Source organism: Inquilinus ginsengisoli (genome assembly GCF_031453975.1).
Lineage (GTDB): Bacteria > Pseudomonadota > Alphaproteobacteria > DSM-16000 > Inquilinaceae > Inquilinus > Inquilinus ginsengisoli_A.
The window spans coordinates 1-113726 of the sequence record NZ_JAVDPW010000006.1; the positions used below are offsets into that span (position 1 = coordinate 1).

The 113726-nt window shown below is 69.1% G+C and carries 107 protein-coding genes and 1 tRNA gene (1 of these 108 running past the window's edge); 51 read left to right on the top strand and 57 right to left on the bottom strand.

What is annotated here, in order from left to right; all coding sequences use genetic code 11:
• The first annotated feature begins 198 nt into the window (after positions 1–198).
• Both E9232_RS17080 and E9232_RS17085 read left to right on the top strand, forming a co-directional pair.
• On the top strand, positions 199–798 hold the full coding sequence (locus E9232_RS17080) for a peroxidase-related enzyme (protein ID WP_309795735.1): 600 nt from the start codon (positions 199–201) through the stop codon (positions 796–798).
• A 21-nt stretch (positions 799–819) separates the two neighbouring features.
• Positions 820–1923 carry an NAD(P)/FAD-dependent oxidoreductase gene (locus E9232_RS17085; protein WP_309795736.1) on the top strand — a complete coding sequence of 368 codons (1104 nt, stop codon included), beginning with the start codon at positions 820–822 and terminating at the stop codon, positions 1921–1923.
• Between the two features lie 7 nt (positions 1924–1930).
• On the opposite strand, the gene E9232_RS17090 is transcribed toward E9232_RS17085, so the two are convergent.
• Positions 1931–2326, bottom strand: a complete 396-nt coding sequence (locus E9232_RS17090; protein WP_309795738.1) for an SRPBCC family protein — start codon at positions 2324–2326, stop codon at positions 1931–1933.
• A 173-nt stretch (positions 2327–2499) separates the two neighbouring features.
• Here E9232_RS17090 and E9232_RS17095 point away from each other — a divergent pair, with 173 nt between their 5' ends.
• Entirely contained in the window at positions 2500–2838 is a 339-nt protein-coding gene (locus tag E9232_RS17095) for a hypothetical protein (RefSeq protein WP_309795740.1), read from the top strand.
• 6 nt (positions 2839–2844) lie between these two features.
• Here E9232_RS17095 and E9232_RS17100 read toward each other — a convergent pair whose 3' ends face one another.
• A complete protein-coding gene (locus E9232_RS17100; RefSeq protein ID WP_309795742.1) occupies positions 2845–3312 on the bottom strand; it encodes a GFA family protein in 468 nt (155 codons plus the stop codon).
• A 1397-nt stretch (positions 3313–4709) separates the two neighbouring features.
• A tRNA-Ser gene (locus E9232_RS17105) sits at positions 4710–4802 on the bottom strand.
• 146 nt (positions 4803–4948) lie between these two features.
• On the opposite strand from E9232_RS17105, the gene E9232_RS17110 reads away from it, so the two are divergent.
• The 10 genes from E9232_RS17110 (at position 4949) to E9232_RS17155 (ending at position 15438) form a co-directional block, all read left to right on the top strand.
• The gene (locus tag E9232_RS17110; protein WP_309795744.1) at positions 4949–5731 is read left to right on the top strand and encodes an arginine deiminase family protein; all 783 of its coding nucleotides are present in this window, start codon (positions 4949–4951) and stop codon (positions 5729–5731) included.
• 107 nt (positions 5732–5838) lie between these two features.
• A complete protein-coding gene (locus E9232_RS17115; protein WP_309795745.1) occupies positions 5839–7050 on the top strand; it encodes a glycosyltransferase family 4 protein in 1212 nt (403 codons plus the stop codon).
• Between the two features lie 11 nt (positions 7051–7061).
• The gene (locus E9232_RS17120; RefSeq protein ID WP_309795747.1) at positions 7062–7805 is read left to right on the top strand and encodes a hypothetical protein; all 744 of its coding nucleotides are present in this window, start codon (positions 7062–7064) and stop codon (positions 7803–7805) included.
• A 259-nt stretch (positions 7806–8064) separates the two neighbouring features.
• Positions 8065–8979 (top strand): hypothetical protein, encoded by a 915-nt coding sequence (locus tag E9232_RS17125; RefSeq protein ID WP_309795749.1) that lies wholly within the window; start codon positions 8065–8067, stop codon positions 8977–8979.
• 194 nt (positions 8980–9173) lie between these two features.
• Positions 9174–10106, top strand: coding sequence for a hypothetical protein (locus E9232_RS17130; RefSeq protein ID WP_309795751.1), 933 nt, complete (start codon positions 9174–9176; stop codon positions 10104–10106).
• Entirely contained in the window at positions 10099–10992 is an 894-nt protein-coding gene (locus E9232_RS17135; RefSeq protein WP_309795752.1) for a hypothetical protein, read from the top strand. The genes E9232_RS17130 and E9232_RS17135 overlap by 8 nt, the downstream gene beginning before the upstream one ends.
• A gap of 65 nt (positions 10993–11057) precedes the next feature.
• The gene (locus E9232_RS17140; RefSeq protein ID WP_309795754.1) at positions 11058–12596 is read left to right on the top strand and encodes an MBOAT family O-acyltransferase; all 1539 of its coding nucleotides are present in this window, start codon (positions 11058–11060) and stop codon (positions 12594–12596) included.
• 49 nt (positions 12597–12645) lie between these two features.
• Entirely contained in the window at positions 12646–13536 is an 891-nt protein-coding gene (locus E9232_RS17145) for a hypothetical protein (RefSeq protein ID WP_309795756.1), read from the top strand.
• An 82-nt stretch (positions 13537–13618) separates the two neighbouring features.
• Complete coding sequence (locus E9232_RS17150) at positions 13619–14509, top strand: hypothetical protein (protein WP_309795758.1); 891 nt, start codon at positions 13619–13621, stop codon at positions 14507–14509.
• A 20-nt stretch (positions 14510–14529) separates the two neighbouring features.
• Positions 14530–15438: a hypothetical protein gene (locus E9232_RS17155; RefSeq protein WP_309795759.1), complete on the top strand. Its 909-nt coding sequence runs from the start codon at positions 14530–14532 to the stop codon at positions 15436–15438.
• A 3-nt stretch (positions 15439–15441) separates the two neighbouring features.
• On the opposite strand, the gene E9232_RS17160 is transcribed toward E9232_RS17155, so the two are convergent.
• Positions 15442–16452 carry a mitochondrial fission ELM1 family protein gene (locus E9232_RS17160; protein WP_309795760.1) on the bottom strand — a complete coding sequence of 337 codons (1011 nt, stop codon included), beginning with the start codon at positions 16450–16452 and terminating at the stop codon, positions 15442–15444.
• A gap of 16 nt (positions 16453–16468) precedes the next feature.
• Complete coding sequence (locus E9232_RS17165; protein ID WP_309795762.1) at positions 16469–17197, bottom strand: hypothetical protein; 729 nt, start codon at positions 17195–17197, stop codon at positions 16469–16471.
• A gap of 222 nt (positions 17198–17419) precedes the next feature.
• Here E9232_RS17165 and thrS point away from each other — a divergent pair, with 222 nt between their 5' ends.
• From thrS to mak, 3 genes are all read left to right on the top strand, one after another.
• Entirely contained in the window at positions 17420–19426 is a 2007-nt protein-coding gene (gene thrS / locus E9232_RS17170) for a threonine--tRNA ligase (protein ID WP_309795763.1), read from the top strand.
• A gap of 40 nt (positions 19427–19466) precedes the next feature.
• The gene (infC, locus tag E9232_RS17175) at positions 19467–19955 is read left to right on the top strand and encodes a translation initiation factor IF-3 (RefSeq protein ID WP_309795766.1); all 489 of its coding nucleotides are present in this window, start codon (positions 19467–19469) and stop codon (positions 19953–19955) included.
• 108 nt (positions 19956–20063) lie between these two features.
• Complete coding sequence (mak, locus tag E9232_RS17180) at positions 20064–20969, top strand: fructokinase (protein WP_309795768.1); 906 nt, start codon at positions 20064–20066, stop codon at positions 20967–20969.
• Positions 20970–20990: 21 nt separating this feature from the next.
• Here mak and E9232_RS17185 read toward each other — a convergent pair whose 3' ends face one another.
• Both E9232_RS17185 and E9232_RS17190 read right to left on the bottom strand, forming a co-directional pair.
• Complete coding sequence (locus E9232_RS17185) at positions 20991–21449, bottom strand: Rid family hydrolase (RefSeq protein ID WP_309795770.1); 459 nt, start codon at positions 21447–21449, stop codon at positions 20991–20993.
• Between the two features lie 111 nt (positions 21450–21560).
• Positions 21561–23156, bottom strand: a complete 1596-nt coding sequence (locus E9232_RS17190; RefSeq protein WP_309795772.1) for a GMC family oxidoreductase — start codon at positions 23154–23156, stop codon at positions 21561–21563.
• Between the two features lie 222 nt (positions 23157–23378).
• Between E9232_RS17190 and E9232_RS17195 the strand changes: the two genes are divergently transcribed.
• Positions 23379–24155, top strand: coding sequence for an adenylate/guanylate cyclase domain-containing protein (locus tag E9232_RS17195; protein WP_309795773.1), 777 nt, complete (start codon positions 23379–23381; stop codon positions 24153–24155).
• Positions 24156–24193: 38 nt separating this feature from the next.
• Here the strand turns inward: E9232_RS17195 and E9232_RS17200 are convergent, their stop codons facing one another.
• Positions 24194–24883: an RraA family protein gene (locus E9232_RS17200; RefSeq protein ID WP_309795775.1), complete on the bottom strand. Its 690-nt coding sequence runs from the start codon at positions 24881–24883 to the stop codon at positions 24194–24196.
• Between the two features lie 93 nt (positions 24884–24976).
• Between E9232_RS17200 and E9232_RS17205 the strand changes: the two genes are divergently transcribed.
• A complete protein-coding gene (locus E9232_RS17205) occupies positions 24977–26032 on the top strand; it encodes an Ldh family oxidoreductase (protein WP_309795777.1) in 1056 nt (351 codons plus the stop codon).
• A 3-nt stretch (positions 26033–26035) separates the two neighbouring features.
• Here E9232_RS17205 and E9232_RS17210 read toward each other — a convergent pair whose 3' ends face one another.
• The 3 genes from E9232_RS17210 to E9232_RS17220 form a co-directional block, all read right to left on the bottom strand.
• Positions 26036–26365, bottom strand: coding sequence for a hypothetical protein (locus E9232_RS17210; protein WP_309795779.1), 330 nt, complete (start codon positions 26363–26365; stop codon positions 26036–26038).
• Between the two features lie 158 nt (positions 26366–26523).
• Entirely contained in the window at positions 26524–26799 is a 276-nt protein-coding gene (locus E9232_RS17215; protein WP_309795780.1) for an HU family DNA-binding protein, read from the bottom strand.
• A gap of 151 nt (positions 26800–26950) precedes the next feature.
• A complete protein-coding gene (locus tag E9232_RS17220) occupies positions 26951–28150 on the bottom strand; it encodes a GSCFA domain-containing protein (protein ID WP_309795782.1) in 1200 nt (399 codons plus the stop codon).
• 236 nt (positions 28151–28386) lie between these two features.
• On the opposite strand from E9232_RS17220, the gene E9232_RS17225 reads away from it, so the two are divergent.
• Positions 28387–29208 (top strand): SDR family NAD(P)-dependent oxidoreductase, encoded by an 822-nt coding sequence (locus tag E9232_RS17225; protein ID WP_309795784.1) that lies wholly within the window; start codon positions 28387–28389, stop codon positions 29206–29208.
• A 64-nt stretch (positions 29209–29272) separates the two neighbouring features.
• On the opposite strand, the gene E9232_RS17230 is transcribed toward E9232_RS17225, so the two are convergent.
• The 4 genes from E9232_RS17230 to amaB form a co-directional block, all read right to left on the bottom strand.
• On the bottom strand, positions 29273–30067 hold the full coding sequence (locus E9232_RS17230) for an ABC transporter ATP-binding protein (RefSeq protein WP_309795787.1): 795 nt from the start codon (positions 30065–30067) through the stop codon (positions 29273–29275).
• A gap of 1 nt (position 30068) precedes the next feature.
• The gene (locus E9232_RS17235) at positions 30069–30989 is read right to left on the bottom strand and encodes an ABC transporter permease (RefSeq protein ID WP_309795789.1); all 921 of its coding nucleotides are present in this window, start codon (positions 30987–30989) and stop codon (positions 30069–30071) included.
• A 218-nt stretch (positions 30990–31207) separates the two neighbouring features.
• Entirely contained in the window at positions 31208–32089 is an 882-nt protein-coding gene (locus E9232_RS17240) for an ABC transporter substrate-binding protein (protein ID WP_309795791.1), read from the bottom strand.
• A gap of 199 nt (positions 32090–32288) precedes the next feature.
• Positions 32289–33791 carry an L-piperidine-6-carboxylate dehydrogenase gene (gene amaB / locus E9232_RS17245; RefSeq protein ID WP_309795793.1) on the bottom strand — a complete coding sequence of 501 codons (1503 nt, stop codon included), beginning with the start codon at positions 33789–33791 and terminating at the stop codon, positions 32289–32291.
• Positions 33792–34072: 281 nt separating this feature from the next.
• On the opposite strand from amaB, the gene E9232_RS17250 reads away from it, so the two are divergent.
• Complete coding sequence (locus E9232_RS17250; RefSeq protein WP_309795795.1) at positions 34073–34771, top strand: hypothetical protein; 699 nt, start codon at positions 34073–34075, stop codon at positions 34769–34771.
• Between the two features lie 83 nt (positions 34772–34854).
• A complete protein-coding gene (locus E9232_RS17255; RefSeq protein ID WP_309795797.1) occupies positions 34855–35664 on the top strand; it encodes a class I SAM-dependent methyltransferase in 810 nt (269 codons plus the stop codon).
• A gap of 109 nt (positions 35665–35773) precedes the next feature.
• Here the strand turns inward: E9232_RS17255 and minE are convergent, their stop codons facing one another.
• From minE to E9232_RS17285, 6 genes are all read right to left on the bottom strand, one after another.
• A complete protein-coding gene (gene minE, locus E9232_RS17260; RefSeq protein ID WP_309795798.1) occupies positions 35774–36052 on the bottom strand; it encodes a cell division topological specificity factor MinE in 279 nt (92 codons plus the stop codon).
• Positions 36049–36864 (bottom strand): septum site-determining protein MinD, encoded by an 816-nt coding sequence (gene minD, locus E9232_RS17265; protein ID WP_309795799.1) that lies wholly within the window; start codon positions 36862–36864, stop codon positions 36049–36051. Before minD ends, minE begins: the two co-directional genes overlap by 4 nt.
• 23 nt (positions 36865–36887) lie before the next feature.
• The gene (minC, locus tag E9232_RS17270) at positions 36888–37796 is read right to left on the bottom strand and encodes a septum site-determining protein MinC (RefSeq protein WP_445351988.1); all 909 of its coding nucleotides are present in this window, start codon (positions 37794–37796) and stop codon (positions 36888–36890) included.
• A gap of 120 nt (positions 37797–37916) precedes the next feature.
• The gene (locus E9232_RS17275) at positions 37917–38618 is read right to left on the bottom strand and encodes an RluA family pseudouridine synthase (RefSeq protein ID WP_309795801.1); all 702 of its coding nucleotides are present in this window, start codon (positions 38616–38618) and stop codon (positions 37917–37919) included.
• A 247-nt stretch (positions 38619–38865) separates the two neighbouring features.
• Positions 38866–39096 carry a hypothetical protein gene (locus E9232_RS17280; RefSeq protein WP_309795802.1) on the bottom strand — a complete coding sequence of 77 codons (231 nt, stop codon included), beginning with the start codon at positions 39094–39096 and terminating at the stop codon, positions 38866–38868.
• Between the two features lie 137 nt (positions 39097–39233).
• The gene (locus tag E9232_RS17285) at positions 39234–39818 is read right to left on the bottom strand and encodes a histidine phosphatase family protein (RefSeq protein WP_309795803.1); all 585 of its coding nucleotides are present in this window, start codon (positions 39816–39818) and stop codon (positions 39234–39236) included.
• 148 nt (positions 39819–39966) lie between these two features.
• Here E9232_RS17285 and E9232_RS17290 point away from each other — a divergent pair, with 148 nt between their 5' ends.
• From E9232_RS17290 to E9232_RS17300, 3 genes are all read left to right on the top strand, one after another.
• Positions 39967–40845 (top strand): polyphosphate kinase 2 family protein, encoded by an 879-nt coding sequence (locus tag E9232_RS17290; protein WP_309795804.1) that lies wholly within the window; start codon positions 39967–39969, stop codon positions 40843–40845.
• 77 nt (positions 40846–40922) lie between these two features.
• The gene (locus E9232_RS17295) at positions 40923–43241 is read left to right on the top strand and encodes a glycoside hydrolase (RefSeq protein WP_309795806.1); all 2319 of its coding nucleotides are present in this window, start codon (positions 40923–40925) and stop codon (positions 43239–43241) included.
• A 91-nt stretch (positions 43242–43332) separates the two neighbouring features.
• On the top strand, positions 43333–44925 hold the full coding sequence (locus E9232_RS17300; protein ID WP_309795807.1) for an ABC transporter substrate-binding protein: 1593 nt from the start codon (positions 43333–43335) through the stop codon (positions 44923–44925).
• A gap of 38 nt (positions 44926–44963) precedes the next feature.
• Here E9232_RS17300 and E9232_RS17305 read toward each other — a convergent pair whose 3' ends face one another.
• Together E9232_RS17305 and E9232_RS17310 are read right to left on the bottom strand one after the other, a co-directional pair.
• Positions 44964–45983, bottom strand: coding sequence for a GIY-YIG nuclease family protein (locus tag E9232_RS17305; protein ID WP_309795808.1), 1020 nt, complete (start codon positions 45981–45983; stop codon positions 44964–44966).
• Between the two features lie 287 nt (positions 45984–46270).
• Positions 46271–46564: a hypothetical protein gene (locus E9232_RS17310; RefSeq protein ID WP_309795810.1), complete on the bottom strand. Its 294-nt coding sequence runs from the start codon at positions 46562–46564 to the stop codon at positions 46271–46273.
• Between E9232_RS17310 and E9232_RS17315 the strand changes: the two genes are divergently transcribed.
• Complete coding sequence (locus E9232_RS17315; RefSeq protein WP_309795811.1) at positions 46559–47797, top strand: cytochrome P450; 1239 nt, start codon at positions 46559–46561, stop codon at positions 47795–47797. The genes E9232_RS17310 and E9232_RS17315 overlap by 6 nt on opposite strands.
• Before the next feature lie 9 nt (positions 47798–47806).
• Here E9232_RS17315 and E9232_RS17320 read toward each other — a convergent pair whose 3' ends face one another.
• The 7 genes from E9232_RS17320 to E9232_RS17350 form a co-directional block, all read right to left on the bottom strand.
• Positions 47807–49585: an ABC transporter ATP-binding protein gene (locus E9232_RS17320; RefSeq protein ID WP_309795812.1), complete on the bottom strand. Its 1779-nt coding sequence runs from the start codon at positions 49583–49585 to the stop codon at positions 47807–47809.
• An 85-nt stretch (positions 49586–49670) separates the two neighbouring features.
• Positions 49671–50621, bottom strand: a complete 951-nt coding sequence (locus E9232_RS17325) for an acetamidase/formamidase family protein (RefSeq protein WP_309795813.1) — start codon at positions 50619–50621, stop codon at positions 49671–49673.
• Entirely contained in the window at positions 50611–52233 is a 1623-nt protein-coding gene (locus E9232_RS17330) for an ABC transporter substrate-binding protein (protein WP_309795815.1), read from the bottom strand. Before E9232_RS17330 ends, E9232_RS17325 begins: the two co-directional genes overlap by 11 nt.
• Positions 52234–52267: 34 nt before the next feature.
• Complete coding sequence (locus E9232_RS17335) at positions 52268–53188, bottom strand: ABC transporter permease (protein ID WP_309795817.1); 921 nt, start codon at positions 53186–53188, stop codon at positions 52268–52270.
• Positions 53188–54036, bottom strand: coding sequence for an ABC transporter permease (locus E9232_RS17340; protein ID WP_309795819.1), 849 nt, complete (start codon positions 54034–54036; stop codon positions 53188–53190). Before E9232_RS17340 ends, E9232_RS17335 begins: the two co-directional genes overlap by 1 nt.
• Before the next feature lie 4 nt (positions 54037–54040).
• Positions 54041–54634, bottom strand: coding sequence for an ANTAR domain-containing response regulator (locus E9232_RS17345; RefSeq protein ID WP_309795820.1), 594 nt, complete (start codon positions 54632–54634; stop codon positions 54041–54043).
• Positions 54635–54636: 2 nt separating this feature from the next.
• On the bottom strand, positions 54637–55806 hold the full coding sequence (locus E9232_RS17350; protein WP_309795822.1) for a transporter substrate-binding domain-containing protein: 1170 nt from the start codon (positions 55804–55806) through the stop codon (positions 54637–54639).
• A gap of 264 nt (positions 55807–56070) precedes the next feature.
• On the opposite strand from E9232_RS17350, the gene E9232_RS17355 reads away from it, so the two are divergent.
• A complete protein-coding gene (locus E9232_RS17355) occupies positions 56071–56280 on the top strand; it encodes a hypothetical protein (RefSeq protein ID WP_309795823.1) in 210 nt (69 codons plus the stop codon).
• Positions 56281–56288: 8 nt separating this feature from the next.
• Here the strand turns inward: E9232_RS17355 and E9232_RS17360 are convergent, their stop codons facing one another.
• Positions 56289–56774 (bottom strand): Pycsar system effector family protein, encoded by a 486-nt coding sequence (locus E9232_RS17360; RefSeq protein ID WP_309795826.1) that lies wholly within the window; start codon positions 56772–56774, stop codon positions 56289–56291.
• A gap of 202 nt (positions 56775–56976) precedes the next feature.
• Between E9232_RS17360 and E9232_RS17365 the strand changes: the two genes are divergently transcribed.
• The gene (locus E9232_RS17365; RefSeq protein ID WP_309795828.1) at positions 56977–57816 is read left to right on the top strand and encodes a helix-turn-helix transcriptional regulator; all 840 of its coding nucleotides are present in this window, start codon (positions 56977–56979) and stop codon (positions 57814–57816) included.
• Between the two features lie 15 nt (positions 57817–57831).
• Here E9232_RS17365 and E9232_RS17370 read toward each other — a convergent pair whose 3' ends face one another.
• From E9232_RS17370 to E9232_RS17385, 4 genes are all read right to left on the bottom strand, one after another.
• Positions 57832–58521 (bottom strand): COG3904 family protein, encoded by a 690-nt coding sequence (locus E9232_RS17370; RefSeq protein ID WP_309795830.1) that lies wholly within the window; start codon positions 58519–58521, stop codon positions 57832–57834.
• 71 nt (positions 58522–58592) lie between these two features.
• Positions 58593–59219: a glutathione S-transferase family protein gene (locus E9232_RS17375; protein WP_309795832.1), complete on the bottom strand. Its 627-nt coding sequence runs from the start codon at positions 59217–59219 to the stop codon at positions 58593–58595.
• Between the two features lie 13 nt (positions 59220–59232).
• The gene (locus E9232_RS17380; RefSeq protein WP_309795834.1) at positions 59233–59877 is read right to left on the bottom strand and encodes a glutathione S-transferase family protein; all 645 of its coding nucleotides are present in this window, start codon (positions 59875–59877) and stop codon (positions 59233–59235) included.
• A gap of 83 nt (positions 59878–59960) precedes the next feature.
• Positions 59961–61259 (bottom strand): MFS transporter, encoded by a 1299-nt coding sequence (locus E9232_RS17385; protein ID WP_309795836.1) that lies wholly within the window; start codon positions 61257–61259, stop codon positions 59961–59963.
• Positions 61260–61442: 183 nt separating this feature from the next.
• On the opposite strand from E9232_RS17385, the gene E9232_RS17390 reads away from it, so the two are divergent.
• The 4 genes from E9232_RS17390 (at position 61443) to E9232_RS17405 (ending at position 66453) form a co-directional block, all read left to right on the top strand.
• Positions 61443–62957 carry a serine hydrolase domain-containing protein gene (locus E9232_RS17390; RefSeq protein ID WP_309795838.1) on the top strand — a complete coding sequence of 505 codons (1515 nt, stop codon included), beginning with the start codon at positions 61443–61445 and terminating at the stop codon, positions 62955–62957.
• 189 nt (positions 62958–63146) lie between these two features.
• Entirely contained in the window at positions 63147–64007 is an 861-nt protein-coding gene (locus E9232_RS17395) for a DUF1932 domain-containing protein (protein WP_309795840.1), read from the top strand.
• A gap of 138 nt (positions 64008–64145) precedes the next feature.
• The gene (locus tag E9232_RS17400; protein ID WP_309795841.1) at positions 64146–65834 is read left to right on the top strand and encodes an amidohydrolase; all 1689 of its coding nucleotides are present in this window, start codon (positions 64146–64148) and stop codon (positions 65832–65834) included.
• 145 nt (positions 65835–65979) lie between these two features.
• A complete protein-coding gene (locus E9232_RS17405) occupies positions 65980–66453 on the top strand; it encodes a hypothetical protein (RefSeq protein WP_309795843.1) in 474 nt (157 codons plus the stop codon).
• A 272-nt stretch (positions 66454–66725) separates the two neighbouring features.
• On the opposite strand, the gene E9232_RS17410 is transcribed toward E9232_RS17405, so the two are convergent.
• Entirely contained in the window at positions 66726–66959 is a 234-nt protein-coding gene (locus E9232_RS17410) for a hypothetical protein (protein WP_309795845.1), read from the bottom strand.
• A gap of 110 nt (positions 66960–67069) precedes the next feature.
• Positions 67070–69103 (bottom strand): FUSC family protein, encoded by a 2034-nt coding sequence (locus E9232_RS17415; RefSeq protein ID WP_309795847.1) that lies wholly within the window; start codon positions 69101–69103, stop codon positions 67070–67072.
• 313 nt (positions 69104–69416) lie between these two features.
• Here E9232_RS17415 and E9232_RS17420 point away from each other — a divergent pair, with 313 nt between their 5' ends.
• On the top strand, positions 69417–70427 hold the full coding sequence (locus E9232_RS17420; protein ID WP_309795849.1) for an aldo/keto reductase: 1011 nt from the start codon (positions 69417–69419) through the stop codon (positions 70425–70427).
• Positions 70428–70504: 77 nt separating this feature from the next.
• Here E9232_RS17420 and E9232_RS17425 read toward each other — a convergent pair whose 3' ends face one another.
• The 8 genes from E9232_RS17425 to E9232_RS17460 all read right to left on the bottom strand — a co-directional run bounded on the left by E9232_RS17425 (position 70505) and on the right by E9232_RS17460 (position 78420).
• The gene (locus E9232_RS17425; RefSeq protein WP_309795851.1) at positions 70505–72199 is read right to left on the bottom strand and encodes an AMP-binding protein; all 1695 of its coding nucleotides are present in this window, start codon (positions 72197–72199) and stop codon (positions 70505–70507) included.
• 91 nt (positions 72200–72290) lie between these two features.
• Complete coding sequence (locus tag E9232_RS17430) at positions 72291–72653, bottom strand: hypothetical protein (RefSeq protein ID WP_309795853.1); 363 nt, start codon at positions 72651–72653, stop codon at positions 72291–72293.
• A gap of 154 nt (positions 72654–72807) precedes the next feature.
• A complete protein-coding gene (locus E9232_RS17435; RefSeq protein WP_309795855.1) occupies positions 72808–73095 on the bottom strand; it encodes a hypothetical protein in 288 nt (95 codons plus the stop codon).
• Between the two features lie 184 nt (positions 73096–73279).
• On the bottom strand, positions 73280–73732 hold the full coding sequence (locus tag E9232_RS17440; RefSeq protein WP_309795856.1) for a VOC family protein: 453 nt from the start codon (positions 73730–73732) through the stop codon (positions 73280–73282).
• Between the two features lie 120 nt (positions 73733–73852).
• On the bottom strand, positions 73853–74197 hold the full coding sequence (locus E9232_RS17445; protein ID WP_309795857.1) for an ArsR/SmtB family transcription factor: 345 nt from the start codon (positions 74195–74197) through the stop codon (positions 73853–73855).
• Between the two features lie 82 nt (positions 74198–74279).
• Positions 74280–74765, bottom strand: a complete 486-nt coding sequence (locus E9232_RS17450; protein WP_309795858.1) for a MarR family winged helix-turn-helix transcriptional regulator — start codon at positions 74763–74765, stop codon at positions 74280–74282.
• A gap of 98 nt (positions 74766–74863) precedes the next feature.
• Positions 74864–76942: a 3-hydroxyacyl-CoA dehydrogenase NAD-binding domain-containing protein gene (locus E9232_RS17455; RefSeq protein WP_309795860.1), complete on the bottom strand. Its 2079-nt coding sequence runs from the start codon at positions 76940–76942 to the stop codon at positions 74864–74866.
• 158 nt (positions 76943–77100) lie between these two features.
• A complete protein-coding gene (locus E9232_RS17460; RefSeq protein WP_309795862.1) occupies positions 77101–78420 on the bottom strand; it encodes a mandelate racemase/muconate lactonizing enzyme family protein in 1320 nt (439 codons plus the stop codon).
• Between the two features lie 157 nt (positions 78421–78577).
• Here E9232_RS17460 and E9232_RS17465 point away from each other — a divergent pair, with 157 nt between their 5' ends.
• The 10 genes from E9232_RS17465 (at position 78578) to E9232_RS17510 (ending at position 91676) form a co-directional block, all read left to right on the top strand.
• Positions 78578–79618: a LacI family DNA-binding transcriptional regulator gene (locus tag E9232_RS17465; RefSeq protein WP_309795863.1), complete on the top strand. Its 1041-nt coding sequence runs from the start codon at positions 78578–78580 to the stop codon at positions 79616–79618.
• Positions 79619–79806: 188 nt separating this feature from the next.
• Positions 79807–81003, top strand: a complete 1197-nt coding sequence (locus E9232_RS17470) for a mandelate racemase/muconate lactonizing enzyme family protein (protein ID WP_309795865.1) — start codon at positions 79807–79809, stop codon at positions 81001–81003.
• A gap of 145 nt (positions 81004–81148) precedes the next feature.
• The gene (locus tag E9232_RS17475; RefSeq protein WP_309795866.1) at positions 81149–82657 is read left to right on the top strand and encodes an ABC transporter substrate-binding protein; all 1509 of its coding nucleotides are present in this window, start codon (positions 81149–81151) and stop codon (positions 82655–82657) included.
• Positions 82658–82733: 76 nt separating this feature from the next.
• Positions 82734–83696, top strand: a complete 963-nt coding sequence (locus E9232_RS17480; protein WP_309795868.1) for a carbohydrate ABC transporter permease — start codon at positions 82734–82736, stop codon at positions 83694–83696.
• Entirely contained in the window at positions 83693–84583 is an 891-nt protein-coding gene (locus E9232_RS17485) for a carbohydrate ABC transporter permease (RefSeq protein ID WP_309795870.1), read from the top strand. The genes E9232_RS17480 and E9232_RS17485 overlap by 4 nt, the downstream gene beginning before the upstream one ends.
• A gap of 15 nt (positions 84584–84598) precedes the next feature.
• The gene (locus E9232_RS17490; protein WP_309795872.1) at positions 84599–85696 is read left to right on the top strand and encodes an ABC transporter ATP-binding protein; all 1098 of its coding nucleotides are present in this window, start codon (positions 84599–84601) and stop codon (positions 85694–85696) included.
• A gap of 61 nt (positions 85697–85757) precedes the next feature.
• On the top strand, positions 85758–86930 hold the full coding sequence (locus E9232_RS17495; RefSeq protein ID WP_309795874.1) for a mandelate racemase/muconate lactonizing enzyme family protein: 1173 nt from the start codon (positions 85758–85760) through the stop codon (positions 86928–86930).
• A 161-nt stretch (positions 86931–87091) separates the two neighbouring features.
• On the top strand, positions 87092–87841 hold the full coding sequence (locus tag E9232_RS17500; protein WP_309795876.1) for a ribonuclease activity regulator RraA: 750 nt from the start codon (positions 87092–87094) through the stop codon (positions 87839–87841).
• Positions 87842–88034: 193 nt separating this feature from the next.
• The gene (locus E9232_RS17505; RefSeq protein WP_309795878.1) at positions 88035–89063 is read left to right on the top strand and encodes an amino acid ABC transporter substrate-binding protein; all 1029 of its coding nucleotides are present in this window, start codon (positions 88035–88037) and stop codon (positions 89061–89063) included.
• 291 nt (positions 89064–89354) lie between these two features.
• Positions 89355–91676, top strand: a complete 2322-nt coding sequence (locus tag E9232_RS17510) for a xanthine dehydrogenase family protein molybdopterin-binding subunit (RefSeq protein ID WP_309795880.1) — start codon at positions 89355–89357, stop codon at positions 91674–91676.
• Positions 91677–91721: 45 nt separating this feature from the next.
• Here the strand turns inward: E9232_RS17510 and E9232_RS17515 are convergent, their stop codons facing one another.
• Together E9232_RS17515 and E9232_RS17520 are read right to left on the bottom strand one after the other, a co-directional pair.
• Positions 91722–92984, bottom strand: coding sequence for an efflux RND transporter periplasmic adaptor subunit (locus tag E9232_RS17515; RefSeq protein WP_309795882.1), 1263 nt, complete (start codon positions 92982–92984; stop codon positions 91722–91724).
• 5 nt (positions 92985–92989) lie between these two features.
• A complete protein-coding gene (locus tag E9232_RS17520; RefSeq protein ID WP_309795884.1) occupies positions 92990–96166 on the bottom strand; it encodes an efflux RND transporter permease subunit in 3177 nt (1058 codons plus the stop codon).
• A 445-nt stretch (positions 96167–96611) separates the two neighbouring features.
• On the opposite strand from E9232_RS17520, the gene E9232_RS17525 reads away from it, so the two are divergent.
• The gene (locus E9232_RS17525; protein ID WP_309795886.1) at positions 96612–97025 is read left to right on the top strand and encodes a cupin domain-containing protein; all 414 of its coding nucleotides are present in this window, start codon (positions 96612–96614) and stop codon (positions 97023–97025) included.
• A gap of 6 nt (positions 97026–97031) precedes the next feature.
• Here the strand turns inward: E9232_RS17525 and E9232_RS17530 are convergent, their stop codons facing one another.
• Together E9232_RS17530 and E9232_RS17535 are read right to left on the bottom strand one after the other, a co-directional pair.
• Positions 97032–97796, bottom strand: coding sequence for a sugar phosphate isomerase/epimerase family protein (locus E9232_RS17530; RefSeq protein WP_309795887.1), 765 nt, complete (start codon positions 97794–97796; stop codon positions 97032–97034).
• A 27-nt stretch (positions 97797–97823) separates the two neighbouring features.
• Positions 97824–98996 (bottom strand): Gfo/Idh/MocA family protein, encoded by a 1173-nt coding sequence (locus E9232_RS17535; protein ID WP_309795889.1) that lies wholly within the window; start codon positions 98994–98996, stop codon positions 97824–97826.
• A gap of 228 nt (positions 98997–99224) precedes the next feature.
• Between E9232_RS17535 and E9232_RS17540 the strand changes: the two genes are divergently transcribed.
• From E9232_RS17540 to E9232_RS17550, 3 genes are read left to right on the top strand one after another with little or no spacing between them, the layout of a single operon-like run.
• Positions 99225–100562 (top strand): ABC transporter substrate-binding protein, encoded by a 1338-nt coding sequence (locus E9232_RS17540; protein WP_309795891.1) that lies wholly within the window; start codon positions 99225–99227, stop codon positions 100560–100562.
• 25 nt (positions 100563–100587) lie between these two features.
• Complete coding sequence (locus E9232_RS17545; RefSeq protein WP_309795893.1) at positions 100588–101547, top strand: carbohydrate ABC transporter permease; 960 nt, start codon at positions 100588–100590, stop codon at positions 101545–101547.
• Positions 101544–102425: a carbohydrate ABC transporter permease gene (locus tag E9232_RS17550; RefSeq protein ID WP_309795895.1), complete on the top strand. Its 882-nt coding sequence runs from the start codon at positions 101544–101546 to the stop codon at positions 102423–102425. Before E9232_RS17545 ends, E9232_RS17550 begins: the two co-directional genes overlap by 4 nt.
• Here the strand turns inward: E9232_RS17550 and E9232_RS17555 are convergent.
• From E9232_RS17555 to E9232_RS17570, 4 genes are all read right to left on the bottom strand, one after another.
• Positions 102383–103123 carry a DUF2161 domain-containing phosphodiesterase gene (locus E9232_RS17555; RefSeq protein WP_309795897.1) on the bottom strand — a complete coding sequence of 247 codons (741 nt, stop codon included), beginning with the start codon at positions 103121–103123 and terminating at the stop codon, positions 102383–102385. The two genes, E9232_RS17550 and E9232_RS17555, sit on opposite strands and share 43 nt — an antisense overlap.
• 86 nt (positions 103124–103209) lie before the next feature.
• Positions 103210–103485: an HU family DNA-binding protein gene (locus E9232_RS17560; RefSeq protein ID WP_309795899.1), complete on the bottom strand. Its 276-nt coding sequence runs from the start codon at positions 103483–103485 to the stop codon at positions 103210–103212.
• A gap of 133 nt (positions 103486–103618) precedes the next feature.
• On the bottom strand, positions 103619–107332 hold the full coding sequence (locus E9232_RS17565; RefSeq protein WP_309795900.1) for a vitamin B12-dependent ribonucleotide reductase: 3714 nt from the start codon (positions 107330–107332) through the stop codon (positions 103619–103621).
• 474 nt (positions 107333–107806) lie between these two features.
• On the bottom strand, positions 107807–108277 hold the full coding sequence (locus E9232_RS17570) for a GNAT family N-acetyltransferase (RefSeq protein WP_309795902.1): 471 nt from the start codon (positions 108275–108277) through the stop codon (positions 107807–107809).
• 140 nt (positions 108278–108417) lie between these two features.
• On the opposite strand from E9232_RS17570, the gene E9232_RS17575 reads away from it, so the two are divergent.
• The gene (locus E9232_RS17575; protein ID WP_309795903.1) at positions 108418–109002 is read left to right on the top strand and encodes a DJ-1/PfpI family protein; all 585 of its coding nucleotides are present in this window, start codon (positions 108418–108420) and stop codon (positions 109000–109002) included.
• Positions 109003–109017: 15 nt separating this feature from the next.
• Here E9232_RS17575 and E9232_RS17580 read toward each other — a convergent pair whose 3' ends face one another.
• From E9232_RS17580 to E9232_RS17590, 3 genes are read right to left on the bottom strand one after another with little or no spacing between them, the layout of a single operon-like run.
• Entirely contained in the window at positions 109018–109599 is a 582-nt protein-coding gene (locus E9232_RS17580; RefSeq protein WP_309795905.1) for an ASCH domain-containing protein, read from the bottom strand.
• On the bottom strand, positions 109599–110027 hold the full coding sequence (locus tag E9232_RS17585; RefSeq protein WP_309795907.1) for a bleomycin resistance protein: 429 nt from the start codon (positions 110025–110027) through the stop codon (positions 109599–109601). The genes E9232_RS17580 and E9232_RS17585 overlap by 1 nt, the downstream gene beginning before the upstream one ends.
• A gap of 34 nt (positions 110028–110061) precedes the next feature.
• Positions 110062–111003 carry a ribose-phosphate diphosphokinase gene (locus E9232_RS17590; RefSeq protein WP_309795908.1) on the bottom strand — a complete coding sequence of 314 codons (942 nt, stop codon included), beginning with the start codon at positions 111001–111003 and terminating at the stop codon, positions 110062–110064.
• Positions 111004–111234: 231 nt separating this feature from the next.
• Here E9232_RS17590 and E9232_RS17595 point away from each other — a divergent pair, with 231 nt between their 5' ends.
• The 3 genes from E9232_RS17595 to E9232_RS17605 all read left to right on the top strand — a co-directional run bounded on the left by E9232_RS17595 (position 111235) and on the right by E9232_RS17605 (position 112836).
• The gene (locus E9232_RS17595) at positions 111235–111384 is read left to right on the top strand and encodes a hypothetical protein (RefSeq protein ID WP_309795910.1); all 150 of its coding nucleotides are present in this window, start codon (positions 111235–111237) and stop codon (positions 111382–111384) included.
• Positions 111385–111514: 130 nt separating this feature from the next.
• Positions 111515–112069 carry a sigma-70 family RNA polymerase sigma factor gene (locus tag E9232_RS17600; protein ID WP_309795912.1) on the top strand — a complete coding sequence of 185 codons (555 nt, stop codon included), beginning with the start codon at positions 111515–111517 and terminating at the stop codon, positions 112067–112069.
• A complete protein-coding gene (locus E9232_RS17605) occupies positions 112069–112836 on the top strand; it encodes an anti-sigma factor family protein (RefSeq protein WP_309795914.1) in 768 nt (255 codons plus the stop codon). The genes E9232_RS17600 and E9232_RS17605 overlap by 1 nt, the downstream gene beginning before the upstream one ends.
• Positions 112837–112855: 19 nt before the next feature.
• Here E9232_RS17605 and E9232_RS17610 read toward each other — a convergent pair whose 3' ends face one another.
• Complete coding sequence (locus E9232_RS17610) at positions 112856–113305, bottom strand: GNAT family N-acetyltransferase (protein WP_309795916.1); 450 nt, start codon at positions 113303–113305, stop codon at positions 112856–112858.
• 105 nt (positions 113306–113410) lie between these two features.
• Between E9232_RS17610 and E9232_RS17615 the strand changes: the two genes are divergently transcribed.
• On the top strand, positions 113411–113726 hold the 5' end (the start) of the coding sequence (locus tag E9232_RS17615; RefSeq protein ID WP_309795919.1) for a bifunctional diguanylate cyclase/phosphodiesterase. The gene runs 2975 nt beyond the window's last position; the window shows 316 of its 3291 coding nt (coding positions 1–316); it begins with the start codon at positions 113411–113413; the stop codon falls past the right edge of the window.

Genomic DNA, 113726 nt, shown 5'->3' on the forward strand with positions numbered 1-113726 from the left:
CTCCCGGACGCGCTCACCAACTCCCTGGCCTGGGCCCCCCCCCCGGGGGCCGGTTAGCCCCGGTGGCCTTTAAACACCACGGGCGTGTGGGGGTTGGGTTCCCCCCCCCCCACCCCACCCCACGTCTGCTCATCCGGGCGGCGCCGCGACCACCGCCCGGATTCCCGCCGATAGCGGGTTCTGAACAGGGAGGATCGGATGGCGAAGGCGAAGAAGACCCCCGGCAAGGCAGCGGCCAAGGCCCTGTCCTGGCTGAAGCTCGGCGCGCTGCGCGCCGACGCGGCGGCCAAGGCGGTGTTCGCGCAGACCGAGGCGCGCATCGGCTATGTCAGGACCACCCAGCGGCTGCTGGCGCACAAGCCGGCGCTGCTCCTGGCGCAGGAGGGCCTGAGCCGCGCCGTGATGCGCGATCCCGACGGGACCTTGAGCGACCGCGAGCGCGAGCTGATCGCACTGGTGGTCAGCAGCGAGAACCGATGCCAGCCCTGCGTCTTCGGCCATGCCGCGGAGCTGCGCCGGATCACCGGCGATGCGCTGTGGGTCGGCAAGGTCGAGGTCAATCATCGCCATGCCGAGCTGGGCAAGCGCGAGCGGGCGATCGCCGACTATGTGCTGAAGATCACCCGGGCGCCGGGCGAGATCGAGGAGGCGGACCTCGCGCCGCTGCGCGCCGCCGGCCTGGCCGACACGGAAATCCTGGAGGCGGCCGCGGTCGCCGCCTATTTCAACTTCAGCAACCGCATCAACAACGCGCTCGGCATCGCGCCGAACCCGGAAGCCTATGCGGCGCGTCGCTGAGGCGGGGACGGAAGGACGACCATGGCAGCGGTGATCGTGATCGGCGCCGGCATCATCGGCGCCTCGGTGGCCTTCCGGCTGGCCCAGGCGGGCGCGTCGGTGACGGTGCTGGAGGCGACGCGGATCGGCGCCGGCACCTCCGGCACCAGCTTCTGCTGGACCAACGCGCACGACAAGGCGCCGCGGCCCTACCACGACCTCAACGTCGCCGGCATGAAGGCGCATCGGGCGCTGCGCGACGAGTTCGCGGCCACGCCCTGGCTGCATGAGAATGGCTGCCTGGAATGGGCAGACGAGGCCGGCCGGGAGAAGCAGCGCCAGCGGGTCGAACGGCTGCAGGGCTGGGGCTATGCCGCCGAATGGATCGGCGCCGCGGAACTGCGCGAGCTGGCGCCCGACGTCGACCCCGCCGCGGTCGGCGACGCGCCGGTGGCGTGGTTTCCGGAGGAGGGCTGGGTCGACCCGGTGGTCTACGCCCAGGCGATGCTGGCCGCGGCCGGACGACTCGGCGCCCGGGTGGTGATCGGCGCCCGGGTGGCGCGGCTGGATGTACGGGCCGGCAAGGCGACCGGCGTGACCACGGCCGACGGCACCGCCCATTTCGCCGACGCCGTGGTCAACTGCACCGGGCGCTGGGCCGACGATGCCGGCTTCGAGCCGGGCCTGCGCATCCCGCTGGCGCCGACCGCCGGCCTGCTGGTGTTCACGCCGCCGGTGGCGACCGGCCTCGACCGCGTGCTGCAGGCGCCGGACTGCCACATCCGGCCGGATGGGGCGGGGCGGCTGCTGGTGTGCCGCAACGACGCCGAATTCGACCCCGCCGCGGCGCCGCGGCCCAGTGTCGACCTGCCCGAGGTGCGTGACCTGCTCCGCCGCGCCCGCGTCATCCTGCCGGCGATCGGCCCGGTGGAGCCCGAGGCTGTGCGCCTGGGCATCCGCGCCATCCCGCGCGACGGCTATTCCGCCGTCGGGCCGCTGCCGCAGGTGCAGGGCTACTACGCCGCCGTGACCCACAGCGGCGTGACCCTTGCGGCCTTCCTCGGGATGGCGGTGGCCGACGAGGTCGCGCGCGGCATCACGCGGCCCGAGCTGGCGACCTTCCGCCCGGCCCGCTTCTTCGGCTGAGGCGGCCTCAAGACTCCAGCACGCGCTTCAGCGTCGCCAGGTCGCGCGCCACCCAATCGGCATCAGCGGCGAATCTGGCGTCGTCCATCTCCGGCTGGCGGAACAGGTGCAGCGTCACCTCGCTGCCGCCGTCATTGGCCAGCACCCGCATCGGGATGGCGATCTCGGCGCCCGCGGGCGGGATCACCCAATGGTCGGCGATGCGGAACGGGTTGGGCGGGGTGAAGCGCACCCGCATGGTCCCGTCCGGCGTCTCGGCGGCCCAGCCGTCGCCGTCGCGCCGCAGCGATCCGGCCAGGCCGCTGGCCCATTTCATGAAGTTTTCGGGGATGGCCAGGAAACCGTAGACGGCGTCGGGGTCGCGATCGATCCAGACGCTGAGGGTGCGGGAGGGCAGGGACATGGCGGGCCTCACTGTGATGTCGCCGGATTCTGCCCGATCCGCCGTCGCCCGGCTTGAACGAAACGGACGGTTCCTGAATTGTTCTTTTTTCTGGACTCCGACGCGTGTTCGCATTATGTTCCAATCTCGTCGGATCGGCGAGGGAGTCGCCGTCCGGTCACAGGAGATCGGGAATGGCGGTCACGCGCGAAGTCCGGGAACGGGATGGTCTGAAGCTCTACCGCAACACCCTGTCGCGGCGCCTGCTGGCGGCGGAGGGTACGGCGCGGATGCTGCAGGCGGCGCTGCGGGAGTTTCCCGATTTGCTCGGTTTCGACCAGTGGGCGCACCCCTCCGGCGCGCTGATGCTGTGCCGCACCGACAACCGCCCGACGGTGCTGGCCAAGGACAAGGCCTGGACGCCGGCGCGCGGTGACCTGGTCTTCGCCGCGGCGCGGACGGACAGCGAGATCCCGACGATGGCGCTGCCGCACGGGCAGCTCGGCGAGGGCGCCCAGCCGGCGTTCCTCTGAGAACGGTCAGCCCAGGATGGCGTGCCGGCGCTCCAGGCTCGGCTGCGGCCACAGCGTCCCGATGTCGTAGAAGATCTCGAAGGCGGGGGCGCCCTCGGGCAGCACGACCCAGGGCAGCTTCGACCGGGTGAAGATGTGGGCGTCCGGCGCCAGCGCCGTGGGATCGTCGAGCGTGCCGACGCGGACGAAGCGCAGCGCGGGGCGGCCGCCATAGTCGCTCCACAGCGCCGTGCGGCAGGCAGGGCAGCGGTGGATGTCGTGCGGCCGGCCGCTATCGGTGGGCATGGCGACCGGCTCCGGCCGGCCCGACAGCAGGGCGATCCGGTCGGTCTCGATCAGGGCGTTGACCACGAAGGCGCTGCCGGTCTGGCGCTGGCAGTCGCGGCAATGGCAGCAATTCACGAACATCGGCGCCGACAGCAGCCGGTACCGCACTGCCCCGCAGAAGCAGCCGCCCTCCATGGTGCTGGTCATCAGCCTTCTCCGACCACCCAGGGTCTCCGGCCACGATTTTACTCTCGGCGGGTGGGAATCGGCAATCGCTGGGCTCTCACGGAGGGGAAGGATCGGGCAGGTCGCCTTGCAAGTGACCCGCCCGAACCCCCGGACGGACCCGCTGCGGTTTGCCCGGAAGGGGGATCCAGAACACGCCGCAACGGACCCCTCCGAGAATAAACCATAGGTTGTACGGTGCATGTGGCAATACACCCTTTTGGGCGTGGTCCAAGCACCAATCTCGGCGGGCCGTGAACAATGGGTGTGAGGTCGGGCAAGCGCTGTTGCGGACGACGCCTGCCCGACCCCACCTGAGGGAAGCCACATGGCCAGCGTGAAGGGGGTTCTCTGGCAGGCCGCATGGAAACCCGAGGGAAAGCCTAGAGGGGTCGCCCCTCAACCGGAACCGCCACTTCCGGAGGTGGCCTGTGGTCCGCTTCAGCTTATTGGGGGATTTCTCGCACCAAAGGTCGCCGCAAACAACGTGAAGCGGACCCTTCGAGGAAGGTATCGTCGCCCCGGCGCACCCTTTGGCCAAACCGCGGTATGTCAAGATGCGATGGCGTTCGGGCGGCCCGGAGGCCAACGAACTTAGATGCCGGGCTGCCCGCTTCCTTTGACCGCATCAGACGCCGCCTCCTTCGCCGCACGCTCGATCGCCTGGTAATCCCTGCGCGGACCGTCAACCCACCGAAGTCTGACGAACCGGTTTCGGAACACGGTGAACCGACCGGCGTAACGTGCACATGAAACGGTGCCATTCTTGCCGTCCCACGTCACCGACCAATCAGATGGCGATAGGCCCTTTGCCACGTCACTCTCCGGGCTGGCGCGCATTTGGGAGCAATCCAAAGACCCGGTCTGCATGGGCTCCCCCGTACAGGCCGGGCCTCGGGCCGCGGGGCAGGCAGAGGACCTCCGCGGCCGGACGAACGTCACCATTGCCGGGCGAGAGCGTCTAGTCAGCCATTCGGCTCAGGAGGAAGCGTAAAAGGGCAGGGTGGGGCGTATGGGGTGGCTGGGCGAACTGCAAGGCGTTGCGCGCGAAGCGACGCGCAAGCGCAGAAGTGGCGTGCCGAACGAACGACGCTCGCTGCATCCAGTCGGGTAAGGGCGCCAGGCTGCGCGCCAGGGCGAGCCCGTTCGCGACAGAAGCAGGGTCCTCGGTCTCGAACGCAGGAGGGCGGCCCCGAACGATCGAGGCGGTGCGTGGTCGGAATGCCTTGTCACGACAAAATCCTTCCCTGAAATGCCTGATCGTCACCGAAAGGCCAGGGGAGTCGAGTCGGGGTCAGCTGGGTGGGTGCGCCGATGTTGTAGGCCGGTTTATCAGCCTTCAACATTTCCGGGCCAAATCAACAGCTTGTTGAAATCATTGGCGGAGGGAAAGGGATTCGAACCCTTGATACGGCTCAACACCGTATACCCGCTTTCCAGGCGAGCGCCTTCAACCACTCGGCCACCCCTCCGCTGGAGGCCGGACAATACTCACGAGGCCCTGCTTCGGCAAGCGGGCAAATGCGCGATTTTTCACGTCGCTTCCGGCGTGGCGACCGGCCGGGCGGCGCGATAGAGTCGGCGCCGCCAGAAGGGCAGGTAAGCAGGGAGAGTTGGCATGGCCGAAGTGTTCCGGTTCGATCGCGCCTTGGCGCGCCGGCCCGCCGATTCCGCCGTGGACGGGCTGCGCGCCGTCGACCGCGGCGCGCCGGACATGGTGCGGTTCCGGGCCGAGCATGCCGCCTATCTCGCGGCGCTGGAGGCTGCCGGCGTGGCGGTCGAGGTGCTGCCGCCGCTCGACGGCTTCCCGGATTCGGTGTTCATGGAAGACCCGGCCCTGACCTTCCCCGAAGGCGCCATCCTGCTGCGGCCGGGCGCGCCGTCGCGGCTGGGCGAGGCCGCCGAGGTCGCCGCCGAGCTGCGCGCCCGATTCGAGCGGGTGCTGGCGATGGAGGCCGGCTTCGCCGAGGGCGGCGACGTGCTGGTGACCCCGCGCGCGGTGATGATCGGCCTGTCCGCCCGCACCGATGCCCGCGGCGCCGGCGCCCTGGCCGCGCTGCTGGCCGAGCTCGGCCGCAAGGCGGAGATCGTGACGCCGCCGCCCGGCGTGCTGCACTTCAAGACCGCCTGCTCGCTGCTCGACTCCGAGACGGTGTTGGCGACCGGGCAGTTGGCCGGCTTCTTCCCCGGGCTGCGCGTGGTCCTGGTGCCGGAAGGCGAGGAGGCGGCCGCCAACGCCCTGCGGGTGAACGACGTCGTCATGGTGGGGGCGGCGTTTCCGCGCACCGCCGAGGCGCTGGACCGGCTCGGCTACCGCGTCGTGCCGCTTGATGTGGCGGAGACCGGCAAGCTCGATGCCGGCCTGTCCTGCATGTCGCTGCGCTGGGGCCTCGCCGGCTGACGGGTCGGGCCGGGGGCTGAGCCGCCCGCCCCGATGTCGCCGCATGGCACGCATCCCGGCGCTGATGGTGGGTGCGCACCCGGTCCGGTCCGGTTATATCGTATCCCGTGACTGTAAATCTCCTTCCCCAAGACGACGCCGCCGACCAGGGTTCCGAACCGGTCGACCTCCACGGGCGAACCATCCTGCAGGTGCTGCCGGCGCTCGGCACCGGCGGGGCCGAGCGCGGCTGCGTCGACGTCGCCGCGGCGATCGAGGCGGCGGGCGGGAAGGCCCTGGTCGCCTCGGCCGGCGGCGCCATGCTGCGCGACCTCGCCCGCACCGGGGCCGACCACATCACCCTGCCGCTCGGCGGCAAGAACCCGCTGACGATCTGGCGCAACATCCGCCGGCTGGAAGCCGTGATCCGCGAGCGCGGTGTCGACCTGGTGCATGCCCGCAGCCGGGCCCCGGCCTGGAGCGCGCAGGCCGCCTGCCGCCGGGCCGGCATCCCCTTCGTCACCACAGTGCACGCGCCCTACAACCAGCACAGCGCCGCCAAGCGGCTGTACAATTCGATCATGGTGCGCGGCGACCGGGTGATCGCCATCTCCGACTTCATCGCCCGCCACATCGTCGAGACCTATGGCGCCGACCCGGCACGGATCCGCACCATCCCGCGCGGCGTCGACCTCCGGCAATTCGCGATCGAGGCGGTCTCGGCCCAGCGCATCATCACCCTGGCCCGGGCCTGGCGCGCGCCGGACGACCGGCCGATCGTGCTGATGCCGGGGCGGCTGAGCCGGTGGAAGGGCCAGGCGGTGGTGATCGACGCGCTGGCACGGCTGGGCCGGCGCGACCTGCACTGCCTGATCGTCGGCAGCGACCAGGGCCGCACCGGCTACCGCAAGGAACTGATCGATCGGATCGCCGCCAAGGGCCTGAACGGCGTGGTCCAGCTGGTCGACCATTGCGACGACATGCCGGCCGCCTACATGCTGTCCGACGTCGTGGTGCACGCCTCGACCGACCCCGAGGGCTTCGGCCGGGTGGTGGTGGAGGCGATGGCGCTGGGCCGCCCGGTGATCGCCACCGACATCGGGGCGCCGCCGGAGCTTGTGGTCGAGGGCGAGACCGGCTGGCTGGTGCCGCCGGCCGATCCGGACGCGCTGGCGGCGGCGATCGACCAGGCCCTGTCGCTGACGCCCGAGGCGCGCAGCCGGATGGCGGAGCAGGCCATCGCCACGGTCGCGGGGCAGTACACCAAGGAAGCCATGACCGCGGCCACCCTGCGCGTCTACCAGGAGCTGCTGGGCGCGCCGGCCCCGTCGGGCGGCTAAGGGACGTCGCGATGCTGCCGCTGCTCGCCAAGACCTACGCCCTGGCCGGGGCCCTGGCCGCACCCGGCCGCACCCGTCGGATCATGCGGCTGAAGAACCGCCATGCCGGCGAGCGCTGCTTCCTGCTGGGCAATGCGCCGTCGCTGGTGCAGTTCGACCTGTCGAAGCTGGCCGGCGAGCAGTTCTTCGTGGTCAAGAAGGGCTACAAGGCGCTGGAGCACGGGCTGCCGTCGCCGATCCCGTACTATGTGCTCAGCGACCTGCGCGGCTGGGACCGGATCAAGGCCGATGTCTCGACCCTGCCGGTCGGAACCTATCTGGTGCGCGACACCATCGCCGCCCAGCCGGAGTTCCAGCCGCCCGCCGACCGGGTGGTGACCTTCCCCAGCTATCGCGGCGGCCTGCGCAAGCAGGGGTTCCGGCACCAGCCCTGGCACGGCCTGGGCAATGATTCGACCGTCATCCTGTTCGCCGCCCAGATCGCGCATTACCTCGGCTTCGCCGAGGTCTACATCCTCGGCGTCGATCTCGACTACTCCCAGGCCACGACCTATTTCTACGCCGTCGGGCAGAGCGAGACGAACCAGTACGCCCGGCCCGAGGACGAGATCTACGCGCGTGAGTTCGGCACGCTGCGCCAGGCCTTCGATGCCGATGGCCGGATCCTGCGCAATGTCGGCCGCGGCGGCGCGGTGATGGGGCTGGAGCGGGCGGATTACGACGCGGTGCTGGCACAGCCGAAGCCAGGACGCTGAATGCGCGGCGTGAGAAATTGTGAGCGACGCTAAAGACAACTTAACCCATCTGTGCCATGGATCGGGTGGGGGAGCGATGCCGGCGGCGCCGGCAGGCGGGCCGGTCGAACTCTGCGACGCGGTCCCGGCTGCCGACGAATAGCCGCCTGCCGCCGGAATCGGATGAGAGAGCGTAGGACGCTCGGGTGGTCGACATGTTTGGCAGATGGATCGGTGCCGCTTGGCCTGCCGGACGGCGTGGCATGAAAGGGCGCGCCGAATGAGGAAACGCCCGTCCCGCCTGCTGCGGGCGCGCATGGCTTTGGCCGTACTGCGTGAAAATCTTCGGAAGTCCGGCAATGCCCGCCGCCTGCAGGATCATCGCCGCCGCCTCCGGGGCGAACTGCCCGCGCCGGGTGGGCCGGGAGTGGTCTTTGCCGCCTGCGATGATGCCTATTACGCGCGTTTCGCGACCGACTTCTTGTTCTCAGCCGAAGACACAGGATATGCGCATCGCATCCACTTGCACCTGTATGATCCATCGGCGCGAACGTTGGCCCATATCGGCGCGCTGCGGCGGGGCTTGCGCCATACCCAACTGACTTACAGTTGGGAGGATAACCGCTATGAAAGATACGGGATCGACAACGTCATCTACTTCGCTGCCGCGCGATTCATCATGATCCATCACCTGCTGCAGGAATGCCGGTCTCCGATTCTCGGGGTCGACATCGACGGCTTCATTCACCGTCCGCTCGATGGCGCGTTCGACCTGATCGGGGAGGCCGACGTGACCTTCCATTTCCGATTCGGCGAGAGGCGGGTCTGGCGCCGGATCCTCGCCGCGGCGGTGGGCTTCAACCACACCCCGGAGGGGCTGCGGTTCTGCGAACGCGCGGCGCGGAGCATCTTGGCGAGCCTGCGTCTGCACCCCGATTTCCACACCGACCAGACCATTCTCTACCACGCCTACCGGTTCGCCCGGCGCTGGCTGCCGGCCATCCGCTGGCAGCATCTGCCGCTCAGCCTGGTCGACTACGATTTCCAGGACGACAGCTTCATCTGGACCGCCAAGGGGCCGCGGAAGGAGGATGCGTCGTTCATGCGGGTGATCGGCGAATTGCAGAGCAAGCACGCCCCGGAATACGGCGCCTTGCCGAGGCTGGGCCCGGCGGAATCCCAGGCCGCGCCGTGAGCGGATCCTGCTGTCCGGCTGTGGTGCAGGCAAGCCGGGCTGGGCGGGTTGGCCAGCCGCAAACATGATGTGATGCCCGCCACAGTATGGTATTTCTTTTTCCGCTAGCTCTCAGGTAAGCGGCCACTCGGCGGTGGGGGGCGACAGTCCATCGTCGCTTGGTGCAAGGAACTAAGGGTCTTGGACAAGACGTCATGAGCGGCGCTTCACTTAAAAGACTATCCCGGTTGTTTTTGAGGCGGTTGTCATATTCCATTCTTTTGGAGAACCTGATCGATACCCAGTCGAAGGGCGCGGTCAAGGACTACCGTCTTAGGATTCGAGGCAACACGCCGGATATGGGCGCGCCGGGAATCGTCTTCTGCGGTTGCGACGATGGGTACTACCGGAAATTCGCCCCCAGCTTTTTGCTCTCCGCAGAGAAGCTGGGCGAGCCTCTGCATATCCATGTCCACCTGTGTGGGCCGTCCCAGGAAACTCTCGACCATATCGACCGGATGCGGCGATCGCTGGCCCATGTAAGGCTGTCGTTCACCTGGGAAGACGATTCGTACCGGAAGCTTTCTCTTCCCAGGCCGATCTATTTCTCCGCGGCGCGGTTCCTGGTCCTGCATCATCTGTTGCTGGCGTGCCGCGCGCCGATCCTGTGCGTCGATATCGACGGCATCATCCATCGCCCGCTCGGCAACGTCTTCAAGATGATCGAGCGCGCCGATGTGACGCTGCACTTCCGCCTCGGCGAGCGGCGGGTCTGGCGGCGGGTGATGGCCGGCGCGGTCGGGGTCAGCCACACCAAGGAAGCCCTCGGCTTCTGCGAGAAGCTTGCGGCCGGCATCTGGAAGGCGCTGCACATGCGCCCCACCGACCACATCGACCAGCCGGTGATCTACTACCTCTACGCCATCCGCCGGCTGCTCAAGCCGCGGATCCGGTGGCAGCACATGCCGATCGATCTCGTCGATGTCGAATTCGGCGAGGACAGCGTCATCTGGTCGGCCAAGGGCGCCCGCAAGGAGGATGCCGTGTTCGCGCGCGCCGCCTCGGCGCTCGAGGCGCAGTACGCGCTGGATGTCGAGCAGCCGCACGCGATCTATGCCGAGGCCCGGGGCGACGGCACCCATGGGTAGGGTCTACGTGTTCTGGGGGGTGACGATCGGGAAGCCCGGCTCCGCGCTGGCCGAAGGGGCGTCCCGTCTCGGCATCGTCCATATGAGCACCCCGGCGCGGTTCGAGCCGGACGACGTCGCCATTCTCTGGGCGCCGTTCCGCGGCACCTTCCGCAGCGACGTCTATCGCCAGATCCGGGCCGCCGGCGGCCGCGCGATCATCGGCGAGAATGGCTGGCTGTCGCCGATCCAGGGGCAGAAATACTACCAGGTCGCGCTGCATGGCTGGAACGGCACCGGCGACTTCCCGGATGGCGGGCCTGGCCGATGGGACTCCTGGGGCGTGCCCCTGAGCGACTGGCGCCAGGATGGGGAAAATATCCTGGTCGTCGAACAGCGGCCGAAGGGCATCAACCTGGATCCCCGGGCGATGCCGCCGGGCTGGGCGCAGAGCGTCGCCCCGGTCACGCGCCGTCCCGTGGTGCGCCGGACGCGCTTCACCGAGGCGCCGCTGGAGCGGCAGCTGGACGAGGCCTTCGCCACCCTGACCTGGACCAGCACGGTCGCGATCAAATCCTTGATCCGCGGCGTGCCGGCCTTCTATTGCGGCCCGCATATCAACTGCGGCGAACTGATGCGGCGCGGGCTGGATGTCGACCACCCGATCTATCCGGATCGCGAATCGGTGTTCCGCCGCTACGCCTGGATGCAATGGACCGAGGCCGAGATCCGGTCCGGGGAGCCGTTCGCCCGCCTGCTGGCGCTGCCGCATGACGGCAAGCCGGCCGTCCTCCTGGATCCTGACGCCGTCCCGTCGGCCTGGACCCTGGCCGGACGGGTGCGCGCCCTTGCCGCGCAGCACGGACGCAATCCGCTGGCGAAACTGGCGCAGCGCGTGGTGGGCTAGAGGGGTTCCGCGGATCGCGCCGGCCCGGCGGGATCGACCATCCATCCTGAGAGCCGCCGGCCCGCATGCTGTTCAACTCCTACGCCTTCATCCTGCTCTTCCTGCCGCTCACCTACGCGCTGTGGACGGTGGCGCGCCGCTTTGCCGGCGTGTCCTGGGCCATCGGCGTGCTGCTGGCCGCGTCCCTGGTGTTCTACGGCGCCTCGACCCGGTTCGAGATCCTGCTGCTGCTGGCGGCGATCGTGCTCAACCATCGCCTCGGCCTGGTGATCTACCGGCATCGCGAGACGCCGCGGGGCCGCGCCTGGATGCGGCTTGCGGTCGCCGGCAACCTGCTGTTCCTGTTCGTCTTCAAATACACCAGCTTCACCTCGCAGTTGGCGGCCGAGGCGCTGGGCTGGCCGGGGCTGGCGGTGCACATCGCGTTGCCGGTCGGTATCTCGTTCTACACCTTCCAGCAGATCGCCTATCTCGTGGATGTCGCTCGCGGGCAGGGTGAGCCCTGGCCGCTGCCGCGCTATGCCCTGTTCGTCGTGTTCTTCCCGCATCTGATCGCCGGGCCGATCGTCCACCATCGCGAGCTCATCCCCCAATTCGCCAGCGGGGCGCGCATGGCACGGATCGGCGATGTCGTGATCGGCCTGTCGATCTTCACCATCGGCTTGGCGAAGAAAGTGCTGGTCGCCGACAGCTTCGCCTTGATCGCCTCGCCAGTGTTCAACGCGGTGGCGCAAGGAACCCAGCCCGGCCTGCTCGACGCCTGGGCGGCGGCGCTGGCCTATGCGCTGCAGATCTATTTCGACTTTTCGGCCTATTCCGATATGGCGATCGGCCTCGGCCGGATGTTCGGCATCCAGATGCCGATCAACTTCGCCTCGCCCTATCGCTCGGGCTCGATCGTGGAGTTCTGGCGGCGCTGGCACATCACCCTGTCGCGCTTCCTGCGCGACTACCTCTACATCCCGCTCGGTGGCAACCGCCATGGGCCGGGGCGGCGCTACCTCAACGTCTTCGTCACCATGCTGCTGGGCGGCATCTGGCACGGCGCCGGCTTCACCTTCGTGATCTGGGGGGCGATGCACGGGCTGCTGATCGTCGCCTGCCAGGCCTGGCGCAGCAGCCGGCACCACGTGCCGATGCCGGCCGCCCTCGGCTGGGTGCTGACCATGACGACGGTGGTCCTGGCCTGGGTGCCCTTCCGCGCCGCCGACTTCGCCACCGCGGGACGGATCTACGCGGCGATGTTCGGCATGACCGGCGAGCTGCACGTCGCCGCGCTCGACTACGCGCCGTCGGCGACCCTGGAGATCATCCTGACCGCGCTGCTCCCGGGCCAGGCCTGGAATGTGTGGCTGTCGCTCGGCGCCGGGCTGGCAGGCCTCCTGGCCTGCCTGTGCCTGCCCAATGTCCAGACGCTGTTCCGCCGTCATGGCGTCGGCCTGCCCACCCATGGCTATGCCGACGGCATCGAGCCTCCGGCGCTGGGCCGCCTGGGGCTGGCGTGGCGACCGAGCCCTGCGACCGCCGTCCTGGCCGGGATCCTCCTGGCTGCCTGCATCCTGAACCTGAACGATGTCTCCGAATTCATCTATTTCCGCTTCTGAGGCGCGACGCTATCTGCTGACGGCCGGGGCCGTCGCCGTGGCGATGGTCGTGGCAATCTGTATCGTCTCGCTGTGGGGCATGCGCAACGGCCTGTCGGAATGGCGGGAATCGGAGCTGCTGCGCTATCAGATCGAGAAGATCGATCGCAGCCCGCAAATCGACATCCTGCTGGTGGGCGACAGCTCGTTGGGCAACGGCATCGATGCGCGGGACTGGAGCCGGCGGCTTGGTCTTTCGGTGGTGTCGCTGCCGCTGGTCGGCACGTACGGTTTCGAAGGCACCCTGAACATGCTGCGCCGGACGTTGCGCCAGACCCGGCCGCGCGTCGTGGTGGTGATGCAGACGTTGGACATGATGCGCCGCCGGCCGTCCTGGCCGGGGGCGCTCTACACCGCCCAGACCCTGGGCGACCTGGCGGAGGTGCCGCCGGCGGTTATGCTGTCGTCGCTGGCCACCTGGGACATCACGGCCGGCATGCTGCAGGCAGCGGCCAAGGGCGAGAGCGTCGATCCCGCCATCGTCCAGCTCGACTACGTCCCCCAGGACCCGGCGCGGTTCGGCGGCCCGCTCTACCCCCGCACCTACGAGCCCGGGGCGGTGCGCAAGGACTCGGCGGCGTCGCTGCGCCGCATCGGCGATTTCTGCCGGGACCAGGGGCTGACCTGCCTCTATGCCAGCGGGCCCTATCTCAACCCGCAATGCGAGGCTTCCCGGGGCTACGCCCAGGCGATCGCCGATGCCGCACGCCAGGACGGGCTGATCCCGGTGGAGGGGACGCCGGTCTGCCTGCCGCGTGCCGATGTCGGCGATTCCGAGGACCACGTCATCCCGGCGCGCCGGCCGTACTACAGCGAGATCTATCGGGCGCTGATCCTGGCCGCGATCGAACGAACGAATGTCGGAATCCGGCGTCCCGTCGCCTCGGGCTCAGGGCTCTGACCATCGCCAGGCTTGCCGAAGGCCCGGACGGGCTGATACCGGGATCGTGGGCAGGATTTCTGCTTGAACTGCGGTGACCGGCGTGCCCTCTCGCTTCTTCGTCTATCTGCCGCAAGGCGACCGCAAGCCCTGGCGCGAATGCATCGCCGCCTGCGAGCGCCTGGGGCCGACCGCGACGGAGCTGCCGGAGCGGTTCGGGCCCGACGACGTGCTGCTGACCTGGTCGCCATTCCGCCTGTCGAAGCGCTGGGCCGCCCATCGCGACGTGCGGGCGGCGGGCGGGCGGGCGATCATCCTGGAGAATGGCTGGCTCTCGCCGCCCGGCCGTCCCCGCCACTTCCAGTTCGCGCTCGACGGCTGGAACGGCACCGGCCGCTTCCCCGATGGTGGGCCTGGCCGCTGGGCCGGCTGGGGCGTGGCGCTGCAGGATTGGCGGCGCGACGGCCGGCATGTGCTGGTGCTGGGCCAGAAGGCGCAATCGATCAGCGACCCCAGGCGCATGCCGGCCGGCTGGGCCCAGAGCCTGCGCCTCGACACCGCCCGGCCGGTGCTGCGCCGGATGCCGAGCGCGGCGCGCCCGCTCGCCGAGGATCTGCGTGGCGCCTGGTGCACCGTGACCTGGACCAGCACCGCCGCGATCCAGGGCCTGATCGCCGGGATCCCAGCCTTCCATTGCGGCCCGAACACGCTGGTCCCCGAACTGTCGAAGGCCGGTCTCGGCGTCGACGCACCGATCACCCCCGACCGCCTGCCGGTGTTCGAGCGTATCGCCTGGTGCCAGTGGAGCGCGGCCGAGATCGCGACTGGCGAGCCCTTGGCGCGGCTGCTGGACATGCCGCATGACGGCGCCCCGGTGCGGCTGGAGGCGCCGCCGGCCTCCCCCTCGCGCTACACCTTGCTCGGCCGGATGCGGGACCTGGCCTTGCGCCTGCCGGGCGACCATCCGGTCCGCCGCCGGCTGGGCATGTCATGACGGCGCGGGGGGAAAGCGCCATGCGCATCTTCATCGTGCTCGGCGATCCGCCGACGCCGGGCCAGAAGAACGTCAAGCCTTACGACGAGGTCGCGGCCGGGGCGCGCCGGCTCGGCCCGGTCACGATCGGCATGCCGGACGCCGATGCGGGGCCTGACGACGTGCTGGTCTGCTGGTCGCCCTTCCTGGGCACGGACCGGCTGGACGCGCTGCGCGCCATCAAGGCGGCCGGCGGCCGCGCCATCGTGATGGAGAATGGCTGGCTGTCGCCGATCGGCCCCCGCCGCTTCTTTCAGATCGCGCTCGACGGCTGGAACGGGGAGGGGCGGTACCCGCAAGGCGGGTCGGAACGCTGGCGTGGCTGGAACGTGCCGCTGCTGGACTGGAACCGGAACGGCCGCCATGTCCTGGTCATCGGCCAGAAGCTGAAGGGCGCGGACCAGGACGCACGGCGGATGCCGGAGGGCTGGGACCACAGCCTGACGCTGCCGACCCGGCGGCCGGTGGTCCGGCGCACGCGCAAGACCACGGCGCCGCTCGACGACCAGCTGCGCGACGCCTGGTGCACCGTGACCTGGAGCAGCACCGCGGCGGTCAAGGGGCTGATCGCCGGGGTGCCGGCCTTCTATTGCGGGCCGAGCCTGATCTGCCACGAGCTGTGCCGGCGCGGCACCGATGTCGACCACCCGGCCTATCCCGACCGCGAGCCGGTGTTCGAGCGCCTTGCCTGGTGCCAATGGACGCCGGAGGAGATCGCCACCGGTGAGCCCTTCGCCCGGCTGCTCGCCCTGCCGCACGACCGGGTGCCGCAGGCGATCGCCGAACCTTTCACGCTGCCTGCGGCGGTGACGCCCCGTGGCCGGCTGCGCGAGCGCCTGGATCGGATGCGCCAGCGCTGGCGCCGTCGCCTGGGCCGCTGGACCGGCTGAGCCTCAGCGCCGCAGCCGGGCGGCGAGCCGGTCGTGGATGATCCCGGCGATGCGGCCGGCCTCGTCCAGCGGCGTGTAGGCGTAGGGCTCGATGGTTCCGGTGAAGGGCTGGGTCAGTCCCAGCGTCCCCTGCATTTCGCGGTGGAAGCGGTGGAATTTCTCGAGATAGGTCCCGGGCTTCTCGTCGAGCGGGATCGAGTACACCGGCTTGCCGGTCGACGCCGCCTCGCAGGTCATGGTGATCGAATCCACCGTCACCAGCACCGCGTCGGCGATCGCCAGATACTGGAAGTATGGGTTCTCGCTCACCCGGTCCCAGACGAAGGCCGAGGCGGGGTCCAGCCGCTGCTGCAGCTTCGGCAGGACCGAGGGGTCGGAGCGGCGCGAGGTCGTGACCAGCAGGCTCCAGCCGGCCTCCTGCAGGGCCCGGAGCTGGCCGATGATGGTGTCGATGCGCGCCAGTGAAAAGGCGTAGCCGGGATTGGGGCCGCCGATGATCACCGCTGCCCGCCGCCCAGGCAGCGCGCCGAAGCGCTGCTCCGCCGCCGCGCGGTGGCTTGCCACCAGCGCCGCGTCGACCCGGTGTGGCGCCCCGACCATCGGCAGGATGTTGTCGCGGCCGTCGAATTCCGGCCGCCAGTCGTGCCGGCCGACGAAGCACAGGTCGAACCGGTCGAAGCCGGCGGTCGGGATCTGCAGATGCACCGTGAAGATGGTGCCGCCCGAGCGGCGCGACGCCGCCAGCACCGCCGGCTCGGCCTGCCGCCCGCAGGAGATCGCGAGGTCGGGCCAGGGCGGCCGGATGCGGTTGAGATGGACGTTGCGGATATGGGTCCAGCGCCGGTTCAGGCGGCGGGCCAGCCCGGTCTTCGCCGGGTCGGGACGATGGACCAGTCGGGTCTCGGCCGCGACGCCCAGCTTCTCGGCCACGCCGCGGCACTGGGCGATGGTGCCAGCCTTGCTCTCGCTGACGATCCAGCAGCGGATCGCGGGGTCGCCGGCCGTTCCGGTCATCGCTGTCGGGGCATGGTCAACCCCAGTGTTCGGCGATCCAGGGGGTGGGGCGGACATGCTTCGACCAGCGCCCCGGCCAATGGCCGCTGATCGCGTATTCCGGCTTGGGGTCGCCGTGGAACACCACGATGCGGGCACCTTCCGGGCAGCGCGGGGTCATGAACCAGTTGAACAGGCCCAGCGGTCCGCCGGGCATGCAGTGCTTCTTGAAGCTCTTGCACCAGTCGTCCGGCCACCAGGTCAGCTCGCCGATATGGTCCGAGACATAGGTCTGGGAGTTGTTGTAGCGAGCGAAGATCTGCCGGTGGTTGGCCAGGAGGTTGTCCAGCACGTCCTGGTGCGCGCCGATGTCGAAGCGGTAGACCGAGGTGTTGCCGACGCGGCGATGCGGATGGGTCCAGTTGTGGATCACGCAGAACCGGCCGGGATGGTCGAAGAACGGGTCCAGGCTGTCGACGATGACGATGTCGAGGTCGAGGAACAGGGTCGGGCCCTGGAGGTCGCCGAGCGGGCCGAACAGCGTGACCTTGCGCCACGGCAGGTTGCGGTGCGGCTCTGGCACCTGCAGCACCGGCATGGGCATGTGCTCGATCCCGGGCGCGAGGCCGGAGGGGTCGTCGGTGAGGCAGACGAAGCGGTGCGGCCGCGCCAGGTTCCGGCTGACCATGGCGTGCAGCCGGTTGACGTATTCCGGCCCGTACTTCGGACCCCACTTCGCGCAGATGACGTTGACCATCAGGAGCATTTTCCGTTCGCTTGCACGTCGGGTTAGCATGTTGGTCCCGGTCGGCTCAAGCGACGTGCCGCCGCGCCCGGCCGCCCAGCCTTCTCCGCATGGCTGGCGGCCCGTCTCCCGACCGGGCTATTCCATGCCTGCCGGGCCTGTCCGAGGCCGCGGCGGCTTGACAGGCCTGCCCTGCTCCTTACAGTGCCTCGCCCTCTCCAGATGCAAAACGTGGATAGACTCATGGCCGAGCCCGCCGGCATCGCCATCACACTGCCCGACGGTGCGGTTCGTCGCTTCGACCGCCCGGTCTCGGGCGCCGACATCGCCGCCGACATCTCCAAGAGCCTGGCCAAGGCCGCGCTCGCCATGACCGTCGACGGCAAGCTGTCGGACCTGGCCACCGTGCTGGACCGCGACGCCAAGGTCGGCATCGTCACCCGCAGCTCGCCCGAGGCGCTGGAGCTGATCCGCCACGACGCCGCGCATGTGATGGCCGAGGCGGTGCAGGAGCTGTATCCCGGCACCCAGGTCACCATCGGCCCGTCGATCGAGAACGGCTTCTACTACGACTTCGCCCGCGACGAGCCGTTCACGCCCGACGACCTGGTGAAGATCGAGGCCAAGATGCGCCAGATCATCGGCCGCAACGCCGCCTTCACCCGCGAGGTCTGGGACCGCACCGCGGCGATCGAGTTCTTCAAGGCCAAGGGCGAGAAGTACAAGGCCGAGATCATCGAGGACCTGCCGGAGAGCGAGCCGATCTCGGTCTACCGCCAGGGCGACTGGCTCGACCTCTGCCGCGGCCCGCACATGCCCACGACCGGTGGCGTCGGCCAGGGCTTCAAGTTGATGAAGGTGGCCGGCGCCTATTGGCGCGGCGACCACCGCAACGCCGTGCTGCAGCGGATCTACGGCACTGCCTGGCGCGACCAGAAGGAGCTCGACGCCCATCTCCACCAGCTGGAGGAGGCGGAGCGCCGCGACCACCGCAAGCTGGGCCGCGAGATGGACCTGTTCCATCTGCAGGAGGAGGCGGCCGGCAGCGTGTTCTGGCATCCGAAGGGCTGGACCCTGTACCGGACGCTGGAGAACTACATCCGGGAGAAGCTGGCCCGGGCCGACTATGTCGAGGTGAAGACGCCGCAGCTGGTCGATTCCAGCCTGTTCAAGGCGTCCGGCCATTGGGACATGTATGGCGACAACATGTTCAAGGTGGCGATCGGCCAGAAGGAAGACGGCTCTCCGGAGCGACTGGCCGGCATCAAGCCGATGAACTGCCCCTGCCATGTGCAGATCTTCAAGCAGGGCATCGTCAGCTACCGCGACCTGCCGATCCGGATGGCGGAGTTCGGCAGCTGCCACCGCAACGAGCCCTCGGGCGCGCTGCACGGGTTGATGCGGGTGCGGGCCTTCACCCAGGACGACGCCCACATCTTCTGCACCGAGGAGCAGTCGGTGTCGGAATCGGCGCGCTACATCGCCCTGCAGTACGAGGTCTATCGCGACCTCGGCTTCCCCGATGTGGCGGTGAAGCTGGCCCTGCGCCCCGATGTGCGGGCCGGGTCGGACCAGCAGTGGGACGTCGCCGAACAGGCGCTGCGCGACGCGCTGGTTTCGGCCGGGCTGGAATTCGACGAGCTGCCGGGCGAGGGCGCCTTCTACGGCCCGAAGATCGAGTTCCACCTGACCGACGCCATCGGCCGGACCTGGCAGTGCGGCACGCTGCAGTTCGATTCCGTGCTGCCGGAGCGGCTGGACGCCAACTATGTCGGCGAGGATGGGGCCAAGCACCGGCCGGTGATGCTGCACCGCGCTATCCTGGGGTCGCTGGAGCGCTTCATCGCCATCCTGATCGAGAACTACGCCGGCAAGCTGCCGCTGTGGCTGGCGCCGGTCCAGGCGGTGGTCACCACCATCACCAGCGAGGCCGATTCCTACGCCGCCGAAGTGCATGCCGCGCTGGCGGAGGCGGGGATCCGCGCGGAAATCGACCTGCGCAACGAGAAGATCAACTACAAGGTCCGCGAGCACAGCCTGAAGAAAGTGCCGCTGATGCTGGTGGTTGGCAAACGCGAGGCGGAAAACCGCAGCGTGGCGCTGCGTCGTCTGGGCGGGGACGCGCAGGAAGTCCTTGCCCTGGACGAAGCCGTTCGTAAACTTGTGGAAGAAGCGCGATCCCCGTTGACATCCGAAAGGGGGAGGGTGCAGACGAGGTCGCAGCAATTGACGGAGGCCATCCATAGCTAGACCACCACAGAATGCCCTGCCGACCCGCGACGGGCCCAGGGTGAACCGCGAGATCGATTCAGCACAAGTGCGGCTGGTCGGTGCGGAAGGCGAGATGATCGGTGTCGTGCCGCTGCGCGAAGCCCTTTGGGCTGCCGAGCAGGCAGGGCTCGATCTCGTCGAAATTTCGCCGAACGCCGAGCCGCCGGTCTGCAAGATTCTCGATTACGGCAAGTTCAAATTCGAAGCGCAGAAGAAGAAGAACGAAGCCCGGAAGCGGCAAAAGGTCATCGATGTCAAGGAGATCAAGCTCCGACCGAACATCGACGACAACGACTATGACGTGAAGATGCGCAGCGCGCGACGCTTCCTCGAGGAGGGCGACAAGGTCAAGGTGACCATGCGCTTCCGCGGGCGCGAGTTGGCGCACCAGGAGATCGGCATGAACGTGCTGGTCAAGGTGCGCGACGAGCTGCAGGAGCTTTCCAAGGTCGAGCAGATGCCGAAGATGGAAGGCCGTCAGATGATCATGGTGCTCGCGGCGAAATAGCCGCGGGCGCGCATGGTGCCAAAACGGCCCCGCAGGCGTCCCGAGAGGGAGCGGGGCCATTTTCGTGACTTGTCACGGTCGTGACGTGACGGATGGGCGGAGGCGAGGATGCGGATCGGCGTCGATCTCGGAGGCACGAAGATCGAGGCGATCGCCTTGGACGATGCCGGGGCGGAGCTGCACCGCCAGCGCATCCCGACGCCGCGCCACTATGACGGCACGGTCCAGGCGATCAAGCAACTGGTCGAGGGGGTCGAGGTCACCGTGGGCGAGCGCGGCACGGTCGGCGTCGGCATGCCCGGCGTGATGTCGCCGCAGACCGGCCTGGTCAAGAACGCCAATTCGACCTGGCTGATCGGCAAGCCCTTCGACAAGGACCTCACCGCCGCCCTCGGCCGCGAGGTGCGCTGCGAGAACGACGCCAACTGCCTGGCCGTGTCGGAGGCGACCGACGGCGCCGCGGCGGGGCAGGGGATGGTGTTCGCCGTGATCATCGGCACTGGCACCGGCGCCGGCATCGCGGTCGGCGGGCGCGCCCATCGCGGCGGCAACGGCCTGGGCGGCGAATGGGGCCACAACCAGCTGCCCTGGGCGACGCCCGAGGAGCTGCCGGGGCCGGATTGCTACTGCGGCAAGCAAGGCTGCCTGGAAACCTGGATCTCCGGCACCGGCTTCGGCAAGGATCACATCCGCGTCACCGGCCAGGAGATCTCGACCCATGAGGTGGTGTCGCGGGCCGAGGCCGGCGACCCCGCGGCCTCGGCCACGCTGGAGCGCTACATCAGCCGGCTGACCCGCGGCCTCGCCCATGTGGTCAACCTGCTCGACCCCGACGCCATCGTGCTCGGCGGCGGCATGTCGAACGTCATGCGGCTCTATGACGAGCTGCCGAAGCGCCTGCCGCCGATCGTGTTCGGCCGCGAATGCGCCACCCCGATCCTGCGCGCCAAGCACGGCGACAGCAGCGGCGTCCGCGGCGCCGCCTGGCTGTGGCGGCCCGGCGAAGCCGGCTGACCGTTACCGGCCGCCCAGCGGCTACAGCGGCGCGAAGGCTGTGGCCTTGATCTCGACCAGCCCGCCCTCGGGGTTCAGCTCGGCGACCGCCAGCTCCACGGCGGCCGGGTAGGGCGCGGCAAAGAACTCGTCCCGCACCGCCGCGATCGCCGCCAGCTGCCCGGCCTTGTCCAGCGCCAGCCGGTCGCTGCCGAAGACATGGAACATCTGCAGCTCGACCACATCCGCCAACGTGGCGTCACAGGCGGCCAGCAGGCGCTCGATCTGCCGGAACACCCGGCGCAGTTCCTCCTGGAACCCCGCCTTGTCCATCGGCTGCAACTGCGTGTTGCAGGCCACCACGCCCGATAGATGGACGGTGTCGCCCGCCCGGCGCGCCGGCGCGTAGTGGAACTGGTCAACATCCGCCTGCAGCTCGGCAGGGATCGCCACCATGCCGGTGCGCGTCGCGACGCTGCGGATCTCCGCCTCGATGTCCATCGTCCGTCCGTATTCTTTAATCTTCGATACAGAAATAACTGTCAGGTCTGGATCGGACCGTCAACGATTTCTGGAAAGAAGACTACAGAATGACGGAGATGGCTGCCCGGCTCACAGGCCGTGGTCGATCTTCAGCATCTCCGCGACGCGCTCGCCGATGACGACGCAGGGGGCCATGGTGTTGCCGGTGGTCACCCGCGGCAGGATCGACGCGTCGGCGATGCGCAGCCGGTCGATGCCGTAGACCCGGAGCCGGTGGTCCACCACCGACAGGGTGTCACGGCCCATCGCCGCCGTGCAGCTCTGGTGCGAGTGGCTGACCGTGGCGTTGCGCATGAATTGCTCGAGGCCGGCGCCATCGACCGGGCCCGTCAGCAGCTCGCGCTTGGCGAAGGGCCGCAGCGCCGCCGAATTGCCGATGTCCCGGCAGAACTCGACACAGGTCTTGAGCGTCCTGCGGTCGGCCGGATCGCCAAGGAAGTTCACGTCGATCTCGATCGGGTCGCGCGGATCGGCCCCGGTCAGCCGCAGCCGGCCACGGCTGGCGGGGCGCAGCACCGCCGTGGTCAGCGACCAGGCGTGCGGCGGCAGCCCGTCCGGCGCAACGTCTGGGCTGGCATAGGGTCGCTCGACCATGAAGGTCTGCAGGTCCGGCGTGTGGAGGGCCGCATCGCTCTTCCAGATCGCGGTGGCCTCGCCCAGGTTGTTGCGGCCTTCGACCGGCTCCCGCGCCTCCCAGACGCAGGGCGCCATGAAATGGTCCTGCAGGTTGCGGCCGACGCCGGGCAGGTGCTGGAGGACGGGAATGCCGAACCGTGCCAGCTCCGCCTCGTCGCCGATCCCCGACTGCATCAGCAGCTTCGGGGTGTGGATCGCGCCCAGCGACAGCACGACCTCGCGCGTGGCCTCGATGCGGTGCAGCCCGTCCTCGCGCAGCACCTCCACGCCGGTCACGGCGCGGCCGGCGAAGGTCAGGCGGGTGACCAGCGCGCCGGTCAGCACCGTCAGGTTGGGACGGTCCCGGTAAGGATGGACATAGGCCCGGTAGACCGATTGGCGTCGCCCGTCGCGGATGCAGACATTGCTGATGGCAGCGCCGCCATCCCCTTCCATCATCACGCCGTTCAGGTCGTCGAAGGTCGGCACGCCGGCCGCCGCGAAGGCCTCGAGCATGGCGCCGGCGAGCGGGTGGGGATCGGGCGCCGGCTGGACGAAGAGCGCGCCGCCGGTGCTGCGGCGGTCGGGGTCGGGCGCACCGTGCCAATCCTCGATGCGCCGGTAGATCTGGAGAACCGACTGGTAGCTCCAGCCGTCATCGCCGGCCTCGGCGGCGAAATGGTCCCAGTCGTGCCGGTGGCCGCGCGCCCAGGTCATGACATTGATGCTGGAGCCGCCGCCCAGGACCTTGCCCATGGCCATCGGGATCGATCGCCCGTTCAGCTGCGGGTTGGGCGTGGCCCGGAACAGCCAGTTCTGCTCGCTGTGGCGCAGCAGCGGCCAGGACCGGGCGTCCATGACGCTGGGCACGTCGTCGCTGCCGCCGGCCTCCAGCAGCAGGACGCTGGCTGCGGGATTCTCGGCCAGCCGGCGCGCCACCACCGATCCGGACGAGCCTGACCCGCAGACGATGAAGTCGTAGCGGGGCTTCGGCGAGGTGGTCGGCGCCGGTCGATCGGCAGGTGCGGGGGCGGCGAGGTCGTCGGACACGGCGCTTCCTTTCGCAGGGCGATATCGGTCGCCGTGACGTCGGCACGGCATCGACAGTCTCCCGAGCCGAGCCTACCGAAGCGTGTCCACGATTCCGAAAAGAGGTTACGGCCGTCACGCTGGCTGCGACATAGGACTGTGTTCACTGGATGTTCTGGCTGGGCTCGCGATCTCGGCGCCGCTGACGTATGATCCCGCCCTGGAATCGCTTCGAGGTCGACGATGCCCCCGCCGGAACGCCGCCTGACCGCCATTTTCTGTGCCGATGTGGTCGGCTATTCCCGACTGGTTGGGCAGGACGAAACCGGCACGCTGGCGCGGCTGGACCAGGCCCGCGCCATCCTGCAGACGGCAATCGCCGCGCAGGGCGGCCGCGTCTTCAACCTGGCGGGCGACGGCCTGCTGGCCGAATTCCCCAGCGCGCTGGGCGCGGTGCAGGCGGCGATCGCGGCGCAAGACAGCCTCGGCGTCTGGGCCGCGGACCAGCCCGAGGGCCAGCGGATGCGGCTGCGCATCGGCGTCAATCTCGGCGACGTCGTGGTCAGCGGCGCCGACCTGCTTGGCGACGGGGTCAATGTCGCGGCGCGGCTGCAGGAGGTGGCGCTGCCCGGCGGCATCTGTCTGTCCGGCGCGGTCCACGACCAGGTGCGCGGCCGGATCGAGACCGGGTTCGCCGACCTCGGCCCCCGGCCGATGAAGAACATCGCCGAGCCGGTGCGGGTCTACGCGCTGCGCATGGGGGCGGACGCGCACCGGGTGGAGTCGGTGACGCCGCAGGTCGCGCCGGTGGTGGCGGATGACGGATCGCTGTTCGGGCATTTCCGGCGCCGGCTGATCGGCGGCGTGATGCTGCTCGCGCTGCTGCTGGTCATCAACCTGATGACGGATCCGCGTGACCTCTGGGTGCGCTGGGTGGCGCTGGGGCTGGCCATCATGCTGGTCATGCCGATGGTGCGCCGCCTGCTCTCGGGCCGGCCGCTGGGCGCCCGCAGCAAGTAGCGGCTGCTGCCGGCGCCCGAACCGAGGTCCCGGCCAGCTCAGTCGACCGAGCGGACGCGGTCGGAGTCCAGGATGCGCCGGGCGAAATCCGACATGGTCAGGCCGCCGCGGACGGCGGCATCCAGCGCCGCTTCCTTCTCGCGGATCACGACCAGTCGCTCGACCACCGCGGCCAGGCGCTCGCGCGGGATCACCACCACCCCGTCGAGATCGCCGACCAGGACGTCGCCTGACGCGACCGACACGCCGCCGACCACGATCGGCAGCCCGGCCGCGCCCGGCCCTTGCCGCGCCGGCGAATTCGGGGTGACGCCGGCCGCGAACACCGGCAACCCGACCTGGCGCAGCCCGATCTGGTCCCGCACCAGCCCGTCGGTGACCAGCGCCACGACGCCTTTGTTGCGGGCCATGCCGGCCATCAGGTCGCCGACCACCGCGGTGCCTTCATAGGCGTTGGTGGCGCAGACCAGGACGTCGCCCGGCCCGGCGATGTCGAGCGCCGCGAACAGCGCGAGATTGTCGGCGGGGCCGCAATCGCAGGTCACCGCGACCCCGACGAACCCGGCCAGGGCAGGGTCGATCGGCTTGATCCGGTGATGCAGCGCGCCGGAGCCGTCCATGCCGTCGACGACGAAGCCGGTCTGGACGCCCCGCAGGGCATCGACCAGGGCCGGGTCCGGCCGGGCGAAGCGGCGCCGGATCGTCAGCAGCGGCGGATCGTCGATCATGGTGCGCGTCCTTCTTTCGGCGGCGGCGTCATCGTCCCGGCGAAACGCTATACTGCCGGCCAAAGACAGCGCAACAGCGAGGGGGAGGACGTCATGCGGCAGATCGGCGCCGGGGCTTTGACCGCCATCGTCGACCGGATCTTCGCGGCCGGGGGCTGCGCTGCCGACGAGGCCGGCCGCATCGCCCGCCACCTGGTCGACAGCAACCTATGCGGCCATGATTCCCATGGCGTGGTGCGCACCCGGCGCTACATCGACTTCCTGCGTGCCGGCAAGGTCCACCCCGGCCGCACCGCCGAGCTGGTGTTCGACGGCGGCAGCCTGCTGGTGATCGATGGGCAGTTCGGCTTCGGCCAGACCATCGGCGAACAGGCGATCGACCTGCTGGCCGAGCGTGCCAAGGCGCATGGCATCGCCCTGGCCACCATCCGCCGGTCCGGCCATCTCGGCCGGCTGGGGGAGTGGGCGGAGCGGCTGGCGGGCCACGGCCTGGTCTCGCTGCATTTCCTGAACACCACCGGCCTCGGGCTGATGGTGACGCCGTTCGGCGGCACCGACCGGCGACTGTCACCCAGCCCGATGGCGATCTGCGTGCCGGTGGAGGGCCGCGACCCGATCCTGCTCGACATCACCACCGCCATGACCGCCGAGGGCAAGCTGCTGGTGGCGAAGAACAAGGGCGAGGCGGTCGCGCCGGGCATCATCGTCGACAAGGCCGGGCAGCCGACCACCGATCCCGCCGATTTCTACGCCGGCGGCGCGATCCTGCCGTTCGGCGGGCATCGCGGCGCCGGCCTCAATATCCTCACCGACATCCTCTCCGGCGCGCTGTCGGGCGGCGGCTGCACCGCGCCCGGCGTCACGGTGCTGGAGAACACCATGACCAGCATCGCCATCGACGTGGCGCGGCTGCCCGACCGCGCGGCCTATACGGCGGAGATCCTGCGCTTCTGCGGCTGGGTGAAGGCATCGCCGCCGGCCGATCCAGCGGCGCCGGTGCTGCTGCCGGGGGAGGTCGAGGCCGCAACCCGTCGGCGCCGCCGGGCCGAGGGGATCCCGATCGACGACGCGACCTGGGGCGACATCCTCGCCGCCGCTGAAGCCGTCGGCCTGCCGGGCGCCGAAATCGAGGCCATGGTTTCGGTCTGAAGGCTAATCACACTGCATCAACTGGACGAGCGGTTCTCCGAACGGCGATTTCGATTGCTGGGCGAGATACGCGTAGCGTCCGGGCCACATATCGTTTGCGAACCCGCCGTCTTCCATCAGGCGTTGCTGGACCTCGGATTTCCAGAAGTGAAAGCACCGCCTGGGCGGGATGCGCTCGATGACCTCCTGGAAGACATTCGTGACCCAGAGATGCACGCCCTCCGGGTTGTCCCGGAGGAGCTGCTTCATCTGCTCCAAGGGCAGCATGTCACCGATCCGACCCGGTTGCGCGAGACCCAGTTCGCGGCACACCTCCTCGATCGTCTGGCGCATGGTCACCCCAGCTGTCGTCGTCCAGCTGCCGGCCGCGAACCTTGCTGAACAGCTTCAGGAGGTCGGGCACCTCCAGGCCGCGGCGCCGGTCGCCGGCAGGTAGCGCCCGGTGAACCGGCAGGCGGACGCAGCATGCCCGCCTGCCTGCCGGTCAGTCCTCAGCCGTTGAGCTTTTCACGAGCGGCCTTGGCCGGAACGAAGACGAGCTTCCGGGCCGTGGCGATCGTGATCGTCTCGCCGGTCGCCGGGTTGCGGCCTTCGCGTTCGGCGGTGTCCTTCACCTTGAACTTGCCGAAGCCGGAGACCGAAACCTCATCCCCCTTCGCCGCGGCGTCGAGGACGCCGCTGAAGACGCTCTCGACGATCCGCTTTGCCTGCACCCGCGACAGATCGTTGTCGGCCGCAATCCGGTCTACCAGGTTCGAGATGCTCATGAGATCCTCCGCCCAAATTGCCATCGGTTCGAGGCATCCTCCGTAGGGCGTCAGGCACCGCTTGGCAACCGGCCTTCGATCCGGCCGCCGCGGACACCGGGCCGGCCCAGCCCCCGTGGAGGAGGGAGCCCGGCCTCCGGGGCAGGTCCGATCAGGTCCGAAGTTCGCTGAACGACGCCGATGGTCGCGACGGTATCCGGTCCGCGGCACGGATTCTCGCCGTCTCCGCCATCCGGCGCGCCTCCCGCCGCTCCTGCCGCCGCGCCTCGCGGATCTGTTCGCGCTCCAGCTCCCGCCGGGCAAGCCGCGCCGCCTTGCGCTCCTCCGGCGTCTCGGCTGTCCGCACCACGACCGAATCATGCCCGAGCCGGCCGATCCGCTCGTCGAGGCGCCGGGCGGCGCGGAACGACTCCGCCAGCTCCTCGTCGCCCAGGGCGGTCTGGCAGTAATAGCGCTCGAACACCTTCATGTTGAAGTCCAGCACATGGCTGTAGACGTGCCGCCGGTCGTCCCGCCACTGGTGGTTGAAGCAGTGCATGACGATGTCGTAGCTGGGGAAGTAGAACAGCCTGTCGTCGCCGGGCGCGTTGCGGCGGTGGAACTCGTCGACCGCCGCCCGCAGGATCGCCTTGGACACGGCGTTGGCCGAGATGCAGCTATGGGGCCGGAACGTCGCGGTCAGCGGGATCGGCGAGACCGTGAACAGCACCGCCGCGTCCGGGCGGAAGCGCCGGATCAGGTCGTAGATCGCCTGCAGATTCGCGAGGTTCTCGGCATGGGTCGAGACCCGGAACCGGTGCCGCGCCGGATCGTACTTGTCCTTCGGCACCGCGCGCCAGAACACCTCGCCGGTCGGTTCGTCGTACCACACCTCGGACAGGCCGAGGGTGATGATGAACAGCTCCGCCGCATCGAACAGCGCCTTGGTCCGCAGCCGGACCGTCTCGTCATAGCCGAATTCCGCGGCGTCGTAGCCGTGCCACAGTTCGCCCTGCGGGGTCGCGCCGAGCCAGGCCCATTCGAACTGCTGGCGGATGGCGAAGGTGTTCACCATGCCGTCGCCCATCTTCGAGACATAGGCCACGTCGTCGCGCCGGGTCAGCACGTTGAAGCCGGCCTTGTCCAGGTACTTGCTGATGTTGTCGGCGAAGCACGACCCGAACGCCACGATCCGCGTGCCCTCGGTCACGAACCGCTCCTGCGGCATCCAGCCCTTGGCCAGGTATTCGGCAATGCTGGTGTTGCGTTTCAGCGACTTGTCGCTGGGATAGAAATTCGTCGTCTCGCCGCGAAAGAAGGTTGCACTGACTTTTCGCTTAATTCCGTCTTGTTCAACCGCGATGGATGTCATTCCGACAGTCCCCTTTCCTCGCTTCCGGATCTCACCTCAAGGGCAATTACTGCGGTTTCAGGGTAGCCTGCTGCGCTGCAGCATGGCCAGACATAAAATCCCATGATCTGCCGCTCCGCTTCACTTCACTTGGTTCGTTGGGATCATCGTCCGGTCGTGCGGTCGCAGGCGGGTTGACGGTCGCCGCGATCCGGGGTCGACTTGCGCGCATCACGGGCCGTTCTCGGGGAACGCAGATGAGCCTTCAGGATCAGGTCGCGGTGGTTACGGGAGCGGGACGGGGGATCGGGCGCGAGACGGCCCTCCACCTGGCCCGGGCCGGGGCGACGCTCGCCGTCCTCGCCCGCACGGAAGCGGAGATCGAGGAGACCGCTGGGCTGGTCGCGGGGGCGGGCGGCGTGGCCCGCGCCTACCCGGTCGATCTGGTCGACCTCGCCGCGGTCGAGACGGTGTTTTCGGCGATCGGGACCGACCTCGGCCCGGTCGACCTGCTGGTCAACAACCACGGCTCGTTCCGCGCCATCGGCCCGGTCTGGGAGGTGGATCCGGGCGAATGGTGGGGCGACGTCGAGACCAATCTTCGCGGCACCTTCCACACCGCCCGTGCCGTCGCGCCGGGCATGATCCGCCGCGGCCGGGGCCGGATCGTCAACCTGGTCGGCGGCGGCACCGGCGTGTCGTTCCCGAACGGCTCGGGCTACGCGTCGAGCAAGGCCGCGATCATGCGGTTCACGGAATGCCTGAACGACACGCTGAAGGCGGCCGGCCCGCTCGCCTTCGCCGTCGATCCCGGCCTCGTCCGCACCGCCATGACCGAATTCCAGCTCGAGAGTGCGAGCGGCAAGGCCCACCTGCCGAACATCGCGGACCTGTTCGACCGCGGCGTCGACATCCCGCCGACCCGCGCCGCGACGTTGATCACCGCGATCGCGGCCGGCCGCTTCGACCGGCTGGCGGGCCGGATGCTGCGCGGCGTGGAGGATCTGGACGAGCTGGAGCGGGCGATCCCCGCCATCGTCGAACACGATCTGCGCGCGCTTCGATTGACGGGGCTTTAGGGCGTCTTCCGAGCAGGTTGGGTTCGCCGGCGGCCGAACCCAACCTACGCACCGGCAGACCGTGTCACCCCAGCAGCAGGCTGTCGTCGTCCAGCTGCCCGCCACGGACCTTGCTGAACAGCTTCAGGAGGTCGGGCACCTCCAGGCCGCGGCGCTGGTCGCCGGCGACGTCGAACGCCACCTGGCCTTCATGCAGCATCACCGTGCGGGTGCCGTAGTCCAGCGCGTGGCGCATCGAATGGGTCACCATCAGCGCCGTCAGCTTCTGATCCTCGACGATCTTGCGGGTCAGCTGCAGCACGAAATCGGCGGTGCGTGGGTCCAGCGCCGCGGTGTGCTCATCCAGCAGCAGGATCTTCATGCCGGTTAGCGTTGCCATCAGCAGGCTGACCGCCTGGCGCTGGCCGCCGGACAAGAGGCCCATGGAATCGCCCAGCCGGTTCTCCAGCCCCAGGCCCAGCACCGCCAGCTTCTCGCGGAACACGCCGCGCCGCGGGCCGTCGATCGAGGGGGCGAGGCCGCGGGACCGGCCGCGGGCATAGGCCAGCGCCATGTTCTCCTCGATCGACAGCGCCTCACAGGTGCCGGCCATCGGGTCCTGGAACACTCGGGCGACCAGGCCGGCGCGCTTCGGGCACGGCCAGCGGGTGACGTCGATGCCGTCGATCTCGACCCGGCCGCGCTCGGGGCTGGCGTCGCCGCTCAGCACATTCAGCAGGGTCGACTTGCCGGCGCCGTTCGAGCCGATGACGGTGACAAACTCGCCGACCGGGATGGTCAAGTCGAGGCCGCGCAGGGCCCGGTTCTCCAGCGGCGTGCCCCGGCCGTAGGTGACGTGGACGTCCTGAACCGCGATCATCTCAGGCGCTCCGCCGGAACAGGGACTTCAACGGGTTGCGCATGCCGGGCAGCATCAGGGCGATGCCGACCAGCAGCGCCGTCACCAGGTTGAGGTCGGAGGATTGCAGCCCGAGCCAGCTGGTGTTCAACGCCAGGGCGATCACGATGCGGTAGATCACGGCGCCCAGCACACAGGCGGCCAGCATCACCACGATCCTGCGGGTGCGGATCATGGTCTCACCGAGGATCACGGCGGCCAGGCCGACCACGATGGTGCCGGTGCCGACGGTGACGTCGGCGAAGCCGGCGGTCTGGGCGAACAGGGCCCCGGCCAGGGCCACCAGCGCGTTCGACAGCGCCATGCCGACGTAGATGTGCAGCTTGGTCGAGATGCCCTGCGCCCGCGCCATCCGCGAATTGGCCCCGGTGGCCCGCATGGCCAGCCCGAACTCCGAGGTCAGGAAGCGGCCGAGGAGGAGGGTGACGATCAGCACGATGACGGCCAGCACCACCACCTTCAGCGACGCCCTGCCGGGCAGGCCGAGGCTTTCCAGGGTGGGCGTCAGCCAGCTGAACAGGTTGATCACCGTGTCCTGGTTGATCAGCGCCACGTTCGGCTTGCCCATGATCCGCAGGTTGATCGAGAACAGCGAGATCATCGTCAGGATGCTGGCGAGCAGGTGCAGAATGCCGAAGCGGACATTGAGCCAGGCGGTGACCAGCCCGGCCAGCGCGCCGGCGGCGACCCCGACCAGGGTGGCGAGCACCGGGTCGACCCCGGCGACGATCAGGGTGGCGGAGGTGGCGGCACCGAGCGGGAAGCTGCCGTCGACGGTGAGGTCGGGGAAGTTCAGGACCCGGAAGGACAGGAACACGCCGAGGGCGACGAGGGCATAGATCAGCCCGATCTCGATCGCGCCGAGGAAGGCGAACAGACTCATCAATACATCCTGCGGAACGGCCGGGCAGGGCCGCGGAAACGAAAGGGCCCCAATAGATATCCCTCTCCCGAAATGAGGGCTCTCCTCGTCATCCCCGCGAAAGCGGGGATCTTGTCACCGAACGATCGGCAAGAGATTCCCGCTTTCGCGGGAATGACAACCGAGGGCACGGAGAGGATCGCGAGAAGACCTCGCGGCGGGAGAGGGGCTCGGGACGCTTAGTTGATCACCTTCTTGGCGCGGCTCAGCACCGCCGCCGGAACCGTGACGCCCATCGCCGACGCCGACTTGGTGTTGACGAACAGGTCGGTGCCGGTGGCGTTCTTGACCGCGATGTCGCCCGGCTTCTCGCCCTTCAGCACCCGGACGATGACCGCGCCGGTCTGGCGGCCGATCTCGAAATAGTCGAAGCCGACCGAGGCGATGGCGCCGCGCACGACGCTGTCGGTGTCGCCGGAGAAGACCGGGATCTTGTTGTCGATGCCGACCTGGATCACCGCCTCGAGCGCCGAGACGATGGTGTTGTCGGTGGGCACGTAGATCACGTCGACCTTGCCGACCAGGCTCTGCGCCGCGGCCTGGACGTCGGCCGACTTCGAGGCCGGGGCCTCGACGATCTCGACCTTCCACTCCGGCGCCATTTCCTGCAGCGCCGCCAGCAGGGCCGCGCCGTTGGCCTCGCCCGGATTGAAGGGCACGCCGATCTTCTTGACGGTCGGCACGATCTCCTTGATCAGGTTCAGGTGATCGGCCAGCGGCGACAGGTCGGAGATACCGGTGACGTTGCCGCCGGGATGCTCGAGATTCTTGATCAGCTGGGCGCCCAGCGGGTCGGTCACGGCGGTGAACACCACCGGGATGTCCTGGGTCGCGGCGACCACGGCCTGGGCCGAGGGGGTGGCGATCGGCACGATCACGGTCGGGTTCTCACCGACGTATTTCTGGGCGATCTGGGCGGCGGTGGCCGGGTTGCCCTGGGCCGATTCGGACTGGAAGACGAGATTGTCGCCATCCTTGTAGCCGGCCTCCTCCAGCGCCTTCTTGATGCCGTCGCGGGCGGCATCCAGGGCCGGGTGCTCGACGATCTGGGTCACGGCCACGGTCACCTTGTCCGCAGCAAAGGTCACCGAGGACAGAAGCGTCAGCGCAACCCCCGCTGCGAGCGCAAAACGACTGATGTGCACGATGTAACCCCCCATATTTGTAGCCCCCAGCAGGTTCCGCCGGGCGTCTGGTCCCAATTAGCGCAGGCGGCCGGAGGCCCGTCAAGGAACCCGCCGGCCGCCTGCTTTTGTCCGATCAACCGAGGTCGAACACGATGCCCTGGGCCAGCGGCAGCTCGCGGCTGTAGTTCACCGTCGCGGTCTGCCGGCGCATATAGGCCTTCCAGGCGTCCGACCCGCTCTCGCGGCCGCCGCCGGTCTCCTTCTCGCCGCCGAAGGCGCCGCCGATCTCGGCGCCCGAGGTGCCGATGTTGACATTGGCGATGCCGCAATCGCTGCCCGCGGCCGACAGGAAGGTCTCGGCCTCGCGGATGTCGGTGGTGAAGATGCAGGAGGACAGACCCTGCGGCACCTCGTTGTGCAGCATCAGCGCCTGGCCGAAATCCCGGTACTTCAGGACGTAGAGGATGGGCGCGAAGGTCTCGTGCGCGACGATCTCGCTCTGCTTCGGCATCTCGGCGATCGCCGGGCGGACGTAGAAGCCGTTGGCCGGCACACCCGCCGTGACCTGCTCGCCGCCGGTGATGGTGCCGCCCTGGTCGCGCGCCGCGGCGAGGGCCTTCTGCATGCCGTCGAACGAGGCCTGATCGATCAGCGGCCCGACCAGCGTGCCGGTCTCCAGCGGGCTGCCAATGCGAACGGCGCCGTAGGCCTGCTTCAGCGCGGGCAGCAGCTTGTCGTAGACGCTGTCATGCACGAACAGGCGGCGCAGGCTGGTGCAGCGCTGGCCGGCGGTGCCGACGGCGCCGAACAGGATGGCGCGCACCGCCATGTCGAGATCGGCCGACGGGCAGACGATCATGGCGTTGTTGCCGCCCAGCTCGAGCAGCGACCGGCCCATGCGCTTGGCCACCCGCGGACCGACCTCGCGGCCCATCCGGGTCGACCCGGTGGCCGAGACCAGCGCCACCTTCGGGCTGTCGACCAGGGCCTCGCCGACCTCGCGGCCGCCGATCAGGATCTCGGCCAGGCCGTCCGGCACGCCGCCGAAGCGCTCGGCCGCCTTGCGGAAGATCGCCATGGTGGCCAGCGCCGTGACCGGGGTCTTCTCCGACGGCTTCCAGATCACCGGGTCGCCGCACACCAAGGCCAGTGCCGCGTTCCACGACCACACCGCGACCGGGAAGTTGAAGGCCGAGATCACGCCGACCGGGCCCAGCGGATGCCAGGTCTCGGCCATGCGGTGGCCGGGGCGCTCCGAGGCGATGGTCAGGCCGTACAACTGGCGCGACAGGCCGACCGCGAAGTCGCAGATGTCGATCATCTCCTGGACCTCGCCGAGGCCCTCCTGGAGGATCTTGCCGGCCTCGATCGAGACCAGCCGGCCCAGCTCGGCCTTGTGGGTGCGCAGCTCCTCGCCCAGCAGGCGGATCAGCTCGCCGCGGCGCGGCGCCGGCACGGTGCGCCAGTTGAGGAATGCGTTGGCCGACCGCTCGATCGCGGCTGCGACATCGGCGGCGCTGTGCTCGGGCAGGCGGGCGATCTCGGTGCCGTCGACCGGCGACCGGACCAGCAGGGTGCCGCCGGTCAGGGCGTCGGGATCGAGCCCAAGCCCGCGGTACAGATCGTGCAGCTCCATGGACGTGACTCCGGAAGATAGGTAAAGCGCAGGGCGCTGATGGGCGGCATTGGTATCGTCGCGGGGGCCCGGGGGCAAGCGCAGCGGCATCAGGGCGGCCGAGCGCGGGTTGCGGAGGACCGCATTCCGTGGTGGAGATCGGTTGCGGAGCGACGGAAGGTTGCACGCCGCCCGAGCAGGCCTCGGGTCGGCGGCAACCCACGCCTGTTCGAATCGCGATTGCCTTCTCTGAAAAATAGCATGTAAGATTTTCATATATACCGTAAATGGTGGAGACGCGAATGGGCGCGGCGTTTCTCGAGACTTTGCATGTCGAGGCCATGACCCTGGTCGCCGCGGTCCGGCGGACCCGCAGCGCGTCCAGCCTGATGGATGGTTCGGCCGGGATCGCGACTTATGCGAACTATCTGCGCGAGGCCTATCACTACCTGCACGCCACCCAGTCGACCCTGACGCTGGCGGCGGAGCGGATGCTGGAAATCGGCCGCCACCTGCCGCTCGCGCTGCTGCTGCAGGAAAAGGCGGGCGAGGTGACGGGGCTGGACTTCCTGGCGCTGGACGATCTCGAGGCGCTGGGCTTCAGCCGGGCGGATGTGATCACCTCGGTCCCGGCGCCGGCCACCCGGGCCTACATCGCCTGGATCAACTTCCTCGGCCATGGCGACCATCCGTCCGGCTATCTCGGCAACGCCTATGTGCTCGAATACCTCGCCTCGGTCTGCGCCGGCCCGGTGGCCGACGGGCTGGTCCGGTCGGCGCGGATTCCCGGCATCCGCAAGGCGGTGCGCCTGCTGCGCAACCGGGCCGACACCAAGGAAGGCTATGTCCGGACCCTGGCGAACGCCCTGCCGCCGCTGGACGACCCCGAGGAGATCGACGTGATCCTGACCTCCGCCCGGGTGGCGCGGCTGCTCTATGCCGGGATCCTGACGGCGATCGACGGCATGTCGGCGATGCCCGCCCGCCGCAGCCCGGCCTGAGATCCCGGTGCCGTCTGTATCTGCCGCCTGCACCATCTGGTAGAAAACGCCGCTCGAACAAGACGGCTGCGATGGGGGATGCGATGGAAGACGGCGTGGCGATCAACCGGGCGCATTGGGACGAGCGGGTGGCCGTCCATGTCCGCTCCGCCTTCTACAATGTCGACGGCTTCCGGCGCGGCGAGACCGACCTGACCCCGATCGAGGCGGCGGAGATCGGCGACATCGCCGGCCTCCGGGTGGCCCATCTGCAGTGCCATTTCGGCATGGACACGATGTACCTGGCCCGCCGTGGCGCTAGGGTCACCGGGCTCGACTTCTCGGCCAACGCCGTCGCTGCGGCGCGAACCCTGGCGGCCGAGACCGGCAGCAGCGCCGAGTTCGTCGAAGGCAACGTCACCGATGCGCCGCGGCTGCTGGGCGAGGGGCTGTACGACCTCGTCTTCACCAGCTGGGGCACCATCCTCTGGCTACCGGACATCGTCCGCTGGGCCGAGGTGGTGGCGGCGTTGCTGAAGCCGGGCGGGCGACTCTACTTCCTCGACGGGCACCCGGCGGCGCGGGCCCTGGACCAGGCGGGGCCTGAGGCCCCGATCTTGCCGACCTACGCCTACTTCCGCGACACGCCGCTGGTGTTCGAAGGCCAGGGCAGCTACGCCGACCGCGGTGCCGCCTTCACCCACACCCGCACGGTCGAATGGGACCATCCGCTCGGCGCCGTCATCGGCGCGTTGCTGGCGGCCGGGATGCGGCTGACGGCCTTGCGCGAGCATGATGCCGCCGCCTGGCAGATGTGGCCTTGCCTGGTGCAGGGGGCGGACGGGATGTGGCGGATGCCGGCGGACCGGCCGAACCTGCCGCTCAGCGTCACCATCGAGGCGGTGAAGGGCTGAGGATGGTCTAGGAGCGGGGTGCCGATTGCAACGGCTGTCCCCGGACCGCCGGACCGGTTCTCACGAGGGGCTTCCGCATCGCCCCTTCTGTGTGAGACCGGCCGGGCGTTCAGCCGCGCAGTGCGACCCGGGCCGGGCCGGCCGGGGTCGGGATCTCGATGTCGACCTCGAGGGTCGAGACCGAATTGCCGCGGTCGAGCTTGACCTGCACCTTCTCGCGGTCGATCGCGATGTGCTTGGCGATCACCGCCAGGATCTCCTCCTGCAGGATCGCCACCAGGTCGGACCGGCCGCCGATCGAGGACCGCTCATGCGCCAGCAGGATCTGCAGCCGCTCGCGAGCCACCGGGGCGGAACTGCGCTTGCTGAAGAAGCTGAACAGGCTCATGCCACCCTCCGACCGAACAGCTTGGCGAAGATGCCCTTCTTGTCGCTCGGGACGGTCATCTCCAGGGTCTCGCCGCGCAGGCGCTTGGCGGCGTCGAAATAGGCCCGGGCCGGGGCGCTCATCGGGGCGTTCAGCGTGACCGGCGCGCCCATGTTCGAGGCCCGCAGCACCTCCTCGCTCTCGGGGATGATGCCGAGCAGCGGGATCGACAGGATCTCGATGACGTCGTCGACCTTCAGCATCTCGCCGCGTTCGGCCCGGACCGGGTCGTAGCGGGTCAGCAGCAGGTGCTTCTCGACGCGCTCACCCTTCTCGGCGCGCTCGGTCTTCGAATCGAGCAGGCCGATGATGCGGTCGGAGTCGCGGACCGAGGAGACCTCCGGGTTGGTCACGACCACGGCAGTGTCGGCATGGCGCATCGCCAGGACCGCGCCCTTCTCGATGCCGGCCGGGCTGTCGCAGATCACCCAGTCGAACTTTTCCTTCAGTTCGTTGATGACGCGCGACACGCCTTCCATGGTCAGCGCGTCCTTGTCGCGGGTCTGCGACGCGGCCAGCAGCGACAGGGTGTCGATCCGCTTGTCGCGGATCAGCGCCTGCGCCAGCTTCGCGTCGCCCTGCACCACGTTGATCAGGTCGAACACCACCCGGCGCTCGGAGCCCATCACCAGGTCGAGGTTGCGCAATCCCACGTCGAAATCGACCACCACCACATTCTGCCCGCTCTGCGCCAATGCGGCGCCCAGCGCGGCGGTGGAGGTCGTCTTGCCGACGCCGCCCTTGCCGGATGTCACGACCAAGACTTTGGCCATATTCGCTGCTCTCCTCTAATGCCTCAGTCCAGGGCTGCCATGATCATCACATCGCCGTCGAGCCAGGCCTGCACGGTCTTGCCGCGCAGCTTCGGCTCCATGTCGTCGGCGGTCTTGTAGAGCCCGTCGATCGCCAGCAGTTCGGCCTCGAGCTTCCGGCAGAAGATCCGGGCCTGCCCGTTGCCGTTCGACCCCGCGATGGCCCGGCCGCGCAGCGTGCCGTAGATGTGGATCGACCCGCCGGCGATGATCTCCGCCCCCGATGCCACCGACCCGACCACGGTCACGTCGCCCTCCGGAAAGATCACCGACTGGCCGGATCGCACCGGCCGGTCGAGCAGCAGCGACGCCGCCGGCGGAGGTTCGGCGGGCGCCGCGGCAGCCGGCGCGCCGTCCGGAATTTCGATCAGCCCGGCCGGCCGGCTGCCGGTCATCATCGGCGGCAGGCCCCAGGCCTCGGAGCCGAGCCAGGCCGGGTCGGCGCCTTCGATCCCGATCAGCCGGATGTCGCGGCGCTGCAGGTCCTCGATCAACGCGGTGAGGTCCTGCTTGCGCATCGGCAGGGCCGACAGGTCGACCACCACGGGCCGGCCTTGGAAGAACGCAGGCGACCGCTGGATCTGCGTGTCGAGTTCGATGAGCCAGTCCGTGATCGGCGGCTCGGGCGCGAGCACGAGCGCCATGAAGGAGCGACCACGGAAACGGATGGCGGGGCGGGGGCGAGCTGCTGTTGTCACGGTCAGGGGCGTAGCCGGGCGCGATCCGGCCGTCAACACAGGGGTTTCATCACCATTGAACCCGGTTCGATCCGGATATGCAACAGGTTGTGGTTCCCATGGTGCCGAACCGCCATGTGTTGTGTGGGGGATCGTTCCGATCGCGGCCGAATTGCAAAGCTTTCGCCGGGTCTCCGGGCGCTGGGATCCCGGCATGGCCGCCAGGCCGCGCCCGACATCCGTCCCGATCGCGGCGGCAAGCGAGAGGCAGCGCAGGGCGACTCGGAATCGGGGGGCGGAGATGGCGGCCGCAACCGCAGCCGGATGGCTGGCGTGTCAGGCCGCGGTATCGGTGGCGAAGCGGCGCAGGGTGCCGGCCAGATGCGGCGGCGGCGGTGCCTCGGCGGCGACCGGCGGCTTCTTCGGGTACAGCGGCACCGACACGGCACGGGCGTGCAGGTGCAGCGGCGGCGCCTCCGGCCCGCGCCCGGCGGTGCCGTAGATCGCGTCGCCCAGGATCGGGAAGCCGGAGGCGGCGCAATGCAGCCGCAACTGGTGCGTGCGTCCGGTCAGGGGCCGCAGCTTCAGCCAGCTCAGGCCCTCGGCGCGGCCGAGCACGCGGAACTCGCTCTGTGCCGGCTGGCCTTGCGGATCGACCTTCATCCACCAACCGCGGTCTGGCGATTTGCGGGCCAGCGGCAGGTCGATGCGGCCCTCATCCTCGGCCGGACTGCCTTCGACCACGGCCCAGTAGGTCTTCACCACCTTGCCGGAAGCGAACAGGTCGCCCAGCTTTGCCGTGGCCTTGCGGTGGCGTCCGAGCACCAGGCAGCCGCTGGTGTCCTTGTCCAGGCGGTGGGCGAGGGCGGGCGGCTGCGGCAGGCCGAAGCGCAGGGCGTCGAGATGGTGGTCCAGCACCGGCCCACCCTTCGGCCCGGCATGCACGGGCAGCCCCGCCGGCTTGTCGATCACCAGCATCATCCCGTCGCGGTACAGCAGGCGGGCCAGGATCTCGGCATCGGTGGGGGCGGCGATCATGCCCGCGTCATCGCACCGGACGGGGGCGGGTTGCAATGGGAATGGGGGAGCAGACAGCCCTTCACCGTCATTGCGAGCCCCGAAGGGGCGCGACAATCCATGTCGCCGGGTAGAACGGCGGGATGGATTGCTTCGCTGCGCTCGCAATGACGGGAGGGTTCAAGGAATATCTAGGCAGCGTGAACTACATCGTATAACCGACAGATACAGAAAGATTATCCATTAGTTATCTTCACCCGGGCGACGCTCAGTGGTGCCGGTTGTGCTGCCACTCGCGTGACACGCGGGCTTCGCAGCTGTGGCGGGCATGGGAGGAATGGATATGGCCGCAGGAGGCCTGTTGCCGGTGGTGCAGCGACTCCGCGTGCCGGTGGTTGTCGTGGCGCTGCGGGGCGGCCTGGGCCGTGGCGAAGGTTGCCGGCACGGCCAGGATCAGAGCGGCCGCAAGCAGCAGAGGACGATGGGATTTGAGAAGCATCGGGAGCCCCTTGGTCTCCGGGAAGGAATGCCTGATTGGCACGCAGATTCCACGAAGCCCGGAAACGATTCCGTCGACGCCGGGAAGAAGATCGCGGAATACTTCTCAAGAACCGGTCGCAATGGGCTGTTTTGCCGTCATTGTGAATCGATGCTCCGCCAGCCGTGCAGCAGCCGGCGGCCGGTGATCTCGAAGGCGTAGCGGTTGCCGCCATTGCCCGGCGGCTGGTCGGCATCGCGGCCGATCGGCCGATCCAGGAGATGGCATAGATACAGGGCGCCGACGGCGCCATGCGAGACGATGGCGATGTCGCCTTCGGCCGGTGCCCGGCGCAGCACCTCATCGACCGCGGCGACGATGCGGGCCTGGGCGTCGACCGCCCGCTCCCAGCCGCGCACGCTCTCCTGCGGCCGGGCGAAGAAGGTATCGGCCATCGCTTCGAACTCGAGCTTCGGCAGATAACCGGTTGACGAACGGTCGTTTTCGCCCAGCTCTGCGATCTCAGTGACGGGCAGGCCCAGCGCGTCGGCCAGGATCGCCGCACCGTCGATCGCCTTGCGCTCGGTGCTGCAGAACACGGCGCGGAGATCGGCCACCCAGGGCTGTTGCAGCACCCCTCGCATCCGGGTCCGGCCGCGCTCCGACAGCGGCCAGTCCGGCACCGGCACCGCCGGGTCGATCGCCACATCGGGATGGGTGATGAAATGGACGGTCTGCGGCATCGGCTCCCTCGGATCTCGCGTGCGTCTTCCATGATCCCCGATCGCCGGTCAGCGCGCCATCGGGCGGCGAACAAACGCCGCCATCGATCGTTGTGGACCGCACGCGCCCGGATGCGACAGGCTGGGCGCAACGCAGCGGGAGGGGACGATGGTCAAGCTGGACAAGCTGGCGAAGCGCTACCGGATCGACGACGGTGACGGCTTCCGCCTCAAGGACTGGGATCCCGCCGACACCAACGGCCTGGACGACAAGGATGCGGCGCAGGAGGCGCTGGTCCAGAGCGTGGCCAAGCTGGCCGAGATGCAGGACATGCTCTACGCCCAGGACCACTGGTCGGTGCTGCTGATCTTCCAGGCGATGGACGCAGCCGGCAAGGACAGCACCATCAAGCATGTGATGTCCGGGGTGAACCCGCAGGGCTGCCAGGTCACCGCCTTCAAGCAGCCTTCGGCACAGGAGCTCGACCACGACTTCATGTGGCGCACCACCGCGAATCTGCCGGAGCGCGGGCGGATCGGCATCTTCAACCGGTCCTACTACGAGGAGGTGCTGGTGGTCCGGGTGCATCCGGAGATCCTGGCCAACCAGCGGCTGCCGCCCAAGCTGGTGACCAAGAAGATCTGGAAGGAGCGCTACGAGGACATCAACGCCTTCGAGCGCTACCTCGCCCGCAACGGCACCCTGGTGCTGAAGTTCTTCCTCAACGTATCGAAGGAAGAGCAGAAGAAGCGCTTCCTGGCCCGGCTCGACGAGCCGGAGAAGCACTGGAAGTTCCAGCCCAGCGATGTGGCCGAGCGCCAGCACTGGGACGCCTATATGAAGGCCTATGAGGAGATGATCCGGGCCACGGCGACGCCGCAAGGGCCCTGGCACGTCATCCCGGCCGACAGCAAATGGTTCACCCGGCTGGCGGTGGCCAGCGCCGTGGTCGAGGCCATGCAGGGGCTGGACCTGCACTACCCCAAGGTCGACCCGAAGCTCGGCGACAAGCTGAACGCGGCGCGGACGGCGCTGGAGAACGAATAGCCGCGACACAGGCGGCTTCCTGACAGCCATATAGCTATTTAATATGAAATTGTTATAGTCATTTTTTGAGAGATGAAATGAAGTTCCTGAAGCCGGTGGCGGTCGTGCTGGCGCTGCTCCCGCTATGCATCGCCGCGTCCACCAGCTTCGCCCGGGCCGCCGATGACGGCCCGGTCACGCTTGCGGTCCCGGCCGGCACCTTCGCGATCGACCCGGCGACCCTCGCGGTGTCGCTGCGCACCGCCGATGGCGCGGAGTTGACGCTGGCCGCACCGGCCTTCGCCCCGGCGCGGGTGACCGGCCGGACCGACCATGGCTGGCACCTGGTCGCCGGTGACGACGGCTTCGCTGTCGAGGCCGGGGTCGAAGGCGACGCGCTGCGCCTGTCGATCCGCTCCGACCGGCCGGCGACCCTGGCCTGGCCGCAAACTGCCGACCCCGCCGGCATCACCGCCTATGCCATGCCCTTCGGCGAAGGCAGCTACGTCCTGGCCGACGACCCGGCCTGGCTGGACTGGCTGGTGCGGCGCTACGAGCCCGGCAGCCTGGCCGAGGCGCTGTCGATGCCGGTCTGGACCGAGCTGCGCGGCGACCGCTCGATCAGCTGGATCGTCGAGACCCCGTTCAACACCGGCTTCGGCATCGTCGCGGCAGCGGGCCGGCCGCGGCCGCAACTGACCCACGACTTCACCCGGTTGGCGCCCGGCGCGCCCTATGTGGTGCGCATCGTGCCCGGCCCCGCCGACCCGCTGGCCGGCGCGCGGGCCTATCGCGCCTGGCTGCAGGCGACCGGCGCCTTCGTTCCGCTGGCCGACAAGATCGCGGCACTGCCGGACACCGCCAGGCTGGGCGGTGCGCCGCACATCTACCTCTGGGGCAAGGGGCCGCTGAAGCCGGAGGACGTGCTGCAATGGCGCGCCTTCATCCGGCTGTTCCAGCAGAAGAAGGCCGACCCCGCCCATCTCACCGGCCGGCTGTGGCAGGGCTTCGACGCCGACACCCGGGTCGAGTTCGAAGGCGCGTTCAGGGATGCCGCCGGCAGCGCCGGCTTCGTCGCGCCCTATCGGCGGGCGGCGCTGGTCCGGGCGGTGAATGACGGGCTGCGCCGGGCCGTGCCGATGGCGGCGGTCGATCCGTTGCCGGGCGGGCACGATCCGGCCGCGGAGGCGGCCTGGGCCGCCGGACCGATGCGCGCGGCCCTGGTCGACGCCTTCGGCCCGATGCTGGCGCCGCCGCAGCGCTGGGGCGGCGGGCTGTCGCTCGACACCGTCACGGCGCTGCAGAAGGCGGGGCTGACCCGGGCCTGGCTGGGCACCGAGGATTGGCGCGATGCGCTGTGGCACCCCGAGGCGGTCGCCGCCGCCAAGGCCGCGGGCTACCTGGTCGGGGCCTATGACAGCTATGGCAGCGCCCACCCACCGGATCTGGTCGAGACCTGGCCGACGGCACAGATGGGCGCCGACCTCGCCGCCGCCGGCTATCGCGGGCTCGACGGCAAACTGGCCACCGGCTTCGCTGGCCGCGGCGTCTATGTCAGCGCAACGGCGGCGGAGCCCTATGCCCGGCGGCGGATGGCGGCGGTGGCCAAGGCGGCCGGGCTGGACAGCCTGTTCCTCGACGTCGACGCCACCGGGTTGGCGTTCGACGACACCACGCCCGGCCGCGAGACCAGCGCGGCGCAGGATGCCGAGGTCCGCCGCCGGCGGCTGGCCACTGCCGCGTCGCTCGGCCTCGTGGTCGGCAGCGAGGGCGGGTCGTCGCTGTTCGCGGCGCAGATCGCCTTCGCCCATGGCATGACCACCGTGCCCTTCGCCTGGATGGACCCTGACATCAAGGACAAGCGGTCGCCCTTCTACCGCGGCAACTACTGGCCGCCCGAGACGCCGTCGCTGTACTTCACCCCGGTGCCGCTGAAGCCGGCGATCGCCCGCGTCGTCACCGATCCGCGCTTCCGCCTGCCGCTCTACGAGATCGCGCTGCACGACAGCGTGGTGACCACCCATCACTGGGAATACGGCTCGCTGAAGTTCTCGACCGAACGCGACGCCACGGCACTGCTGCAGCTGCTGTACGCGGTGCCGCCGCTGTACCACCTGAACGCCGCGGTGCTGGACCGCGACCTGCCCCTGATCGCCGCCTATGACCGGGTGTTCCGGCCGCTGCACCAGCGGCTGTTCACGCAAGCGATGACCGGTTTCGCGGTGCTGTCGCCCGACCGGCTGCTGCAGCGCTCGACCTTCGCCGACGGTACGGCGGTCACGGTCAATTTCGACGTCAAGGCGCGGCCCCTGCCGGATGGCGCCACGCTGCCGGGCCGCTCCGCGCGCATCGCGTTGCCGGACCAGCCGCCGCAGACGGTCGAGATCGGCGCGATCCTCAAGCCGCCGGCAAAATAGGCGCATCCGTCAAACTGTGAGCGAATCCGCCTAGTCGTCGTCGCGCCGCCGACCTACCATCGGACCGCCCGACAAACAGGGGGTGCACACAATGAAAACAACCATTCGCGGCCTGGTGGCCGCGATCGTGATCGGCTGTGCCGCGGCGCTGCCGGCGGTGGCCGAGACGCCCAAGGACACGCTGGTCCAGGCCTACCGCATCGACGATATCATCACGCTCGATCCGGCCGAGGTGTTCGAGTTCTCGACCAGCGAGTACGTCGCCCAGGTCTATGACCGCCTCATCTACTACAACGCCAAGGACCCGGCCCATTTCACCCCCGGCATCGCCGAAAGCTGGACGGTCTCGGATGACGGCACGACCTACAGCTTCAAGATCCGCGACGGGGTGAAGTTCCAGTCCGGCAACCTGCTGACGGCGGAGGACGCGGCCTTTTCGCTGCGCCGCGCCATCAAGCTGAATTTGGGGCCGGCCTTCATCATCGGCCAGTTCGGCCTGACCGCCGACAATGTCGACGGCATGGTCACCGCGCCGGATGCGCGGACGCTGGTGTTCAAGACCGACAAGGCCTACGCGCCCAGCTTCGTGCTCAACTGCCTCAGCGCCACGGTCGGCGCGGTGGTCGATTCCAAGCTGGTCGAGGCCAACGCCAAGGACGGCGATTTCGGCCATGGCTGGCTGAACACCCATTCGGCCGGCACCGGCGCCTACAAGCTGGTGACCTGGAAGCCGAATGAGAGCCTGGTGCTCGAGCGGTTCGACGACTACTGGCAGGGCAAGCCCGGCTTCCGCCGGATCTTCTACCGCCATGTGCTCGACCCGACCTCGCAGCTTCTGCTGCTGCAGAAGGGCGACATCGACATCGCCCGCGGCCTGACCGGCGAGCAGATCGAATCGCTGAAGTCGAGCCCCGACATCACGCTGCAGGAGGTGCCGCGCGGCGCCATCTGGTACCTCGCGATGAACACCCTGACCGAGCCCTTGAAGAAGGTCGAGGTCCGGCAGGCCCTGAAGTACCTGATCGACTACCAGGGCATGGCCAACAGCTTCATGAAGGGCAGGGGCGTGCTGCAGGAGCATTTCCTGCCCAGGGGCTTCCTCGGCGCGCTGGACGACCAGCCGTTCTCGCTCGACGTCGCCAAGGCCAAGGCGCTGCTGGCCCAGGGCGGCTATCCCGACGGCTTCAAGATCACCATGGACGTGACCGACGGGTCGCCCAACCTCGACATGGCGCAGTCGATCCAGTCGACCTTCGCCAAGGCCGGGGTGGAGCTGCAGATCATCGCCTCGGACGACAAGCAGCAGACCAGCCGGATCCGTGCCCGCAAGCACGAGACCGCGATCGGCCGCTGGGGCCCGGACTACCAGGACCCGCACACCAACGCCCAGACCTTCGCCATGAATGTCGACAACGGCGACAACCCGCCGATGAAGACCTCGGCCTGGCGCAACGCCTGGGACATTCCGGACCTGACCAAGGAGACCGCGGCCGCGGTGCTGGAGACCGACACCGCCAAGCGCCAGGCGCTGTACGAGGCACTGCAGCGCAAGGTGGAGCAGACCTCGCCCTTCGCCTTCATGTTCCAGCAGGTCGAGGTGGTGGCGGCCCGCAAGAATGTCCAGGGCCTGATCTGGGGCCCGGGGACGGAGAACGACTTCTTCTGGCAGGGGAAGAAGGAGTAGGGGCAGAGGCCGGGTCCGCTGTGGCGGACCCGGCCTCTTCAATTTCTGGGCGACTTACGGAACCGGCTCCAAAACTGGGCTTCCCGGGTCTCGGGGTCCGGAGCTTCATAGGCGGCGGTGACGAGCGCGGAGCAGTGCGATCGGCTGAAGTTCGTCGGCCCCTTGTTCATCAGTCGAAGATTGAACAGGCGAATGCTCCTGGCGATGTCCTCGTCTCGGAGAATTCGCAGCGGATCATCGTTCCAAAAGGCATGGAGCGATATCTGATCGGATCCGCCTGGCTTGTAGTGGAAATCATCAAACTCTGCGTCTATACGCCGAGCGACTCGCGAAAGGCCACCAGGGGCTGCCTCCAGGGGCGATCTTGCGCATCGGAGCCAAATTTCCGCATCCTCGCCGTCGCCTGCAACCCACATCACCTCTTGCCAAAACAAGTTGAGACGGTAGAGGGACCCCGGTCGTTCCTTTGTGCCGTTTCCAAGAGCGGTGAGTGACCAGAACGATATTTCCGAGCTCTTTGGAGATGGAATGAGATTATTTATATAATATTGCAGGAATGATAGATGTGGATCAATTGTACATATCTTCAGAAGCTTGTCGAACGATCGCAGTGACCGTGCGTCGATTGCTGCATCTTGAGCGCGATTGACGCTTCCGTTTTCCTTAAGCTTACGATCAAGCCAGAGATCTTGCTGGTCCTTAGGCATGATCGCTTCGAAGTCAGACCCGGGCTGAGGAATGCTGGTGAAGGTAACATTCCTCAAGCCAAAGCCGGCGCGCTCCAGGCGATAGATTAGCGTGCGTTCGCTCTGATCGAGTTCGGATTTTTTGAGTCTTTGGAACCTGATCGTCTTGATGTCCTGGTGAATTTTTCGGTGCTGTCCGTACCGACGAACTACGTCCGTGGCTTTTCCTACATAAATCTCATTATTTTGGAACTCCATAATATAGATTCCACATCTCCTGCTTTTCTTGAACAGATCCGCGACTGAAGGGCGATTTTCGACTTCATGTGCGGGCGTAAAATTCAGATCGCCTATATGATCTACGAGAAGCATAATTCGGCCATCTCCGATGGTAGGAAAGAAGGTAATAGAAATAAAGTGTCCGAAATTCATAGTATGATGAAATTAATTTGAAGTAAATTCACCAAGCGCGAACGGTCGCCGTCGCGACCGGCCAGCATCGGATATGCCGTTTCCCTCTCTGTCATTGCCCGGCTTGACCGGGCAATCCAGGGGCCACCACGAGCCGCTCTGACCGCCCCTGGATGCCACGGTCAAGCCGTGGCATGACAAGGAAGGGAAGGGCCGACGACGGACGGCCTCTCCGCCTGAAGAGAGCCCTATGCCGCCTCTCTGGCCACCATGTGCCCGCCGACGACATCGGCCAGGTCGACAGGAACGGGCTGGTACCCGATCGGCCGCACCGGGCTCGGCACCTCGCCGGACAGGCGCTGGAAGCGGATGAGCGCCCTGCCGATACCGGCCCTCCAGTCCGATCCGGCGGCCTCGGCCGTGCTGCCCCCTTCAAGGTCGAGGCGCAGCCTGTGACGGCTGTAGCGAAAAGGCCGGGCCTGGACATGCCCCTGTAATCCGGTTGCGCGATGGTCCTCCAGATCTTGGAGGTGCTTATGCAAACCCGTCCTGGTGACGCCCCTACGGCCCTGATCTCCGCGGACCGTGATCTGCCGGTCCTCACGGAGGAGCAGTTCAGCGACGACCCGCATGCGACGTTCCGGTCCTACCGTGCCGACCATCCCGTCGTCGCTCACGAGGCCGGCAGCTGCTTTGTGCTGCGCCTGGGCGATATCGAGCGCCTCAGCAAGGATCCCCGCCTCGGGGCCACCGGGACCGCGTTTCCGAAGATGTTGGGCGTTGTGGATGGAGCGCTGTTCGAAAACTTCGAGTACGGCATGCTGACAGCCAATGGCGATGTGCATCGCCGGCGGCGAGCCCCGTTCTCACGGACATTCGCAGCCCGCACCATGGCCGAGCTTCGACCCTTGATCCGGCAAGCGGCGGAGGGGCTGATCGAGGAATGGCATGCGGCCGGACGTGTCGAGTTCGTGGAGCATTTCGCATCTCGACTGCCAGCACTGGTGATCAGCGATATCCTGGGGTTGCCGCGGGCGGACATCCCGACCTTCACCCGGCACGTCTATGATGCGACCCGCTTCATCAGCCTCAGCGTCCGACCCGAGGACATCCCGGTGGCCGAAGAGGCGACGCGGCAACTGCTGGAATACGCAAAGACCATGCTCGACGACAGGCGTCGGCAGCCTCGCGACGATTTCCTGTCGAGGTTTTTGGCCGCGGCCGATGAAGCCGGGGAGCTGTCGCCACTCGAGATGCTGTACCAGATCGTCCAGCTGATCATCGGCGGCACGGATACGACCCGGGTGGCCATCGTCATGCAGGTCTCCCTCCTGCTGCAGCACCAGGAGCAGTGGGACGCGGTCTGTCGCGATGCTGCGCTGATCCCCGCGGCGGTGGCGGAGAGCCTGCGATACGAGCCCAGCGTGGCATCGACCGGGAGAATGTCGGCCGAGGACATCGAGGTCGACGGCGTCGTGATCCCGGCCGGGAGGCTAATCGCCTTGTCGGCCATGTCCGGCATGCGCGACGAACGGGTCTATGCCGACCCCGACGTGTTCGACATCCATCGGACGGTGCCGACGCGCCTGCATCCGGTGTTCGGCGGCGGCGCGCATCGCTGCATCGGCGAGGCCCTGGCCCGGATCGAGCTGGAGGAAAGCCTGGGCGCGCTGGCCGCCGCCATCCCGCAGCTCCGGCTGGAGGTGGCGCCGACGATCCGGGGCTACACCGGCATCCGCCGCGTCGACCACATGCACCTGTCCTGGAGGGTATAACCCTCGCGGTCAGGCCGCCTCCCGCGCCACCAGATGGCCGCCGCCGACATCGGCCAGGTCGACATGGACCGGCTGGTACCCGACCGGCCGCACCGGGCTCGGCACCTCGCCGGAGAGGCGCTGGAAATGGTCCCGGCGGCGGCGCGGGTCGGCGATCGGCACCGCCTGCATCAGCGTCCGCGTGTAGGGGTGGCGCGGATCCTCGAAGATCTGCCGCCGCGTCCCGGTCTCGACGATCTGGCCGAGATACATCACCGCGACCCGGTGGCTGATCTGCTCCACCACCGCCATGTCGTGCGAAATGAAGAGATAGGCGAGGCCGAGATCGGCCTGCAGCTCGTGCAGCAGGTCCAGCACCTGGGCCTGGACCGAGACGTCGAGCGCCGAGACCGATTCGTCGGCGACGATGGCCTTGGGCGACAGGCTCAGCGCCCGGGCGATGCAGATGCGCTGGCGCTGGCCGCCGGAGAATTCATGCGGGTGGCGGTGGCGTAGCTCCGGCGCCAGCCCGACCCGGCGGAACAGCCATTCCACCCGGTCGATCAGCTCGGCGCCCTTGGCCAGGCCATGGATCACCAGCGGTTCGGCCACCAGTTCGCCCACGGTCATGCGCGGGTCGAGTGAGGCGTAGGGATCCTGGAACACCATCTGGATGTTCCGGCGCAGCGGCTTCAGGGCGGTGGCGTCCAGCCCGGCGGCCTCGACCCCGTCGATCCGGATCGATCCCTGCCAGCCGACCAGCCCCATCAGCGCCTTGCCGGTGGTGGACTTGCCGCAGCCGCTTTCGCCGACCAGGGCCAGCGTCTCGCCCGGCGCGACGGTGAAGGACAGCTTCTCCACCGCATGCACGCGCTTGACCGTGCGCTGCAGCAGCCCGCCGGCGATGTCGAAGCGCACGGTCAGGTCGCGGACCTCGATGGCGGCATCGCCCGATGCCGCGGCCGGCGCGGCGGTCGCCCGCAGCGGCGCGTCGCGGCCGGCCATCTGGCCCAGCTTGGGCACGGCGTCCAGCAGGCGGCGGGTGTAGTCGTGCTGCGGCGCCTCGAACAGCGGCATCACCAGCCCGCTTTCGACCATCCGCCCCTGATGCATCACGATCACCCGGTCGGCCACTTCGGCCACCACGCCCATGTCATGGGTGATCAGCACCAGGGCGGTGCCGAACTGGCGCTGCAGGTCGCGCATCAGCTCCAGGATCTGGGCCTGGATGGTGACATCAAGCGCCGTGGTCGGCTCATCGGCGATCAGCACCTTGGGCCGGCAGGCCAGGGCCATGGCGATCATCACCCGCTGGCGCATGCCCCCCGACAGCTCGTGCGGGTACTGCGTCAGCCGGCGTTCCGGCTCGGCGATGCGCACCGCCTCCAGCGCCTCCAGCGCCAGCCGCCGCGCCTCGCCGCCATCGACGCGGCGATGGGCGCGGATGGCCTCCTTGATCTGGCGGCCGACCGACATGACCGGATTCAGGCTGGTCATCGGCTCCTGGAAGATCATCGCGATCTCGCCGCCGCGCACCCGCCGCATCTGCCGTTCGGGCAGGGCCAGCAGGTCGCGACCCTCCAGCAGCACCTGGCCGCCGGCGACCCGCGCCATCGGCTGCGGCAGCAGGCCCATGATCGACAGCGAGGTCATCGACTTGCCGCTGCCCGATTCCCCGGCGATGCACAGCGTCTCGCCGGGGTTCAGGTCGAAGCTCAGATCCTCGACCACCAGCCTCGGCCCCGCCGGCGTCGCCACCTGGGTGCTGAGGTGGCGGACGCTGAGGAGGGGGGTGTTTCCCGCAGTCACGATTGTAAGCCAGGTTTCTGCGTAGTCTCTCCCGCCTGGCGGGAGAGGCTACGCGGCAGCTCTTTTTCGAACGGCAGCTCGATCATCATTCGAAGACGATGCGCGGGAAGTAGAAGGACACCACCCAGTTCGGCTGGTCGACGATCTCGCTGATGCGCAGGTCGCCGCAGACCGAACACAGCATGTAGGCGTCGACCGGCGCCATGCCACGGGTCCGGCACAGCAGCTCGACCATCTCGGCGACGGCGATGCGCGCCCCCACCATCAGGTCGGGGCCGATGCCGGTCGTCACCTCATAGCCCTTGGCGTCGAGATGCCGGGTCACCGGGCCCGGCGTGGTGAAGCGCGGCATCTTCAGGTTGGCGCCCTTCACCAGCTCGAGCGTCAGCGTCACCTTCATCGGGCTTTCGATGGCGGTGCCGCAGACCTCGCCGTCGCCCTGGGCGGCATGGGTGTCGCCGATCGAGAACAGGGCGCCCGCCACCTCGACCGGGAGGTAGAGGGTCGCCCCCGTCGACAGGTCGCGGATGTCGAGATTGCCGCCGACGCGGCGCGGCGGCACCACGGAATGCAGCCCGGGTTCCGCCAGCGCCACGCCGATGGTTCCGGCGAAGGGCTTCAGCGGCACCTTCGCCAGGGTCGAGAACAGGGCCGGCGCCAGTGTGTCGGCCTGATAGTTCCAGACATGCAGCGCCGGGTCCTTGAACTGGTCCGCCAGCAGGCCGAAGCCCGGGATGTTGGCGGTCCAGCCGAAGCCGGAGGGCGCGTACTGGTCCAGCGTGATCTTCAGCGCGTCGCCCGGCTGCGCCCCGTCGACGAAGATCGGCCCGGTCGTCGGGTTGATCCTGCCGAAGTCGAGCGTGGCCACGTCGGCCACCGTGCTGGAAGGCGTCAGCTGGCCGGCCGAGCTGTCGAGACAGTCGAACTCCAGCGTGGTGCCAGGCGCGACCGTAGCCGCCGGCGGGAACGACCGGTCCCAGCCGAAATGGTGGTGCGCGCCGTGGATGGTGTGGTGGTGGTGCGGCTTACTGGACATCTTTGGCGTACACGTTGTCGTAGTTGACCGGGATGTGGACGGGGTCGACGAACAGCGTGTCGTCACCGCCCATGCGCGCGGACCGGATGGTGTAGCGCTGCTCGTTGAAGATCGGCGCCCAGGGCGCGTCCTTCATCACGTCCAGGAAGATGTCGCGCCACTTGGCCTCGCGCTCCGCCGTCTTGGCCGGGTCGGCGATCGAATCCGCCTCGGCCGCGCGCTTGTCGAGATCGGCGTTGCAGTACCAGGACCAGTTCCAGCCGCCCGGCACCGCGCCGCCGCAGCCCAGGATCGGGCCGTAGAAGTTGGACGGGTCCGGGAAGTCCGCGATCCAGGCCATGCCGCCGGACCAGATCATGGTCGACTGCTTCTCGTCGCCGCCGGCCGCGATGACATTGGCCTGGGCCAGCGACTTGATCTCGGCCTTGATGCCGATCTGGGCGAGGTCCTGCTGGATCGCCTGGGCGATGCGCGGCTGCGGGTCGGTGTTGGCGACATAGAGGTCGGTGGTGAAGCCAGAGCCCTGGCCGGCGTCGGCCATCAGCTTCTTGGCGCCCTCGACATCGTAGGCGTAGCCCTTGTAGTCCGTGGCGTAGCCGGGCATCGACGGCGGCAGCGGCTGGCTCGCCGGCTTGGCGCGGCCGTTGATGATGCGGATGATGCGGTCCTTGTTGATCGCCATGTTCACCGCCTGGCGCACCCGCACATCGTCGAACGGCTTGGCCTTGACGTTCATGGTGACGTAGCCGGTGTGCAGCTGGCTGCCCTGGATGATCAGGCCCTTGTAGGTCGGGTCCTGCATCACCTCGAGGAACTTGGCCGGCGGGATGCCGTCGCCGGCGATGTCGACCTCGCCGCGCTGCAGCCGCAGCAGCGCCACCACCGGTTCCTGCCCGACCTCGAACACGATCTTGTCGAGATGCGGCAGGCCCTTGTGGAAATAGTCGGGGTTGCGCTCGAACACGATGCGCTGGCCCAGCGTCCACTCCGCCAGCTTGTAGGCGCCGGTGCCGACCGGGTGCTTGCCGAAGTCCGCGCCGTACTTCTCCACTTCTTCCTTCGGCACGACGTGCGAGAAGTTCAGCGCCATCTTGTGCAGGAAGGGCGCGTCCGGCCGGGTCAGGTGGAAGACGACGGTATAGTCGTCCGGCGTCTCGATGCCGCTCAGCTCCTTGGCCTTGCCGGTGGAGACGTCGGCGAAGCCCTGGATCGAATCGAAGAAGCCGGCGCCTGGGCTCTGGGTCTCCGGCTGCACCACGCGGTTCAGCGAGTATTTGACATCGGCGGCCTTCAGCTCGCGGCCATTGTGGAACTTGACGCCCTGGCGCAGCTTGAAGGTGTAGGTCTGGCCGTCGGGCGAGACCGTGAAGCTCTCGGCCAGATCCGGCACCAGGTCGGTGGTGCCCGGCTTGTAGTCCATCAGCCCGTCGAACAGGCTCTTGATCATCGACCAGTTCTGCCAGTCGTAGCCGATGGCGGGGTCGAGGGTGGTGACGTCGTCCTTGTAGGTCACCGTCATGGTGCCGCCCGGCTTGATGTCCTGGGCCATCGCAGGTGTGGCCAGAGCCAGGGTGAGGGCGGCGGCCCCGGCAAGCAGCAACGACTTCAGCATGAAACCTCCTGTGGTTCGGCGCGGGCTTTGTCCGTCACCGTAGCTTGATCCGTGGGTCGATGAACGGGGCGATCAGGTCGGCCAGCAGGTTGCCGATCACGATGGCAACGGCGGAGACCAGCGTGACGCCCATGATGATCGGGATGTCGATGCGCTGGATCGCCTGCCAGGTCAGCTGGCCGATGCCGGGCCAGCCGAACACGGATTCGACGACGACGATGCCGCTCATGAACAGGCCGATGTCGATGCCGATCATGGCGACGATCGGCAGGAAGGCGTTGGGCAGGGCATGGGCCAGGGCGACGCGCCAGACGCCCAGCCCCTTGGCCCGGGCGGTGCGCACATAGTCCTGGCGCAGCACGTCCAGCATCGCCGACCGCATCATCCTGGAATACCAGCCCGCCCCCAGGAACCCGAGCGTGAGCGAGGGCAGCACAAGGTGCGAAAAGGTGCCGTAGCCGCCGATCGGGAACCAGCCCAGCTGCACCGCGAAGATGTAGAGCAGCAGAATGCCGACCACGAATTGCGGCGCCGAGACGCCGACGAAGGAGGTCAGCATCAGCGCGTGGTCGGTGACGGTGCCGCGCCGCAGGGCTGCGATGATGCCCATGGTCAGGCCCAGCGCCAGCTCGCAGGCGATGGCGCCGACCATCAGCAGCAGGCTGGCCGGGAGGCGGCTCATGATCAGCGTCGCCACCTCGGTCTTCTGCAGGTAGGACCGGCCGAGATCGCCCTGCAGCAGCCCGCCGAGATAGCGCAGATACTGCACATGGAACGGCTGGTCGAGGCCGAGCTGGGCGCGGATGTTCGCCACCACCTCCGGCGTCGCGCTGCGCCCGGCGATCTGCCGCGCCGGGTCGGCCGGCAGCAGGTACAGCAGCACGAAGGTCACCAGGCTGACGCCCAGCAGGATCAGAAGGGCCTGGACCAGGCGGCGGAGCAGGTAGGCGGCCATCAGTGCCGGCCCTTCTGCGTCGGGTCGAGGATGTCGCGCAGCGCGTCCCCGACCAGGTTGAAGGCCAGGGCCAGCAGGATGATGGCGGCGCCGGGGATGAACACCAGCCAGGGGGCGGAGGAGAAATAGGTCTGGTTCTCGAAGATGATGTTGCCCCAGCTCGGTGTCGGTGGCTGCACCCCGATGCCGAGGAAGGACAGCGTCGCCTCCAGCAGCACCGTGGTGGCGATGCCGAGCGTGCCCCAGACGATGGTGGTGGAGACCAGGTGCGGCAGCACATGGCGGACCAGGATGCGGGTGCGGGAGGCGCCGAGCCCCCATTCCGCCTCGATGAAGTCGCGCTCCGCGATCGACCGGGTCTCGGTGTAGATGATCCGGGCGATCTGCACCCAGTTCACCATGGCGATGACCAGCGCTACGATCCACAGCGACGGCTTGAAGATCGCGGCCAGGACGATCGCCAGCAGCAGGGCCGGGAAGGCCATCATCAGGTCGGTGAAGCGCATCATCGCGGCGCCCAGCCAGCCCCCGAAGAAGCCGGCGACGACGCCGAAGAAGGTGCCGATCAGCACCGCCGCGCCATTGGCGACGACGCCGATGATCAGCGAGGTCTGGGCGCCGTAGACCAGGCGCGAGAACATGTCCCGACCCAGCAGGTCGGTGCCCATCCAGAACTTGCCATCGGGGGGCAGGGGGGCGCCCTCCAGCGTCAGCCCGTCGAACATCTGGTCGTCCGGCGAGAACGGTACGATCCAGGGCGCGAAGATCGCGGCACCGACGATCACCAGGATGACCGCCAGGCCGAACAGGGCCAGCTTGCGGCGCAGCAGCTGTCTCAGGACCGGCATCGCCTCAGGCGCCCCGCCGGCCGGTGGCCGGGCCGGACGCGCCGGCGGCAAGGTCCAGGCAGTACTCCTCGATGCTGCAGCGCTGCCGCATCGCCGCGCTGCGGATCTCGCGGAAGGCATCCGCCTCGTCCAGCCCGCGCTGCGCCATCAGCGCCAGGATGGCACGGACCACCACGGGGCGCAGCCGCAGCCGGGTCTCCAGATCGGCGATCCGGGCCTCCCAGGCGCGGCGTTCGGCGAAGCCGTGCTCGGCGATCACCAGGGCGCTGAACACGCCGCCGGAGGCGACCGGCTTCAGCAGATGGGCGGTGGCGCCTTGGGCCAGCACCCAGTCCAGCCGGCCCGGCGCCTCCGACCCGATCAGCGCGACCAGCGGCATCGGCGGTGCCCCGGCCGGCCACGGGAATTGTCCGTCATGGGCGGTGTCGGCGTCGAACAGCACGAAATCGGCGGCCAAGTCCGTCGCGGTCAGGTCGGGCCAGGCGGTGCGGGCGGCGATGCCCAGCCGCTCCAGCTGGCGCAGCACGGCGTCGACGGCGGCATGGGGCCGGTGCAGCACCACGGCGCTGCGGCCGCGGAAATTGGGGGTGGTGGCCATGGTCACTTCACCCGCTTCAGGCGCGGCCGGGCGGCACCGCGGACGCTGCGGGTCAGGGCCGCGGCGTCGAAATCGACGAGATAGGGGTCGGGCGCGACCGGCGCGGCGGCGCTGTCGACCAAGGCGAAGCCGCCATCCGCACCGATCCGGCCGAGATGCGGGGTCAGCGCCGCATGGTTGGTGCGCCGGTCGATCGACAGCCGGCCGAGCGGGGTGTCGAAGCGGCGCGCATGCAGGATCGGGCGCACGGCCTCCGGCGCGTCGGTGCCGGCCTCGCGGATCGCCTCGGCCAGCATCCGCACCGCGGTGTAGCCGCCGGCCAGGAAGGCGGAGGAGCGGCGGCCGGCGCCGAAGCGCCGCCGCAGCCGCTGGCGGAAGGCCTGGTTCTCGGCGCCGTCGACGCCCTCGAAATAGATCGCGCTGCTGAGATGCCCGGTGCCGGCCGGGCCGATCAGCGCCAGCTCGCATTCGGTCAGGTTGCAGCTGACGATCGGCCGGCGGTCCGGCGCGAAGTCCGGGTCGGAATCGGCCAGCGCCCGGTAGGCCCGGAAGAAGGCGTAGCTGGACGGGCCGATCAGGTTGTTGAGGACGAAATCCGGCCGCTTGTCGCGGATCTCCTGGACCAGCCGGCCGACCTCGGTGCTGCCGATCGGCAGGTAGCGTTCGGCGAGCACCTCGCCGCCACAGGCGCCGATCAGCTCGCGCGCCACGCGGTTCACCTCCCAGCCCCAGATGTAGTTCGACCCGACCAGCGCGGCGCGGGTGCCCCAGCGCGGCAGCACATGCTGGAACAGCGGCACGATGTGCTGGTTCGGGCAGGCGCCGGTGTAGATCACCGCCTCGCTGCTCTCGAACCCCTCATAGGGGCAGATGTACCACAGCAGGGCGTCATGCTTCTCGATGGTCGGCAGCACCTCCTTGCGCGACAGCGAGGTGATGGTGCCGACGATCTGGCGGCAGCCGGCCTCGCGGATCGCGGCCTCGCACAGCGCGTGGTAGCGGTCGATCACCCCTTCGGGATTGGCGGCGAAGGGCGTCAGCGCGAAGCCGAAGCCGGGATCGGCATTGACCTCATCCAGCGCCATCAGCGCGCCGTCCAGCGCATCGCGGCCGATCGCGCCATAGGGCCCGGTTGTGGAGTAGAGAAGACCGATCGCGTAGCTCGTCCGCACCGTGCTGCCTGTCCCTGTGCCCTGAACGCACAAAGCCCCATGCCGCACCGTCGCTGGTGTGCGGATGGGGCTTCGTTGCCGCTCCTGCCCCTTCGGGCAAGAAGATTTCGTGTAGTGTTTCCCAGGATACGGGGCGCGCCGGTTCTGTCAATCGCGCTGCAACATAACGCCGATGCAGGGGCGATCGTCAGGCCTCTTCCAGATTCCCGAATATGAGATAATATCTCCCATATGAGAGATTCGCCGCCATCACCGACCTCCGCCATGCTCGGCCACAATGGTGGGCCGCCGCTGGAGGAGCATCCGGACTCCGCGGCCTCGTGGCGGCACTATTGCTGGAAGAAGGCCCATGCCGCCGCGTGGAAGACGCCGCCGCGCGAGATCGCGCTGCGCCGCCTGGCGCGGGCGGAGGAGCTGGGCATGACCTATCGCGAATACACCGCCGTGATCCTGGAGACGGGCAAGCATCTCTAGCCGCGAGATCAGCTCGTGGTCAGCAGGGTGACGTAGCAGAGGATGACCACGGCCAGGCAGCGGAAGGCGTAGCTGACGAAGCGGTACTTGATGCAGCAGATCGCCGAGAGGTTGCGGGCGTTGGCGGTGTATTCCGCGGCGATGAAGCCGGGATCCGCCCGATGGGCGGCATGCTCCAGCCGCTCCCCGGCCTCCGGCCAGGCGGCCCAGTACAGCGACACCCCGCCATTCCGCCTGCGCGGCAGCAGCACCAGCGCGACGCAGACCAAAGCCGTGCTCAGGGCCGCGACCAGGATCAGGCACAGGCCCCATTTCGCCGATGGGAACGGGACGTCGCCGGTCCAGGAGAACACCTTGCGCATCTCCGGCGACCAGGCGACCAGCGCGATCAGGAAGGTGAAGATATAGGCCGCCTTCTGGTCGGCGCTCCGGATCTGGTCGTGGAAGGTCTGGTTGATGGTCTTGAGGTAATCGATGTGATCGGACGCGGTCATCGGCGGCTCGAAACAATGAACTGATCAAAATCGTGGATCGCCGTTCGGGAGTAGGGGCCCAGGGCGGAAAACACAAGCGGCCTTCTTGTGGCAGGTCGGACCGGCAGGCCGCGGGCCGGGTGTTCGGCAGGTCCCGTGGGCACCGCAGGGGTATCCTGTTAAAGTGGTCTCCTATCCTGGTATAGATCGCGACGGCCTGCGCATGCCTTCCCCGAACGACAACCGGCTCGGCGACTATCTGAGGAACCGGCGCACCAAGCTCGACCCGGCGTCCTTCGGCTTCTCCGGCCGCCGGCGGACGGCAGGGCTGCGCCGGGAAGAGGTGGCGCAGCGCGCCAACATCAGCGCGACCTGGTACACGTGGCTGGAGCAGGGCCGCGGCGGCAACGCCTCGGCGGATGTGCTGGACCGCATCGCCAAGGCGCTGATGCTGACCGAGGTCGAGCGCGAGCACCTGTTCCTGATCGGCCTCGGCCGCCCGCCCGAGGTCCGCTATCGCGGCAACGATGCGATCACGCCGCGGCTGCAGCGGCTGCTCGACGCCATGGCCTACAGCCCGGCGATCGTCAGGACGGCGGCCTGGGACGTGGTCGCCTGGAACCGCGCGGCGGCCGCCGTGCTCACCGACTACGGCGCCCTGCCGCCGGAGAAGCGCAACGTCCTGCGCATGATCTTCTGCGATCCCCGCGTCCGCGCCGCGCAGTTCGATTGGGACAGCGTTGCCCGCTTCGTGGTCAGCGCCTTCCGGGCCGATGCCACCCGTGCCGGCGCCGCGGCCGAGGTGCAGCCGCTGGTCGACGAGCTGTGCCGTTCGAGCCCCGAATTCGCGACAATGTGGCGCGACAACGAGGTGCAGACCCATGGCGACGGGGTGAAGCGCCTGCACCATCCCGTGCTCGGGCCGATCACCATGGAGTATTCGGCCTTCGCGGTCGACGGGCGGCCGGATCTCCAGATGATCGTCTACAACCCGGCGACAGCGGCCGATCTCGAGCAGGTCAGGTCCCTGATCGGGCGGGTGGCGGCCATCGCCGCTGAGTGAAGTCGAGGCCACCGCCTATCCCGGGCCCGGCTTCGCGGCGGCGGGCTTCGAGACCGGGCCGGTCACGATCTTCAGCCGCGCCAGGTCGTCATGGCTGAGCCGGCGCATCGCTGGGTCGGCGAAGGTGCGGGAGGCGAAGTCGGCGCTGGCGCCCATCCGCAGCGCGTAAATGCCGATATAGACGTTCCAGATCTCCAACGACGTCTCGGTCTGCTCGCGGTCGAAGGCGGGGTCGGTCGCCCGCCACCGCCGGATCATCGGGCGGTGGATGCCGAACACGCCGGAGGTCACGCTGCGCCGGATGCCGCCGAGGAAGGCGATGGTGCAGGCCGAATAGCAGTCGGACAGCTGGGTGGTGATGCTGCCGTCGGGGTTGCGCAGCTTGGCCCGGCCGACCGTGGTGTCGAAGCCGCCCTCTCGCATCATCTGGCCCAGCCGCATGGCGAAGGCGATGAAGCCGCCGAGGGAGTTGAGGCGGACCAGCCGCGGTGCGTCCGGGGTCCGCGCCAGGAACTCCTGGAACCGGTCGGGCGTGCCGGAATCGATCTCGCCCTCGGCCAGGATCCAGGTGCAGCTGGCGCAATCCACCGCCGGGCCCTGGAGGCTGAACTGCATCGGCCGCGCCGCCGCGGGCAGGGCGAAGGCCGCCAGCACCAGCCAGGCCAGCAGGACGGATCGGCGGGAAGGGCGGTCGAAGGTCGTCATCGCTCGGCGCAGGGTCGATCGCACCAGCTTAGGGCGAAGCCGGCCTTAACGGAACCGGATCCCGCCGCCGCTCAGTCCAGCTTCACCGCCAGCCCCCGCTGCACGCCCGGCCGGGCCAGCAGCGCCTCGTACCAGCGCTTCACCTGCGGGAAGTCGGCGAGGTCGACGCGGTGGCGCTCATGCCGCCAGGCCCAGCCGAGGATGGCGAAATCCGCCATCGACAGCGGCCCGGCCACGAACTCGACCTGGGCCAGCCGGCGGTCCAGCACGCCGTAGAGACGCCGCGTCTCCTTGCTGTAGCGCTCCAGCCCATAGCGGCGGTCGGCCTCGTTCTCGACCGTCAGGAAATGGTGCACCTGGCCCGGCATGGGGCCGAAGCCGGCCATCTGCCACATCAGCCATTCCAGCACCGGCACCCGGCCGGCGAGGTCGGCGGGCAGGAACCGGCCGGTCTTCTCGCCGAGATACAGCAGGATGGCGCCGGATTCGAACACGCTGATCGGCACCCCGGCCGGGCCGTCCGGATCGACGATCGCCGGGATCCGGTTGTTCGGGCTGATCTTCAGGAACGCGGGCGCGTGCTGCTGCCCCTTGGTGATGTCGACCGGATGCACGGTGTAGGGCAGGCCCATCTCCTCCAGGGCCACGCTGATCTTGCGGCCGTTGGGCGTGTTCCAGCTGTGGAGCTCGATCGTCATCGGGGCCGGCCTTTCAGGTCAGGGCCGGGGCGACGAAGCGCTGGAAGCCGCGGCGCTCCGCCAGCCCGGCATGCCAGCGCGCCAGCTGCGGCAGCTCCGGCTTGGCCACGCCCTCGACGCCGTACCAGCGGCGGGCGTAGGCGCCGAGGACGATGTCGGCCAGGGTGAAGGCCTCGCCCTCGAGGAAGCGGCGGCCGGCGAGATGGGCGTCGACGATCCGCCACAGCCCCGCCACCTCGTCCGCCGCCTTTCGGATCGCGGCCATGTCGCGCTCGGCCGGCGGGGTGCGGACCAAGCCCCAGAACACCGGCCGCTCGGCCGGCTGCAGGGTCGACAGGGTCCAGTCCAGCCAGCGCTCGACCCCGCCGCGGGTCCTGGGATCCGCCGGGTACAGCGTCGAGCCGGCGCCGTACTGCAGGGCGAGGTAGCGGATGATGGCGTTGGATTCCCACAGCACGTAGTCGCCATCCGCCAGCAGCGGGATCTTGCCGTTCGGGTTCATCGCGAGGTAGTCGGCCCCGGTGTTGACGCCGAACTGCAGGCCGGCATCGACCCGCTCATAGGCGAGGTCGAGCTCCTCGGCGCACCACAGCACCTTCTGGACATTGACCGAGTTGACCCGGCCCCAGATCCGGATCTGGGTTTGGATGGACGGCACGGCGGGCCTCCCCGGTTGCGGTGGGAACTGTACGGACCGTGGTGCCGCGAGGTTACGCCGGCGGCAAGGGCGGATTGCGGGGGTCAGCCCGGCAGCGGCGGCATCGCCCTGCGGTGGAGCAGGCGCCCGAACAGCAGGGCGATCACCGCTGCGCCCACCAGGCCGCCCGCGAGGAAGCCCATGCCGGCGGTGAAGCTGCCGGTCGAATCCTTGATCCAGCCCACGGCATAGGGCCCGACGAAGCCGCCGAGATTGCCGATCGAGTTGATCAGGGCGATGCCGCCGGCCGCGGCGGTGCCGCCCAGGAACACCGGCGGCATGGTCCAGAACGGCCCCAGCGTGGCGTAGATGCCGATCGCGGCGACGCCCAGGCACACCAGGGCCAGCACGTTCGACGAGGCGTAGATGCTGCCGATGAATCCGATCGCGCTGAGCAGGGCCGGCAGCGCCACGTGCAGGATGCGCTCGCCGCTGCGGTCGCTGTGGCGACCCCACACCAGCATGGCGCCGGCGCTGACGAGGTAGGGCAGGGCGATGATCCAGCCGGTCTCGACCGTGGTGAAGCCCATGCCCTTGACGATCTGCGGCAGCCACAGCCCGATGCCGTAGAGGCCGATGACGATGCCGAAATAGACCAGGCCCAGCAGCAGCACCCGCAGGTCGGCCAGGGCCGGCCACAGCGCGTGCAGCGGCGGGTGGGCGCTGGCGGCGCGGTCGCCCGCCAGGTCGGCGGTGATGGCGGCGCGCTCGGCATCGCTCAGCCAGGGCGCCCGCGCCGGCCCGTCCGGCAGCAGCGCCAGCACCGCCAGGCCCAGCAGGCAGGCCGGCAGCCCCTCGATGATGAACAGCCACTGCCAGCCCTTGAGGCCGAGCCATTCATGGGTCGACCCGAGGATCAGGCCGGAGACCGGGGCGCCGATCGCGCTGGCCAGCGGCACCGCGGCCATGAACAGGGCGACGAAGCGCGCCCGCCGGGCCGAGGGGAACCAGTAGGTCAGGTACAGGATCATGCCTGGCAGGAACCCCGCCTCGGCGGCGCCCAGCAGGAAGCGCAGGATGGAATAGCTCCACACCCCCTGGACGAACGCCATGGCGGCCGAGATCAGCCCCCAGGTCAGCATGATGCGGCAGATCCACAGCCGCGCCCCGACCTTCTCCAGGATGACGTTGCTGGGCACCTCGAACAGGAAGTAGCCGAAGAAGAAGATCCCGGCGCCCCAGCCGAAGACATAGGGCGAGATGCCGAGGTCGGCATTCATGGTCAGGGCGGCGAAGCCGACATTCACCCGGTCGAGGAAGCTGACCAGGTACAAGAGGATCATGAACGGGATGATGCGCAGGCTGACCTTGCGGTACAGCGCATCGCGGTCGATTTCCGGCACGGCGGTTTCCCCCTGGTTTCGACGCTCAGGCCAACCGCCCCGCGACTCTGAGGCCAAGGGTAGGAACAGATGGCCGCCGCGGGGAAGCCAAATCCCCTGATCCCGCTTATAACGGGGCATCATGATTCCGCGACGGCCGGCCCGGTGCCGGCGAAGGCGGGACGGCGGCGGATGGAGGCAGGGATGGCGGGTGGGGAATTGCGCTGGTCGGCGGCGGCGGAGGCCGCGGCCGAGATCGCGGCGGGCTGGGGGCCCGGCGAACCCGGCGGCGGCGTCGCGGTGTTCGACACCCGCGAGATCCGGGCTGAGGCCTGCGGCGGGGTCGAAAGCCTGGCCGGCGGCACCGCCTTCTCCGGCGACACGGTGGTGCGCTACGCCTCGGTCACCAAGCATGTCTTCGCCGCCCTGGCGCTGTGCCGGGACGAGATCGGCCTTGAAGACCCGCTCGGCCGGCTGCTGCCGGCGCTGCAGGGCGACCTGGCGGCGGTCACGGTCGGCCGGGCGCTCGACATGACCGGCGGTCTGCCGGATGCGGGCGAGACGCTGTCGCTGCTCGGCATCCCACCGGGTGCCGCGACCGAGCGTGAGGAGACGCTCGACTTCGTCTGCCGCCTCACCGCGCTGAACTTCCCGGCCGGGCACGAGATCTCCTACTCCAACACCGGCTATCGCCTGGTCGACGGGGCGCTGCTGCGCCGCGGCGTCGCCTTCGCCGAGCTGGTCCGCGACCGCATCGCCGAACCGCTCGGCGTCGGCTTCCGCGTGCCGGAGACCTGGGCCGACCCGATCCGCGGCCTCGCCCCCGGCTACTGGAAGGGCGCGGATGGCGCCTGGCAGCTCGCCACCTCCGGCCGCCACCTCTCGGCCTCGGGCTGCCTGACCGGCAGTCTGCATGACCTGGTGCGCTGGCAGCAGGCGGTGCTGGCGGATCGCGGCCCGGGGCAGGGCGTGCTGGCCCGGCAGGGGGCGACGCGGCACCTGGCCGATGGCCGCCCGACCGGCTACGGGCTCGGCCTCGCCTGGTCGCGGCTGGGGCCCCGCCACCTGGTCGGCCATGGCGGGTCGCTGCTCGGCTACAAGACGTATTTCCTGCTGGATCCGGAGACCGGCACCGGCGCCGCCGTGGTCTCGAACCGCGAGGACACGGTCTCGCACGGCCTGGCGCTGAAGCTGATGGCGGCGCTGCTGGGCGAAGCGCTGCCGGAGCGCGGTACCGAGATCCCGGACGGGCTGTATGCGGCCGATCGCGGGCCGGAGTGGCTGGAGGTGAAGGACGGCGTCGCCAGCTTCCTCGGCAGCGGCGAGACGCTGCACCGCGGCGAGGACGGCTGGTCGGTCTCGCTCTCCGCCCATTTCCCGATGCGGCTGCGCTGGGCGGGCGGGGCGGTCGAGGGCGAGATCGGCCACGTCGCCCGCCGCTTCCTGCCGGTGGTGCCGGACGATGTGCTCGACCGGGTGCAGGGCGAGTGGCGATGCCCGGACTTCCATGCCGGTTTCACCATTGCCGGCAACCGGATGGAGATGGGCGTCGGCCCGGCCCGCACCGCGGCGCCGCTGGTGCCGCTCGGCGGCAACCGCCTGCTGGCCGAGGCCAAGGACGGACCCTGGCCGAAGCGGATCTGCCTCGCCTTCGACGGCGACGTCGTGCGGCTGGCGCTCAACCGCAGCCGGGTGCTGCGCTTCCAACGGGGCGGGTAGGGGCTGGCCATGGCGCCACTGTCCGTCGAACAGATGCTGCCCGTGGTCGTTCCGGCGGGCGGGGCGCGCGGCTGACGCAACCGAGCCCGCGACACAGCGCGGCTTCCCGGCCCTGGCCGATCGCGCCATGATCGCCGGGTCGGGGCCGGGGAGGGGCGGCCGCCGGCGGACCGATCCGGAGGACATCCGATGAGCCCGACCATTGCCGTGATCGCCCCCGGGGCCATGGGCAGCGGCATCGCCCGCCGCCTGACCGAACACGGCGCCGCCGTGCCGACCCTGCTCGACGGCCGCAGCGCCGCCAGCCGGGCGCGGGCCCAGGCCGCCGGCATGCAGGCGGCCGATGAGGCCGCGGTCGCCGGCGCCGACATCATCCTGTCGATCGTGCCGCCGGGCGAGGCCGCGGCGCTGGCCGAGCGGCTGGCGCCGGCCCTGCGCGCCGCGACGCGCAAGCCGGTCTATGTCGACTGCAACGCGGTCAATGTCGACACGGTCAAGGCCATCGCCGCGATCATCGCGCCGACCGGCAGCGGCTTCGCCGATGGCGGCATCATCGGCATGCCGCCGGTGCCCGGCACCCCTGGGCCGGTGCTGTACCTGGCCGGCCCGGCGGCGAAGGATCTCGGCGTGCTCGCCGGTCTGGGCTTGCGCATCCGCGTGCTCGACGGGCCGGTCGGCGCCGCCTCGGCGCTGAAGATGTCCTATGCCGGCATCACCAAGGGCCTGACCGGCCTGGCCGCGGCGATGATCCTGGCGGCCAGCCGCGACGGTGCGGCGCCCGCGCTGCATGCCGAGCTGGCCGAGAGCCAGCCGCAGCTGCTGGCCCGGTTCGGCAAGGGCCTGCCGGACATGTACGCCAAGGCCTATCGCTGGGTGGCGGAGATGCGCGAGATCGCCGGCTTCCTCGGCCCCGACGATCCCGCCCGGCTGATCTACGAAGGCATGGCCGGGCTGTTTGAGCGGCTGGCCGCCGATGTCGCCGGGGAGAAGCAGGACATCGCGGCGCTGGACGCCTTCCTGGCCATCGGCAAGGCCGACGCGGCGGCCTGACGCCCGACCACAGCGGATAACCCCGCCCGTCTCCGGCACGGCTGCCTTGTCATGTCCCGACGCCGGAGCGGGGCTTGACAGGGCAGGGCAACGGGCAAATGCTTTAAGCATAAAACAAATAGCGGCGAGGGGGATGCCATGGACCTGAGGATCATCGCAGCGGCGGCCTTCTGTCTGGCGGCGGCGTTGCCCCTGTCCGGCCACGCCGCCACGGCGGCGGACGCGGTCTACATCAACGGCAAGGTCTACACCGCCGATGCCGGCGACTCGGTGGTCCAGGGCTTCGCGGTCTCGGGCGGCCGTTTCGTGGCGGTCGGCAGCAATGACGAAATCCGCCGGTTCGTCGGGAAGGACACCCGGCTGGTGGACCTGCAGGGCCATTTCGTCAGCCCCGGCCTGGCCGACGGCCATTTCCACAACGAAGGCGGCGGCAGCGGCATCGACCTGTCGCATGCGCGCAGCCTGCAGGAGCTGCTGACCATCGTCGCCAACGCCGCCGCCGCGGCCGCGCCCGGCACGCTGCTGGTGTCCAATTCGGACTGGCACGAGGCCCAGCTCAAGGAACAGCGCCTGCCGACGGCGGCCGAGCTGGACCAGGCGGCGCCGAACAACCCGGTGGTGCTGGTGCGCGGCGGGCATTCCATCATCCTCAGCGCCGGCGCGCTGAAGACGTTCAACATCACCCCCGACACGCCGGTGCCGGCCGGCGGCCAGATCAGCCGCGACCAGGACGGCGGCCTGACCGGCGAGATCTTCGACACCGCCAAGGCGCTGGTGCCGCTGCCCGCGCCGAAGCCGCTGACGATGGACGACATCGTCGCCACCCAGGCGGCGCTGAACGCCTATGGCATGACCGCGGTGCGCATCCCGGGCTCCTACAAGGGCAACATGCTCGACGCGCTGCGCCTGTGGCGCCAGGCCGCCGCGGACCACAGCCTGACGCTGCGCTACACCGTCTACATGCCGGGCTTCGAGTTCCGCACCGCCCAGCAGGTCGACGACGCCATCGCCAGATGGGGCGTGACGCAGGACGAGGGCGACGATTTCGTGCGGATCGGCGGCATCAAGCTGATCGTCGATGGCGGCTTCGAGGGCGGCCATCTCTCCCGGCCCTACCAGGAGCCCTACGGCAAGGGCGGGACCTATTCGGGCCTGACGGTGTCCCCGCCATCGGCCTATGAGGCGGTGGTGCGGGAGATCAATCGCCGAGGCTGGCGCCCCACCACCCATGCGGTGGGCGATGCGGCGGTCGACGAGGTGCTGACCGCCTATGAGAAGGCGAATGCCGACACGCCCATCGCCGGCAAGCGCTGGGCCATCGAGCACGCCTTCGTGGTGCGGCCCGACCTGGTGGACCGCATGAAGGGGATGAACCTGATGGTCTCCGCCCAGGATCATCTCTATCTCGCCGCGCCGGTGCTCAAGAAGTACTGGGGCTGGGACACGGCCAGCGAGGTGACGCCGCTGAAGACCTTCCTCGATGCCGGCCTGCTGGTGGCGGGGGGCACGGATTCGCCGGTCATTCCGTTCAACCCCTTCTGGGAGCTGTATCATTTCGCCAGCCGCGACACGATTTCCGACGGCGTCTACGGCGCCGACCAGAAGATCGCCTCGCGCGCCCTGCTGCTGCGGCTGGACACCATCAACTTCGCCAAGCTGATCGGCGAGGACGACCACCGCGGCTCGATCGAGCCGGGCAAGCTGGCCGATTTCGCGATCCTGACCGATGATTTCCTGACCGTCCCGGTCGAGAAGATCCAGGCCATGAAGGCCCTGGCGACCTATGTCGGCGGCCAGGAAGTGTACCGGGACCCGAGCTACAGATAGGGCGGGGGTGCGCCTGCGCCACCTCTTCCGCCTGGCGGGAGAGGTGATGCGCGCAGTTGAACTTGACTCATTTGTTCTCTTTATGTTCTAATCGATTCATGAACAACGCCAACATCCGGACCGAGCCTCCATCCGCCGCACCATCATGCTCAAGGCCCGGCTGCGCGAGCAGCAGGAGGAGGCCCGGCGCCAGGCCGAGGACCGCCGGGACGGACGGCAGCGCGAGACGGCCGAGCGCCGCCGCGGGGTCGCCGAAGGCGTGATCCGCGCCATCGACGCCGCCACGCCCAATGACTCCGAGGCCCGCGAGCGGCTGACGGGCGACCTCTGGACCAGGCTCGACCGGATCGACGCCGACCGGGCCGATACCGTCCTGCCGATCGAAATCCTGGTCCGGCGCCTGTGCCGCGCCCTCGGGCTTCTGCCCGACTGGCCGGATCTGCCCGCTGACGAGGCGGAGGCCGCCGGCCTCGCCGCGAAGGCTGCGGTGGTGGGCCGCGGCGCCGCCGGCCTGGGCCTGCCGCGGCGCCCGCCCGGACACCGTCGCTGGAGTCCCCGGCCGGACCGGATACGCAACCCCGATCCCACGCTCCCGCGGAAGCAGACCGATACCAGTTGACCGCTGGGTGCGCGCGCCCTCCCTGCCAAATCCTGCCATGACTGTTTAAGTTACCTCTCCCGCCGTGCGGGAGAGGTCGGAGGCGCTTGCGCCTCCCCCGTCTCCGTCATTGCGAGCGCAGCGAAGCAATCCATGGCACCATGGATTGCTTCGTCGGCTTCGCCTCCTCGCAATGACGAAGAAGGGGCGGTATGCGATCTCTACTACGGTGACAGTGCATTTTTTAGTGAGTTACCCGCCTTCCGTAGATGAGGGGGACTCATGGAAGCCCTTCAGCCTTCTTTCGTTGCCGACCTGGCGTGGGCTGCGGCGATCAGGATTATCGCCACGACATCTTCAAATTCTTCTTTTCCGAGCGGATCCATCTCGTCGTATCGCGATATATTGCCGCCGTTAAACCAGTTGTGAAATTTGCCTATCCGAAACAGCTCATGGGCGCCCGCTTCAACTTCGGATTGAGACGGGCGAAATTTTTCCCATTCTTCTTGAGAGAGTTTCAGGCGCACCGTGTCACCTCGCCATCAAGTTCGTATCATCATCGCATATCTGGGGATATTTGCTTGGCTGGGGGACGCTGCCAGTCCCCTGCCACTCAATCTGCCAACAATCCCGGCCGCTATCCCGGCACCAGATGCTCCGTCGCCGTCCGCAGCAGCAGGACCTCCTGCAGCAGGCGCGACCGTTCCGGGTCGTCGGCCGCGCCGTCCGGCGGTGGCGCCGGGGCGGGCACGGCGCTGCCGCGGCGCAGCGCCTCGGCCAGGGCGGCGGTCTCGGCGCCGATCCACCGGCCGAAATCCGCATCCTCGGCCCGGTCGGCGGCGTCCGGCCGGTGCAGCCAGGCGGTGCCGGCCCCGCCGGCGATCTGGCGGGCCAGCACCAGGATGGTCAGCCCGGCATCCAGCGCCTCGCGCTGCCACCACGCCTCCAGCATGGTCCGGCCGTGCCCGGCCTCGGCATTGCCGCTGGCCAGCCCGGCTTCCCGCCGCGCCGCCTCGATCGCGGCCTCGTTGTCGTCCGGGGCGAAGGCCAGGGCGGCGTAGCGGCCATTGGCCTCGATCGCCGCGGCCAGCAGCGGCCGGAACTGCCGGCCCTCGCGGCTGGGCCACAGCAGCAGCCCGGCCGCCAGGCCGATGGCGCTGCCCAGCACGTTGTACAGCGCGCGCATCCAGGCCAGCGCCGGCTCGCTGGCGCCGGGCTGCGACAGCTCCACCACCAGGATGAACAGCGGGGTCAGGAAGAAGACGAAGATGCCGTAATTGACCTGCCGCATCGCCATGGTCGCGATCGCCAGCGGGAACACCGCGGCGGTCAGGGCCAGCGGCGTGTGCAGCACCAGCCCGAGCAGGGCGGCCAGCCCGCCGCCCAGCACGCTGCCGACCGCGCGCTCCAGCGCCCGCGGCCAGGTCGTGGCCACCGACGACTGCAGCACCAGCACCGTCGCGATCGCCATCCAATAGGCATAGGAGAAGCCCAGCGCGTGGCTCAGCAGCACCGCCGCGGTGGTGGCGACGGCGCAGCGCAGGGCGTGGCGCAGGATCTCGGACCGCAGGCTCAGATGCGCGCGCAGCGGCGCCAGCCCGGCCGCGAGACCGCGGGACACCGCCGCCGCCTCGTCCCGCGCCGGGGCCGGGCGGGCGCTGCCGGTGGCGCGGATCTCCTCGACGATCCGGCCCAGCCCCGCCGCCACCGGTCCCTCCATCCGTGCCGCCAGCAGGGCGAGGCGGTCCAGCGACCGCTGCGGCGCGTCCATCTCGCCAGGACCGGTGTCGAAGGACCGGGCGCGGCGGTACAGCGTCAGCGCCAGGCGGCGCAGCGCCTGCCGTTCCAGCGGCCGCCGCCCATCCGCCGCCGGGCCGGCATGCTGGCGCAGGTCCGACAGGGCGATCAGCTGGCCGAAGATGCGCTCGGCGATATCCAGCGCCACCAGCAGCCGCTCGGCGAAATCGCCCAGGCCGCGCCCGCGCATCGCCCGGCCCAGCGCCGCCCGGGCGGTCTCGATCGCCGCGCGGACCGCCGGGCGGTAGCGCTGCGCGTGCCGGATCCAGTCCAGCGGCGCCGAGCGTGAATCCAGGCGGGCCATGCCGGCGGCCATGGCGGCCAGGCCGCGATAGGTCGCCGCCAGGGCGCTTCGCGCCGGCCGGAACGGGTGGATGCGCCAGATCGACAGGGCCAGCAGCATGGCCCACAGGCAGCCGGCGAGGTGAGTCGCGGCGAATTCGGCCAGGGCGGCCGGGGAGGCCACTTGGTGGTCGATCGCGGTGACGCAGACCACGGTGGCCAGGGCGCCGATCTGCCGCGCCGCGGCGCCATAGACCCCGGCCATGCCGCCGACCAGGGCGCAGGGGACCACGGCGGCCGCGGCCCAGCCCCAGCCTTGCGACGCGGCCGCGGCGCCGATGATCGCGAAGGCGGTGGACATCAGGGTGAAGCCGGCCAGCGCCCGCAGCCGGTCCGGGTTCGGCCCGCCGGGATCGGCCAGGCAGGTCCAGAAGGCGCCGATCGCGGCCCAGGCCAGGATCGGCATCTGCAGCGCGCTGCCGATGGCGACCACGACGGCGCAGGACGCGGCGGCGCGCAGGCCTTCGCCGATGCTGATGCTGCGCGGCGAGATGGCGATGGCGGTGCGGATCAACGAGGGCAGGGCGCTCATCGCTCGGTCGTCGTCTCCATGCTGGCGGCAGGCCGCCGGGTCCGCGCTCCTCCCCATGTTTGACTGATCGCAGGTTAACCTGTCCCGGGATGGATCGCACGGCTGCCTTGCGATCCGCGGGACCCGCAAGCCCGGTGTTTCGGGCCATGATTGCGGTCTGGTTCAGGGCACAGCATTTCAGAACAGCGGCCCATCCCTCATCGTCATTCCCGCGAAAGCGGGAATCTCTATCCGGTCAAAGCGTTGCGAGATCCCGCTTTCGCGGGGATGACGGGTTGGAGAGGGCTGGGAGCCCGCAGACAGGAGACGACCGATGGACTACCGCAATCTCGGGCGCAGCGGGCTGAAGGTCTCGCCGCTCTGCCTCGGCACCATGATGTTCGGCGGGCCGACCGACGAGCCGACCGCGACCCGCATCGTCGACCAGGCCCGGGCGGCGGGCATCAACTTCATCGACACCGCCGACGTCTACACCGGCGGCCGGTCGGAGGAGATCGTCGGGCGGGCGATCGCCACCCACCGGTCCTGGTGGGTGCTGGCGACCAAGCTGGCGAACCCGACCGGCGACGGCCCGAACGACCGCGGCCTGTCGCGCCGCCGCAGCTTCGAGGCGGTGGAGGCCAGCCTGCGCCGGCTGGGCACCGACAGCATCGACATCCTCTACCTCCACAAGGAGGACCCGACCACGCCGCTGTCCGAGACGGTATCGGCGCTGGCCGACCTGATCCGCCAGGGCAAGATCCGCTACTTCGGCGTCTCCAATTATCGCAGCTGGCGGGTGGCGGAGATCTGCCGGCTGTGCGACGAGGCCGGGATCGAGCGGCCGGTGGTCAGCCAGCCCTACTACAACCTGCTGAACCGGATGCCGGAGGTCGAGCACCTGCCGGCCTGCGCCCATTTCGGACTCGGCGTGGTGCCCTACAGCCCGCTGGCCCGCGGCGTGCTGACCGGCAAGTACAAGCCGGGCGCGACGCCGGGCGAGGACACCCGCGTTGGCCGCTCAGACAAGCGCATCCTGGAGACGGAATGGCGGCCCGAGAGCCTGGCGATCGCAGCCGAGCTGGCGGAGTATGCGCAGGCGCGGGGCATCACCCCGGGCCAGTTCGCGGTGGCTTGGCTGCTGAACAACCGCATCGTCACCGCCCCGATCGCCGGGCCGCGCACCGAGGAGCAATGGGCCGACTACGTCGGCGCGCTGGACTATGCCTTCACCGCGGAGGACGAGGCGCTGGTGAACCGGCTGGTGGTCCCCGGCCACGCCTCCAGCCCCGGCTACAACGACCCGGCCTATCCGATCGAGGGCCGGGTGTCGCGGGCGGGGTAGGGCGGAGAGGAAAGTCCGCCATTTTCTATTGTCATGCCACGGCTTGACCGTGGCATGACAAGAAAAAGCAAGCTCTCCTAAGCTGTTGGGGCCGCCTTCAGCCCCAACTCCTCCTCCATCGCCTGGCGCATGCGGAACTTCTGCATCTTGCCGGTGACGGTCATCGGGAAGGCGTCGACGAAGCGGATGTGGCGCGGGATCTTCTGGTGCGCGATCTGGCCGTCGCAGAAGGCGCGGACCTCCTCGGCGGTCAGCGCCGTGCCGTCGCGCGGCCGGATCCAGGCGCACAGCTCCTCGCCGTATTTCGGGTCGGGCACCCCGAACACCTGCACGTCCTGGATCTTGGGGTGGCGGTACAGGTACTCCTCGACCTCGCGCGGATAGATGTTCTCGCCGCCGCGGATCACCATGTCCTTGATCCGGCCGACGATGTTGCAGAAGCCATCGGAATCGATCACCGCCAGGTCGCCGCTGTGCATCCAGCCGGCGGCATCCACCACCTCGGCCGTCTTGTCCGGCTGGTCCCAGTAGCCGCGCATCACCGTATAGCCGCGGGTGCACAGCTCGCCGCGTTGGCCGCGCGGCACGATGCGGCCGTCGGCGTCGACGATCTTGACCTCGAGATGCGGGTGGATGCGGCCGACGGTGGAGACCCGCCGCTCCAGCGGGTCGTCGACCGCGCTCTGGAAGCTCACCGGGCTGGTCTCGGTCATGCCGTAGCAGATGGTGACCTCGCGGATGTTCATCTGACCCACCGCCCGCTTCATCACCTCGATGGGGCAGGGGGAGCCTGCCATGATGCCGGTGCGCAGGCTGGTGACGTCGAACTCGCCGAAGCGCGGGTGGTCGAGCATGGCGATGAACATGGTGGGCACGCCGTACAGCGCGGTGCAGCGCTCCTCCGCCACCGCGGCCAGGGTCGCCAGCGGGTCGAAGCCCTCGCCGGGATAGATCATGGCCGCGCCGTGGGTGACGGCGGCGAGGTTGCCCATCACCATGCCGAAGCAATGGTACAGCGGCACCGGGATGCAGATGCGGTCCTGCTCGCCCAGCGCCAAGCCGCGGCCGACGAAGTAGCCGTTGTTGAGGATGTTGTGGTGGGTCAGGGTCACGCCCTTGGGCGACCCGGTGGTGCCGCTGGTGAACTGGATGTTGGCGGGGTCGTCGAATTGCAGCGTGTCCGCCAGCTGCCGCAGCCGGTCGCGCTCCGCCGCGCCGCCGAACCCGGCGACATCCTCGAACGGGATGGTGCCGGGCGCGCTGCCCCCGATCTGGATGACGATGCGCAGCGCCGGCAGCTTCGCCGCCTGCAGCCTGCCGGGGGCGGCGCCGGCCAGCTCGGGCGCCAGGGTGTTCAGCATGCCGAGATAGTCGCTGGTCTTGAACGCGGTGGCGGTGACCAGGGCCGAGCAGCCGACCAGGGTCAGCGCGTATTCCAACTCGGCCAGGCGGTATGCCGGGTTGACCGTCACCAGCACCAGCCCGGCCTTGGCGGCGGCGAACTGGGTCAGCGCCCATTCCGCCCGGTTCAGCAACCAGATGCCGATGCGGTCGCCCGGCTGCAGGCCCAGCGCCAGCAGCCCGGCGGCGAAGGCGTCGGCGCGGTCGGCCAGATCCCGCCAGCTCCAGCGGATGCCGAGCGACCGGTCGATCAGCGCCGGCCGGTCGGGCCAGCGCGCGGCGGCGCGGTCCAGCGCCTGGCCGATGGTCTCGCCCAGCAGCGGCGCATCGGCGGTGCCGCTGACATAGCTCGGTGCCGGCTTGCTGCTCATGCGTCCCCCCGGATTCGCGTCGGGTTCCGCCCGACCTTGGCCGGCCCAGTCTAGCGGGTCGCGGCCGGCCCGGGCACGGCTTTCGTGGGCGCTACGCGATGTGCCGGCGGGGCCCCCTCGGCTGGCGCAGGTGCAGGGGCGGGCGGCCGAGCGTCATGTCGAGGTCGCGGTAGCCGCCGATCAGCCGGATGGCGCGGATTCGCAGATCCTCGCTGATGCTGGCGGCACCGGCGTCGATCTCGTCCTCCAGCCGCATCAGCAGGTCTTCGATCTCCTGCAGGTGATGCGCGCGGCTGTCGCCGGCGGACTGTCGCTCCGACCGCTTGGGGTCGAGGATCGCGTCATAGAGCGCGTCCAGCCAGGCGATCAGGTCACCGGCGGCGTCGATCGCCGCATCGCTGCCGTCGCTGCGCTGGAACCTGATCGGGGGATCGATCCGGGCGGTGTCGACCATGGCGCTGCCTCCTCCATCCCACGGGGAACATACGGGTCATGCCGCGCTGGCATGTCCGAAAACGGAACGAACCCGCAGGGAGTTCCCCGCTTCTACGCGGCGGAGGCAGCGTCGGTTCACATCATGGCGAGGCAAAGGCCATGAAACGGCGGGATCATTCCATCCAGCCGCGGACGTCGTTGGCGGCCACCAGGGCCTTGTCGAAGGCGCGCAGGTCGAACCGCCGCACCTCTTCCTCCTCGGCCTCGGTCAGGGCGCCGCCGCGGGTCATCTCGGCCTCGGCCGCCTCGTCCTCGCCCTTGCGCAGGCATTCGACCGCGCGCTTCCAGTTCAGCCGCTGCCTCATCGACGGTCCGGCGCCGGTCTGGGCCCAGTCGCGCAGGCCGATGCACAGAGAGGCGAAAAGCAGAAGGCTGGGATCGTTGCTCGAATCCTCGCTCATCAGGCGGCTCCAAACGATGCTGTTCCGGAAAGACATGGGCCGGCGCCCCGCGCGGGCAACCGGATGTCGAGTGAGGGGCCGGATGGTCCGGCCCGTTCGGGAGGGCCTGACCTAGCCCAGCCCCGATGCGGGCGTCAACGCCCGATGCCCTTCACCCGGCCCGGAACAGCATCGCAAGGACGGCTCAGGCGGCTGCCGCCGCCGGCGCCACGGTGATCATCCAGGATACGCCGAAGCGGTCCGCGACCATGCCGAAGCGCGTGGAGAAGAAGCTCGGGGCGATCGGCATCTGGATCTGGCCGCCCTCGGCCAGGGCGGCGAAGATCCGCTCGGCCTCGGCGTCGCTGGCGGTCTCGTAGGCCAGGGAGATGCCCTGGAAGCTCGGCTTGCCCTGGCACATGCCGTCGGAGGCGAACAGCTGCGCATTGCCGATGCGGACGCAGGCATGCATCACCTTGTCCCCCATGCTGCCCCCGCCGGCGCAACCTTCCTGGGCGGCCGGCATCGGGTTGTCCTTGAAGCGGAGCAGTTGCAGCACCTCGGCGCCGAGGGCGCTCTGGTAGAAGTCCAGCGCCTCGTCGCAGCGCCCGTCGAAGAACAGGTAGGGTTTGACCTGCGAAATCGAATTGCCCTGCATGACGTGTTCCTCCTGTGAAGTCTGGTTGATCCTGGATCGGCTCCCGAGGGGAGCTCTGTCCCAAGGACGAACCGCGAGACCGCGATCCGACAGCGCCGCGGATCTTTTTTGGGACCGGCGTCAGCCCTGGCCGTCCTCCTCCCGCCGGACCTGCTGCAGATAGGCGTCGAGCCGGTCGAGGCTCTGCTCCCAGAAGCGCCGGTACTCCTCGAGCCAGCCGGCCACGTCGCGCAGCGGCGCGGCCTCGAGCCGGCAGGGGCGCCACTGGGCCTCGCGGCCACGGCTGATCAGCCCGGCGCGCTCCAGCACCTTGAGGTGCTTGGAGATGGCGGGCCCGCTCATCTCGAAGGGCTGCGACAGCTCCGTCACCGTGGCCTCGCCCAGGCACAGCCGCGCCAGGATGGCGCGCCGCGTCGGGTCGGCGAGGGCGGCGAAGGTCGAGCTGAGGCGATCGGGCGACATCATTTGATAACCAAACGGTTATATAACTGTTCGGTTTAGTAGGACGCGGCAGCGGGGCTGTCAAGCGTGCCTGGACCGAACAGGCCTAGGCGAGGCTGGCGATCAGCTTCCGCAGCAGGGCGTTCAACGCCTCCTGCTCCTGCGGGCTCAGGCCCGACAGCACTTGCTTCTCGTTCTCGACATGGGCGCCGATGGTGTCGTCGATCAGCGTCAGGCCCCTGGCGGTCAGCGCGACCAGCCGGCCGCGCCGATCGTTGGGGTCGGGCAGGCGCTCGACCAGCCCTGCGTTCTCCAGCCGGTCGAGCCGGTTGGTCATGGCGCCGGACGAGATCATCGCCGCCTCGTACAGCGCGGTCGGCGACAGGGTGTAGGGGGCGCCCGACCGCCGCAGCGTCGCCAGCACGTCGAACTCGCCCGGCTGCAGCCCGGCGCGGGCGAACAGCGGGTTGAGATGGGCGGTCGTGACGATGTGCGCGGCCTGCTGCAGCCGGCCCAGCACCGCCATGGGCAGCCCGTCGAGCTCCGGTCGCTCCCGGGCCCATTGGGCGACGGCGAGGTCGGCGCGGTCCATTGCTATGGCTCCACATCAAGATACTCGATGCGGACCTTAAGCGCTGCCGGACCATTGTGCCAAGCCGGCGTCGTGGCGCTTGGAATAAAGGACCAGGGTCACCGCGCGGCCGCCAAATCGGCGAAGCCCTGGCCGGCATCGGCCAGGCGGCGCAGCAGCGGCGCCGGGGCCAGGCTGGGTTCGCCCCGCGCGGCGGCGAAGGCTTCCAGGCGTTCGGCCACGGTGGTCAGGCCGATGCTGTCGGCATAGCGCATCGGGCCGCCGCGCCAGGCCGGCCAGCCATAGCCGTTCAGCCAGATCACGTCGATGTCGCCGGGGCGCTGGGCGATGCCCTCGTCCAGGATCCGGGCGCCCTCGTTGATCATGGGATAGACCAGCCGCTCGACGATCTCCTCCGCCGGGATCGTGCGACGCGTGACGCCGAGCCGGGCCGAGACCCGCGCCAGCAACGCCTCCACCTCCGGGTCGCGCACGCCGCTGCGGGCGCCCTCGGGATAGAGGTAGTAGCCGCGGCCGGCCTTCTGGCCCAGGCGCCCGGCCTCGCACAGCGCGTCGGCCACCGGCGCCACCTGGCCCAGCGCCTTGCGGTTGCGCCAGGCGATGTCCAGCCCCGCCAGGTCGCTGACGGCGAAGGGGCCCATGCGGAAGCCGAAGCCGGTCAGGGCGGCGTCGACCTCATGCGGCAGCGCGCCTTCGATCAGCAGCCGCTCGGCCTCCTGGGTCCGCCGCGCCAGCATGCGGTTGCCGACGAAGCCGCGGCAGACGCCGACCACGACCGGCACCTTGCCCAGCCGGCGGCCGAGGTCGATGCCGGTGGCCAGCACGTCGGGCGCCGTCTTCGCCCCGCGCACCACCTCCAAGAGCCGCATGATGTTGGCCGGGCTGAAGAAGTGCAGGCCGATCACGGAGTCCGGCCGAGTGGTCGCCGCGGCGATCCGGTCGACATCGAGATAGGAGGTGTTGGTGGCCAGGATCGCCCCCGGCTTCGCCACCCGGTCCAGCGTGCCGAAGATCTCGGTCTTGAGGTCCATGTCCTCGAAGGCGGCCTCGACCACGATGTCGGCCTCGGCCGCGGCGTCCAGCCCGACCTTGCCGGACACCAGGGCGTTGCGGCGGGCCTCCTCCTCGGCCGACAGGCTGCCGCGCTTCACCGCGGACGCATAGGTCTGGGTGATGCGGTCCAGGCCGCGGGCCAGCAGCTCCGCCGTGGTCTCGATCACCGTGACCGGGATGCCGGCATTGGCGAAGCAGACGGCGATGCCGGCGCCCATGGTGCCGGCGCCGATCACCGCCGCCTGGCCGATGGGCCGCGGCGCCGTGTCCTTCGGCACGCCCGCCACCCGCGCGCTCTCTCGCTCGGCGAAGAAGGCGTAGCGCAGGGCCTTGGACCGGTCGTCGGCGACCAGCTCGACGAAGCGGGCGCGCTCCAGCGCCTGGCCGTCCTCGAAGCGCTCGGTGAAGGTGGCGCGGACGGCGTCGGCCAGGGCGGCGATGTTGGGCAGGGCCGGGTCGCGCTTCAGCGCGGCGGCCGCGGCCTGTTCGAACGCTTCTTGGCCGCCCGCTGCCGACCGGCGGTCCAGGTCGCGGGTCCGGCGGAGGGTGCCGGCGGCGGCGAGGTCGTTGGCCTTGGTGATGGCGGCCTGCAGCAAATCGGTCTCGACCACGGCGTCGACGATGCCGAGCTTGAGCGCTTCGGCGGCGGAGGCCGGGGTGCCCTCGGCCATCAGCTTGAAGGCGGGCGCGGCGCCGATCAGGCGGGGCAGGCGCTGGGTGCCGCCGGCGCCGGGGATCAGCCCCAGCTTGACCTCGGGCAGGCCCAGCTTCGCGGCCGGGCCGGCGATGCGGGCGTGGCAGCCCAGCGCCACCTCCAGCCCGCCGCCCAGCGCCGCGCCGTGGATGGCGGCGACGATCGGCTTGGTCACCGCGTCGAAGCCGTTGATCACATCGGGCAGGGAAGGCGGCGCCGGCGGCTTGCCGAATTCGCCGATGTCGGCGCCGGCGATGAAGGTGCGGCCCTCGGCGGCGATGACGATGGCGCGGATATCAGGGTCGGCGGCGGCGCGGCCCACCGCCTCGGCCAGCCCGGCGCGCAAAGCGGCGTCGAGGGCGTTGACCGGCGGGCTGGCGATGGTGACGATCGCGATCCCGTCCTGCGCGGTGATGCGCACCTTGTCCATCGTTCCTCCTTGGCCGGCCCGGATGGCATAGGTCTGCACCGCGCCCATGGCAAGCCCCCGATCTCGCCGACCCTCGATGCCGGGTCGCGCATCCAGCTGGCGGCGGAAGCCGATGGGGTGATCCAGAGCCGGTCCGGCCGTTCGCCACGGCGAACGGGTCAGCCGCGCGACCGGCGCTCGAACCCGACGCGGATACGGTTCCACTCCTCGGTCGGCTGGAACAGGGCGCCGGGGATGCGCAGATGCGCGGCGATGGCCTCCTCGTTCAGCTCGACGCCGAGGCCCGGCGCGTCCGGCACGGTGACGTAGCCGTCGGCCATGTAGTCGGGGTCGAGGCCGGTCACCAGGTCGCGCCAATACGGGATGTCCAGCCCGTGATGCTCGACCGCGACCAGGCCGGAGATGGCGGCGCCGCAATGCACATTGGCCATGAACCCGACCGGGGTGCAGCAGGCGTGCAGCGCCGTGGCCAGGCCGTAGCGCTCGCCGTAGTCGGCGATGCGCTTGGTCTCCAGCATGCCGCCGGAGGTCAGCAGGTCGGGGTGCAGGATGTCGAAGGCCCGGGTCTCGATCGGCTCGCGGAAGCCGTCCCACAGATACAGCTCCTCGCCGGCGGCGATCGGGGTCAGCAGCGCGTCGGCGACCTTCTTGTGGCCGGCGAAGTCGTGCCAGGGCAGGGGATCCTCCAACCAGGCCAGGTCGAAGGGCTCCAGCGCCTGGCCCAGGCGGATCGCCTCGTCGGCGGTCATGTAGCCTTCGCCGAAATGGTCGATGCACAGGGAGATGTCGTTGCCGACCGCCTCGCGCACCGCGCGGACCACGTCGACCGCGGCGGCGATGCCGGCCTGGCCCAGCTTGATGCCGCGCCCGGCGCCCGGCGCGCGCCAGGCCTTGGCGAGGTCGTATTCGTGCAGCGTGGCCTGGCCGACCAGGGCGTTCGCCGCCCCGTTGAAGAAGCGCGGCGGCAGGTCGAACTTGATGAAGGTCAGGCCCAGCGCCTTGCGGCGCAGCACCGCCTCGACATAGCCGGCCGGCGTCATCTGCGCCGGCGCCGGGGTGTCGCCGTAGATGCGGACGCGGTCGCGGTGCTTGCCGCCGAGGAACTGGTGGCAGGGCACGCCATAGGCCTTGCCGACCAGGTCCCACAGCGCGATCTCGATGCCCGAGACGCCGCCGCCCTCGCGCCCCCAGCTGCCGTAGCGGCGCAGGGCGGAGAAGATCATGTCGACGTTGCACGGGTTCTGGCCCAGCAGCACATGCTTGAACTGCAGCGCGTTCTCGGCATGGCCGCCGTCGCGCACCTCGCCGATGCCGGACAGGCCCTGGTTGGTGTCGATCCGGATCAGCGGATAATAGCCGCTGCCGGTCACCACCGCGGCCCGCAGGTCGGTGATCCTGAGGTCGCTCGGCCGGGAATGGGTCGACACGGCGTTCTCGACCCTGCCCAGGGCAGCGTCGTCCAGATGTCCGATGGTCATGATGGCGACCCTCCGCATCAGTTTGCTTGTCGTTAGGCAATTGGCTATCATCACCAAACAAGTTGCGCAAGGCCGGTTGGCGGCGATGCGCCGAACTTGACGGCGGAAGCGCCACTGCGGCAGAAGGTGCGGCCCAAACACGGAACGCAATAGTCGCATGGCGTCAGGTCGCGTCACCATCCAGGACATCGCCGACAAGCTCGGGCTTTCCAAATTCTCGGTGTCCCGGGCGCTGTCGGGAAAGTCGGGCGTGGGCGAGGCGACCCGCAACCGGGTGCTGCGCGCCGCCCACGGCATGGGCTACCGCCGCAACCAGGAGCTGGCGGCGGCCACCGGCCAGATCCTGTTCATCCGGCAGGAGATCGACCCGGTCTCCAGCGAGCTGTGGCACAACATGCTGCATGGGGCCGAGCGCGAGGGCGAGCGGCTGGGCCTGTCGATCGTGCCGCGCCAGGCCCGCCACCTCGCCGATAGCAGCCAGCTCGACAGCGCCGTGGTCGGGCTGATCCTGGCGGTGCCGCGGCCGGCGGAGGTCTCCGGCCTCGCCGCGCGGACCGGGCTGCCGGTGGTGTGCGCGACCTATGTCAACCCGATGGAGCGGATCGACCAGGTGGTCGGCGCCGATTGGGAATCCGGCGTGGCCGTGGCCCGGCTGCTGCTCGGGCTCGGCCACCGCGCCATGGCCTTCGTCCACGGCAGCGCCACGCCGCTGGGCCGGGCCGAGCGCTTCCGCGGCTTCCGCGACGGGGCGCTGGAGGCCGAGGGCGTGACCGTCGACGACATCATCTTCGACGAGGAGGCGGACGGCTTCCGCCAGGCCTTCTTCGCCTATCTCAAGGCCGGCGGCGCGCCCACCGCCCTGTTCTGCGCCCATGACGGCATCGCGGTGAACGTGGTGTCGGACCTGCTGCGCCTGGGCCTGCGCGTGCCCGAGGACATCTCGGTGGTCGGCTTCAACGACTTCGCCGCGGCCTCGCAGGTGTCGCCGCGCCTGACCACGGTGCGGACGCCGCAGGTCGAGATCGGCGCCGCCATGGTCCGCTGCATCGCCGACCGCCTGGGCGACGCCGAGGCCGCCGCCCGCCCGCCGGTGCGGCTGGCGCTGGTGGCCGAGATCGTGATCCGCGCCTCGACCGGCCCGGCGGCGGGCACGGCCTGGCTGGCCCGGATCCTGAAGCTGGCGAAGAAGGCGACTTAGGCGCCGCTGTTCGTCGGGGCGGCGCCGGCCTTGCCAAAATCGCCGACGGTCCACCTAACAAGTTGCAATGAGATTCTCCTGTGTTAGGCTCGCCCTCGCATCCGAAAAATCGGACATAAAAAAAGACGAGTGAGGAAACACGGGTGGGCGGTGTCGCCCGTCCCCCACCAAGCGGGGCGCCCCAAGGCATGAAGATCGTCGATCTGAAATGCGCCGTCATCGGCAAGAACCCGATCGTGCGCGTCGTCACCGACCAGGGCATCAGCGGCTATGGCGAGGTCGAGTCCTACAAGCCCTACCTGAAGCCCCACATCCTGCACTTCCGCGACGCGCTGATCGGCGAGGACCCGACCAATGTCGAGCGGGTGATGCTGCGGATCCGCCAGCGCGGGGCGTTCAAGCCCTGGGGCAGCGCGGTCAGCGCCATCGAGATGGCGCTGTGGGACGTGGCGGGGAAGGCTGCCGGCCTGCCGGTCTACAAGCTGCTCGGCGGCAAGGTCCGCGACCATGTCCGGGTCTACAACGGCTCGCTCCGCGTGCCCCTGGGCGGCTACGACCCCGAGCACTACGCCGCGGATGCCAAGCGTCAGATGGCCCTGCCGCAGGGCTTCACCATGATCAAGCAGGCGATCGGCTTCCACAGCCCGATGAAGCGCGAGGTGCCGGACTTCTATTACGGCTCGCCGCAGAAGAGCGTGTATCACGGCGCTCTCGATTCCGGGCTGATGACCGAACGCGGCATGAAGCATGTCATCGCCTGCGTCGCGGCGATGAAGGAGGTGCTGGGCGACGGCGTGGGGCTGGCGCTGGATTGCGGGCCGGGCTGGACCGTGCCCGACGCCATCCGCTTCGCCCGCGCGGTGGAGGAGTTCAACCTGCTGTGGCTCGAGGATTTGATCACCGGCGACTACGTCCCCTACGTCAACGCCGATGTGTACCGTGAGGTCACCCGCGCCACCTCGACCCCGATCCACACCGGGGAGCAGATCTATCTGCGCCAGAACTTCAAGGCGCTGATCGAAGGCCATGCGGTGAACGTGGTCGGGCCCGACCCCTGCGACGTCGGCGGCATCGCCGAGCTGAAATGGATCGCCGAATACGCCAACCTGCACGGCATCCTGATGGCGCCGCACGGCACCGGCAACGGCCTGCTCGGCCTCGCCGCGCTGGTCCAGGTCTCGGCCACGCTACCGCACAACTTCATCGCCTTCGAATACCCCAGCGGCGACCCGGCCTGGTGGTACGACATCGTCGACGGCCTGCCCGACCCGATCGTGCAGAAGGGGATGATCGAGGTCTGGGACCGCCCCGGCATGGGGGTCGACATCAACCCGGAACGGGCGCAGCGCTACCTGCTGCCGGAAGACGCCGCGTTCTTCGACTGAGGTGCGGAGTCCCGGCCGCGCCGGAAGCTAACAACATAACAAAGACCGCAATCCGTTGCGGAGACAACTTGACGCAGTTCGCCGACGGTGCCTAGGCTGAGCTGAAACTCGCAGCGAAAAGCGAGGCCATTTGGGAGGACCGACCATGACCAAGTTTCATGCTGGCGACCTCTTTTCCCATCCGATCGACCGCCGCCGCTTCCTCGGCTACACCGCCGGTGCCTCGGCGCTGGCCGCGGGGCTCGGCGGCCCGCTCGGCGCCTGGGCCCAGGACACCGGCATCGACACCTCGAACTGGACGCCGGAGTACATCAACAGCATCGCCGGCACCCTCGAGGTCGACACCGCGGCGGAATGCGCCAAGGTGGTGCCGCTCGACTACAAGGGCCGCCTGACCTACTGGTGGGTCGGGCCGAACGAGGCGTCGCCGCGGATCGACCACGAGATCGACGCCCAGTTCTGGGACGCCTTCGCCAAGACCTACCCGAACATCACGGTCGAGAAGCAGAATCTCGACTACAACCAGATGCTGAACAAGCTGCGCGCCGCGGCCCTCGGCAACGCCGCGCCGATGGCGGCGAAGCTGCCGATCCTGTGGGGCGTCGAATTCGCCGCCAAGGGGCAGCTGAGCGAACTGGCGCCGGAGACGGTCGGCCACCACACCGCCGAATTCTGGCCCGGGGCGATGAAGTCGGTCACCTGGCAGGGCAAGACCTACGGGGTGCCGACCAACAACGAGACCATGGCGCTGATCTGGAACGCCGCGATCTTCAAGGCGGCCGGCCTCGACCCCGAGACGCCGCCGGCGACCTGGGACGACCTCGTCGTCTATTCCAAGCAGATCAAGGACAAGACCGGCAAGAACGGCTACGGGCTGGTGGCCCGCACCAATGCCGGCAACACGCCGTTCCGCTTCATGCCGCAATGCTGGGCCTATGGCGGCGGCGCGCTGGACGAGGCGGAGGCGAACCCCGGCTACAAGGACGTCTACATCAACAACGCCGGCACCAAGGCGGCGCTGCAGGCGTCCTACGACATGTATGTCCGGGACAAGTCGGTGCCGACCTCGGCCCTGACCAACACCCAGACCGAGAACCAGGACCCCTTCATCTCCGGCCAGCTGGCGATGATGATCAGCCATCCGATCGAATACGCGACGATGCTGGATCGGGCGAAGAAGGCGACCGGCGACGACCGGAAGGTCGCCGACGCGGTGGTCGAGAACATGCGCTACGGGCTGATCCCCAAGGGGCCGGCGCGGCGCGCCGTGGTGTTCGGCGGCTCCAACGCCCACATCTTCAAGCCCGACGTGGTCGATGGCGGGCTGGACATGGACGCCGCCCGGGCCTTCGTCGCCTTCGCCACCGGGCCGGAATGGTCGACCAAGGTGGCCTGGGTCGGGTCCAACCCCGGCAACACCCGCGGCTTCCGCACCAAGTGGATGAAGCAGCGGCTGGCGGAGATCAAGTTCCTCAACGTCACCACCTCGATGCTGCCCAGCGGCATCCCGTTCCCGGTGATCCCGGAATCGGCCGAGATCATGAACATCATCGTGCCGGACATGATGCAGAACGCCCTGACCGGGAAGATGACCGTGTCCGACGCGGCCGACGACGCCGCCAACAAGGTCAAGGACCTGCTCTCCGGCCTCTAGGCCTTCGCCCGCGAAACGCCCCGGCCGGCACGCGCCGCCGGCCGGGGCCCCTTTCTCACCAAAAGGAGGTTCGGGTTTGACCATTGCTGCTGCGCAGGACGGTGCGCCCAAGGCGCGGGCGGTGCCGCGCAAGCGTGCCGGCCTGCTCCGGCGGATCGTCCGCCATCGGGCGGACTACCTCTACATCGCGCCGGCCTTCGCGGTGATGCTGCTGGTCATCGGCTACCCGATCTACGACACGGTCTACCTGTCCTTCTTCAACACGCCGCCCAGCCTGGCAATGTCCGAGAAGGTCTATGTCGGCCTCGACAACTACGAACGCATCCTGACCAGCGCCAGCTTCCGCGAGGTCACGATCAACACCCTGGTCTGGACGGTGTTCTCGACCTTCTTCGCCTTCTTGCTGGGGTTGGGCGCCGCCCTGGCGCTCAACCGCTCCTTCATCGGCCGCGGGCTGCTGCGCGGCATGCTGCTGATCCCCTACGTCATCAGCGCGGTGGCCGCGTCCTATGTCTGGCGCTGGCTCTACCACAGCGATTTCGGGGTGATCGGGGCGATCTCGGTGGCGCTGGGCATCACCGACAAGCCGATCAACTTCCTCGACAATGTCGACAGCGCGCTGGCGTCGCTGATCGTGGTCAATGTCTGGAAGGAGTTCCCCTTCGCCATGATCATGCTGCTGGCCGGGCTGCAGACCGTGCCGGACGAGCTGCACCGGGCCGCCAGGGTCGACGGCGCCGGCGCCTGGCAGCGTTTCTGGCACATCACCGTGCCCCATCTCAAAGGCGTGACGCTGGTGACCGTGCTGCTGCTGGTGGTGACCAACCTCAACGGCTTCACCATCCCCTGGATCATGACCGGCGGCGGCCCGGCGGGGTCGACCGACATCTGGATCACCCAGATCTACCAGCTGGCCTTCGGCCGCATCCGCTTCGGCATCGCCTCGGCCTATTCGGTGATCCTGTTCGGGGTGATGATGGCGCTCGGCTACTTCTACGTCCGGGCGCTGACCCGGGGCGAGGGGAGGCGGCCGGAATGAGCGCCGTCACCGTGGAGCCGCGCCGCCCGCCGCGCCGTCGGCGCCGGCCGGACGGCCCCTGGGGCAAGGTCCGCGTCGTCTATCTCATCCTGCTCGGCATCTTCGCGATGCTGCCGATGGTGTGGATGCTGCTGACCTCGGTGAAGACCCAGTTCGGCGCCCTGCAGTATCCGCCGGAATGGATCCCGTCGAACGTGACGTTCGAGCAGTACGAGCGGCTGCTGTCGCCCGGCAACGAGGTCGGGCAGGAGTTCCTGCACTACCTGCTGAACAGCGTCATGGTCTCGCTGGCGACCACCATCCTCGGCGTCGCCATCGCGGTGCCGGCGGCCTATGCCTTCTCCCGCTTCCGCTTCCCCGGCCGCAAGCTGCTGTTCTACGCCGTGCTGGTGCGCAACATGTTCCCGGCCGTGGTCTTCCTGATGCCGCTGTTCATCATGATGAAGTGGATGGGGCTGGTGAACACGGCGGGGTCGCTGATCCTGACCTACCTGACCTTCGGCCTGCCGCTGTCGATCTGGCTGCTCAAGGGCTTCTACGACAACATCCCGGTGCAGCTGGAGCAGGCGGCGCGGATCGACGGGGCCACGCGGTTCCAGGCCTTCTTCTTCGTAGTCATGCCGCTGTCCTCGCCGGGCATCATCGCCACCGCGATCTATTCCTTCGTCCTGGCGTGGAACGAATACGTCTATGCCCTGACCTTCATCAACGACAAGAGCAAGCTGACGCTGCCGGTCGGGCTGGAACGCTTCTTCACGGAATACGCGACCAACTGGCCGGGGCTGATGGCGGCATCGTTCATCATGAGCGTGCCGGTGGTCGTGCTGTTCCTGGTCCTGCAGAAATACTTCGTCCGCGCGCTGACGGAAGGCGCGGTCAAGTCCTGACGAGAAGGGGAGTCGATGGCGCAGGTTGTCTTGCGGGACGTGGTCAAGAACTACGGCGACATCTATGCCGTCGACCACGTGTCGCTGACCGTCGAGGATGGTGAGTTCGTGGCCCTGGTCGGCCCGTCCGGTTGCGGCAAGACCACGACGCTGAACCTGGTGGCGGGGCTGATCGAGCTGTCCGACGGCGAGATCTTCATCGGCGACCGCCAGGTCAACGACCTCGACCCCAAGGACCGGGACATCGCCATGGTGTTCCAGAACTACGCGCTGTACCCCAACAAGACGATCTTCAAGAACCTCGCCTTCCCGCTGAAGATGCGGAAGCTGCCGGGCGCCGAGATCGAGAAGAAGGTGCGGGCCGCGGCCAAGCTCTTGGACATCGAGCACCTGCTGGAGCGGCGGCCGCGCGAGCTGTCCGGCGGCCAGCAGCAGCGGGTGGCGCTGGGCCGGGCCCTGGTGCGCGACCCCCGCGTCTTCCTGATGGACGAGCCGCTGTCGAACCTCGACGCCAAGCTGCGCACCCAGATGCGGGCCGAGCTGAAGCGCTTCCACCAGGACCTCAACGCGACCGTCATCTACGTCACCCACGACCAGATGGAGGCCGTGACCATGGCCGACAAGATGGCGGTGATGAGCGGCGGCCTGCTGCAGCAATACGACACGCCGGAGCGGGTGTTCGAGCACCCGGTCAACACCTTCGTCGCCAGCTTCGTCGGCAGTCCGGCCATGAGTCTGGTGCCCGGCCGGGTGGTGGGCGACGGCACCGGCGCCGCGATCGAGGGCCCCGACGGCTGGACCTGCCCGCTGTCCGACGCCAATGCCCGGAAGGCGCAAGCCGCGACCGGCGGCGAGATCGTGCTCGGCGCCCGCCACAGCACCATCAGGCTGCACCGCGAGGCGGCGCCGGGAACGGTGCCCGGCCGGGTCTACACGGTGGAGCCGACCGGCGACATCACCTACGCCCATGTCGATCTCGGCTCGGCAACCGTGGTCGTCAGCGTCACGCCGGACGTCAAGCTGGGGCTCGACCAGCCGGTGTGGCTCGAATTCGACCAGCACAAGCTGCACCTGTTCGACGGCAAGACGGGCATGGCGCTCGCGGACGCCTGACGACAGCCCCCCATCATCGGCCCCGGAACAGGGGCCGGCTCTCGAAGGGAAGGACGGATCCTTGAAGATCACCAATGTGCGGACCGCCGTCATCGCGGGGAATTTTCCCTGGGTGCTGGTGAGGGTGGAGACCGATGCCGGCATCACCGGCCTGGGCGAGGCCTATTGGGGCGCCGGCGTGGCCGAGCTGGTGCACAAGGCCAAGCCGGTGATCATCGGCGAGGACCCGGTCAACATCGGCAAGCTGGTCGAGATCATGATCCGCTGCCTCTCCGGCGAGGGATCGCAGGCGGGCGCCACCGTGACCGCGATCAGCGGCATCGAGATCGCGCTGTGGGACCTGCTGGGCAAGGCGCTGCAGACCCCGATCTCGACCTTCTTCGGCGGCCGGTTCCGCGACAAGATCCGGATCTATGCCGACTGCCACGCCGGCGACACGCCGGAACCGTCGGACTATGCCGCCAAGGCGCGCGAGGTGGTGGCGGACGGGTTCAGCGCCATCAAGTTCGACCTCGACACCCGCAACCCCTACACCATCGACATCTCCGACGACCCCAACCCGCGCCGCCAGTGGTTCGAGCCGTTCAACCGCACCATCGGGTCGCAGGAGATGACCTGGATGGTCGATGTCGTCCGCGCCGTGCGCCAGGCGGTCGGCCCCGAGATCATGGTGGCGATGGACGCGCATTGGAAATTCGGGGTCAACGACGCCATCAAGCTGGCCCAGGCGCTGGAGCCGTTCGACCTGCTGTGGCTGGAGGACCCGGTGCCGCCGGAGAACATCGAGGCGCAGCGCCACGTCACCCATTCGACCCGCACCCCGATCTGCACCGGCGAGAACCTGTACCGCAAGCATGGCTACCGCGAGCTGATCGAGAAGCAGGCGGCGCGGATCATCGCGCCGGACATCCCGAAGATGGGCGGGCTGGCCGAGGCCAAGAAGGTCGCCGACCACGCCGACCTCTATTACATCCCGATCGCGCCGCACAACGTCGCCAGCCCGATCGGCACCGTGGCCGGCGCCCATGTCTGCGCGGCGATGAACAACTTCCTGGTGATGGAATTCCACGCCCATGACGTCGAGTGGTGGAGCGACCTGGTCGATGGCGGCCCGCCGATCGTCGGCGGCTTCATCCACCTCAACGACCGGCCGGGCCACGGCCTGACCCTGAACGAGGATGTCGCGCGGGCGCATCTGCAGCCGGGCACCAAATATTTCGGCGACGAGCCCTAAGGCACGCTGCAGTCCCGCTTTCTTGTCATGCCACGGCTCGACCGTGGCATCCAGGGGCGGCCAGAGCGGCTCTGGGTGGCCCTGGATTGCCCGGTCAAGCCGGGCAATGACAGGTGAGGGGAAGCAGAAGCCGATACAATGATGATCAATCGGGGACAGAGATGATCGAGACCAGTGACATCAAGCGGCCGCCGGCCGAGTGGTCGGCGGCGCTGCGGGCGGTCGGTGCCGCCACGGCCAGCAGCACCCTGGCCCGCATGGGCATCCGCAACACCCATATCTGCGGCCCCACCGCCTGGACCAAGGGCAAGGCGATCGCCGGCCCGGCGCTGACGCTGCAGTTCATGCCGAAGCGTGAGGACCTCTATGGCGAGGACGAATACGCCCAGCCGGAGAAGCAGCTGCACCGCCATGTGCTGTACCACGTCCAGGAAGGCGACATCGTGGTGGTCGACGCACGCGGCGACATGAAGAGCGGCGTGTTCGGCGACATGATGCTGACCTACTTCAAGGGCCGCGGCGGCCTCGGCGTGGTGATCGACGGCTGCATCCGCGACTATCCCAACACCGGCCGCATCGACCTCGGCTTCTGGCTGCGCGGGGTGACGCCGAACTTCCACACCCAGACCGACCTGATGCCGTTCGGCGTCAACATCCCGATCGCCTGCGGCGGCGTGCTGGTGATGCCGGGCGACATCATCGTGGCCGATGACGACGGCGCCGTGGTGGTGCCGGTCGCCCTGGCGCCGGCCGTGATCGAGCAGTCGGCCAAGCACCATGAGTGGGAGGAGTTCTCGCGCGAGCGCCTGTCTCAGGGCGGCGACCTCCGCCGCTACTACCCGCTGTCAGATGCCGCGCGGCCGGAATATGAGGAGTGGCTGAAGACCCACCCGCGGACGCCTCTGGCCTGAGGCGGCTTGGCCGGCCTATCCGTGACGGTACGGCGGAGCTTTTGCGACAGATTCCACCTCCACCGGGTGCCGGGGCGGAAAATCGGGCATGCCGCCGCGCCTGCTTGACAGCGCGGGGGCGGAGGACGCAAGTCGGACCGTTCCGGCGGCGCCCGCGGACGGGGCGGCCGGCATCCCGAAAATGCGAGGCTTCATGCAGTTCCGTACTCTGTTCGCGGCGGCTGTCGCCGCCGTCGCCGCGGCGGGCTTCGCCGCCTCGGCCCATGCCGGCGCCACCCTGGACGCCATCAAGCAGCGCGGCTTCGTCCAGTGCGGCGTGAACACCGGCCTGGCCGGCTTCGCGCTGCCGGACAGCCAGGCGAAATGGACCGGCTTCGACGTCGACACCTGCCGCGCCATCGCCGCCGCGGTGTTCGGCGACGCCGACAAGGTCAAGTTCACGCCGCTGACCTCGGAAACCCGCTTCACCGCCCTGCAGTCCGGCCAGATCGACGTGCTGATCCGCGCCGCGACCTGGACGCTGACCCGCAGCACCAAGCTGGGCCTCGACTTCACCGCCACCTATTTCTACGACGGCCAGGGCTTCCTGGTGCCCAAGGCGCTCGGCATCACCAGCGCCAAGGACCTCAACGGCGCCACCATCTGCATCCTGCCGGGCAGCACCAGCGAGCTGAACCTGACCGACTGGGCGCGGGCCAACAAGATCGACTTCAAGCCGGTGCTGATCGAGAAGCTGGAGGATGCCGAGGCGGCGTTCTTCGCCGGCCGCTGCGACGCCTACACCAGCGACGCCTCGGGCCTGGCCGGCACCCGCGCCGCCAAGGCGCCGAAGCCGGACGACTACGTCATCCTGCCCGAGATCATCTCGAAGGAGCCGCTGTCGATCGCCGTCCGCCAGGGCGACGCGCAATGGGCCAACGTCACCCGCTGGGTGTTCAACGCCCTGGTCCAGGCGGAAGAGAGCGGCATCACCAGCGCCAACATCGACAGCTTCGCCGACACGCCGGACCCGACGATCCAGCGCCTGCTGGGCAAGACCCCGGGCATGGGCGAGGCGCTGGGCCTGCCCGAGACCTGGGCGCATGACGCGATCAAGCAGGTCGGCAATTACGGCGAGATCTTCGAGCGCAACCTGGGCCAGAAGACCCCGCTGGGCCTGCCGCGCGGCGAGAACGCGCTGTGGACCCAGGGCGGCCTGCAATACGCCATCCCGATCCGCTGACGCCACTGTCCGCTGTCGGGCCCGGCGCATCACGGCCGGGCCCGCCGGAAGGTCGCACCGCCGCTTCGCCGGGCCGCGACAATGTCTGCCTTGCCTGACGGGCGGGGTCGTGGAACGTTGCGCTGTCCGCAATTCACCCGACTGCCGAGACGATTGCGGGCCTCGTGCAGGGGCGCTGCCGCATTGGTGCCGCCGAAGGCCCAGGTCCCGTCTCGGCCAATGGCCATATAAGGCCACCAGACGCCCCCACAGGCATCCAGCCAGCACGGCCCCGCGGCCGAGAGAGACGTGATGACAGGCGAATCGACGATCGGACGTTTCGGCAGCGGCCGCGAAGTGCGGCGGATCGAGGATGCGGGCCTGCTGGCCGGCGCCGGCCGCTTCAGCGACGACATCGCGCTGCCCGGGCAGACCCATCTCGGCTTCCTGCGCTCGCCGCACCCGCATGCGCGCATCGTCTCGATCGACGCTGCCGCGGCGCTGGCGATGCCTGGGGTGATCGCGGTGGTCACCGGGGCCGACCTGGTCGCGGCCGGGGTCAAGCCGCTGCCGCTGGCGCCGATCTTCAAGCGCCCGGACGGGTCGCCCGGGGCGACTCCGCTGCGCCCGGCGCTGGCGGATGGGGTCGTCCGCTTCGTCGGCGAGGCGGTGGTCGCGCTGGTGGCCGAGACGCGCGGCCAGATGAAGGACGCGCTCGAGGCGATCGAGGTCGAGTACGAGGCGCTGCCGGCGGTGACCGGTCTGACGCCGGCGACCGCCGCCGACGCGCCCCAGGTCTGGCCCGCGGCGACCGGCAATGTCGCCGCCCAGATGCGGCACGGCGATGCCGCGGCGACCGACGCGGCGTTCGCCGCCGCGGCGCATGTGGTGTCGCTGGACATCGTCAACCAGCGGCTGGCGCCGACGCCGATGGAGCCGCGCAGCTCGATCGCCAGCTACGATCCGGAGGCCGACCGGCTGACGCTGCGCCTGTCCAGCCAGATGCCGTCCGGCGCGCGCGACACGCTGTGCGACGCCGTGCTCGGCATCCCCCGGGAGAAGGTGCGCGTCGTGGTCGACGATGTCGGCGGCGGATTCGGCATGAAGACCGGCCTCTATCCCGAGGACATCATGGTGGCCTATGCCGCCCGCCAGCTGCAGCGGCCGGTGCGGTGGACCGCCGAGCGGATCGAGGAGTTCCTGGCGGCGACCCATGGCCGCGACGTCGAGAGCCGGGCCGAGCTGGCGCTGGACCAGAACGGCAAGGTGGTGGGCTACCGGGTCAGGTCGCTGTGCAATGTCGGGGCCTATGCCGGCACCGCGGGCATCATCATCCAGCTGATGATCGGGCCCTGGGTGTCGACCAGCATCTACGACATCCGCACCATTGACCTCGAATTCACCGCCATCCTGACCAACACCGCCCCGACCGCCGCCTATCGCGGCGCCGGGCGGCCGGAGGCGATCTACCTGATCGAGCGGCTGTTCGACGCCGCGGCGCGCCAGCTGGGCCTCGACCCGGTCGAGATCCGGCGGCGCAACCTGATCCACCCGGACCAGATGCCCTACACCAACGCGATGGGGCAGACCTATGACAGCGGCAAGTTCGGCTCGATCGTCGACCAAGCGGTGGCCCTGGCCGACTGGGACGGCTTCGCCGCGCGCGAGGCGGAGTCCCGGGCCCGCGGCAAGCTGCGCGGCCGCGGCCTGGCCTCGTTCCTGGAATGGACCGGCGGCAACGTGTTCGAGGAGCGGGTGACGGTCCAGGTCTCCGGCGACGGCGACATCGAGGTCTATGCCGCGACCATGCCGATGGGGCAGGGGATCGCGACCTCCTACGCCCAGCTGGTGGTCGACGTCTTCGGCGTGCCGCTCGACCGGATCCGCATCGTCATGGGCGACACCGACCGCGGCTCGGGCTTCGGCAGCGCCGGGTCACGGTCGCTGTTCACCGCGGGCTCGGCCATCCAGCATGCCTCGGAGACGGCGGTGAAGACCGGGCGCGAGTTGGCGGGCGACGCGCTGGAAGCCGCGTCGGCCGACATCGAATATGCCGAAGGCGTGTTCCGCATCGCCGGCACCGACCGCGCCATCGGCCTGTTCGAGCTGGCCGACCGCCAGCCCGACCGCCGCATCTTCATCGACGCCACCAGCAAGGTGAACGGCCCCAGCTGGCCGAATGGCTGCCACATCTGCGAGGTCGAGATCGATCCCGAGACCGGCGTCGTCGACATCGTCTCCTACGCCTCGGCCAACGATGTCGGGCGCGTGGTCAACCCGATGATCGTGCGCGGCCAGCTCGACGGCGGCGCGGTCCAGGGCATCGGCCAGGCGCTGGGCGAGCACATGGTCTATGACGAGGAATCGGGCCAGGCGATGACCGCCAGCCTGATGGACTACACCATGCCGCGGGCGGACATCATCCGCGACTTCGTGCATGTGCTCGACCAGTCGACGCCCTGCCTGAACAACCCGCTCGGGGTCAAAGGCGTCGGCGAGCTCGGCACCATCGGCGCCACCCCGGCGGTGGTCAACGCCGTGGCCGACGCCCTGGCCCGCGCCGGCCGGGTCGACCAGGCCAGCCTGATCCAGATGCCGCTGACCCCGGCCAAGGTCTGGCAGGCGCTGCGATAGGCGAGGGCTGCGGACGGCCGGTCCGGCCGTCCGCCAAGCGCTGCCTCAGCTGGTCTTCGCGGTGCCGGCGGCCGGCTGCGCCTGGGCCTGCACCCGCATGCCGTCCACCACATTGACCGGCGGGTTGAGGATGACCTGATCGCCCTCGTTCAGGCCGGCCCGGATGTCGAGCGAGCTGCCATTGTCGGCCAGGACGTCGAGATGGCGCAGCTGGACCGTGCCGTCATGGTCGACGGCGGCCGACAGCCCGTGCTCGTCGAAGATCACCGCCTGCGACGGCAGCACGATCACCGGGCTGGCGCGGGGAATGTCCAGCTTGACGATGCAGTACAGCCCGGCGGTCAGGGCGCCGTCGGCGTTGTCGACATCGACCTCGGCCAGCAGGGTGCGGGTGCCCGGCTGCAGCGCCCCGGCGGTGCGGGCGACACGGCCGTGGAACACCCGGCCCGGCAGCTGCGGCACCGTCACCGCGGCGTCCTCGCCGTCCTTCAAGGCGAAATAGTCCTCCTGCGGCACGAAGATCTGGATCCGCAGCGTGTTGGTCTGGACGATCGACAGCAGCGAGGTGCCGGTCGAACTGTCCGCCGTGGTCAGGGTGCCGACGTCGAAGTTGCGGCTGGAGACGACGCCGTCGAATGGCGCCACCACCTTCTCGAACCCGGTCAGCTGCTCCAGCCGCGACACGTCGGCCTGCTGCGCCGTGATGCTGGCCTGGGCCGCGGCGACGGCGGCGGTGGTGGCCTGCTGGTTCGAACTGTCGGTGTCGCCCTGCTCCTTGGTGGCCCAGCCCTGCGCCACCAGCTTGGTGGTGCGCTGGTTGGTCACGTCGGCCAGCCTCTGGTTGGCCCGGTCCTGCGCCAGCGTCGCCGTCGACTGCGCCAGCTGCGCCTGGGCCTGGGCCAGCTGCTGGTCCAGGTCCGGCGCCGCGATCACCGCCAGCACGTCGCCCGCCTTGACGTGGCTGCCGATGTCGACGTTGCGGGTGGCGACATAGCCGGTGGCGCGGGCGAAGACGGTGGCGCTGGCGAAGGGGCTGGTGGTGCCCGGCAGCTCGTCGACCTTCGGGCCCTGCACCGCGGTCACGACCACGGTCCGCACCAGCGGCCGGGCGTCTCGCGTCTCGTTGCGGGCCGTGGTCGCCTGGGCATCGAGGGCGCTGCGGTTCCACAGCCCGAACCCGACTGCGGCGCCGACGGCGACGAGGGCGGTCGCGCCCAGGCCGCGTGCGATCCAGCGCCGCCGCGGGGTCGTCCCGGTATCGGCGACGGCTTCGGTGGTCCCATCGGTCACGGGGACATGCTGGTCCATGGTCATCACTCCGCGGGCGAAGGGTGGGGCAGGGGGGCTTGGCGGCGCGATCCCAGGCCGGCGATCACGGCGTAGAGGAACGGCACGAACAGCAGGGTGGTCAGGGTGCCGGCGCCGACGCCGCCGATCACGGCGCGCGCCAGGGCGGCGTTCTGCTCCTCGCCCGGGCCGCCGATCGCCATCGGCAGCATGCCGACCATCATGGCGCAGGCCGTCATCAGCACCGGCCGCAGCCGGGTGACGCCGGCCGACAGGGCGGCCTCGAACGGGGAATGGCCGGCGCGGCTCTGTTCCCGCGCGAAGGTCACCAGCAGGATCGAATTCGCCGATGCCACGCCCACCGCCATGATGGCACCCATCAGCGACGGCACGCTCAGGCTGGTTCCGGTGACGAACAGCGAGAAGACGATGCCGCTCATCGCGCCGGGCAGCGCCAGCAGCACCGCCAGGGGATCGCGGAAGCTCTGGTAGTTCACCACCATCAGCAGGTAGACGAAGATGGCGGCGAAGGCGAGGCCGATGCCGAGGTCCTGGAACGCCGACTCCATGCTGCTGACCTGGCCCCGGATCGCGATGGTGTTGCCGGGCTGCAGCGTCTTCTGCGCGTCGTTGACGATCGACTGGACCTGGGTGGCGACGCTGCCGAGGTCGCTGGCGTCGACGCTGGCATAGACGTCGTAGACCGACTGGATGTTGCTCTGGTTGTAGACCGACTGCACCGGCACGCGCTGCGGCGCGGCGATGTTGCCCAGCAGGTTCGGCACCACGCCGGCTTCGGTGGTGGTTGAGCCGATCGGGGTGTTGTTGAGGTCGTTCAGGCTGGCGACCTTGTACTCCGGTGTCTGCACTGCGAGGTAGTAGGCGATGCCGTTGACCGGGTCGGTCCAGAAGTTCGGCTCGACCTGGGTCGAGGAGCTCAGGCTGATGTTCACGTCGTTGGCGACGTCGGTCATGTTCAGCCCCAGTTCCTGCGCCCGGGTGCGGTCGACCGTGTAGGCCAGCTCCGGCGCGTTCACCTCCTGCTGCAGATGCACGTCGACCAGGCCGGGGATCAGGGCCAGCTTGTCGCGCAGGGTCTGCGCCATCTTCTGGTTACCGGCGCGGTCGCGGCCGGTGACCTGGACGTCGACCTGGCTGGGCACCCCGAAGTTCAGCACCTGGGTCACGATGTCGGAGGGCTGGACGTAGAACAGGGTGTCGGGGAACTGGACCGGCAGTTCGCGCCTGAGGTCGCGGACATAGTCCTCGGTCGGCTTGTGGCCGGGATTGAGCTGGATCTGGATCACGCCGTCATTCGGGCCGGTCGTGGTCCCGTCGGTGAAGGCGAGGTTGTAGGAGCGCTGGGGCAGGCCGATGTTGTCGAGCACCAGGCCGAGATCCTGCTGCGGGATCACCTGGCGGATGGCGGCTTCGATCCGGCTGAAATCCTCGGCACCGGTCTCGATGCGGGTGCGCGGCGGCAGCCGGACATGCAGCTGGATCATCCCGGAATCGACGGGCGGGAAGAAGTCGTGCCCCAGCAGCGTGAACAGCACCCCCGCGCCGGCGAACACCGCCAGGGCGACGCCCAGCGTGGTGGCGCGGCGGCGGATGATGCCGGCCAGCATCCAGCCGTAGAAGTCGCGGAAGCGGTTGAAGCCGCGGTCGAACACCGCATGGGCGCGGCTCAGCGCCGTCGTCTTCCCGGCCTCGCGCCGGCTGTGTTCGCCGCGCAGCAGCAGCCGGATGATGATCGGCGTCAGCGTCCGCGAGAAGCAATAGGACGCGATCATGGCGAACACGACCGCCATGGCCAGCGGCGTGAAGATGTAGCGGATGGCGCCCTGCATGAAGAACACGGCGACGAAGACGCAGCAGATCGCGGCGGTGGAGATCAGCGTCGGCAGGGCGATGCCGGCCGCACCCTCCAGCACCGCGTCGTCGAACGGCCTTCGCTCCTCGAGCATGCGGTAGGTGTTTTCGATGGTGACGGTGCTGTCGTCGACCAGGATGCCGACGGCCAGCGCCATGCCGCCCAGCGTCATGATGTTCAGGGTTTCGCCCAGCGCCGACAGCACCGCGATCGAGGTCAGGATCGACAACGGGATCGACACCATGACCACGATGGTCGCCCGCCAGGACCCCAGGAAGACCAGGATCATCAGGGCGGTCAGGCCGGCGGCGATGGCGCCTTCCCGCAGCACGCTGTCGATCGAGTTCTGCACGAAGGTCGACTGGTCGAACAGCAGGCCGATCTTCAGCCCCGGCGGCGCCGCGGCCTGGATCGCCGGCAGCGCGGCCTTGACCCGGTTGACGACATCCAGGGTCGAGGCGTCGCCGTTCTTGATGATGGTCAGCAGCACCGACCGCTGGTCGTTGGAGCGGACGATGTTCGACTGCACCTGCCAGCCATTGTGGACATGGGCGACATCGCGCAGGAACACGGTGGTGGCGCCGTCCTGCCGCACCGGCACGTCCCCGATGGCGTCGACCGTCGGCGCCGTGGCGTTGAGGTGGACGATGAACTGCTGGGTGCCGATCTTGGCGTCGCCCGAGGGCAGGGTCAGCGACTGGGCGTTGACCGCGTCGACCACCTGGGTCGGGGTGATGCCGTAGGCGCGCAGCTTGTCCGGGTCGAGGTCGACCATGATCTCGCGGTAGCGGCCGCCCGAGGGCGTCGGCAGGGTGATGCCGGGGATCGGCGCCAGGGCCTGGCGCATCTGGTACAGGCCGTAATCGTAGAGCTGCTGCTCGTTCAGCGTGTCCGAACTCAGGCTGAGCTGCAGCACCGGCACGCTGGTGGCGTTGAACTGCACCACGATCGGCGGCTGGATGCCGGCCGGCATCAGGGAACGGGCGGAGTTGGAGGCGGAGACGATCTGGCTGATCGCCAGGTCGATGTTCACATTCGGCTGGAAGTAGATCTTCTCGACCGCCAGCCCTTCCAGCGTCTGGCTCTCGATGTTGCGGATATCACCGACATTGGCGCTGATGTAGAACTCGCTGTAGGTGGTGACCCGCTGCTCCATCTCCTGGGGCGTCAGCCCGGTCAGCTGCCAGATCACCGTCACCACCGGGACGTTGATCGACGGCAGCACGTCGCGCGGAGTCACCGCGATGCCGCTGATGCCGAGGAGCAGGGCCAGCAGCGCCACCACATAGAAGGTGTAGGGGTAGCGCAGGGCGAAACGGACGATGCCCAAGATCGGGAATCCTCTTCGGTCGATTCCTGGCGGCACCGCCGCCAGGACGGCGTGGGGAGTCCTTGCAAGCGACATGCGTCGCAAGGCCGGTCGAACGCAAAATCCTGGGTGATGGAGTTTTGTGGGCCTGGCCGTCCCGCGCCCAAGCCCCAGCGGTGCTGGGGCTTGGGCGCGAGACAACGCTCAGTCCCCCGCCTCGGGGGTTATGCCGGCGTCACGGATGGCGTGACGAGTCTGATATGAGGTGCCGGAATCCGGCCGCCATTGTGATTTTGTCCAAGCTGCCGTGACCGAAATGGCGGCGAATGTTACGCACGTAACAGCTTTTCGTGGCGCTGCAATCGCATCGTAAGAGCGCTTGGCGACCATGACGGGTCGTCGAGCGGCGGCCTTCCAGCGGCCGCCGCTTCCTTCTCAAGCGAGGCGATCTGCGATGGCGGACACCATGGAATTTCCGATCACGCCGACCTGCAGCGTGGTCCGCGCCGGCGCCCGGTTCACCGGCAAGCAGGCCCTGTCCTACACGCCGGGAATCTCAGCCGAGACGGTGGGCGCCAGGGGCATCCACCTACAGCTGGTCACCCTGCCGCCGGGCGGGCGGGCCAAGGCGCACAAGCATGAGGGGCACGAGACCGCCATCCATGTCCTGAGCGGCGAATCCGGCATGTGGTACGGCGAGCGGCTGGAGCAGCAGCTGATGGTGCGGGCCGGCGAGTTCCTCTACATCCCCGCCGGTGTGCCGCACCTGCCCTACAACCCGAGCGCCACCGAGGATTGCGTCGCGGTGATCGCCCGCACCGATCCGAACGAGCAGGAGAGCGTCGTGCTGCTGCCCGAACTCGACTCGATCCACGCCTGAGCGGCGTCAGCCGCCCACCAGGGCACGCATCGCCGCGATCGACCGTGAGGCGAAGACCTTCCAGTCGGACGGGTTGTCGTGCTCGGCGACCAGCACGGTGGCGCGGGTCGCCCCGAACAGCGGAACCAGCGCCGTCCAGTCGATGATGCCGTCCCCGGTCGCGGTCCAGCCCTCGTCGGCCGCGGTGCCGGGGCGGGCGGTGTCCTTCAGCTGGATCGCGGTGATGCGGTCGGCGTAGCGCTCCAGCTCCTGCGCCGGGTCGGCCCAGCCGCGGGTCACCCAGCCGATGTCGATTTCGAAATCCACGTCGGGGCCGGCGGCGCCGAGCAGCAGGTCGATCGGCCGGTTGCCGTCCTGCAGCTTGTGGTACTCGAAGTCGTGATTGTGCCAGGCGACCTTCAGGCCCTCGGCCTTCGCCGCCGCGGCGCCCTTGGCCAGCTGCTCGCCGACCCGGCGCCAGCCATCGGCGGTGATGCTGCGCTCCTCCGGCGTCAGATAGGGCGGAATCAGCGTGTCGGTGCCCATGGTGTGGGCATAGTCGAAGAACCGCTTCGGCTCGTTGACCAGCCCGGCCAGCGGCATGTGGAAGCCGGAGCAGGCGAGGCCGGCGGCATCGATCTGGCGGCGGAACAGGGCGGCGTCGTCGCCATAGGCGGGCAGCCAGGGCTCCACCGCGTCGTAGCCGCACTGGGCCAGCCAGTCGAGCTGGGCCTCCAGCGGCGGGAAGTGCCGGGCGGAGTAGAGCTGGAAGGAGATGATGTAGCGGGACATCGGGCGTGATCCGGTTGGTGGGTTGGGTCAGGCGTCGGGCGCGAAGGTCTGCGGCGCGTCCGGGGCGATCAGCCGGGCGGCGTCCTCCGCCGTCATCGGCGCCGGCCGGTCGGTGGTGCTGGCGATCTCCACGAAGCGGCCAACCTCGGCGGATTCGATGATCGCCAGCAGCACCTCCAGCACATGGCGTGCGAAGCGGCCGGAGGCGCGGGGCGGACGGCCGTGCTCCGCCGCGTCGAGCATGTCGGCGACGCCGGCGCCGCGATAGTTGCCGATCCGCGTGCCCTTGACCTCGATCCAGTTGTCCTGGCCGAAGGCGACCCCCTCGCTGCCGAAGCGCTGCACCTCGCCATCGCCATGCAGCTCGGCGACGCCGGCGAAATAGTTGGGGTCTGGCACCATCAACGACCCCAGAGTTCCGTGCAGTTCGATCGGGTTGCGGTGGCCGTGACCCCAGTTGTCATAGCTGACCGAGAAGTGGATCTGCGCGCCGGAGCGGAACTCCAGCAGCGCCTGGCTGGTGGTCGGCGTGGTCACCGGCACCCGGCTGCCCCGGTTGGGGCCGTCGGCCGTCACCAGCCGTTCGTCGAAGAAGGTGGTGGCCAGCGCCACCACCCGCCGCACCGGGCCGAGCAGGTTGACCAGGGCGGAGACGTAGTAGGGGCCCATATCCAGCACCGGGCCGGCGCCGCGCTGGTAGTAGGGGTGCGGGTTGGGGTGCCAGCGCTCCATGCCGTGGTTCATGAAATGGGCGCTGCCGCTCTTGACCGTGCCCAGCCGGCCTTCGTCGATCAGGCGGCGGGCGGTCTGCTGGGCGCCGCCCAGGAAGGTGTCGGGGGCAGAGGCCAGCATCAGGCCGCGGCTGTCGGCCAGCGCCACCAGCGCGTCGCCATCCGCCAGCGTCAGCGCCAGCGGCTTTTCGCCATAGGCGTGCTTGCCGGCCCGCAGGATCGCGGCGGTGGTGGCGGCATGGCTGGCGGGGTTGGTCAGGTTGATGATCGCATCGATCCCGGGATGCGCGATCAGCGCGTCGGGGGCCAGGGCCTCCAGCCCGTAGCGCGCCGCCTTGGCCGCCGCGGCCTCACCGTTCAGGTCGGCGCAGGCGACCAGCTTCACCGGCGCGAAGACCGCCGACAGCCGGGCATAGGCGTCGAAGATGTTGCCGCAGCCGAGAACGCCGACATTCCACTGTCTTGCCATCATGCCTTCCTGAGAGAGAGCCGCCGGACCCGATGGCGAAGACTAGGCGCGGCTGCAGCCTTCCCACCATACGGATTGTGCCGCGCGAGTCCGGAATACGGGACAAACGCAACGTTCGGTGCCAACCCTGGATTGACAGGGCCGATGCCTTCCGTTGTGCTGATTGATGCAAGAAACAGCCGACTCGCTTCGCGGGATCAGGCTTGGATGCGCGAGGGAGGACACGAAATGTCGGATACGACCGGGATCAAGCCGGGATCTGCCATGGGCCCGACGATCGATCGCCGCCGATTCCTGCAGGGAACCGCGGGCGCGCTGGTGGCGCCGGCGCTGGCGGGGCTGCCCGCCGCGGCACGGGCGCAGGACAAGGTCGAGCTGCTGTTCTGGGCCTGGACCCCCGATACCCAGAGCCAGATCGACCTGTTCCAGAAGAAGCACCCCGGCATCACGGTCAAGCTGGAGAATGTCGGGCAGGGCCCGCCGCACTACGTCAAGCTGCGCAACGCGATCAAGGCCGGCACCGGCCTGCCGGATTTGGCGCAGATGGAGTTCAACTCCATCGCCAGCTTCAAGCAGCTCGGCGTGCTGGCCGACCTGGCCCCCAACGGCGTCGGCGATGTCGGACCCAAATTCATCGACTGGACCTGGAAGTCGGTCACCGACGACGGCAAGATCTACGCCGTGCCCTGGGACAGCGGCCCGATGGGGCTGCTGTACCGCGCCGACGTGTTCGAGACGCACGGCCTGACCGTCCCCGAGACCTGGGACGACTATGCCGAACAGGCGATCAAGCTCAGCACCAAGGCGCCGGGCACCTACATCTGCGATTTCGGCGCGTCGGACGCCGGCTGGGTCTGCGCCGTGCTGTGGCAGGCCGGCTGGCGGCCGTTCCATCTCGACGGCACCAGCATCAAGATCGCGATCAATGACGGCATCGCCAAGAAATGGGCCGATTACTGGCAGAAGCTGATCGACGCCAAGGCGGTCGACGTCAAGCCGATGTGGACGACCGAGTGGTTCGCCAACCTGGACAACGGCACCTACGCCTCCTGGGTCACGGCGGCCTGGGCGCCGGTGCTGATGCAGCAGTCGATGAAGAAGAGCTTCGGCAAGTGGCGTGCCTCGCCGATGCCGCAATGGGAGAAGGGCGGCAAGATCACTTCGAACTGGGGCGGGTCGACCTTCGCCGCCTTCACCACGTCGCAGCACCCGAAGGAGGCGGCGCTGTTCGCCCAGTTCATGGGCAGCGACCCCGAGGCCTCGCGGCTGTGGAACACCAAGCAGTTCCTGTTCCCGGTGCTGAAGGACCTGATCGGCGACAAGGAGCTGATGGGCCATCCCTACGAGTTCTACGGCGGCCAGAAGGTCAACGAGATCTTCGTCGTCGCCGAAAACCAGGTCGACCCGAGCTTCGAGTTCGCGCCGTTCCAGGACTATGTGAACCTGCAGATGCAGGACGAACTGGCCTCCGCCATCGCCGGCAACGGCACGCTGTCGGCCGCCTTCGACCGGCTGCAGGACAGCGTCGTGGCCTATGCCAACGACCAGGGCTTCACCGTCCTCTAGTCGCCTCCGGGCCGGCGGGCGCCCCGTGCGGGCGTCCGCCGTCGCCGGCTTCGCCGACAGCGCCAAGACGGGGATGATATTGACCGAAACCGCCAGCCGGGCGCCCCGGCGCGTCCTCGTCGGCCGCAAGATCGCGCCCTATGTGTTCCTGCTGCCCTTCCTGCTGCTGTTCGCGGGCTTCCTGATCGCCCCGCTGGTCTATGCCTTCCAGATGAGCCTGTTCAAGGAGACGCTGGTCGGCGGCGCCCGCTTCGTCGGGCTCGACAACTACATCAGAGCCATCCACGACAAGAACTTCTGGGAAGGCGTGCTGCTGCTGTTCCGGTTCGGCTTCATGCAGATCCCGGTGATGCTCGGCCTGGCGCTGGTGTTCGCGCTGATCCTCGACAGCGGCACGGTGTTCGCCCGCAACTTCTTCCGCGTCGCCTTCTTCATCCCCTATGCCGTGCCGGCGGTGATCGCCACGCTGCTGTGGGGCTACCTCTACGGGCCGGCCTTCGGGCCGTTCACGCAGCTGTCCGAGGCGCTGGGCCTGGGCAAGATCGACTTCCTCGGCATCGACACCCTGTTGCCCTCGATCGCCAACATCGCGGTCTGGGAATACATGGGCTACAACATGATCATCTACTACGCCGCGCTGCAGGCGATTCCCCGCGACCTCGAGGAGGCCTCGGCCATCGACGGGGCCACGGCCCTGCAGCATTCGCTGCGGATCAAGCTGCCGCTGATCGTCCCCACCATCATCGTCACCGTGATCTTCTCGATCATCGGCACGCTGCAGCTGTTCACCGAGCCGTACCTGATCCGGAACCTGGTGCCCAGCCTGATCAACAGCCATTACACGCCGAACTACTACGCCTACACGCTGGCCTTCACCAACCAGCAGTACAACTACTCCGCGGCGATTTCCTTCGTCCTGGGCGGGGTGGTGGCGGTGGTGTCCTACGCCTTCATGCTGTTCGCCAACCGCGGGGCCCGCCGATGACCATCGCCTCGAAGACGGTCCGGTCGCCTGCGTTCCGGCGCCAGCGCTGGCTGCTGACGGCCGTGCTGGGCCTGTACTTCATCTACAACTTCATCCCGCTGCTCTATGTCATCGTCTCCGCGACCAAGACCAACGCCGACCTGTTCGGCACCTTCGGCCTGTGGTTCGGCGACGACTTCAACTTCTGGGAAAATTTGCGCGGCCTGTTCACCTACCAGGACGGGGCGTTCTCGCGCTGGCTGTTCAACACCTTCCTCTACGCCTCGATCTCCGGGCTCGGCGCCGCGCTGTTCGCCACCTGCGCCGGCTACGCCTTCGCCAAGTACCAGTTCATCGGCAAGAAGCTGTGCTTCGCGCTGGTGCTGGGCGCCGTGATGATCCCGCAGACGGCGCTGGCGGTGCCGCTGTTCCTGATGCTGTCCAAGATCGGGCTGGTCAACAATCCGCTCGCGATCATCCTGCCGTCGCTGGTCTTCCCGCCCGGCGTCTTCCTGATGCGCGTCTACATCGACGACGCGGTGTCGAACGAGCTGATCGAGGCCGGCCGCATCGACGGCGCCGGGGAACTGCACATCTTCTCGAAGATCGCGTTCCGCCTGCTGATGCCGGGCTTCGCGACGGTGCTGATCCTGGCCTTCGTCTCGACCTGGAACAACTACTTCCTGCCGCTGGTGATGCTCAACTCCTCGGAATACTTCCCGGTCACCGTCGGCCTGTCGCAATGGTATGCCGCCGCCACCTCGGGCAGCGGCGGCGCGGTGCTGTTCACCATCGTCATGGCCGGCGCGCTGGTCAGCATCCTGCCGGTGATCGCCGCGTTCCTGATCATGCAGCGCTACTGGCAGGGCGGCCTGTCGGCCGGCGGCGTGAAGGCCTGAGGGGCGGATGCCTGCGGCCAGCGCTCGAGGGCCTGCCGCCCGGCATCGGTCAGCCCGTAGATGCCGCGCTGCTCGCGCAGGAACCAGCCATAGACGTTGTGCAGCAGGATCTTCGCGGCATCGGGCGCAACCGGCCGGAGGTCGCGGGGTCGCAGCGGGCCCTGCAGCAGCGCCGCGGCGCAGGACAGCGCCTGCTGCCGGTAGGCGGTCATGATCGGCGCGCGCGACCCGCCGCCCGCAACCGGGTCGCCGCGCCGGCGCTGATGCTCGGTGACGATGCGCGACCGCCGCTTGGGGTTTCTGCGCGGCGCGGCCGCGTCGGGGCTGACCAGGATGTGGACGTCGCCGGCCTCAGTCACGCCGAGCATGCCGAAGCCCAGGCGCCGGCACAGATTGCGGAAGCGCGAATCGCTTTCCCGGCCACGGCCGCGGCCGGACATCCGGGCCGCCAGCCAGACCTCGTCGCTGGCGGCGGCGCGGTCGACGCCCTGCAGCACCAGCTCGAGGTTGAAGGTGAGCTTGAGTTCGCCGATCACCACGACCGGCGGGTCGCTGCCGTCGATCGCCACCAGGTCGCAGCCCGCGACCTCGCCCTTGACCACGAAGCCGAGGCCTTCGAGGAAGGTTTTGACCGGAAGGTAGAGCGACGTTTCCAGGGCCGGGTTCTCCGACGATCTAGACCGGAAACGCCGCCGCACCGGATCGGCGCGGCGGGCAGGGATCGGCCGGGCAGGCCGCAAGGCCCGCCCGGCCTGGGATCCCCGTCGCCGGCGCCGGTCGAGGCTTAGCCGTTGAGGGCGTCCTTCACGGCCTTCGCCGCGGTGAAGGCCAGCTTCTTCGAAGCCGCGATCTTGATCGTCTCGCCGGTGGCCGGGTTGCGGCCTTCGCGGGCCGGGCGGCTGGCGACCTTGAACTTGCCGAAGCCGGGGATCGAGGTCTCGCCACCCTTGGCGGCGTCCGCGACGATGGTCGCAAACAGGGCGTCGATGACCTGCTTGGCCTGGGCCTTGGTGAGATTGCCGGTGGTGGCGACGTGATCGACGAGTTCGGCGCTGTTCATGAATCCAGACCTCGTGTGTGCCCCATGCGGGGCGGGATCGGCTGCGTAGGCCGAATACGGCGATTTGGCAAGGAAAGCTGCGTTGCGGGCTGGCTCTGGCGGCAGGAAAACCGCCAGAGCCAGCCCGCCGGGCTCAGGAGCACCCGGTGGTGCCGCCGCAGGTCTCGCATTTCAGGCAGGTGCCGTTCCGCACCAGGGTCATGTTCTGGCATTCGGGGCAGGGGTCGCCCTCATAGCCCTTGGCCCGGGCTTCGCGGATCTTGGCCAGCCGGACATCGGCGGTGCTGCCCAGCGCCGCGGCGCGCAGCTTGACCGGCTCCGGCGCCAAAGCGGTGGCGCCTTCGGTGGCAAAGGCCGTCGCGGCTTCCGTCACCAGCTCCTGCACCTCGGTCATCCGGGCCACCGCGAGGTCGCGGACGTTGCCGCCCTCGAACACCCGGAAGTTGCCGCGGACGAAGCCGGTGGAGGCGACCTTGCGGATCGGCGTTGCATCCGCCGTCGCCGGGGTCTTGCCGTCGTCGCGGGTCACGCCCTTGCCGACCGTGTCCGGCGTCAGGTCGTCCGGCGTGGCATGGGCCAGGTCGGTGCGGTCGAGATAGGACACCGCCAGCTCGCGGAAGATGTAGTCGATGATCGAGGTCGCCATCTTGATGGCGTCGTTGCCCTGCACCGGGCCCGAGGGCTCGAAGCGGGTGAAGGTGAAGGCCTCGACGAACTCCTCCAGCGGCACGCCGTATTGCAGCCCGATCGAGATGGCGATGGCGAAGTTGTTCATCAGGCTTCGGAAGGCGGCGCCTTCCTTGTGCATGTCGATGAAGATCTCGCCCAGCTTGCCATCGTCGTATTCGCCGGTGCGGAGGTAGACCTTGTGGCCGCCGACGATCGCCTTCTGGGTGTAGCCCTTGCGGCGGTGCGGCAGCTTGCCCCGGACGCCGCTCTTCTCGACGATCCGCTCGATCACCCGCTCGACGATCCGCTCCGCCACCATCGGCGCGCGGGCGCCGGACGGGGCCTCGATGATGCGCTCGACCAGGCTCTCTTCCTCCTCGATGTCGTCGTCGTCGAGCAGGGAGGAGTTCAGCGGCTGGCTCAGCTTCGAGCCGTCGCGGTACAGGGCGTTGGCCTTGAGGCACAGCTGCCAGGACAGCAGGTAGGCGTCCTTGCAGTCCTCCACCGTCGCCGCGTTCGGCATGTTGATGGTCTTGGAGATGGCGCCCGAGATGAAGGGTTGCGCCGCTGCCATCATCCGGATGTGGCTGTTGACCGACAGGAAGCGCTTGCCGATGCGGCCGCAGGGGTTGGCGCAGTCGAACACCGCGAGGTGCTCGTCCTGCAGCTCCGGCGCGCCCTCCAGGGTCATGGCGCCGCAGCAGAAGGTGTTCGCCGCCTCGATCTCCGCCTTGGTGAAGCCGAGATGCGACAGCAGGTCGAAGGAGATGTCGTCCAGTGCGGCCGCCGGCACGCCCAGGGTCCCGGTCAGGAAATCGTCGCCCAGGGTGTAGCGGTTGAACACGAACTTGATGTCGAAGGCGGCCTTGGTGCCCAGCTCGATCGCGTCGATCGCTCCTTGAGTGAAACCCTTGGCCTTCAGCGCGGCCCAACCGATCGCCGGGGAATTCTCCAGCGTGCCGTGGCCGACGGCGTAGCGGATGATGGCGTCGATCTGGTCGTCACCGTAGCCAAGGACGCGCAGCGCCTCCGGCACCACCCGGTTGATGATCTTGAAGTAGCCGCCGCCGGCCAGCTTCTTGAACTTCACCAGGGCGAAGTCGGGCTCGATGCCGGTGGTGTCGCAATCCATCACCAGGCCGATCGTGCCGGTCGGCGCGATCACCGTGGACTGGGCGTTGCGGTAGCCATGCGCCTCGCCCAGGCCCAGCGCGCGGTCCCAGGCGCGGCGGGCGGCCGCGACCAGGTCCTGGTCCGGGCAGGCATCGGCGTCCAGCGGCACCGGGGTGATCGACAGGCCTTCATAGCCGCCGCTCTCGCCATAGGCGGCGCGGCGGTGGTTGCGGATGACGCGCAGCATCGCCGCGGCGTTCTTCTGGTAGCCGGGGAAGGGGCCGATGCTCTTCGCCATCTCGGCCGAGGTGGCGTAGGCGACGCCGGTCATCAGCGCGGTGATGGCGCCGCACAGGACGCGGCCATCCTCGCTGTCATAGGGGATGCCCGACGCCATCAACAGGCCGCCGATATTGGCGTAGCCCAGGCCGAGGGTGCGGAACTCGTAGGACAGGCGCGCGATCTCCCGGCTCGGGAACTGCGCCATCATCACCGCGATCTCCAGCGTGATGGTCCACAGCCGGCAGCCATGCTCGAAGGCCGGCACGTCGAAGGAGGCGTCCGCCCGGCGGAACGTCATCAGGTTCAGCGACGCCAGGTTGCAGGCCGTGTCGTCCAGGAACATGTATTCCGAGCACGGGTTCGAGGCGTTGATCCGCCCCGATTCCGGGCAGGTGTGCCACTCGTTGATCGTGGTGTCGAACTGCAGCCCCGGATCGGCCGAGGCCCAGGCGGCATGGCCGATCTTCTCCCACAGGTCGCGGGCCTTGAGGGTCTTGGAGACCTTGCCGTCGATGCGGCGGATCAGCTGCCAGTCGCCGTCCTGCTGCACCGCCTCGAGGAAGGTGTTGGTCAGGCGGACGGAGTTGTTGGAGTTCTGGCCGGAGACGGTGAGGTAGGCGTCCGAATCCCAGTCGGTGTCGTAGACCTTGAACTCGATGCCGGTGTAGCCCTGGCGCGCGAAGTGGATGACGCGCTGGACGTAGTTCTCCGGCAGCATCGCCTTGCGGGCGCCGATGATGGCGCGCTTCAGCGCCTTGTTCTGCTTCGGGTCGAAGCGGTCGCCCGTCTCGGCATCCGAGACGCCGTGGCACGCCTCCATCACCTCGTTGAGGTGCTGGCGGGCGAGCTTGGAGCCGGCGACCAGGGCCGCGACCTTCTGCTCCTCGATCACCTTCCAGTCGATATAGGTCTCGATGTCGGGGTGGTCGATGTCGACCGTCACCATCTTGGCGGCGCGGCGGGTGGTGCCGCCCGACTTGATGGCGCCGGCGGCGCGGTCGCCGATCTTGAGGAAGCTCATCAGGCCGGAGGAGCGGCCGCCGCCGGACAGGCGCTCGCCCTCGCCGCGCAGCTTGGAGAAGTTCGAGCCGGTGCCGGAGCCGTATTTGAACAGCCGGGCCTCGCGGACCCACAGGTCCATGATGCCGCCCTCGTTGACGAGGTCGTCCGAGACCGACTGGATGAAGCAGGCATGCGGCTGCGGCCGCTCATAGGCGCTGTCGGACAGGCGCGGCTCGCCGGTCTTGTCGTCGACATACCAGTGGCCCTGGGCCGGGCCGTCGATGCCATAGGCCCAGTGCAGGCCGGTGTTGAACCATTGCGGGCTGTTCGGCGCCGCCATCTGCTGCGCCAGCATGTAGCGCATCTCGTCGAAATAGGCGCGGGCGTCGTCGGCCGAGTCGAACAGGCCGCCCTTCCAGCCCCAATAGGCCCAGGTGCCGGCCAGGCGGTCGAACACCTGGCGGCCGGTCGATTCGCTGCCGACGCGCTCGGCCTCCGGCAGCTCGGCCAGCGCCTTCTCGTCGGGCACGCTGCGCCACAGGAACTCGGGCACGCCCTTCTCGCGGACGCGCTTCAGCCGGGCGGGGATGCCGGCCTTGCGGAAGTACTTCTGGGCCAGGATGTCGGAGGCCACCTGGCTCCAGTCCGCCGGCACCTCGATGTCGGTCTGGCGGAAGACGACGGAGCCGTCCGGGTTGCGGATCTCGCTGGTGGCCGACCGGAACTCGATCCCGTCATAGGCGTCGCGCCCTTCGGCCGTGAAGCGCCGTTCGATCCGCATGTCCCCCGTCTCCTTCTGCCGGTCGCGCCGCAACGCGACCCCCGCCTGAACCCGATCGGGGACCGCGATCCCCGTGCCGAAACCATCGATGACTCAGTACCGGCGAGTCGTCACGCCGTAGTCAAGGAACCGTCATATCCAGTCAAAAGCAGGTGCAAAACAAGCATTGTAATTCAAAAATTTGCTGGCCCTGTGGAAAACCATGTGGACAAACCAGTGAATAGCCAGTGAAGAACCGGTGACTATTTCCGGTGAGCCGCGAAAAACCTCGGCTCATCGGCCGGGCGCGCTGTCACAATCCAAAGGGATGCCACGATTCCGAGTCTGTGGCGGACCCTAGGGGTGGGCGACAAATCACGCTCAGGCCCCACATATTGTGTCAGTTCCGTGGCGCGTGCAAGCCTCCTGTTATGCAACCGAGGATCGTTCCGCATGCGGATTCCTTATGGGAATCACCGACTTGGCCGGATTCCTTCAGTTTCCGGAGAAACCGAGCAGCAAGTCGGGCAGCCCCTCGTCATTGTCGGAGCCGTCGCCTTCACTGAGAATCACGGCGCCATGGGCACGGTAGAAGGCCAGGGCGCGGGCGTTGTGGGCGAAGCAGTAGAGCCGCAGCTCCGGGCTCTCGCGCCGGGCCCAGGCCAGCAGCGCCCGGCCGATGCCGCGGCGGTGGTGGTCGGGATGGATGTAGAGCTGGTCGAGCCAGCCATTGTGGAGCGCGGCGTAGCCCACCGGCGCGCCGTCGCGGCAGGCGATCATCACCTGGGACCGGGTGGCGGTGTGCAGCAGGAAGCGCCGGATCGCGGTGCGGCTGTGCAGGTTGGGAATGCCGGCCGATTCGCGGGCCCGGCGGTGGATCGCCGCCAGCACGCCGGCATCCGCCGCCGTCGCCGGCCGCAATGTCAGCTTCGCCCCTCCGTCCTCACCCAGGCTGGCGCCGTGCAAAACGACCTCGCCGACTCCGTCCGAAAGCTGCCGCGACGATGCGGATGCGGGCGAGGGGCGTCAAGCAAGGGGCGCGTGAGGGTGGTCGGATTGCGGGATTCGTGATAGGAACAAAGAAGGAACTTTCTCGGGAGGAGACCATGGCCAAGACCGTCGTCGCACTGTTCCTGGACGGCTGGGCGGATTGGGAGGCGGGGCCGGCGCTGGCCGGGCTGCGCGAATGGCTGGGCGGGGCCGAGGTCACGGCCGCCACCCTGGACGGCCGCCCGGTCCGGTCGATCGGCGGCCTGACGCTGCAACCCGACCGGACCCTCGGCGATCTCGATCCGCTCGCCGCCGACATGCTGATCCTGGTCGGCAGCGACGTGTGGTGGCAGCAAGGCCCGCTCTCGCCGGTGACGGCGGCGGTGCAGGCCCGGGCCCGGGCGGGCCGACCGACCGCGGGGATCTGCGCCGGGACGCTGGCCCTGGCCCAGGCCGGCCTGCTCGACGACCGGCCCCACACCAGCAACAGCCTGCAATTCCTGACCAAGTACGCGCCGGCCTATCGCGGCCAGGCGCATTACCAGGACCGGCCCAGCGTCGGCGATGGGCAAGTGATCACTGCACCGGGAACGGCGCCGATCGCCTTCGCCGCGACGATCTTCCGGACCCTGGCGCCGGAGCAGGAGGAGACGATCGCGCAGTTCGAGCAGATGTTCGCGCTGGAGCACAAATCGGCCTGAGCCGGTGCCGCCGGGCTATCCGTCCGCCCCCTGGTCGAGCAGCGCCCGGCCGCGCGGCGACAGGCGGTAGCCCACCTCCAGGCTCTCGGTCAGGCCCAGTGCCTTCAGCTTGCGCACATCGGTCTTGAACGTCAGGGTCTCGCGGCCGCAGCGGGCGGCGAGATCGGCGGCGCGAATGCCCGGTCCGTCCGCGATCAGCCGCAGCAGTGCCCAGGTCCAGGCGCCATGCCGGCCGGACTGGTCCAGCCGCTCCAGCCGCTGGCGCAGCGCCGCCAGATCCTCAGGCGTCAGGTCGTCCTGCTCGCGCAGCGCCGCGCGCGGATCCGCGCCCTGCAGCCGGAAGGCGATGCGGTAGAACTCGCCCTCCGCTCCGGCCAGCCCGGCCAGCAGGTCGTCGCGGGAGGAAAAGCCGGCCTGCAGCGCCTCGGCCGCGGTGATGCGGTCGGCGGCGACGATCTCGACCGACTCGATCGCCAGCACCCCGGCCGGCGTCGTCAGCGTGCCGCCGGCCCGCACGGTCGGCCGGCGCCAGCGGCGGAAGGCGAGGGTGACGTCACCCGCGGCGATCCGGCCCAGGACGGTGCGCTTGAACAGCATCAGCGATCGCCCGCCGGTCGCGACCCGAGATCCTGGAAGAAGCGCAGCAGGTAGCCGTCGGGGTCGCGGACAACGAACTGGCGGTTGCCCACCTCCCTGTCGCCGCGGCGGTACCAGCGCTCCTCCAGCGGCAGCATCAGCGGGGCATCGGCCGCCAGCACGGCGGCGTGCAGGGCGTCGACATCCGCCACCTCGATCTGGAGGTTGATGCCGCGGCCATAGGGCGGCTCCAGCGGCCCGGCCAGCCAGGTGCGCCCGGCATCCACGGGCTGCTCCAGCATCAGCGCGGCGCCGTCGCGGTCGAGCCAGGCGAAGCGCTCCTCCGGCCGGTCGTAGAGCACGGCGAAGCCCAGTACCCCGGTGTAGAAGCGTCGGCTGTGGCCGATCTCCGAGACGTAAAGCTCGGGCACGAGCTTGGGCGAGGGCATGGCGACCGGCACGGCAGATTCGAGGGAGGACAGTCTAGGCGTGGAACAGCTCGCTGACCGATGCGCCGGCATGGATCCGGCGCATCGCCTCCGCCATCGCAGGTGCGATCGACAGCACGGTCAGCTTCGGATGGTGCCCGGCGCCGTTCACCGGGACGGTGTTGGTGCAGACGATCTCCAGGATGTCGTTCTGGCCGCCCAGCCGGTCCAGCGCGCCGCCGGAGAACAGGCCATGGGTGCAGGCCACGCGGATCGACCGGGCGCCCTGGCGACGCAGATGGCCCAGCAGCTCCAGGATCGTGCTGCCCTTGGCGATCTCGTCGTCGATGACGATGACATCCTTGCCGCGCACCTCGCCGATGATGGCGCTGATCTCGACCCGGTCGTTCTCGTAGCGCTGCTTGGCGCCCATGGCCACGCCCGCGCCCAGCAGCCGCGCGAAGGCGGTCGCTTCCTTGGCATAGCCGAGATCCGGCGAGACCACGACGGCGTTGGCCATGTCGTAGCGGCGGAAATGGCCCGCCAGCTCGCGCAGGGCATGCAGATGGTCCACCGGCACGCTGAAGAAGCCGTGCACCTGCGGTGAATGCAGCGTGGTGGTCAGCACCCGGCCGGCCCCCGCCGCGACCAGCAGGTCGGCCACCAGCCGGCCGCCGATCGAGATCCGCGGCGCGTCCTTCTTGTCCGACCGGGCATAGGCGTAGTGCGGCATCACCACGGTGATGCGCGACGCCGAGGCGCCGCGGGCCGCGTCGATCATCAGCAGCAGCTCCACCAGATGCTCCTGCACCGGCGGGCTGAGGGTCTGGACCAGGAAGACGTCGCGTTCGCGGCAATTGGCCTGGAGCTGGACCCCGAGGCAGTCATTGGCGAAGCGCTGGACCCGGGAGGGGCTGAGCGGTACGCCCAGCGCGGCGCAGATCTCGGCCGCCAAAGCGGGATGCGAGGTGCCTGAGAAAACAGCGATCTCGGGCATGCATCCCCCGGTGTCGAATCGATCCGATCGGCGCCGACCGTAGAGGGGACGACGGGCCTTGTCCATTCCGCGCGACGGCCAGGACGAACCCACATCTATCGCAGCCTGAGCATGGTGGCGGCGAGCTGTGTGAGGGCCGGGCCGGTCCAGCGGCGATCGAGCGTCGGGAATAAACCGGGGCCGGCCGCGATCTCCACCATCGGACGATCCCGTCCGGACAGGAGACCTCCGATGACCCGTCGCGATGACGCCGACCAGCCCGGCGGCATGAATCGACACGGCACCCTGCGCTGCCCGGCGCTCGGCACCGGCGGCCGCTTCGGTCGGACCTTCACGGCGCCCGGCGCCATCGGGTATTGCTGTGGCCGCCCCTGCGCATGACCGGCGGGATCACCGTAACGCCGTGACCCGACCCAAACTGGTGAGGCCGCTCGACGCCATGGCGGGGCTGGATGATGCTGAGACGGCGGCCGGGTCGCATGGCGCGGCCCGCCCTGCCGGGGAAAGGCCCATGCGCAGGACGGATGTGGCGACGGCGAAGCGGTTCCGGGACACCGTCCTGCCGTGCCTGGACGATGCCTATACGCTCGCCCGCTACCTGACCCGCAACCCGGTCGACGCCGATGACCTGGTGCAGGAGGCCTATGCCCGGGCCCTGCGCTATTTCGACGGCTTCAGCGGCGGCGACCCGCGGCCCTGGCTGCTGACCATCCTGCGCAACTGCTTCTACGCCTGGCTCAGGGCCAGGCGGGCGCAGCAGGGCGAGCCGCTGCCGGACCCCGACGAGACCATCGCCGAGGCCACGACCGATCCCTGGGGCCAGGCCCCGGAAGATCCCGAGGAGACCCTGATCCGCATCGACGAGGCGGCGGTGGTGCGCAGCCTGGTCGAAGCCCTGCCCGAGCCGTTCCGAGAGGTGCTGGTGCTGCGCGAGATGAGCGACCTGTCCTATCAGCAGATCGCGGCCGTGACCGAGGTGCCGATCGGCACCGTGATGTCCCGGCTGGCGCGTGCCCGGCTGCTGGTCAAGCGTGCGTGGCTGGCCCGCCAGGCGGAGGAGAAGTAATGAGCTGCCCGGACAAATCGGTGCTGCTGCACGGCATGCTCGACGGCGAACTCGATGTCGTCGGCGCCCTGGCCTTCGAAGCGCATATGAAGGAATGCCCGGCCTGTGCCGCGGAATACCAGCGCCAGCAGGCGATCCGGGCGGCGCTGCGCCGGCCCGAGATGCGCGACCGCGCGCCGGATGCGCTGCGCCGGCGGATCGAGGCGCTGGCCGATGTGCCGGCGGAACCGTGGTGGCATCGCCTGCTCCAGGGGTGGCGCTGGGGCGGTGCCGGGGCGGCGATCCTGGCGACGGCGATGGCGCTTCTCCTGTTCATGCCGGGCGGTGGCGAGGACCTGACCCAACAGCTGGTCGACAGCCATGTCCGCTCGCTGCTCGCCGAGCATCTGACCGACGTGGTGTCGTCGGACCGGCACACGGTCAAGCCCTGGTTCGCCGGCAAGCTCGACGCGGCGCCGCCGGTGATCGACCTCGCGCCGCAGGGCTTCCCGCTGGCGGGCGGGCGGCTGGATTATCTCGACCGGCGGGTGGTCGCTGCGCTGGTCTACCGGCGGCGCGAGCACATCATCAATCTGTTCGTCTGGCCCGAGCCGGGGGTGCGGGACGCCGCGGTGACCGAGGAGACGGAGGAGGGATACCGGCTGCTGCACTGGACCCGGGCGGGGCTGCAGTTCTGGGCGGTGTCCGATGTCGACATGTCCGACCTGCAGACCTTCCAGGCCGCCTATCAGGACGGCGTGGCGGAGCAGGGGGCAGCGGCGCACTGAAGCCCGCCGCCGCCTGGGTTTATAGGGTCAGCTTCATCCCCTCATGGCTGGCGACGAAGCCGAGTCGGGCATAGAAGCGATGGGCGTCGGCGCGCTGCTTGTCGGTGGTCAGCTGCACCAGGGCGCAGCCGCGGTCGCGGGCGCGGGCGATCGCCCACTCCATCATCGCCTGGCCGGCGCCCTGGCCGCGGAGCGACGAGTCGATGCGCACGGATTCGATCTGCGCCCGCCATGCGCCGCGGCGCGACAGGCCGGGAAGGAAGCTCAGCTGGAAGCAGCCGACCACCGCGCCGTCCGCCTCGGCCACGATCATCTCCTGGTTCGGGTCGGCTGCGATCGCGTCGAAGGCGACGCGGTAGGGCGCCTCGACGGCGGTCTCGCGATTCTTGCCCAGCGGATCGTCCGCCAGCAGCCGCAGGATCGCCGGCAGGTCGGCGGCCGTCGCCGCGCGCATCGTCAGGTCCATCATCCACTCCTCGTGCGGGCGGCCGGCCGCACATCCCCTTGTCACGGTGACCTATCGTTGATGCAATGCCTGCCACGAGCATGTTTTCGTGGCAACGAGCGTTGATGCATGGGCGATGCAGCCGGCCGGCCGCGCAAGGGCAAGCGCTTTCCCGCAGGCGGGGATCTGTCCCGCCACATCGTCGACCATGCGGCGGTGAGCATGGCGGTTGCGGGGGGCGACGGTCGCTGCCTGCACGCCAATCCGGCCTTCTGCGCCATGTTCGGCTTCACGCTGGAGGACTGTATCGGCCGCACCGTCGGCGACATCGTCCATCCTGACGATCGGGCCGCGGTGCTCCACGCTTTCGACGCGCTGCGGCGGGGCCAGATCGAGACCGCCCGGGCGGAGCGGCGCTACCTGCGCCAGGATGGCGGCGTCTTCT

Coding starts and splice junctions, on each gene's coding strand:
- E9232_RS17080 (WP_309795735.1), top strand. CDS start 199: ATGGCGAAGGCGAAGAAGACCCCCGGCAAGGCAGCGGCCAAGGCCCTG.
- E9232_RS17085 (WP_309795736.1), top strand. CDS start 820: ATGGCAGCGGTGATCGTGATCGGCGCCGGCATCATCGGCGCCTCGGTG.
- E9232_RS17090 (WP_309795738.1), bottom strand. CDS start 2,326: ATGTCCCTGCCCTCCCGCACCCTCAGCGTCTGGATCGATCGCGACCCC.
- E9232_RS17095 (WP_309795740.1), top strand. CDS start 2,500: ATGGCGGTCACGCGCGAAGTCCGGGAACGGGATGGTCTGAAGCTCTAC.
- E9232_RS17100 (WP_309795742.1), bottom strand. CDS start 3,312: ATGACCAGCACCATGGAGGGCGGCTGCTTCTGCGGGGCAGTGCGGTAC.
- E9232_RS17110 (WP_309795744.1), top strand. CDS start 4,949: ATGGCCGAAGTGTTCCGGTTCGATCGCGCCTTGGCGCGCCGGCCCGCC.
- E9232_RS17120 (WP_309795747.1), top strand. CDS start 7,062: ATGCTGCCGCTGCTCGCCAAGACCTACGCCCTGGCCGGGGCCCTGGCC.
- E9232_RS17125 (WP_309795749.1), top strand. CDS start 8,065: ATGAGGAAACGCCCGTCCCGCCTGCTGCGGGCGCGCATGGCTTTGGCC.
- E9232_RS17130 (WP_309795751.1), top strand. CDS start 9,174: ATGAGCGGCGCTTCACTTAAAAGACTATCCCGGTTGTTTTTGAGGCGG.
- E9232_RS17135 (WP_309795752.1), top strand. CDS start 10,099: ATGGGTAGGGTCTACGTGTTCTGGGGGGTGACGATCGGGAAGCCCGGC.
- E9232_RS17140 (WP_309795754.1), top strand. CDS start 11,058: ATGCTGTTCAACTCCTACGCCTTCATCCTGCTCTTCCTGCCGCTCACC.
- E9232_RS17155 (WP_309795759.1), top strand. CDS start 14,530: ATGCGCATCTTCATCGTGCTCGGCGATCCGCCGACGCCGGGCCAGAAG.
- E9232_RS17160 (WP_309795760.1), bottom strand. CDS start 16,452: ATGACCGGAACGGCCGGCGACCCCGCGATCCGCTGCTGGATCGTCAGC.
- E9232_RS17165 (WP_309795762.1), bottom strand. CDS start 17,197: ATGCTCCTGATGGTCAACGTCATCTGCGCGAAGTGGGGTCCGAAGTAC.
- thrS (WP_309795763.1), top strand. CDS start 17,420: ATGGCCGAGCCCGCCGGCATCGCCATCACACTGCCCGACGGTGCGGTT.
- mak (WP_309795768.1), top strand. CDS start 20,064: ATGCGGATCGGCGTCGATCTCGGAGGCACGAAGATCGAGGCGATCGCC.
- E9232_RS17185 (WP_309795770.1), bottom strand. CDS start 21,449: ATGGACATCGAGGCGGAGATCCGCAGCGTCGCGACGCGCACCGGCATG.
- E9232_RS17195 (WP_309795773.1), top strand. CDS start 23,379: ATGCCCCCGCCGGAACGCCGCCTGACCGCCATTTTCTGTGCCGATGTG.
- E9232_RS17200 (WP_309795775.1), bottom strand. CDS start 24,883: ATGATCGACGATCCGCCGCTGCTGACGATCCGGCGCCGCTTCGCCCGG.
- E9232_RS17205 (WP_309795777.1), top strand. CDS start 24,977: ATGCGGCAGATCGGCGCCGGGGCTTTGACCGCCATCGTCGACCGGATC.
- E9232_RS17210 (WP_309795779.1), bottom strand. CDS start 26,365: ATGCGCCAGACGATCGAGGAGGTGTGCCGCGAACTGGGTCTCGCGCAA.
- E9232_RS17215 (WP_309795780.1), bottom strand. CDS start 26,799: ATGAGCATCTCGAACCTGGTAGACCGGATTGCGGCCGACAACGATCTG.
- E9232_RS17220 (WP_309795782.1), bottom strand. CDS start 28,150: ATGACATCCATCGCGGTTGAACAAGACGGAATTAAGCGAAAAGTCAGT.
- E9232_RS17225 (WP_309795784.1), top strand. CDS start 28,387: ATGAGCCTTCAGGATCAGGTCGCGGTGGTTACGGGAGCGGGACGGGGG.
- E9232_RS17230 (WP_309795787.1), bottom strand. CDS start 30,067: ATGATCGCGGTTCAGGACGTCCACGTCACCTACGGCCGGGGCACGCCG.
- E9232_RS17235 (WP_309795789.1), bottom strand. CDS start 30,989: ATGAGTCTGTTCGCCTTCCTCGGCGCGATCGAGATCGGGCTGATCTAT.
- amaB (WP_309795793.1), bottom strand. CDS start 33,791: ATGGAGCTGCACGATCTGTACCGCGGGCTTGGGCTCGATCCCGACGCC.
- E9232_RS17250 (WP_309795795.1), top strand. CDS start 34,073: ATGGGCGCGGCGTTTCTCGAGACTTTGCATGTCGAGGCCATGACCCTG.
- E9232_RS17255 (WP_309795797.1), top strand. CDS start 34,855: ATGGAAGACGGCGTGGCGATCAACCGGGCGCATTGGGACGAGCGGGTG.
- minE (WP_309795798.1), bottom strand. CDS start 36,052: ATGAGCCTGTTCAGCTTCTTCAGCAAGCGCAGTTCCGCCCCGGTGGCT.
- minD (WP_309795799.1), bottom strand. CDS start 36,864: ATGGCCAAAGTCTTGGTCGTGACATCCGGCAAGGGCGGCGTCGGCAAG.
- minC (WP_445351988.1), bottom strand. CDS start 37,796: ATGCCGGGATCCCAGCGCCCGGAGACCCGGCGAAAGCTTTGCAATTCG.
- E9232_RS17275 (WP_309795801.1), bottom strand. CDS start 38,618: ATGATCGCCGCCCCCACCGATGCCGAGATCCTGGCCCGCCTGCTGTAC.
- E9232_RS17280 (WP_309795802.1), bottom strand. CDS start 39,096: ATGCTTCTCAAATCCCATCGTCCTCTGCTGCTTGCGGCCGCTCTGATC.
- E9232_RS17285 (WP_309795803.1), bottom strand. CDS start 39,818: ATGCCGCAGACCGTCCATTTCATCACCCATCCCGATGTGGCGATCGAC.
- E9232_RS17290 (WP_309795804.1), top strand. CDS start 39,967: ATGGTCAAGCTGGACAAGCTGGCGAAGCGCTACCGGATCGACGACGGT.
- E9232_RS17295 (WP_309795806.1), top strand. CDS start 40,923: ATGAAGTTCCTGAAGCCGGTGGCGGTCGTGCTGGCGCTGCTCCCGCTA.
- E9232_RS17300 (WP_309795807.1), top strand. CDS start 43,333: ATGAAAACAACCATTCGCGGCCTGGTGGCCGCGATCGTGATCGGCTGT.
- E9232_RS17305 (WP_309795808.1), bottom strand. CDS start 45,983: ATGCTTCTCGTAGATCATATAGGCGATCTGAATTTTACGCCCGCACAT.
- E9232_RS17315 (WP_309795811.1), top strand. CDS start 46,559: ATGCAAACCCGTCCTGGTGACGCCCCTACGGCCCTGATCTCCGCGGAC.
- E9232_RS17325 (WP_309795813.1), bottom strand. CDS start 50,621: ATGTCCAGTAAGCCGCACCACCACCACACCATCCACGGCGCGCACCAC.
- E9232_RS17330 (WP_309795815.1), bottom strand. CDS start 52,233: ATGCTGAAGTCGTTGCTGCTTGCCGGGGCCGCCGCCCTCACCCTGGCT.
- E9232_RS17335 (WP_309795817.1), bottom strand. CDS start 53,188: ATGGCCGCCTACCTGCTCCGCCGCCTGGTCCAGGCCCTTCTGATCCTG.
- E9232_RS17340 (WP_309795819.1), bottom strand. CDS start 54,036: ATGCCGGTCCTGAGACAGCTGCTGCGCCGCAAGCTGGCCCTGTTCGGC.
- E9232_RS17345 (WP_309795820.1), bottom strand. CDS start 54,634: ATGGCCACCACCCCCAATTTCCGCGGCCGCAGCGCCGTGGTGCTGCAC.
- E9232_RS17355 (WP_309795823.1), top strand. CDS start 56,071: ATGCTCGGCCACAATGGTGGGCCGCCGCTGGAGGAGCATCCGGACTCC.
- E9232_RS17360 (WP_309795826.1), bottom strand. CDS start 56,774: ATGACCGCGTCCGATCACATCGATTACCTCAAGACCATCAACCAGACC.
- E9232_RS17365 (WP_309795828.1), top strand. CDS start 56,977: ATGCCTTCCCCGAACGACAACCGGCTCGGCGACTATCTGAGGAACCGG.
- E9232_RS17370 (WP_309795830.1), bottom strand. CDS start 58,521: ATGACGACCTTCGACCGCCCTTCCCGCCGATCCGTCCTGCTGGCCTGG.
- E9232_RS17375 (WP_309795832.1), bottom strand. CDS start 59,219: ATGACGATCGAGCTCCACAGCTGGAACACGCCCAACGGCCGCAAGATC.
- E9232_RS17390 (WP_309795838.1), top strand. CDS start 61,443: ATGGCGGGTGGGGAATTGCGCTGGTCGGCGGCGGCGGAGGCCGCGGCC.
- E9232_RS17395 (WP_309795840.1), top strand. CDS start 63,147: ATGAGCCCGACCATTGCCGTGATCGCCCCCGGGGCCATGGGCAGCGGC.
- E9232_RS17400 (WP_309795841.1), top strand. CDS start 64,146: ATGGACCTGAGGATCATCGCAGCGGCGGCCTTCTGTCTGGCGGCGGCG.
- E9232_RS17405 (WP_309795843.1), top strand. CDS start 65,980: ATGCTCAAGGCCCGGCTGCGCGAGCAGCAGGAGGAGGCCCGGCGCCAG.
- E9232_RS17415 (WP_309795847.1), bottom strand. CDS start 69,103: ATGAGCGCCCTGCCCTCGTTGATCCGCACCGCCATCGCCATCTCGCCG.
- E9232_RS17420 (WP_309795849.1), top strand. CDS start 69,417: ATGGACTACCGCAATCTCGGGCGCAGCGGGCTGAAGGTCTCGCCGCTC.
- E9232_RS17425 (WP_309795851.1), bottom strand. CDS start 72,199: ATGAGCAGCAAGCCGGCACCGAGCTATGTCAGCGGCACCGCCGATGCG.
- E9232_RS17430 (WP_309795853.1), bottom strand. CDS start 72,653: ATGGTCGACACCGCCCGGATCGATCCCCCGATCAGGTTCCAGCGCAGC.
- E9232_RS17435 (WP_309795855.1), bottom strand. CDS start 73,095: ATGAGCGAGGATTCGAGCAACGATCCCAGCCTTCTGCTTTTCGCCTCT.
- E9232_RS17440 (WP_309795856.1), bottom strand. CDS start 73,732: ATGCAGGGCAATTCGATTTCGCAGGTCAAACCCTACCTGTTCTTCGAC.
- E9232_RS17445 (WP_309795857.1), bottom strand. CDS start 74,197: ATGATGTCGCCCGATCGCCTCAGCTCGACCTTCGCCGCCCTCGCCGAC.
- E9232_RS17450 (WP_309795858.1), bottom strand. CDS start 74,765: ATGGACCGCGCCGACCTCGCCGTCGCCCAATGGGCCCGGGAGCGACCG.
- E9232_RS17455 (WP_309795860.1), bottom strand. CDS start 76,942: ATGGACAAGGTGCGCATCACCGCGCAGGACGGGATCGCGATCGTCACC.
- E9232_RS17460 (WP_309795862.1), bottom strand. CDS start 78,420: ATGACCATCGGACATCTGGACGACGCTGCCCTGGGCAGGGTCGAGAAC.
- E9232_RS17465 (WP_309795863.1), top strand. CDS start 78,578: ATGGCGTCAGGTCGCGTCACCATCCAGGACATCGCCGACAAGCTCGGG.
- E9232_RS17470 (WP_309795865.1), top strand. CDS start 79,807: ATGAAGATCGTCGATCTGAAATGCGCCGTCATCGGCAAGAACCCGATC.
- E9232_RS17475 (WP_309795866.1), top strand. CDS start 81,149: ATGACCAAGTTTCATGCTGGCGACCTCTTTTCCCATCCGATCGACCGC.
- E9232_RS17485 (WP_309795870.1), top strand. CDS start 83,693: ATGAGCGCCGTCACCGTGGAGCCGCGCCGCCCGCCGCGCCGTCGGCGC.
- E9232_RS17490 (WP_309795872.1), top strand. CDS start 84,599: ATGGCGCAGGTTGTCTTGCGGGACGTGGTCAAGAACTACGGCGACATC.
- E9232_RS17500 (WP_309795876.1), top strand. CDS start 87,092: ATGATCGAGACCAGTGACATCAAGCGGCCGCCGGCCGAGTGGTCGGCG.
- E9232_RS17505 (WP_309795878.1), top strand. CDS start 88,035: ATGCAGTTCCGTACTCTGTTCGCGGCGGCTGTCGCCGCCGTCGCCGCG.
- E9232_RS17510 (WP_309795880.1), top strand. CDS start 89,355: ATGACAGGCGAATCGACGATCGGACGTTTCGGCAGCGGCCGCGAAGTG.
- E9232_RS17515 (WP_309795882.1), bottom strand. CDS start 92,984: ATGGACCAGCATGTCCCCGTGACCGATGGGACCACCGAAGCCGTCGCC.
- E9232_RS17525 (WP_309795886.1), top strand. CDS start 96,612: ATGGAATTTCCGATCACGCCGACCTGCAGCGTGGTCCGCGCCGGCGCC.
- E9232_RS17530 (WP_309795887.1), bottom strand. CDS start 97,796: ATGTCCCGCTACATCATCTCCTTCCAGCTCTACTCCGCCCGGCACTTC.
- E9232_RS17535 (WP_309795889.1), bottom strand. CDS start 98,996: ATGGCAAGACAGTGGAATGTCGGCGTTCTCGGCTGCGGCAACATCTTC.
- E9232_RS17540 (WP_309795891.1), top strand. CDS start 99,225: ATGTCGGATACGACCGGGATCAAGCCGGGATCTGCCATGGGCCCGACG.
- E9232_RS17550 (WP_309795895.1), top strand. CDS start 101,544: ATGACCATCGCCTCGAAGACGGTCCGGTCGCCTGCGTTCCGGCGCCAG.
- E9232_RS17560 (WP_309795899.1), bottom strand. CDS start 103,485: ATGAACAGCGCCGAACTCGTCGATCACGTCGCCACCACCGGCAATCTC.
- E9232_RS17565 (WP_309795900.1), bottom strand. CDS start 107,332: ATGCGGATCGAACGGCGCTTCACGGCCGAAGGGCGCGACGCCTATGAC.
- E9232_RS17575 (WP_309795903.1), top strand. CDS start 108,418: ATGGCCAAGACCGTCGTCGCACTGTTCCTGGACGGCTGGGCGGATTGG.
- E9232_RS17580 (WP_309795905.1), bottom strand. CDS start 109,599: ATGCTGTTCAAGCGCACCGTCCTGGGCCGGATCGCCGCGGGTGACGTC.
- E9232_RS17585 (WP_309795907.1), bottom strand. CDS start 110,027: ATGCCCTCGCCCAAGCTCGTGCCCGAGCTTTACGTCTCGGAGATCGGC.
- E9232_RS17590 (WP_309795908.1), bottom strand. CDS start 111,003: ATGCCCGAGATCGCTGTTTTCTCAGGCACCTCGCATCCCGCTTTGGCG.
- E9232_RS17595 (WP_309795910.1), top strand. CDS start 111,235: ATGACCCGTCGCGATGACGCCGACCAGCCCGGCGGCATGAATCGACAC.
- E9232_RS17600 (WP_309795912.1), top strand. CDS start 111,515: ATGCGCAGGACGGATGTGGCGACGGCGAAGCGGTTCCGGGACACCGTC.
- E9232_RS17605 (WP_309795914.1), top strand. CDS start 112,069: ATGAGCTGCCCGGACAAATCGGTGCTGCTGCACGGCATGCTCGACGGC.
- E9232_RS17610 (WP_309795916.1), bottom strand. CDS start 113,305: ATGATGGACCTGACGATGCGCGCGGCGACGGCCGCCGACCTGCCGGCG.